Annotated in this window: 104 protein-coding genes, 1 tRNA gene, 3 pseudogenes and 1 riboswitch (2 of these 109 only partly in view); of the genes and pseudogenes, 62 read left to right on the top strand and 46 right to left on the bottom strand. The window is 71.9% G+C overall.

Annotation, left to right across the window (positions count from 1 at the left end; genetic code table 11):
- The 3 genes from ACFVT1_RS19615 to ACFVT1_RS19605 all read right to left on the bottom strand — a co-directional run.
- Positions 1-252: the beginning of a C4-type zinc ribbon domain-containing protein gene (locus ACFVT1_RS19615; RefSeq protein ID WP_362194963.1), read on the bottom strand. 492 nt of this gene lie to the left of the window's left edge; only the first 252 of its 744 coding nucleotides appear in the window; it begins with the start codon at positions 250-252; the stop codon falls past the left edge of the window.
- The gene (locus ACFVT1_RS19610; RefSeq protein ID WP_389796856.1) at positions 249-1,091 is read right to left on the bottom strand and encodes a Nif3-like dinuclear metal center hexameric protein; all 843 of its coding nucleotides are present in this window, start codon (positions 1,089-1,091) and stop codon (positions 249-251) included. The genes ACFVT1_RS19615 and ACFVT1_RS19610 overlap by 4 nt, the downstream gene beginning before the upstream one ends.
- Positions 1,092-1,176: 85 nt before the next feature.
- Positions 1,177-2,220 (bottom strand): ABC transporter substrate-binding protein, encoded by a 1,044-nt coding sequence (locus ACFVT1_RS19605; protein WP_389796853.1) that lies wholly within the window; start codon positions 2,218-2,220, stop codon positions 1,177-1,179.
- Positions 2,221-2,419: 199 nt separating this feature from the next.
- On the opposite strand from ACFVT1_RS19605, the gene ACFVT1_RS19600 reads away from it, so the two are divergent.
- Complete coding sequence (locus ACFVT1_RS19600) at positions 2,420-3,733, top strand: hypothetical protein (RefSeq protein ID WP_389796851.1); 1,314 nt, start codon at positions 2,420-2,422, stop codon at positions 3,731-3,733.
- Positions 3,734-4,108: 375 nt separating this feature from the next.
- On the opposite strand, the gene ACFVT1_RS19595 is transcribed toward ACFVT1_RS19600, so the two are convergent.
- From ACFVT1_RS19595 to ACFVT1_RS19585, 3 genes are read right to left on the bottom strand one after another with little or no spacing between them, the layout of a single operon-like run.
- Positions 4,109-5,062, bottom strand: a complete 954-nt coding sequence (locus tag ACFVT1_RS19595; protein ID WP_389796850.1) for a 3-oxoacyl-ACP reductase — start codon at positions 5,060-5,062, stop codon at positions 4,109-4,111.
- A gap of 48 nt (positions 5,063-5,110) precedes the next feature.
- Positions 5,111-6,187, bottom strand: a complete 1,077-nt coding sequence (locus ACFVT1_RS19590; RefSeq protein ID WP_389796847.1) for a Zn-dependent alcohol dehydrogenase — start codon at positions 6,185-6,187, stop codon at positions 5,111-5,113.
- A gap of 42 nt (positions 6,188-6,229) precedes the next feature.
- Positions 6,230-7,102, bottom strand: a complete 873-nt coding sequence (locus tag ACFVT1_RS19585; protein WP_389796845.1) for a MaoC/PaaZ C-terminal domain-containing protein — start codon at positions 7,100-7,102, stop codon at positions 6,230-6,232.
- Positions 7,103-7,377: 275 nt separating this feature from the next.
- Here ACFVT1_RS19585 and ACFVT1_RS19580 point away from each other — a divergent pair, with 275 nt between their 5' ends.
- Genes ACFVT1_RS19580 through ACFVT1_RS19565 form a run of 4 tightly spaced genes read left to right on the top strand, consistent with a single transcriptional unit; the run spans position 7,378 to position 11,046 of the window.
- The gene (locus ACFVT1_RS19580) at positions 7,378-8,328 is read left to right on the top strand and encodes an ABC transporter ATP-binding protein (RefSeq protein ID WP_389796843.1); all 951 of its coding nucleotides are present in this window, start codon (positions 7,378-7,380) and stop codon (positions 8,326-8,328) included.
- The gene (locus ACFVT1_RS19575) at positions 8,328-9,050 is read left to right on the top strand and encodes an ABC transporter permease (RefSeq protein WP_389796840.1); all 723 of its coding nucleotides are present in this window, start codon (positions 8,328-8,330) and stop codon (positions 9,048-9,050) included. Before ACFVT1_RS19580 ends, ACFVT1_RS19575 begins: the two co-directional genes overlap by 1 nt.
- Positions 9,051-9,061: 11 nt before the next feature.
- On the top strand, positions 9,062-10,408 hold the full coding sequence (locus tag ACFVT1_RS19570; protein ID WP_389796837.1) for a sensor histidine kinase: 1,347 nt from the start codon (positions 9,062-9,064) through the stop codon (positions 10,406-10,408).
- A gap of 5 nt (positions 10,409-10,413) precedes the next feature.
- Positions 10,414-11,046, top strand: coding sequence for a response regulator (locus ACFVT1_RS19565; protein WP_389796983.1), 633 nt, complete (start codon positions 10,414-10,416; stop codon positions 11,044-11,046).
- Positions 11,047-11,074: 28 nt separating this feature from the next.
- Here the strand turns inward: ACFVT1_RS19565 and ACFVT1_RS19560 are convergent, their stop codons facing one another.
- The 3 genes from ACFVT1_RS19560 to ACFVT1_RS19550 all read right to left on the bottom strand — a co-directional run bounded on the left by ACFVT1_RS19560 (position 11,075) and on the right by ACFVT1_RS19550 (position 16,124).
- On the bottom strand, positions 11,075-12,508 hold the full coding sequence (locus ACFVT1_RS19560) for an MFS transporter (protein ID WP_389796835.1): 1,434 nt from the start codon (positions 12,506-12,508) through the stop codon (positions 11,075-11,077).
- A gap of 181 nt (positions 12,509-12,689) precedes the next feature.
- Positions 12,690-13,886, bottom strand: coding sequence for a lipid-transfer protein (locus tag ACFVT1_RS19555; protein ID WP_389796980.1), 1,197 nt, complete (start codon positions 13,884-13,886; stop codon positions 12,690-12,692).
- 57 nt (positions 13,887-13,943) lie between these two features.
- A complete protein-coding gene (locus ACFVT1_RS19550; RefSeq protein WP_389796833.1) occupies positions 13,944-16,124 on the bottom strand; it encodes an acyl-CoA dehydrogenase in 2,181 nt (726 codons plus the stop codon).
- Positions 16,125-16,393: 269 nt separating this feature from the next.
- Between ACFVT1_RS19550 and ACFVT1_RS19545 the strand changes: the two genes are divergently transcribed.
- Complete coding sequence (locus tag ACFVT1_RS19545) at positions 16,394-18,187, top strand: MFS transporter (protein WP_389796830.1); 1,794 nt, start codon at positions 16,394-16,396, stop codon at positions 18,185-18,187.
- On the opposite strand, the gene pepE is transcribed toward ACFVT1_RS19545, so the two are convergent.
- The gene (gene pepE, locus ACFVT1_RS19540) at positions 18,150-18,878 is read right to left on the bottom strand and encodes a dipeptidase PepE (RefSeq protein ID WP_389796978.1); all 729 of its coding nucleotides are present in this window, start codon (positions 18,876-18,878) and stop codon (positions 18,150-18,152) included. The two genes, ACFVT1_RS19545 and pepE, sit on opposite strands and share 38 nt — an antisense overlap.
- 29 nt (positions 18,879-18,907) lie before the next feature.
- Positions 18,908-19,735 carry an IclR family transcriptional regulator gene (locus ACFVT1_RS19535; RefSeq protein WP_362194788.1) on the bottom strand — a complete coding sequence of 276 codons (828 nt, stop codon included), beginning with the start codon at positions 19,733-19,735 and terminating at the stop codon, positions 18,908-18,910.
- A gap of 152 nt (positions 19,736-19,887) precedes the next feature.
- On the opposite strand from ACFVT1_RS19535, the gene ACFVT1_RS19530 reads away from it, so the two are divergent.
- From ACFVT1_RS19530 to ACFVT1_RS19500, 7 genes are all read left to right on the top strand, one after another.
- Positions 19,888-20,841 (top strand): DUF1177 domain-containing protein, encoded by a 954-nt coding sequence (locus ACFVT1_RS19530; RefSeq protein WP_389796827.1) that lies wholly within the window; start codon positions 19,888-19,890, stop codon positions 20,839-20,841.
- A complete protein-coding gene (locus ACFVT1_RS19525; protein WP_389796824.1) occupies positions 20,841-22,229 on the top strand; it encodes a cytosine permease in 1,389 nt (462 codons plus the stop codon). The genes ACFVT1_RS19530 and ACFVT1_RS19525 overlap by 1 nt, the downstream gene beginning before the upstream one ends.
- Positions 22,226-23,554, top strand: coding sequence for a M20/M25/M40 family metallo-hydrolase (locus ACFVT1_RS19520; protein ID WP_389796822.1), 1,329 nt, complete (start codon positions 22,226-22,228; stop codon positions 23,552-23,554). The genes ACFVT1_RS19525 and ACFVT1_RS19520 overlap by 4 nt, the downstream gene beginning before the upstream one ends.
- Positions 23,555-23,699: 145 nt before the next feature.
- Entirely contained in the window at positions 23,700-24,356 is a 657-nt protein-coding gene (locus ACFVT1_RS19515; RefSeq protein WP_389796819.1) for a class I SAM-dependent methyltransferase, read from the top strand.
- Positions 24,357-24,603: 247 nt separating this feature from the next.
- Positions 24,604-25,548, top strand: coding sequence for an N-acetylmuramoyl-L-alanine amidase (locus tag ACFVT1_RS19510; protein ID WP_389796818.1), 945 nt, complete (start codon positions 24,604-24,606; stop codon positions 25,546-25,548).
- 192 nt (positions 25,549-25,740) lie between these two features.
- The gene (locus ACFVT1_RS19505; protein ID WP_389796815.1) at positions 25,741-26,577 is read left to right on the top strand and encodes a hypothetical protein; all 837 of its coding nucleotides are present in this window, start codon (positions 25,741-25,743) and stop codon (positions 26,575-26,577) included.
- Positions 26,578-26,699: 122 nt separating this feature from the next.
- Complete coding sequence (locus tag ACFVT1_RS19500) at positions 26,700-27,707, top strand: LLM class F420-dependent oxidoreductase (RefSeq protein ID WP_389796975.1); 1,008 nt, start codon at positions 26,700-26,702, stop codon at positions 27,705-27,707.
- A 48-nt stretch (positions 27,708-27,755) separates the two neighbouring features.
- On the opposite strand, the gene ACFVT1_RS19495 is transcribed toward ACFVT1_RS19500, so the two are convergent.
- The 7 genes from ACFVT1_RS19495 to ACFVT1_RS19465 form a co-directional block, all read right to left on the bottom strand.
- Positions 27,756-28,331 carry a VOC family protein gene (locus ACFVT1_RS19495; RefSeq protein ID WP_389796812.1) on the bottom strand — a complete coding sequence of 192 codons (576 nt, stop codon included), beginning with the start codon at positions 28,329-28,331 and terminating at the stop codon, positions 27,756-27,758.
- 4 nt (positions 28,332-28,335) lie between these two features.
- Positions 28,336-29,415, bottom strand: a complete 1,080-nt coding sequence (locus tag ACFVT1_RS19490) for a PHP domain-containing protein (RefSeq protein WP_389796810.1) — start codon at positions 29,413-29,415, stop codon at positions 28,336-28,338.
- A 115-nt stretch (positions 29,416-29,530) separates the two neighbouring features.
- Complete coding sequence (locus ACFVT1_RS19485; RefSeq protein WP_389796808.1) at positions 29,531-30,307, bottom strand: maleylpyruvate isomerase family mycothiol-dependent enzyme; 777 nt, start codon at positions 30,305-30,307, stop codon at positions 29,531-29,533.
- Between the two features lie 48 nt (positions 30,308-30,355).
- Positions 30,356-30,907 (bottom strand): hypothetical protein, encoded by a 552-nt coding sequence (locus tag ACFVT1_RS19480; RefSeq protein WP_389796972.1) that lies wholly within the window; start codon positions 30,905-30,907, stop codon positions 30,356-30,358.
- A gap of 164 nt (positions 30,908-31,071) precedes the next feature.
- Positions 31,072-32,145, bottom strand: a complete 1,074-nt coding sequence (locus ACFVT1_RS19475) for a prenyltransferase (RefSeq protein WP_389796805.1) — start codon at positions 32,143-32,145, stop codon at positions 31,072-31,074.
- Entirely contained in the window at positions 32,142-32,906 is a 765-nt protein-coding gene (locus ACFVT1_RS19470) for a class I SAM-dependent methyltransferase (RefSeq protein WP_389796803.1), read from the bottom strand. The genes ACFVT1_RS19475 and ACFVT1_RS19470 overlap by 4 nt, the downstream gene beginning before the upstream one ends.
- A gap of 63 nt (positions 32,907-32,969) precedes the next feature.
- Positions 32,970-34,301: a glycosyltransferase family 4 protein gene (locus ACFVT1_RS19465; protein WP_389796800.1), complete on the bottom strand. Its 1,332-nt coding sequence runs from the start codon at positions 34,299-34,301 to the stop codon at positions 32,970-32,972.
- Between the two features lie 230 nt (positions 34,302-34,531).
- Between ACFVT1_RS19465 and ACFVT1_RS19460 the strand changes: the two genes are divergently transcribed.
- From ACFVT1_RS19460 to ACFVT1_RS19425, 8 genes are all read left to right on the top strand, one after another.
- Entirely contained in the window at positions 34,532-35,143 is a 612-nt protein-coding gene (locus tag ACFVT1_RS19460; protein ID WP_389796798.1) for a TetR family transcriptional regulator, read from the top strand.
- 102 nt (positions 35,144-35,245) lie between these two features.
- Positions 35,246-35,590: a DUF4190 domain-containing protein gene (locus ACFVT1_RS19455; RefSeq protein WP_389796795.1), complete on the top strand. Its 345-nt coding sequence runs from the start codon at positions 35,246-35,248 to the stop codon at positions 35,588-35,590.
- Between the two features lie 170 nt (positions 35,591-35,760).
- Positions 35,761-37,008, top strand: a complete 1,248-nt coding sequence (locus ACFVT1_RS19450; protein WP_389796793.1) for a substrate-binding domain-containing protein — start codon at positions 35,761-35,763, stop codon at positions 37,006-37,008.
- Between the two features lie 3 nt (positions 37,009-37,011).
- A complete protein-coding gene (locus ACFVT1_RS19445) occupies positions 37,012-37,803 on the top strand; it encodes an ABC transporter ATP-binding protein (RefSeq protein WP_389796790.1) in 792 nt (263 codons plus the stop codon).
- Positions 37,800-38,564: an ABC transporter ATP-binding protein gene (locus ACFVT1_RS19440; RefSeq protein ID WP_389796787.1), complete on the top strand. Its 765-nt coding sequence runs from the start codon at positions 37,800-37,802 to the stop codon at positions 38,562-38,564. Before ACFVT1_RS19445 ends, ACFVT1_RS19440 begins: the two co-directional genes overlap by 4 nt.
- The gene (locus ACFVT1_RS19435) at positions 38,564-39,451 is read left to right on the top strand and encodes a branched-chain amino acid ABC transporter permease (protein ID WP_389796784.1); all 888 of its coding nucleotides are present in this window, start codon (positions 38,564-38,566) and stop codon (positions 39,449-39,451) included. The genes ACFVT1_RS19440 and ACFVT1_RS19435 overlap by 1 nt, the downstream gene beginning before the upstream one ends.
- Entirely contained in the window at positions 39,448-40,596 is a 1,149-nt protein-coding gene (locus ACFVT1_RS19430; RefSeq protein ID WP_389796781.1) for a branched-chain amino acid ABC transporter permease, read from the top strand. The genes ACFVT1_RS19435 and ACFVT1_RS19430 overlap by 4 nt, the downstream gene beginning before the upstream one ends.
- Positions 40,593-41,495, top strand: coding sequence for an alpha/beta hydrolase (locus ACFVT1_RS19425; RefSeq protein ID WP_389796778.1), 903 nt, complete (start codon positions 40,593-40,595; stop codon positions 41,493-41,495). The genes ACFVT1_RS19430 and ACFVT1_RS19425 overlap by 4 nt, the downstream gene beginning before the upstream one ends.
- 38 nt (positions 41,496-41,533) lie before the next feature.
- Here the strand turns inward: ACFVT1_RS19425 and ACFVT1_RS19420 are convergent, their stop codons facing one another.
- From ACFVT1_RS19420 to ACFVT1_RS19410, 3 genes are all read right to left on the bottom strand, one after another.
- Positions 41,534-43,510, bottom strand: coding sequence for a helix-turn-helix domain-containing protein (locus ACFVT1_RS19420; RefSeq protein ID WP_389796776.1), 1,977 nt, complete (start codon positions 43,508-43,510; stop codon positions 41,534-41,536).
- A gap of 30 nt (positions 43,511-43,540) precedes the next feature.
- Positions 43,541-44,383, bottom strand: a complete 843-nt coding sequence (locus ACFVT1_RS19415) for a 3-hydroxybutyrate dehydrogenase (protein WP_389796773.1) — start codon at positions 44,381-44,383, stop codon at positions 43,541-43,543.
- A gap of 109 nt (positions 44,384-44,492) precedes the next feature.
- A complete protein-coding gene (locus ACFVT1_RS19410) occupies positions 44,493-45,479 on the bottom strand; it encodes an aldo/keto reductase (protein ID WP_389796771.1) in 987 nt (328 codons plus the stop codon).
- A gap of 226 nt (positions 45,480-45,705) precedes the next feature.
- On the opposite strand from ACFVT1_RS19410, the gene ACFVT1_RS19405 reads away from it, so the two are divergent.
- Entirely contained in the window at positions 45,706-47,166 is a 1,461-nt protein-coding gene (locus ACFVT1_RS19405) for a PHB depolymerase family esterase (protein ID WP_389796769.1), read from the top strand.
- 208 nt (positions 47,167-47,374) lie between these two features.
- The gene (locus ACFVT1_RS19400; protein WP_389796766.1) at positions 47,375-47,818 is read left to right on the top strand and encodes a hypothetical protein; all 444 of its coding nucleotides are present in this window, start codon (positions 47,375-47,377) and stop codon (positions 47,816-47,818) included.
- Positions 47,819-47,893: 75 nt separating this feature from the next.
- On the opposite strand, the gene ACFVT1_RS19395 is transcribed toward ACFVT1_RS19400, so the two are convergent.
- The 3 genes from ACFVT1_RS19395 to ACFVT1_RS19385 all read right to left on the bottom strand — a co-directional run bounded on the left by ACFVT1_RS19395 (position 47,894) and on the right by ACFVT1_RS19385 (position 49,960).
- Complete coding sequence (locus ACFVT1_RS19395; protein WP_389796763.1) at positions 47,894-48,103, bottom strand: hypothetical protein; 210 nt, start codon at positions 48,101-48,103, stop codon at positions 47,894-47,896.
- 163 nt (positions 48,104-48,266) lie between these two features.
- Entirely contained in the window at positions 48,267-48,500 is a 234-nt protein-coding gene (locus ACFVT1_RS19390) for a ferredoxin (RefSeq protein WP_389796761.1), read from the bottom strand.
- Positions 48,500-49,960, bottom strand: coding sequence for an aldehyde dehydrogenase (locus ACFVT1_RS19385; protein WP_389796758.1), 1,461 nt, complete (start codon positions 49,958-49,960; stop codon positions 48,500-48,502). The genes ACFVT1_RS19390 and ACFVT1_RS19385 overlap by 1 nt, the downstream gene beginning before the upstream one ends.
- 251 nt (positions 49,961-50,211) lie before the next feature.
- Between ACFVT1_RS19385 and ACFVT1_RS19380 the strand changes: the two genes are divergently transcribed.
- The 9 genes from ACFVT1_RS19380 to ACFVT1_RS19340 all read left to right on the top strand — a co-directional run bounded on the left by ACFVT1_RS19380 (position 50,212) and on the right by ACFVT1_RS19340 (position 59,862).
- On the top strand, positions 50,212-50,715 hold the full coding sequence (locus tag ACFVT1_RS19380; RefSeq protein WP_389796755.1) for a lipocalin-like domain-containing protein: 504 nt from the start codon (positions 50,212-50,214) through the stop codon (positions 50,713-50,715).
- Positions 50,716-50,978: 263 nt separating this feature from the next.
- The gene (locus ACFVT1_RS19375; RefSeq protein WP_389796753.1) at positions 50,979-52,019 is read left to right on the top strand and encodes an MBL fold metallo-hydrolase; all 1,041 of its coding nucleotides are present in this window, start codon (positions 50,979-50,981) and stop codon (positions 52,017-52,019) included.
- A gap of 53 nt (positions 52,020-52,072) precedes the next feature.
- Positions 52,073-52,208, top strand: a riboswitch (cobalamin riboswitch).
- A gap of 107 nt (positions 52,209-52,315) precedes the next feature.
- Positions 52,316-53,596: a prenyltransferase/squalene oxidase repeat-containing protein gene (locus ACFVT1_RS19370; protein ID WP_389796751.1), complete on the top strand. Its 1,281-nt coding sequence runs from the start codon at positions 52,316-52,318 to the stop codon at positions 53,594-53,596.
- Positions 53,593-54,273, top strand: coding sequence for an SCO2322 family protein (locus ACFVT1_RS19365; protein ID WP_389796749.1), 681 nt, complete (start codon positions 53,593-53,595; stop codon positions 54,271-54,273). The genes ACFVT1_RS19370 and ACFVT1_RS19365 overlap by 4 nt, the downstream gene beginning before the upstream one ends.
- A complete protein-coding gene (locus ACFVT1_RS19360; RefSeq protein WP_389796747.1) occupies positions 54,270-55,424 on the top strand; it encodes an energy-coupling factor transporter transmembrane component T in 1,155 nt (384 codons plus the stop codon). Before ACFVT1_RS19365 ends, ACFVT1_RS19360 begins: the two co-directional genes overlap by 4 nt.
- Entirely contained in the window at positions 55,421-57,385 is a 1,965-nt protein-coding gene (locus tag ACFVT1_RS19355; RefSeq protein WP_389796746.1) for an ABC transporter ATP-binding protein, read from the top strand. Before ACFVT1_RS19360 ends, ACFVT1_RS19355 begins: the two co-directional genes overlap by 4 nt.
- Entirely contained in the window at positions 57,382-58,200 is an 819-nt protein-coding gene (locus tag ACFVT1_RS19350) for an ECF transporter S component (RefSeq protein ID WP_389796744.1), read from the top strand. The genes ACFVT1_RS19355 and ACFVT1_RS19350 overlap by 4 nt, the downstream gene beginning before the upstream one ends.
- A gap of 322 nt (positions 58,201-58,522) precedes the next feature.
- The gene (locus tag ACFVT1_RS19345) at positions 58,523-58,963 is read left to right on the top strand and encodes a transglycosylase SLT domain-containing protein (RefSeq protein WP_389796742.1); all 441 of its coding nucleotides are present in this window, start codon (positions 58,523-58,525) and stop codon (positions 58,961-58,963) included.
- 275 nt (positions 58,964-59,238) lie between these two features.
- Positions 59,239-59,862, top strand: coding sequence for a hypothetical protein (locus ACFVT1_RS19340; protein ID WP_389796739.1), 624 nt, complete (start codon positions 59,239-59,241; stop codon positions 59,860-59,862).
- 36 nt (positions 59,863-59,898) lie between these two features.
- Here ACFVT1_RS19340 and ACFVT1_RS19335 read toward each other — a convergent pair whose 3' ends face one another.
- Positions 59,899-61,206, bottom strand: a complete 1,308-nt coding sequence (locus tag ACFVT1_RS19335) for an alpha/beta hydrolase (RefSeq protein WP_389796737.1) — start codon at positions 61,204-61,206, stop codon at positions 59,899-59,901.
- 107 nt (positions 61,207-61,313) lie between these two features.
- Positions 61,314-62,483 (bottom strand): steroid 3-ketoacyl-CoA thiolase, encoded by a 1,170-nt coding sequence (locus ACFVT1_RS19330; protein ID WP_362194675.1) that lies wholly within the window; start codon positions 62,481-62,483, stop codon positions 61,314-61,316.
- Between the two features lie 281 nt (positions 62,484-62,764).
- On the opposite strand from ACFVT1_RS19330, the gene ACFVT1_RS19325 reads away from it, so the two are divergent.
- Together ACFVT1_RS19325 and ACFVT1_RS19320 are read left to right on the top strand one after the other, a co-directional pair.
- Positions 62,765-64,036: a cytochrome P450 gene (locus tag ACFVT1_RS19325; RefSeq protein ID WP_389796734.1), complete on the top strand. Its 1,272-nt coding sequence runs from the start codon at positions 62,765-62,767 to the stop codon at positions 64,034-64,036.
- 269 nt (positions 64,037-64,305) lie between these two features.
- Complete coding sequence (locus ACFVT1_RS19320) at positions 64,306-65,307, top strand: AEC family transporter (RefSeq protein WP_389796732.1); 1,002 nt, start codon at positions 64,306-64,308, stop codon at positions 65,305-65,307.
- 179 nt (positions 65,308-65,486) lie between these two features.
- Here the strand turns inward: ACFVT1_RS19320 and ACFVT1_RS19315 are convergent, their stop codons facing one another.
- A complete protein-coding gene (locus ACFVT1_RS19315; RefSeq protein ID WP_389796731.1) occupies positions 65,487-67,772 on the bottom strand; it encodes an alpha-N-acetylglucosaminidase in 2,286 nt (761 codons plus the stop codon).
- Positions 67,773-67,961: 189 nt separating this feature from the next.
- Here ACFVT1_RS19315 and ACFVT1_RS19310 point away from each other — a divergent pair, with 189 nt between their 5' ends.
- Positions 67,962-69,242, top strand: a complete 1,281-nt coding sequence (locus ACFVT1_RS19310) for an ROK family transcriptional regulator (RefSeq protein ID WP_389796729.1) — start codon at positions 67,962-67,964, stop codon at positions 69,240-69,242.
- A gap of 166 nt (positions 69,243-69,408) precedes the next feature.
- On the opposite strand, the gene ACFVT1_RS19305 is transcribed toward ACFVT1_RS19310, so the two are convergent.
- On the bottom strand, positions 69,409-71,400 hold the full coding sequence (locus ACFVT1_RS19305) for a bifunctional glycosyltransferase 87/phosphatase PAP2 family protein (protein WP_389796970.1): 1,992 nt from the start codon (positions 71,398-71,400) through the stop codon (positions 69,409-69,411).
- Between the two features lie 339 nt (positions 71,401-71,739).
- On the opposite strand from ACFVT1_RS19305, the gene ACFVT1_RS19300 reads away from it, so the two are divergent.
- Positions 71,740-72,912, top strand: coding sequence for a DUF2330 domain-containing protein (locus ACFVT1_RS19300; RefSeq protein WP_389796727.1), 1,173 nt, complete (start codon positions 71,740-71,742; stop codon positions 72,910-72,912).
- Between the two features lie 176 nt (positions 72,913-73,088).
- Complete coding sequence (locus tag ACFVT1_RS19295) at positions 73,089-73,565, top strand: GNAT family N-acetyltransferase (RefSeq protein ID WP_389796725.1); 477 nt, start codon at positions 73,089-73,091, stop codon at positions 73,563-73,565.
- 156 nt (positions 73,566-73,721) lie between these two features.
- Here ACFVT1_RS19295 and ACFVT1_RS19290 read toward each other — a convergent pair whose 3' ends face one another.
- Positions 73,722-75,773 carry an MFS transporter gene (locus tag ACFVT1_RS19290; protein WP_389796724.1) on the bottom strand — a complete coding sequence of 684 codons (2,052 nt, stop codon included), beginning with the start codon at positions 75,771-75,773 and terminating at the stop codon, positions 73,722-73,724.
- A 188-nt stretch (positions 75,774-75,961) separates the two neighbouring features.
- Here ACFVT1_RS19290 and ACFVT1_RS19285 point away from each other — a divergent pair, with 188 nt between their 5' ends.
- From ACFVT1_RS19285 to ACFVT1_RS19275, 3 genes are all read left to right on the top strand, one after another.
- Positions 75,962-76,381, top strand: coding sequence for a helix-turn-helix domain-containing protein (locus ACFVT1_RS19285; protein WP_389796723.1), 420 nt, complete (start codon positions 75,962-75,964; stop codon positions 76,379-76,381).
- Between the two features lie 9 nt (positions 76,382-76,390).
- Entirely contained in the window at positions 76,391-76,807 is a 417-nt protein-coding gene (locus ACFVT1_RS19280; RefSeq protein WP_389796721.1) for a VOC family protein, read from the top strand.
- 388 nt (positions 76,808-77,195) lie between these two features.
- Complete coding sequence (locus ACFVT1_RS19275) at positions 77,196-79,586, top strand: ATP-binding cassette domain-containing protein (RefSeq protein WP_389796719.1); 2,391 nt, start codon at positions 77,196-77,198, stop codon at positions 79,584-79,586.
- 190 nt (positions 79,587-79,776) lie between these two features.
- Here the strand turns inward: ACFVT1_RS19275 and ACFVT1_RS19270 are convergent, their stop codons facing one another.
- From ACFVT1_RS19270 to ACFVT1_RS19260, 3 genes are read right to left on the bottom strand one after another with little or no spacing between them, the layout of a single operon-like run.
- On the bottom strand, positions 79,777-80,271 hold the full coding sequence (locus tag ACFVT1_RS19270; RefSeq protein ID WP_389796717.1) for a hypothetical protein: 495 nt from the start codon (positions 80,269-80,271) through the stop codon (positions 79,777-79,779).
- A complete protein-coding gene (locus ACFVT1_RS19265) occupies positions 80,268-81,806 on the bottom strand; it encodes an ATP-binding protein (RefSeq protein ID WP_389796716.1) in 1,539 nt (512 codons plus the stop codon). Before ACFVT1_RS19265 ends, ACFVT1_RS19270 begins: the two co-directional genes overlap by 4 nt.
- A 36-nt stretch (positions 81,807-81,842) precedes the next feature.
- Positions 81,843-82,535 (bottom strand): response regulator transcription factor, encoded by a 693-nt coding sequence (locus ACFVT1_RS19260; protein WP_389796715.1) that lies wholly within the window; start codon positions 82,533-82,535, stop codon positions 81,843-81,845.
- A gap of 134 nt (positions 82,536-82,669) precedes the next feature.
- Here ACFVT1_RS19260 and ACFVT1_RS19255 point away from each other — a divergent pair, with 134 nt between their 5' ends.
- The 5 genes from ACFVT1_RS19255 to ACFVT1_RS19235 all read left to right on the top strand — a co-directional run bounded on the left by ACFVT1_RS19255 (position 82,670) and on the right by ACFVT1_RS19235 (position 87,438).
- A complete protein-coding gene (locus tag ACFVT1_RS19255) occupies positions 82,670-83,329 on the top strand; it encodes a hypothetical protein (RefSeq protein ID WP_389796713.1) in 660 nt (219 codons plus the stop codon).
- Entirely contained in the window at positions 83,326-84,399 is a 1,074-nt protein-coding gene (locus ACFVT1_RS19250; protein ID WP_389796711.1) for a peptidoglycan-binding protein, read from the top strand. Before ACFVT1_RS19255 ends, ACFVT1_RS19250 begins: the two co-directional genes overlap by 4 nt.
- Positions 84,396-85,187 (top strand): ABC transporter ATP-binding protein, encoded by a 792-nt coding sequence (locus ACFVT1_RS19245; protein WP_389796710.1) that lies wholly within the window; start codon positions 84,396-84,398, stop codon positions 85,185-85,187. The genes ACFVT1_RS19250 and ACFVT1_RS19245 overlap by 4 nt, the downstream gene beginning before the upstream one ends.
- Positions 85,184-86,377: an ABC transporter permease gene (locus ACFVT1_RS19240; RefSeq protein WP_389796708.1), complete on the top strand. Its 1,194-nt coding sequence runs from the start codon at positions 85,184-85,186 to the stop codon at positions 86,375-86,377. The genes ACFVT1_RS19245 and ACFVT1_RS19240 overlap by 4 nt, the downstream gene beginning before the upstream one ends.
- A gap of 875 nt (positions 86,378-87,252) precedes the next feature.
- Positions 87,253-87,438 (top strand): hypothetical protein, encoded by a 186-nt coding sequence (locus ACFVT1_RS19235; RefSeq protein WP_389796706.1) that lies wholly within the window; start codon positions 87,253-87,255, stop codon positions 87,436-87,438.
- Between the two features lie 111 nt (positions 87,439-87,549).
- Here the strand turns inward: ACFVT1_RS19235 and ACFVT1_RS19230 are convergent, their stop codons facing one another.
- The 3 genes from ACFVT1_RS19230 to ACFVT1_RS19220 form a co-directional block, all read right to left on the bottom strand.
- Positions 87,550-87,936, bottom strand: coding sequence for a hypothetical protein (locus ACFVT1_RS19230; protein ID WP_389796704.1), 387 nt, complete (start codon positions 87,934-87,936; stop codon positions 87,550-87,552).
- A 270-nt stretch (positions 87,937-88,206) separates the two neighbouring features.
- On the bottom strand, positions 88,207-88,524 hold the full coding sequence (locus ACFVT1_RS19225) for a 4a-hydroxytetrahydrobiopterin dehydratase (RefSeq protein ID WP_389796702.1): 318 nt from the start codon (positions 88,522-88,524) through the stop codon (positions 88,207-88,209).
- Between the two features lies 1 nt (position 88,525).
- Complete coding sequence (locus ACFVT1_RS19220) at positions 88,526-88,954, bottom strand: hypothetical protein (protein WP_389796700.1); 429 nt, start codon at positions 88,952-88,954, stop codon at positions 88,526-88,528.
- A gap of 503 nt (positions 88,955-89,457) precedes the next feature.
- Here ACFVT1_RS19220 and ACFVT1_RS19215 point away from each other — a divergent pair.
- Positions 89,458-90,108: an HAD-IA family hydrolase gene (locus tag ACFVT1_RS19215; protein ID WP_389796968.1), complete on the top strand. Its 651-nt coding sequence runs from the start codon at positions 89,458-89,460 to the stop codon at positions 90,106-90,108.
- Here ACFVT1_RS19215 and ACFVT1_RS19210 read toward each other — a convergent pair.
- Positions 90,105-90,935, bottom strand: a complete 831-nt coding sequence (locus ACFVT1_RS19210) for an ABC transporter permease (protein ID WP_389796697.1) — start codon at positions 90,933-90,935, stop codon at positions 90,105-90,107. The genes ACFVT1_RS19215 and ACFVT1_RS19210 overlap by 4 nt on opposite strands.
- A gap of 267 nt (positions 90,936-91,202) precedes the next feature.
- Here ACFVT1_RS19210 and ACFVT1_RS19205 point away from each other — a divergent pair, with 267 nt between their 5' ends.
- From ACFVT1_RS19205 to ACFVT1_RS19195, 3 genes are all read left to right on the top strand, one after another.
- Positions 91,203-91,847, top strand: coding sequence for an HNH endonuclease family protein (locus ACFVT1_RS19205; RefSeq protein ID WP_389796694.1), 645 nt, complete (start codon positions 91,203-91,205; stop codon positions 91,845-91,847).
- A 755-nt stretch (positions 91,848-92,602) separates the two neighbouring features.
- On the top strand, positions 92,603-93,058 hold the full coding sequence (locus ACFVT1_RS19200) for a DoxX family protein (protein WP_389796692.1): 456 nt from the start codon (positions 92,603-92,605) through the stop codon (positions 93,056-93,058).
- Between the two features lie 365 nt (positions 93,059-93,423).
- The gene (locus ACFVT1_RS19195; protein WP_389796690.1) at positions 93,424-94,104 is read left to right on the top strand and encodes a DedA family protein; all 681 of its coding nucleotides are present in this window, start codon (positions 93,424-93,426) and stop codon (positions 94,102-94,104) included.
- Here ACFVT1_RS19195 and ACFVT1_RS19190 read toward each other — a convergent pair.
- From ACFVT1_RS19190 to ACFVT1_RS19180, 3 genes are all read right to left on the bottom strand, one after another.
- Positions 94,091-94,315, bottom strand: a complete 225-nt coding sequence (locus tag ACFVT1_RS19190) for a DUF2277 domain-containing protein (protein ID WP_389796688.1) — start codon at positions 94,313-94,315, stop codon at positions 94,091-94,093. The genes ACFVT1_RS19195 and ACFVT1_RS19190 overlap by 14 nt on opposite strands.
- Before the next feature lie 123 nt (positions 94,316-94,438).
- The gene (locus ACFVT1_RS19185; protein ID WP_389796687.1) at positions 94,439-95,812 is read right to left on the bottom strand and encodes a DUF1254 domain-containing protein; all 1,374 of its coding nucleotides are present in this window, start codon (positions 95,810-95,812) and stop codon (positions 94,439-94,441) included.
- A 202-nt stretch (positions 95,813-96,014) separates the two neighbouring features.
- Complete coding sequence (locus tag ACFVT1_RS19180; RefSeq protein WP_389796686.1) at positions 96,015-96,449, bottom strand: hypothetical protein; 435 nt, start codon at positions 96,447-96,449, stop codon at positions 96,015-96,017.
- A 304-nt stretch (positions 96,450-96,753) separates the two neighbouring features.
- Here ACFVT1_RS19180 and ACFVT1_RS19175 point away from each other — a divergent pair, with 304 nt between their 5' ends.
- The 3 genes from ACFVT1_RS19175 to ACFVT1_RS19165 all read left to right on the top strand — a co-directional run bounded on the left by ACFVT1_RS19175 (position 96,754) and on the right by ACFVT1_RS19165 (position 99,351).
- On the top strand, positions 96,754-96,828 hold the full coding sequence (locus ACFVT1_RS19175) for a 50S ribosomal protein bL37 (protein WP_100661309.1): 75 nt from the start codon (positions 96,754-96,756) through the stop codon (positions 96,826-96,828).
- A gap of 341 nt (positions 96,829-97,169) precedes the next feature.
- Complete coding sequence (locus tag ACFVT1_RS19170; RefSeq protein WP_389796684.1) at positions 97,170-98,657, top strand: sensor histidine kinase; 1,488 nt, start codon at positions 97,170-97,172, stop codon at positions 98,655-98,657.
- Between the two features lie 7 nt (positions 98,658-98,664).
- Positions 98,665-99,351, top strand: coding sequence for a response regulator (locus ACFVT1_RS19165; protein ID WP_389796682.1), 687 nt, complete (start codon positions 98,665-98,667; stop codon positions 99,349-99,351).
- A gap of 87 nt (positions 99,352-99,438) precedes the next feature.
- On the opposite strand, the pseudogene ACFVT1_RS19160 reads toward ACFVT1_RS19165, so the two are convergent.
- Positions 99,439-99,657 (bottom strand): annotated as a pseudogene (locus ACFVT1_RS19160) (phosphatase PAP2 family protein); the annotation flags it as partial.
- On the opposite strand from ACFVT1_RS19160, the gene ACFVT1_RS19155 reads away from it, so the two are divergent.
- Both ACFVT1_RS19155 and ACFVT1_RS19150 read left to right on the top strand, forming a co-directional pair.
- Entirely contained in the window at positions 99,566-99,877 is a 312-nt protein-coding gene (locus tag ACFVT1_RS19155) for a hypothetical protein (protein WP_389796998.1), read from the top strand. The pseudogene ACFVT1_RS19160 and the gene ACFVT1_RS19155 sit on opposite strands and share 92 nt — an antisense overlap.
- Positions 99,878-100,473: 596 nt before the next feature.
- Positions 100,474-101,415: an N-acetylmuramoyl-L-alanine amidase gene (locus tag ACFVT1_RS19150; protein ID WP_389796679.1), complete on the top strand. Its 942-nt coding sequence runs from the start codon at positions 100,474-100,476 to the stop codon at positions 101,413-101,415.
- Between the two features lie 134 nt (positions 101,416-101,549).
- Here the strand turns inward: ACFVT1_RS19150 and ACFVT1_RS19145 are convergent, their stop codons facing one another.
- Positions 101,550-102,401, bottom strand: coding sequence for a LysR family transcriptional regulator (locus ACFVT1_RS19145; protein WP_389796676.1), 852 nt, complete (start codon positions 102,399-102,401; stop codon positions 101,550-101,552).
- Positions 102,402-102,481: 80 nt separating this feature from the next.
- On the opposite strand from ACFVT1_RS19145, the gene ACFVT1_RS19140 reads away from it, so the two are divergent.
- Positions 102,482-102,976: a cupin domain-containing protein gene (locus ACFVT1_RS19140; RefSeq protein WP_389796673.1), complete on the top strand. Its 495-nt coding sequence runs from the start codon at positions 102,482-102,484 to the stop codon at positions 102,974-102,976.
- Between the two features lie 539 nt (positions 102,977-103,515).
- Here the strand turns inward: ACFVT1_RS19140 and ACFVT1_RS19135 are convergent.
- Positions 103,516-103,827, bottom strand: a complete 312-nt coding sequence (locus ACFVT1_RS19135; protein ID WP_389796670.1) for a peptidase inhibitor family I36 protein — start codon at positions 103,825-103,827, stop codon at positions 103,516-103,518.
- 553 nt (positions 103,828-104,380) lie between these two features.
- On the opposite strand from ACFVT1_RS19135, the pseudogene ACFVT1_RS19130 reads away from it, so the two are divergent.
- From ACFVT1_RS19130 to ACFVT1_RS19120, 3 genes and pseudogenes are all read left to right on the top strand, one after another.
- Positions 104,381-105,055: pseudogene (locus ACFVT1_RS19130) on the top strand (replication initiator); the annotation flags it as partial.
- A complete protein-coding gene (locus tag ACFVT1_RS19125) occupies positions 105,052-105,240 on the top strand; it encodes a helix-turn-helix domain-containing protein (RefSeq protein WP_389796669.1) in 189 nt (62 codons plus the stop codon). The pseudogene ACFVT1_RS19130 and the gene ACFVT1_RS19125, both read left to right, overlap by 4 nt.
- Positions 105,240-106,397 (top strand): tyrosine-type recombinase/integrase, encoded by a 1,158-nt coding sequence (locus ACFVT1_RS19120; protein WP_389796667.1) that lies wholly within the window; start codon positions 105,240-105,242, stop codon positions 106,395-106,397. The genes ACFVT1_RS19125 and ACFVT1_RS19120 overlap by 1 nt, the downstream gene beginning before the upstream one ends.
- A gap of 68 nt (positions 106,398-106,465) precedes the next feature.
- Here the strand turns inward: ACFVT1_RS19120 and ACFVT1_RS19115 are convergent.
- Positions 106,466-106,540 (bottom strand) — tRNA-Val (locus ACFVT1_RS19115).
- A 331-nt stretch (positions 106,541-106,871) separates the two neighbouring features.
- Between ACFVT1_RS19115 and ACFVT1_RS19110 the strand changes: the two genes are divergently transcribed.
- From ACFVT1_RS19110 to ACFVT1_RS19095, 4 genes are all read left to right on the top strand, one after another.
- A complete protein-coding gene (locus ACFVT1_RS19110; protein WP_389796665.1) occupies positions 106,872-107,636 on the top strand; it encodes a DUF4097 family beta strand repeat-containing protein in 765 nt (254 codons plus the stop codon).
- Between the two features lie 71 nt (positions 107,637-107,707).
- Positions 107,708-109,120, top strand: a complete 1,413-nt coding sequence (locus tag ACFVT1_RS19105; protein ID WP_389796663.1) for a hypothetical protein — start codon at positions 107,708-107,710, stop codon at positions 109,118-109,120.
- Positions 109,121-109,346: 226 nt separating this feature from the next.
- Positions 109,347-109,943: a DUF4383 domain-containing protein gene (locus tag ACFVT1_RS19100; RefSeq protein WP_389796661.1), complete on the top strand. Its 597-nt coding sequence runs from the start codon at positions 109,347-109,349 to the stop codon at positions 109,941-109,943.
- Positions 109,944-110,126: 183 nt separating this feature from the next.
- A complete protein-coding gene (locus ACFVT1_RS19095; RefSeq protein ID WP_389796660.1) occupies positions 110,127-110,351 on the top strand; it encodes a zinc ribbon domain-containing protein in 225 nt (74 codons plus the stop codon).
- A 35-nt stretch (positions 110,352-110,386) separates the two neighbouring features.
- Here the strand turns inward: ACFVT1_RS19095 and ACFVT1_RS19090 are convergent.
- From ACFVT1_RS19090 to ACFVT1_RS19080, 3 genes and pseudogenes are all read right to left on the bottom strand, one after another.
- Positions 110,387-110,581: pseudogene (locus ACFVT1_RS19090) on the bottom strand (O-methyltransferase); the annotation flags it as partial.
- Positions 110,575-111,459 carry an HAD family hydrolase gene (locus ACFVT1_RS19085; protein WP_389796965.1) on the bottom strand — a complete coding sequence of 295 codons (885 nt, stop codon included), beginning with the start codon at positions 111,457-111,459 and terminating at the stop codon, positions 110,575-110,577. The gene ACFVT1_RS19085 and the pseudogene ACFVT1_RS19090, both read right to left, overlap by 7 nt.
- 74 nt (positions 111,460-111,533) lie before the next feature.
- A protein-coding gene (locus ACFVT1_RS19080; RefSeq protein WP_389796659.1) for a phosphoribosyltransferase crosses the window boundary here: on the bottom strand, positions 111,534-112,051 show its end. Its footprint extends 2,218 nt past the window's final position; the window shows 518 of its 2,736 coding nt (coding positions 2,219-2,736); its start codon lies beyond the right edge, outside the window; its stop codon occupies positions 111,534-111,536.

Below are 112,051 nucleotides of genomic sequence, written 5' to 3'. Positions count from 1 at the left end.
CTGCTGGTCGCGGGAGGCGCGCTGGCGCACCTGGTCGACGTCCTGCTCCGCCTTGGTCTGCTCGCGGGCGGTGTCGCTCTCCTCGGTCTGCGAGGCGATCAGCAGATCGCGCAGTTGCGCGAGGTCGCTGGTGAGCGACTCGATCTCGGCGTGCTCGGGCAGCGACTTGCGCCGGTGCGCGAGCTGCGACAGACGTACGTCGAGGGCCTGGACGTCGAGGAGTCGGATCTGGTCGGCGGGCGCGGCGTTCAGTTGGGGGCTCCAGAAGAGTGGTGGGTGGTGGTGGTCCAGGGGTCGGTGACCTGCTTCGAGACATGGACCCGCAGGCCCCATCCGTGGCGGTCGGAAATCGCGTCGAGCTGCGCTGCGGCCTGTTCGCACCAGGGCCATTCGGTGGCCCAGTGCGCGGCGTCGATCAGACCGAGCGGGGAGTGCTGGATGGCTTCGGAGGCCGGGTGGTGGCGCAGGTCGGCGGTGAGGAAGGCATCGACGCCCGCGGCGCGCACCGCGTCGAAGAGGCTGTCGCCGGAGCCGCCGCTGACCGCGACGGTGCGCACCGTCGCCGCCGGGTCGCCCGCGAGCCGGATGCCCTGCGCGGTGGCGGGCAGCCGGGCGGCGGCGCGGGCGGCGAAGTCGGCCAGGCTCTCGGGGTGGTCGAGCACGCAGATCCGGCCGAGGCCGCGACGGCCCTTGGGGTCGGTGGGATCCGGTACGAGGGGGGCCTCGACGCGCAGGTCGAGCGCGCCGGCGAGGGCGTCGGAGACGCCCGGGTCGGCGGTGTCGGCGTTGGTGTGGGCGACATGCAGCGCGACATCGTGCTTGATGAGGGTGTGCACGACCCGGCCCTTGAAGGTGTCGGCCGCGACCGTCGTCGTACCCCGCAGATAGAGCGGGTGGTGGGTGACGATCAGCTGGACGCCGAGCCTGAGCGCCTCGTCGACGATCTCCTGGACGGGATCGACGGCGAAGAGGACCCGGTCGACGTGCGAGGCGGGGTCTCCGCAGACCGTACCGACCGCGTCCCAGCCTTCGGCCCGCTCGGGCGGCCAGAGAGCGTCGAGCTCGGCGAGGACTTCAGACAGACGGGGCACAAGGAAAAGGCTACCTGCCCTCCGTGCCCCGCCGCCCATGGCTTCCACGACCCGTGCGGACTGGCCGCAGCGCGCCGATGAATCGTTACTTCACGAGGTCGGCACGGAGGTCGTCGAGGACCAGGTCCGCGGCCGTGACACCGAGCCCGAGGTACCAGGTCTCGTCGGAGACGTCCTTGGCCCGGCCCTCCTTGACCGCCTTGAGGTTCTTCCACAGCGGGTTGGACTGGGCGGTGTCGCGCTTGGTGGCCTTCACGTCGCCGTAGACGCCGGTGAAGATCCAGTCGGCGTCGGCCTCGTCGATCTTCTCCGGGCTGATCTCCGCGGCGAGGTCGTCGATCTGCTGGTTCTCGGGCCGCGGCAGACCGACGTCCTCCAGGATGGTGCCGATGAAGGACGCCTTGGCGTAGAGGCGGATCCGGTCCGGCAGGTAGCGGACCATGGAGACGGTCGGCTTGTCCGGGCCGATGTCCTCGCCGAGCTTCTTCGCCTTCGCCCCGTAGGCGTCGAGCTCGCTCTTCGCCTTGGCGGTCTTGTCCAGCGCCGCCGCGTTGAGGAGGTAGTTCTCCTTCCAGGTGAAGCCCGGACGGATGGAGAACACGGTCGGCGCGATCTTGGAGAGGGCGTCGTACTTGTCGGCGGCGCGCAGCTGGCTGCCGAGGATCAGGTCGGGCTTCAGGCCGGCGATGGCTTCGAGGTTGAGGTTGTTGATCGTGCCGACGTTCTTCGGGTTGCCCGCGTTCTTCTTCAGGTACGAGGGGATGGCCGCGTCGCCCTCGGAGGGGGCGTAGCCGACCGGCTTCACACCCAGCGAGACGACGTTGTCGAACTCGCCGACGTCCAGCACGACGACGCGCTTGGGCGCGGACTTGATCTCCGTCTTGCCCATGGCGTGGGTGAGGGTGCGGGGGAACTGGCCGGGCTCGGCGTCCGTCCCGTACGCCGCCGTCTTCTTCGCGGCGTCGGCGAAGTCCTTGCCGCCCGTCGCGACGGCCGCCTTCTTGTCACCGCCGCCCTCGGACTTGGCCGAGCCGCCCGACCCTCCGTCGTCGCTCCCGCAGGCGGAGAGGGAAAGGGCGGCGGCCACCGCCAGGCCGACTGCGGCGGTACCGCGGCGACGAAGGGACATCACTTGCTCCAGTTGTAAGATCACACGGATATTGCTTAGGGCTGCCTAACCTTACTCACCCCTTTTTTCGCCGAGCACAGGTGCCCCCTCGCCCTCAGGCGAATCCAGGCATCACCACCCATATGTGTGAAGCGATCGGTCTCGTGTTGTTCGGCAGGAAGTGCGAAAACTAGCTTCGGTTGCCGGAGGTGATCAGCCCATGACTGCCTGTGCCATCGAGAACGGGACCGTGGGAGCGACCGGGGCCGCCGGGGACACCAGAACCGCCGGGACTGCCGGGGAGGCCGGGGAGGCGGCCGCCGGGACCGCCGGAGTCACCGTCCTGGGGGACGACGCGCCGGACCGGGCGGCCCTCGCCCCGCCTGCCCTCACGATCGCGGCGGATGGTTCGTACGCGGCCCGGCTCGCCCTCCGCGGCGTCGCCGCGGAGGGCTCGGACGGGGCCGGACAGGCGTGGTGCGTGGAGCGCTGGACGCTCGACGGGCACGAGCCGTACGCGGTGCCGCTCCCCCTCGACCAGCCGGAGGAGCCGGACTCGGACGTGCTGCCGCTGACCGACGGACGGGTACTGATCCGGCGCCGGGTCGCGGACCGGCACGCGTTCTCGCTGCTCTATCCGACCGGCCCGGGTACCGGTGAACTGCCGCTCGGCGCCGTCGGATGCGAGGACCTGACCCTGCTGCCGCCGTCACCGGATGGCGCGAGCGCGTACGCCCTGTCGGTCGGGGCGCACTCCACGGCCGTCTGGCTGGTGGCGGGCGGTGCCTTCGGACCCGAGCTGGTCGCCGAGGTGCCGGGGCACTGTTCCGGCGGGGTCTGGCTGGACCGGGCGGGGCGGATGCTGGCTCTGGACCGGGAGATGCCGGGCGGCGGCCCGGTCAAGGCGGTCGCCGTGGACCTGGAGCGGCGCGGCGAGGTGACACCGCTGCTGCAGATCGCGCCGGGGAGCGACGACCGGCTGCTGCTCGCCGACGCGGACAGCGGACTGCTGCTGATCCGCTCGGACGCGCCGGGGCACGACCGGATCGGGTGGGGGGTGCTGGGCAGCTGCCTGCCGGTGCGCTTCCCGGAGTGCCTGAGCCCGGCGGGCGTGGCGGTGGCGCCGTTCGCCGTGCAGCCGGGGCAGATGCTGATGCCGGAGAGCTGTGCGGTGGCCCTGCGGATCGACGGGGCGGCCGGCAGCCGGCTCGGGGTGTGGCGCCCGGCGGGGCGCCGGCTGCACCGACTCGCCGCCCCCGAGGGGTGGCAGGCCGGTCGCGGGGTGTGGACCCGGGACGGCGTACTCGGACTTCCGTACGCCAACGAGAGCGTGGCGTGCGGGGTGGCACGGCTGGTGGCGCCGGCGGACGGGGAGCACGGCACGGAACCGGCGGCAAGAGCGGGCGCGGGAGCAGGCACGGGAGCGGACGGGGAAAGCGGTATGCAACCGTCCGCCACCGCTGCGCCTCTTCCGGTGTGCAAGCCGGTTCCACTGGGGCAGGCGCCTCTCACGGGGCGCATGATGCCTGGCTAAAATCCTGGGCCTGGGCCACGCAGCCGTGTGTCACGGTCGTCATGGGCGACCGTGCCGTGTTGCGGTGGCGTGATCGGCCCTGGTGACACACACGCAAGCGATCACAACGGGGTGACTTCCCACATGTCTGAAGCCCGAACCGACACGACCCAGACGCGCCCGCCGGGGGCGGACGCGGAACGGGCCGAAGCCGGCGGCTCCGGAAAGCACCGAGGGGGTGTCGCGACGGACGACACGGCAGCACAGCCGCACGGCCGTCACCGCCGCCCCTCCGAAGGGGGCAGCCGGGCGGCCTGACCGCGCGGAACATCAACGAGGGACGGGTGGGCCCCGGATGCCGGTCGGCGTCCGGGGCCCACCCGTTTCCGTCTGCGGTCAGCCGCGCTTCAGGCCGAGCACCTCCGCCGCGGCGAACGTCTCGTTCGGCGGGCGGTCCTCGTAGTACGGGGAGATCAGCTCGTCCAGCTCGTCGAAGGAGAACGTCTCCTTCGACGAGTCGAACTTCGCCGCCACCCTGGGGCGTTCGACGATCGCGACCATCCCGCCGTGCACGACGAGCAGCTGCCCGTTGACCTTGGCCGCCGCCGGGGAGGCCAGATAGCCGACCAGGGGCGAGACGTGTTCGGGGGCGAGCGCGTCGAGCCGGCCGTCCGCCGGTTCCTGGAAGCCCGCGAAGACGTCCTCCGTCATCCGGGTACGGGCCCGCGGGCAGATGGCGTTGGCGGTGGCGCCGTACTTGGCCAGGGCCAGGGCCGTGGAGGTGGTGAGTCCGACGATGCCGCCCTTGGCCGCCGCGTAGTTCGGCTGGCCCGCCGAGCCCGCCAGGAACGCCTCCGAGGAGGTGTTGACGATCCGGCCGTAGACGGGGCCGCCGGACTCCTTGGAGCGGGCGCGCCAGTGGGACGCGGCGAAGTGCGTGGTGTTGAAGTGGCCCTTGAGGTGGACTCTGATGACGGAGTCCCATTCGTCCTCGGTCATCGAGAACACCATCCGGTCGCGCAGGATGCCCGCGTTGTTGACCAGGATGTCGAGCTTTCCGTACGTGTCGACGGCCAGCTCCACCAGGGCGCGGGCCTGCGCGTGGTCGGCGACGTCGCCGAGGTGCGCGACCGCCCGGCCGCCCGCCGCCCGGATCTCCGCGGCGACCTCCTCGGCGGGGGTGGCGGACGCCTCGCCGGAGCCGTCGCGGCCGGGCTGCCCGTAGTCGTTGACGACGACGGACGCGCCGAGCCGGGCCAGTTCCAGCGCTTCGGCGCGTCCCAGGCCGCGGCCCGCGCCCGTGACGATCGCGGACATGCCGTCCAGGGGAAGGGACAGGGGAAGTGACATCGGAATCCCGGAGCCTCTCGGAAGGGAACAGGGGCACAGGTGACGGCGTCAGAGTTCGATGCAGGTGCGCAGCGACTCGCCGGTCCTCATCTGGTCGAGGGCGTCGTTGATGCCGTCGAGCCGCACCCGGTGGGTGATCATCGATTCGAGGTCGATGCGGCCGGCCCGCCAGAGCGCGATGGCCCGTTCGTACGAGCGGAGCACGTCCCCTCCCCCGTACATGGAGGGCAGGATCCGCTTCTCGTCGAAGAAGAGCTCGAACATGTTGACCTGGAAGTTGTCGTCCATGGCACCCGCGCCGACGATGCAGAGGGTGCCGCCGCGCCGGGTGTTCTCGTACGCCGTGCGGGCGGTGGCCGACTTGCCGACGACCTCGAAGACGTAGTCGAATCCCTCGCCCGCGGTGATCCGCTGCTTGGCGTCGGCGAGTTCACCGGGCGACACGGCCTCGGTCGCGCCGAATCGCAGGGCCGCCTCGCGCCGGGAGGCGACCGGGTCCACGGCCACGATCTGGGCGGCGCCCCGCACCCTGGCGCCCTGGACGGTGGAGATGCCGACCCCGCCGCAGCCGATCACGGCGACCGACGAACCGGCCTCCACCTGTGCGGTGTTGATGGCCGCGCCCAGTCCCGTGGTCACCCCGCAGCCGATCAGTGCGGCGATCTCGAACGGCACGTCGTCGGGGATCGGCACCGCGCAGCCCGCGCCGACGACGACCTCCTCGGTGAAGGTGCCGGTGCCCGCGAAGCCGAAGACCTCTCCGCCGGGACGCCTGAAGTTGGGGGTGCCCGCGTTCATGAAGCCGGCCAGGCAGAGCTGGGTCTGGCCGCGCTTGCAGGACGGACACGCCCCGCACGCGGGCAGCCAGCAGACCAGCACCCGGTCCCCCACGCCGAGCCCGGTCACGCCGTCGCCGACGTCGACGACCTCGCCCGCGCCCTCGTGGCCCGGGACGAAGGGGGCGGGCTGCGGCAGCACGCCGTTCATCGCGGAGACGTCGGAGTGGCACAGTCCGGTGGCCCGGATGCGGAGCTTGACCTTGCCGGGGCCGAAGCCCACCGTCTCGACGTCGTCGAGGATCTCCAGTTTTTCCTGACCTGTCTCGTGCAGTACGGCTGCGCGCACGGTGCGGCTCCCCTCATGGGCCTGTGACCTCTTGGAGTTGGTTCAGGAGTGTTCGACGAAGGTGTCGCCGAGGACCGGGGCGCCGTCCCGCTCGACGGCTCCGACCTCGACCCGGACCTGGTTCTCGCCGGTCCACATCTGGATACGGAGGGTCTCGCCGGGGAAGACGACCCCGGCGAACCGGGTGCGGTAGGAGCGGATCCGGGTCACGTCGCCGCCGAGCACCGTGTCGGTGACGGCCTTGAGCGTCATCCCGTAGGTGCACAGCCCGTGCAGGATCGGCCGGTCGAAGCCGGCGAGCCTGGCGAACTCCGGATCGGCGTGGAGCGGGTTCCAGTCCCCGGAGAGGCGGTACAGCAGCGCCTGGTCCGGGCGGACCGGCCGCTCCACGACGTGGTGGGGGGCGGCGGCGGGACGGGCCGTCCGCTCGGAGGGGCCGCGTTCCCCGCCGAAGCCGCCCTCGCCCCGGACGAAGATCTGGGCGTCGTTGGTCCACAGCGGGCCCTCGTCGTCGGCGGCCTCGGTGCGCAGCACCAGCACGGCCGCCTTGCCCTTGTCGTACACCGCGGCGACCTTCGAGGTCTGTACGGCGCTGCCCGTCACGGGGATCGGCCGGTGCACCCGTACGCTCTGCCCGCCGTGCAGGACGGCGGCGAGGTCGATGTCGATGCCGGGCGAGGAGAGTCCTCCGACGACCCCCGCGCCCGCGCCCGCGACCGTGGCGAAGGAGGGCAGCACCTGGAGCCGGGACTCCAGGGTGTAGCGCAGCTCACCGGGGTCGGTGGCGGGGTCGGCCCGGTCGGGGTCGGCGCCCGCGCCGATCCCGAGGTGGTAGAGCTGCACGTCCTTGTGGCCCCAGCTGATCCGGGTGGACCGGGGTTCGGCGGCGACAGCCTTTTCGGCATCAATGGGCATGGGAAAGCTGCTCCTTGATGGTGGGAAGACCTCGGCGCGGCCGTCCGCACCGTCGGCCGCACCGAGGTCGTGCGGGACCGGCCGCCACGCCCGTTCTAGAACGCGTTCTAGCCGATGACCTCATGTATAACGCAGCGCCCAGCACTTGTGAAGACCGTTGCTGACGTAGCGTCAGATCGAGGATCGGGGCAACGCCCGGCCATGACATATGTCATGGCGAAGTCCGTACACACACCTCTGCCGGGCCGCCGGGCGCCTTCCGTAGCGTCATGTCCATGAAGCAGACAACGGGGAGTACGGCCGCGGTGGTCCTCACCGGGGCGGTCAAGACCTTCGGCCGGGCGGGGCGGACCGTACGGGCCGTGGACGGGATCGACCTGTCCATCGGCCGCGGTGAGACCGTCGCCCTGCTCGGCCGCAACGGCGCGGGCAAGTCCACCGCCATCAGCCTCCTGCTGGGGCTGAACGAGCCGGACTCCGGCAGTGTGCGGGTGCTGGGCCGGACCGCCGGGCAGGCAGTACGGGCCGGTCTGGTCGGCGCCATGCTCCAGGACGGGCGGCCCATCCAGCGGGTCACCGTCCGGGAGCTGATCACCTTCGTCGCCTCGACCTACCCGCGGCCGATGCCGGTGGCCGAGGCGCTCTCCCTGGCGGGCGTCTCCGCGTACGCGGACCGGCGCATCGACAAACTCTCCGGCGGCCAGACCCAGCGCGTCCGCTTCGCCGTCGCGCTGGCCGGCAATCCGGAGCTGATCGTCCTGGACGAGCCGACCGCCGCCCTGGACGTGGAGGCGCGCCGGACGTTCTGGGAGTCGATGCGCGCCTACGCCCGGCGCGGCAACACCGTCCTCTTCTCCACCCACTATCTGGAGGAGGCCGACGAGAACGCCGACCGGATCGTCGTCGTCGACCGGGGCCGGGTCGTCGCGGACGGCAGCGGCGACACGATCCGGGGCTCGGCGGGCGCCGGTCTCGTCTCCTTCGACCTGGCGGGCCGGCCGACCGAGGGCCTGGAGCTGCTGCCCGGGGTCGTCACCGTCGAGGTGTCCGGGGACCGGGCCCTGCTGCACACGGACGACTCGGACGCCACCGTCGTGGAGCTGGCCCGCCTCGGCGCGATCCGTGATCTCCAGGTCTCCCGGGCCACGTTGGAGGACGCGTTCCTCGCGCTCACCGCACCGTCCGCCGTGCCCACCGCAACCGATTCCGGCAAGGAGTCCGTCTGATGATCCGCTACATCGTGCTGGAGGTCCGACGGACCCTGCGGGACGGCTTCTTCCTGATCTTCGGGACCGGAATGCCGGTGATGATGTATCTGCTCTTCACCAACATCGGCGGGGGCGGGGGCGTCGACGGCTGGAAGACGGCCTCGATGGTCGGGATGGCCGCGTACGGGGCGCTGGGCTCCGCCATGTCGATCGGTACGGGGGTCGCGTCCGACAAGACCCTCGGCTGGCTGCAGCAGCTGCGGGTCACCCCGCTCGCCCCGTCGCAAGCGGTCGTGGGCCGGGCGGTCAGCGGTTCGGTGACCGTCCTGCCGACGATCCTGACGGTGCTGCTGGCCGGCGGGCTGGTCAACGGGGTGCGGCTGGACGCCTGGCAGTGGATCGTCCTGGCGCTGCTGCTGTGGATCGGCGCACTGCCGTTCACCCTGCTCGGCCTCGGCAACGGCTACCGGCTCACCCCGCAGGGCACCGGGGTCGTCAATGTGGCCTGTCTGATGGGCTTCGCGATCGTCGGCGGACTGTGGTTCCCGCTGGAACTGCTTCCCGGGTGGCTGCGTTCGGTCGGCAGGTTCACCCCGGCCAACCGGTTCGCCGACCTGGGCTGGGCGACCACCGACGGGCACGCGCCCGGCGTCGGCACGATCGCCGTGCTCTCCGGGTGGCTCCTGCTGTTCGGGACGTACGCCGTGATCTCGTACCGTCGGTCCGCGAGAACCGTGTGACGGGAGTGGACATGTCCGGGAAGCGAACAGGCGCGGGGACGGGTACGGGCACGGGTACGGCCGCGGACGCGGGTCCGGACGGCAGCACCGGCGCGGATCCCCGCACGGGTACGGACGGCGGTACCGGCACCGGCGCGGATCCCTGTACGGGTACGTGGCGGGACCGGCGCCGGCGGCGCGGCGACCGACGGCCCGGCCCGCCCGGACCGTACGCCCTGCTGCCCTGGCTGCTGATGGGCCTGGGCGCCTTCTCCAATCTCTTCCAGGGCGAGGCGGCCAACCCCTGGCTCGGCGGCCTCGGGCTGCTCGCCTTCAACTCCCTCTACATCTCCGTGGTGTTCCGCGGCTTCGACAAGAGGAAGCGCGAGAGCCCGGTGTCGTACTGGCTGCTCGCCGCGACGGCCGCCGTCACGTTCGGGCTCGCGATCGGCTACGGCGGCAGCTGGCTGCTGTTCTTCCCGCTGCTCTCGCTGGCCTGCGGCACCGTCCTGCGCCACCGGCAGCTGGCCGCCGGGCTGCTCTCCCTCGCCGTGGTCGCCACCCTCATCGCCGTGTGGCGCGGCAACAGCGGGACGGATCCGTGGACCATCGGCTACGGCACCTTCATCTCGGGCGCGGTGACCTCGGCGATCCTCACCCTCGCGGAGACCGTGATGGAACTGCGGGACACCCGGCAGGAACTGGCCCGTACCGCGGTCGAGAAGGAGCGGCTGCGGTTCTCCCGCGATCTGCACGATCTGCTGGGCCACACGCTCTCCGTGATCGTGGTCAAGTCGGAGGCCGCGCGCCGGCTCGCGCCGCGCGACATGGACGCGGCGCTCCTCCAGGTCGCGGACATCGAGTCCGTCGGACGCCAGGCCCTCACCGAGATCCGGGAGGCCGTCACCGGCTACCGCGAGGGAAGCCTCGCCACCGAACTGGACCGGGCCCGGTCCGCGCTGACCGCCGCCGGGATCGCACCGGTGGTCCGCCGCTCCGGGCCGCCGCTCGCCCCGCAGACGGAGGCGCTGCTGGGCTGGGTGGTACGGGAGGCCGTCACCAATGTCGTACGCCATTCCCGCGCCACCACCTGCTCGTTCGTGGTCGACGGCACCTCCGAACGGGTCCGGCTGAAGGTCACGGACGACGGTCGCGGCCCCGACCCCGGCGCACCGGCCACGCCCGGCATCGGCGGCACCGGGCTGACCGGCCTGACCGAGCGCCTCGCCGCGGCGGGCGGCTCGCTCCGGGCGGGCCCCGAGCCGGAGCGCGGCTTCGTGCTGACTGCGCAACTGCCGGTGGACGGGCCGGACCGGGCGGACGGGGCCGACGGGGACACGGCCGCCGGAACCGCCCCGAGCCCTACGCTGGGCCGGTGAACGAGATGCCGCAGGATCACCGTCCGACCAAGTCCGTACGCGTGCTGCTCGCCGAGGACCAGGGCATGATGCGGGGCGCGCTCGCCCTGCTGCTGGGCCTGGAACCGGACATCGAGGTCGTGGCCCAGGTGGCCGCCGGGGACGAGATCGTGAACGCCGCCCTCCTCTCCCGTCCGGACGTGGCGCTGCTGGACATCGAACTCCCGGGCCGCAGCGGCCTGGACGCCGCCGCCGACCTGCGCGAGGAGGTGCCGGACTGCCGGGTGCTGATCCTCACCACGTTCGGCCGCCCCGGCTATCTGCGCCGGGCGATGGAGGCCGGGGCGGCGGGATTCCTGGTCAAGGACGGCCCGGTCGAGGAGCTCGCCACCGCGATCCGCCGGGTGCTCGGCGGTGAGACGGTCATCGACCCGGCGCTGGCCGCCGCCGCGCTCGGCGCCGGACCCAGCCCGCTGACCGCGCGGGAGCGGGACGCGCTGAACGCCTCGGTGGACGGAGCGACGGTCGCCGACATCGCGGCGACGCTCCATCTGTCCGAGTCGACGGTACGGAACTACCTGTCGTCGGCGATCGGCAAGACGGGCACGCGCAACCGGATGGAGGCGGTGCGGGCGGCGCGGCAGCAGGGGTGGTTGTAGGCGGGCCCGGTGGTGGGCCGGGCCCGGTTCAGGACTGCCGGCCGGACCGGTGGCGCGGCAGCCAGAGCGCCATCAGCAGCAGGCCGCCCAGCAGCACCGTGCCGGCCGTGCGGAACGCGAGTGCGTATCCCGCGGTGAGCTCCTCGGGCCCGGTGCCGCCGGCCGTGCGTGCGGCGGCGACGGTGGAGAGCACGGCGAGGCCGAGCGCGCCGCCCACCGTGCGGGAGGTGTTGACCAGGCCGGAGACGAGACCGGCCTCGCCGGGGGCCGCGCCCGTGATGGCGAGGGAGGCGAGCGGGGTGGACGCCAGGCCGGATCCGGCCATCATCAGGATGCCGGGCAGGCAGACCGAGGTGAGGTACGAGCCGTCGGCGCCCATCGTGGACTGCCAGCCGAAGCCCGCCGCGGCGATCGCCGTACCGATGAGCGCCAGGTTCTTCGCGCCGACCCGGGCCATGGCGCGGGGCGCGCACTTCGAGCCGAGGACGACGGCCAACGACGTCGGCATCAGGGCGAGTCCGGCCTCCAGCGGTGTGTAGCCCAGCACGGTCTGGGCGTACACGGTCATGAAGTACCACATGGAGAAGGTCGCGGAGCCGATCACGAACATCGCCGCGTTCGCCGACGTCACCGCCCGCGCCCCGAGCACCCTGAGCGGCATCAGCGGTTCCGCGGTACCGGCCTCCACCACCACGAAGGCGATGAGCAGGGCCACCCCGCCGAGCAGCGGCACCAGGGTCGCCGACTCGCCCCAGCCCGCTTCCTCGGTCTGCACGATGCCGTACGCGACGGAGGCGAGGCCCGCCGTGACGAGGACCGCGCCGAGGAAGTCGATCCGCCGCCGGCCGCCCGTCCGGCCCTCCGCGAGCCAGACCGCCGCACCGGCCAGGACGAGTACACCGACCGGTACGTTGATCAGCAGGACCCAGCGCCAGGACAGCAGGTCGGTGAGTACTCCGCCGACCAGCCCGCCGGCCGCGCCGCCGCCCGCGCCGACGGCCATCCAGGTGCCGATCGCCTTCGTCCTGGCCGGGCCCTCGGGGACGGTGGTGGTGAGCAGGGTGAGGGTGGCGGGGGCGAGCACGGCGGCACCGAGCCCCTGCGCGGCGCGGGCGGCCAGCAGCTGCCAGCCCTCCTGGGCGAGCCCGCCCGCCAGGGAGGCCACCGTGAACAGGCCGAGTCCTATCAGGAACATCCGCTTGCGGCCGTATATGTCGGCGGCGCGCCCGCCGAGCAGCATGAAACCGGCGAACGCGATCGAGTAGGCGTTCAGCACCCATTGCAGCCCGGCGGCGCTCATCCCGAGGTCGGAACGCATGGACGGCAGGGCGACATTGACCACGGACACGTCGAGCACGACGAGGAACTGGCCGACACACGCGGCGAGCACCGCCGCCCAGGTGCGGGTCCTGATCCGTTGTTGCGGGGGCGCGGGCGTCGTGACGTCAACCATGACGGTCATACTCGCAGCCGCCCCGAGCCCCGTACATCGGTATTCGGACCGACCCGGCTCGGTCCGGCGGCGTACGAAAGCACGGCCGGGGACGGTACGGCAACGTACGCAGGCACGGCCAGGGGCGGTACGGCAACGTACGAGAGGCACGGCCGGGGCCCGTCCCCGGCCCCGGTCGGCCGGAGCGTCCCTAGCGTCGCAGCAGCGTCACCACCGCCGCGCCGCCGAGCCCGATGTTGTGCGCCAGGCCGACCCGAGCGCCCTCCACCTGCCGGCCCTGTGCCTCGCCCCTGAGCTGCCAGGTCAGTTCCGCGGCCTGGGCGATTCCGGTGGCGCCGAGCGGGTGCCCCTTGGAGATCAGCCCGCCGGACGGGTTGACCACCCACCGGCCGCCGTAGGTGGTGGCCCCGGACTCGACGAGCTTCCCGGACTCGCCCTCGCCGCACAGCCCGAGCGCCTCGTAGGTGAGGAGTTCGTTGATGGAGAAGCAGTCGTGCAGCTCGATGACGTCGAGGTCGGCGGCCGAGAGCCCCGAGGCCGCGTACACCTGGCGGGCGGCGGCCCGTGACATCGGCTGTCCCACGGCGTCGACACAGGTGCCGGAGGCGAAGGAGTCCTCGGTGTCGGTGGTCATGGCCTGGGCGACGATCTCGACGGCCCGGTCCTCCAGGCCGTGGCGCTCGACGAAGCGCTCCGACACGACGACGGCGGCGGCCGATCCGTCGGAGGTGGGTGAGCACTGGAGTTTGGTCAGCGGGCGGTGGATGGTCTTCGCGGCGAGGACCTCCTCGACCGTGTACGGGTCCTGGAACTGGGCGTACGGGTTGTTCACCGAGTGCCGGTGGTTCTTGGCGCCGACCGCGGCGAGTTGAGCCTCGGTCGTCCCGTACCGCTCCATGTGCTCACGGGCCGCGTTGCCGAAGATCTGGGCGGTGGGCGGGCTCATCTCGAAACCGTGGGCGGCGGCCATGATCCCGTAGTGCCGCGCGACGGGTGAGGTCTTGAAGTCGGCGGCACCGCCGTCGGCGCCACCGCCGCCGAGCGCGCCGCGCGTCATCTTCTCGAAGCCGAGCACGAGGACGCAGTCGCTGCCGCCGCCCTCGACGAACTGCCGGGCCGTCATCAGCGCGGTGGCGCCGGTGGCGCAGTTGTTGTTGACGTTGTAGACGGGCACGCCGGTCAGTCCGAGTCCGTACACGGCGCGCTGACCGGCGGTGGAGGGCTGGAAGCAGTAGCCGACGACGGCCTGCTGGACCTGCTCGTACGCGACCGAGGCATCGGCGAGCGCCGCCGTCCCGGCCTCCTTCGCCATGTCCCAGTACTGCCAGTCGCGGGTCTCGGGCTTCTCGAACTTCGTCATTCCCACGCCGACGATGTACGCCTTCATGAGCTTCATGGGCTTCATGGGTTCCACAGGCTTCACGGGCAAGTCCCTTCGATCGCGTCAGTCGCGCGGAAGGCCGAGGATGCGCTCGGCGACGACATTGAGCTGAACCTGGGTGGTGCCGCCCGCGATGGTCAGGCAGCGGGACATCAGGAAGCCGTGCACGGCCCGCTCCCCCGCCCCTTCGCCGACCGCGCCGGCCGGGCCGAGGAGTTCGAGGGCCAGTTCGGCGACCTTCTGCTGGTGGGTGGTCTGGACGAGCTTGCGGATGGAGGCTCCCGCGCCCGGTTCGAGACCCGAGACCTGTCGCAGAGTGGTCCGCAGTCCGATGCAGGCGAGTGCGTGGGCCTCGGCGGCGAGTGCTCCGATACGGGCCCGGTACGTGCCGTCGAGTTCGCCGGAGCGGGCGATCAGCGCCTCCAGGCCGGTGTCGAAGGTCATCTGATCGGCCATGTGGACGCGTTCGTTGCCGAGGGTGTTGCGGGCGACCCGCCAGCCGTCGTCGATCTCGCCGACGACGGCGTCGGCGGGCAGCAGGACGTCGTCGAAGTACACCTCGTTGAAGAGGGAGTCGCCGGTGATCTCCTTCAGCGGGCGGATGTCGATGCCCTCGGTGTTCTTCATGTCGACGAGGAAGTAGCTGAGCCCCCGGTGCTTGGGGGCGTCCGGGTCGGTCCTGGCCAGCAGGATTCCGTGGTCGGCCCCTTGGGCGGCGCTCGTCCAGACCTTCTGCCCGTTGATCCGCCAGCCCTCCCCGGTCCGCTCCGCCCTCGTCCGCAGCGAGGCGAGGTCGGAGCCCGCGCCGGGCTCCGAGAACAGCTGGCACCACAGGAGTTCACCGCGCAGGGTGGGCAGCAGATAGCGCTCCTGCTGCTGCGCCGTCCCGTGGGCGATGAGCGAGGGCACCACCCAGGTGGCGATCCCGAGGTCGCTCAGCTTCACCCCCTGCTCCCTCAACTCCTGCTGTATCGCGAGCTGCTGGACCGGCCCGGCGCCCAGTCCGCAGGGGGCGGGGAGATGCGGGGCGGCGTAGCCGGTCGGTGCGAGCGCGCGGCGGGCGGCCTTCGGGTCGAGGCCGCGGGCGGCGGCGACGGCCTCGCGCGCCTCGGCCCGGTACGCCGCGGCCCCGGCGGGAAGTTCGAGGGCGAGTTCGCGGCGCGCCCCGCCCTCGGCCAGCCGGACGGCCCGCAGCCGGTGGGCGTCACCGGCCCCCAGCAGCTGCCGGGCCACCAGGGCGCGGCGCAGATACAGATGGGCGTCGTGCTCCCAGGTGAAGCCGATGCCGCCGAGGATCTGGACGCAGTCCTTGGCGCAGCCGTACGCGGCGTCGAGGGCGTCCGACGCGGCGAGGGCGGCGACCATGGACCGTACGTCCGGGTCCCCTTCTCCGTCGGCGGCGCGGGCCGCGTCCCACGCCAGCGCGCGGGCCCGTTCGACCCGTACGAGCATGTCGGCGCAGAGGTGCTTGATGCCCTGGAACTGTCCGATCGGGCGGCCGAACTGCTCGCGGACCTTGGCGTATTCGGCCGCGGTGTGCAGCGCCCTGGCCGCGGTTCCGCAGGCTTCGGCGGCGAAGAGGACGGCTGCGAGGTCGCGGACGTGCGCGGCGTCGGTCCGCACGACGCGTTCCGCGGGGACGAGTACGCCCTCGGCGCGGATCTCGGCCGTGGGGCGGGTCGGGTCGGCGCCGCGGTGCGGGCGGACGGCCAGCCCGTCGGCGGCGGCGTCGACGGCCAACCAGAGGGGCCCGGCGGCCGATTCGGCGCAGAGCAGCAGGAGATCGGCGTCGGCGCCGGAGAGGACGGGCGGGGCGGTGCCGTCGAGCAGATGGCCGTCCCCGTGCTCGACGGCCGTGAGGGTGCCGGTGCCGAGGGCGACGGCGCCGATGCGCGCACCGGCCGCCAGATCGCGCACCAGCCCGCCCGCCCCGGCCGCGTGCAGTACGGCGGAGGCGAGGGAGCTCGCGAGATACGGGCCGGGGAGCGCGGCCCGGCCCGCCTCCTCCAGGACCACGGCCAGGTCGAGGAGTTGGCCTCCTCCGCCCCCGTACCGCTCGGGCAGATGGATGGAGAGGAGGCCCTGTTCGGCGAGCCCGTCCCAGTGCCCGGGGCGCACGCCGGGGGTACCGGGAGCGTCGACGTCGAGGAGCTTGCGGATCTCCTCCGGCGGTACGGCGCGCGCCAGCCACCCCCGTACGGCCTGCGCCAACTCCCTCTGTTCTTCGGTGATTCCGATGCCCATGCGGATCCTCGCCGGTCGCAGCCACTGGAACGGCGCAAGAGTAGAACACGTTCCATTCTGACGGAAGGTCAGGTGACGTGCGGATTACCACGCGCTCCGGCCGGGTGCGCGGTTGTGCCCCCGTTCGTACCCCGTTCACCGGAATACCGGGGGCATGAGGAAGGTTTCACGCTGCACACACTTGGCGGCCGGTGCTGCCCGCCGCCACACCCGCACGCCCCGTCAGATCCTCGACCGACCCTCGATCACGCCGCCCGGAGGCCACCCGCATGCCACAGACGACGAACGAACAGCACGCCGGGGAACTCCCCGGTCCGCGGCCGCGCGGGGCGGGCGGCGGCACCGTCCCCGTGCTCGCCTTCGCGGGTATCACCGTCGCGGTGATGCAGACCCTGCTCGTACCCGTCATCAAGGATCTGCCCGCCCTTCTGCGCACCGATCCGTCCGACGCCACCTGGGTGATGACCGCGACCCTGCTGGCGGGGGCCGTCGCGACACCCATCATGGGACGGCTCGGTGATCTCTACGGCAAGCGGAAGATGCTGCTCGCCAGTCTCGCCGTGATGGTGATCGGTTCACTGATATGCGCCTTCACCGACGATCTCGTGGTCATGATCGCGGGACGCGCGCTCCAAGGCTTCGCCATGGGTGCCATCCCGCTGGGCATCGGCATCATGCGCGACGAGCTGCCGCGCGAGAAGCTCGGTTCGGCGATGGCCCTGATGAGTTCCTCGATCGGGGTGGGCGGCGGACTCGCACTGCCCGCCGCCGCGCTGGTCGCCCAGCACTTCGACTGGCACACCCTGTTCTTCGGCGCGGCCGCTCTCGGCGTGCTGTCGATGGCGCTCACCGTCCTCGTCGTGCCCGAGACCACGCTGCGCGCCCCCGGGCGGTTCGACCTCGTCGGCGCGCTCGGGCTCTCGCTCGGCCTGGTCTGCCTGCTGCTGCCCGTTACCAAGGGCAGTGACTGGGGCTGGACCTCGGGCGCCACGCTCGGTCTGATCGCCGCCGCCCTGGTGATCCTCGTCCTGTGGGGCCTCTTCGAGCTGCGCAGCCCGGCGCCGCTGGTCGATCTGCGGACCACGGCCCGGCGCGAGGTGCTGCTCACCAACCTCGCCTCGATCATGGTCGGGGTCGCGTTCTACGCCGTCTCACTGGTCCTGCCGCAGCTGCTCCAGCTGCCGGCGTCGACGGGGTACGGGCTCGGCCGGTCGATGGTGGTCGCGGGACTGTGCGTGGCGCCGCTCGGCCTGACGATGATGCTCGTCGCCCCGCTCTACGCCCGGCTGTCCGCCCGCCGGGGCCCCAAGGTGTCGCTGATGCTCGGCCTGCTGATCATCGCGATCGGCTACGGGGCGGGGCTCGGGCTGATGAGCGCCGCCTGGCAGACCGTGATCATCGCGGTGGTGCTCGGGGCCGGCATCGGACTCGCGTACTCCTCACTGCCCGCGCTGATCATCGGGGCCGTCGATCCGTCCGAGACGGGTGCGGCCAACGGGCTGAACACCCTGATGCGGTCGATCGGGACGTCGGTGTCGAGCGCCGTGATCGGCATGGTGCTGGCCAACACCTCGGTGCGGACGGGCGGGGTGCCGCTGCCCTCGATGGAGGGGTTCCGCATCTCGTTCGGGATCGCGACGGGCGCGGTGCTGGTCGGGCTGGTGCTGGCCGCGTTCCTGCCGTCGCAGCGCGACGCGCTGCGCCCGGCCCTCCTGGCGAGCAGCGACGACGCGGCGGCCCCCGCACGCCCCGCGTCCCGCCCGGTCGCCGGTTCGGGCGGATTCCGCGGCCGGGTGCGGGACGCGGACGGCGCGCCGGTGGCCCGCGCCAATGTCACGCTGATCGACCACCGGGGCCGGCAGGCCGGCCTCGCCGTGGCGGACGAGGACGGCCACTACATGCTGGCCGCCCCGGCCGGCGGCACGTACGTGCTGGCCGGATCGGCCGCCGGATACGCGCCGCGCGCCTACCCGGCGGCCTACCCCGGCAACGGGCTGCCGGTCGACGCCGATCTGGAGCTCGCGCTCAGCGCACCGGAGCGTCGAACCGCGGTGCCGTCGTGAGCAGATGAGAGACGTCCGACCCGGCCGGAAGCTCCTGCGGCTGCGCGCCGCGGGTGAACAGCCGGGCGGGGTGGGCGCCCTGCACCCGGGCCTGGCGCCCGGAGACCCGCAGCCACGACCCTTCGCGCAGGCCGAGCACCGGCACGTCGTTCTCCTCCAGGAACTCGGTGAGCCGCTCCTCGCGGGTCTCGCCCTTGTGGGTGCTCTCCGGGTCCGGGTCCAGGTAGTGCGGGTTGATCTGGAACGGGACGAGGCCGAGCGTCTCGAAGGACGGCGGCTGCACGATGGGCATGTCGTTGGTGGTGCGGAGGGTGGGCGCCGCCATGTTCGTACCGGCGCTGGCGCCCATGTACGGCAGTCCGCCCCGCACCGCTTCGGTCACGGCGTCCCGCAGACCGGTCCGGTACAGGGCGCTCAGCAGCCGGAAGGAGTTGCCGCCGCCGATGAACACCGCGTCGGACGCGGCGAGTTCGGCGACCGGGTCGGCGTTCTCGTGGACCCCGCGGACGGTGATGCCGGACGGCGCGAGGGCGTCGCGGACGCGTGCGGTGTACGCGGTGTAGTCGGCGAGCGCGTACGGCACGAAGGCCAGCCGGGCACCGGAGGGCAGGAACGCGGTGACGGTGTCGAGGGCGTGTTCCAGGTAACCGCGGCCGTACTGGGTGGAGTTGGAGAGCAGCAGCAGATTCACGGGGTTCCTCTTGGTCATGTTCTGGATCGTCAGGTGGTGCGGGGGCGGCGGGCGCGGGGCTTCGGGCGCTGCGGCGGCTGGGTGAGCCGCCGCTCCAGCAGCTGGGCCGCGTGGCGCAGGGCGTCGAGCCGGTCCTGCGGAGCCCCGCGGAAGAGTTCCTCGGCACCGCCGAGGCTGAGGCTCCCGTACGGTTCGCGCCCGAGGAAGACCGGTACGGCGACGGTCGCGATACCGGTGTCGTACTCGCCGACCGTCCAGGCGTACCCCTGGGCGCGGACCCTGAGGAACTCCTCCTCCAGCCGGTCCGGGTCGGTGACCGTCCGGTCGGTGAAGCGGGCCATCGGGCGGCCCCGGAAGAGCCGGTGGCGCTGCTCGTCGGGCAGGTACGCGTAGTACGACTTGCTGGTCGCCCCGGCGTGCGCCGGGTAGAGCTCACCGACGAGCGGGTAGTAGCGCAGCGGCCCGGCCTCCCCCTCCTCCGCGGCTACGCACCGCATGTGGAAGCTGTCCGGCAGGCAGAACAGGACGGTGTCGCCGGTGACCCGGCACAGCTCCTCCAGCACCGGCCCGGCCAGCAGCTCCAGCGATCCGGAACGCTCCCAGAGCCTGCCCAGGCGCAGCACTGCGGGGCCGATGCGGTAGCGGCGGGTGGCCGGGTCGGAGACCAGGAAGCCGCGCCCGGCGAGGGTGGCGAGCAGCCGCTGGGCCACCGAGGTGTCCCAGCCGAACTCCTCGGCGACCTCGGTGACGCCCCAGTCGGGCCGGGTCCGCTCGAAGGCGAGCAGCACGAGGAGCGCCCGGTCGACGGTTTGCAGCGCCCCTGCTGGGGTGCGCCGGTCCAGATCGAAGTCGGCCATCGTCATCTCACCATTCAGACCTGAATTGCAAATAACGGGAAACAGTTGCGTTCAACGCTATCCGATCCCGAATGTTGCCTCAGCACCCCGCCCCGCGCTTCCCCCGTCGAGCGCCTCGGCCCGGGTGCCCGGATGAGCGAGAAAGGCCCCCCATGTTGAAGTACGTACTGGACATCGTCGAGCTGCTGGACGATCCCCAGGTCAATGGCAAGACGGTCGCCGAGTACCTCGACTCCGTGAGCGGGGCCGAGGGTTCGTCGGCGCAGGTCACCACGGTCACCGGCGAGCGGGGCTCGACGGACTTCGTGATGGTCCGCATCCCGGGCGCCCGAGGGCGTACGTCGGGAGGCGGCGCCCGCACGCTGGGCGTGGTCGGCCGGCTCGGCGGCATCGGCGCCCGGCCCGAGGTGACCGGCATGGTCTCCGACGCCGACGGCGCGGCCGCCGCGATCGCCACCGCCGCCAAGCTGCTCGACATGCGCCGCCGCGGCGATGTGCTGCCCGGCGATGTGATCGTCGCCACCCACATCTGCCCGGACGCGCCGACCGAGCCGCACGACCCGGTGCCGTTCATGGGCTCGCCCGTGGACATCGCCACCATGAACCGCCACGAGGTGACCGGCGAGATGGAGGCCGTGCTCTCCATCGACACCACCAAGGGCAACCGGATCATCAACCACAAGGGCCTCGCCCTGTCGCCCACCGTCAAGGAGGGCTGGGTGCTCCGGGTCGGCGAGCAGCTCGGCGAGCTGCTGGCCGTGGTGACCGGTGAGCCGTTGGTCACGTACCCGGTGACCACGCAGGACATCACCCCGTACGGTAATGGTGCACACCACATCAATTCGATCCTGCAGCCCGCCACCGCGACGGCCGCCCCGGTCGTCGGCCTGGCCATCACCTCGGCCGCCGCGGTGCCGGGCTGCGGTACGGGCGCGAGCCACGAGACGGACATCGCGTCCGCCGCCCGCTACGCCGTGGAGGTCGCCAAGACCTACGGCAGTGGCCACCTGGACTTCCACGACGCGGTGGAGTTCGACAACCTCGTCAGCCGTTACGGGTCACTGGCGCACCTGCAGACCCTCGGCCGCACACCCCAGGAGTCCTGATGGCAGCCACCCCGCAGGCCGAGGCCGTGGCCCCCGAGGCCAGAAGCATCGGCAGCGACGACTACGCGCTCTCCCGCGTCCCGCGTGACAAGCGCTTCGGTTTCTGGTCCATGCTGCTCCAGTGGCTGGCCCAGTCCGGCTCGATCTCGCAGTTCACCCTCGGCGCCACCATCGGTGTCGGCATGACCTTCGGGGACGCCTTCCTCGCCTTCACGCTCGGCGCGGTGATCCTGGAGGTCGTGATCTTCGCGATCGGTCTGGCCGGGATGCGCGAGGGTCTGGCGACCCCGATGCTGACCCGCTGGGTCGGCTTCGGACGCAACGGTTCGGCGCTGGTCAGCTTCGTCATCGCGGTCAGCCTGGTCGGCTGGTTCGGCGTCCAGAACACGATCTTCGGCAACAGCGTCTCGGCGCTGGTCGGCGGCCCGTCCTGGATGTGGTGCGTGCTGGCCGGCATCGCCATCACCGCCCTGGTGATCTTCGGCTTCACGTACATGGCCGTCTTCGCCAAGATCGTCACACCGCTCTTCTTCGCGATGGTCGCCTGGTCGATCGTCTCGACGCTGAAGGACCACTCGATCAGCGACCTGATCCACTCGCCGCCGCCCGGCCAGACGATCCCGCTGGCCGTCGCCGCCACCGCCATCGCGGGCGGCTTCATGACCGGTGCGATCGTGGCCCCGGAGATGACCCGGTACAACAGGAAGGGCTCGCACGTCTTCCTGCAGAGCGCCTCCTCGATGATCCTCTCCGAGTACATCGTCGGCATGACCGGCGTGCTCCTGGGCCACCTGGTCAAGAGCAACGAGGTCTCGCACATCGTGCTCTCCACCTCCGGCGCCTTCGGCGTCATCGTGGTCCTGATGTCCACCGCCAAGATCAACGACTGGAACCTGTACGGCTCCTCGCTCGGCGTCGTCAACTTCTTCCAGGTCGTCTTCGGCAAGCGGCTGCACCGCGGCGCGGTCACGATCGTCCTCGGCATCGCGGGCACGGCCCTGTCCGCGGTCGGGATCATGACCCACTTCACGGAGTTCCTCTCCGTCCTCGGTGTGGCGATCCCGCCGATCGGCGGGATCATCGTGGCCGAATACTGGGTCGTGAAGAAGATGCGCAAGCCGCTGGACGAAACCCGGGAGGCGCAGACCCTGCCGAAGTCCTCGCCGACCTGGGTGCCGATGTCCATAGCCATCTGGATCGCGGCGTTCTGCGTCGGCAAGTTCTACGACGGCGGCATCCCGGCCCTGAACTCGCTGGCCACCGCCTTCATCCTGTACAGCGTCCTCGGCCTGCTGGGCTGGGTGAAACCGTACGGCACCTCCACCCTGGACGACGAGGACGACGCCGCCCCCGCCGCCCGTGCGACAACCTCTGCGGGAGCAGCATGACCATCCCCGACCCCACCTCCTCGTTCGTCCCGGCCTCCGACGAGGCCCAGGACGAGGTCGTCGGACTCTGCGCCGAACTGATCAGGTTCGACACCTCCAACCCCACCAGCAACGAGCGCGCGAGCGCCGACTGGGTGGTGGGCCGCCTCGCCGAGGCGGGCATCGAATCCGAGCTGGTCGAGTCCGCCCCGGGCCGCGCCAACGTCATCGCCCGGATCGCGGGCCGCGACCCGGAGCGCGGCGCCCTCCTCGTCCACGGCCATCTGGACGTGGTCCCCGCCGACGCCTCCGAGTGGCAGGTCCCGCCGTTCTCCGGCGAGATCCGCGACGGCTACCTCTGGGGCCGCGGCGCGATCGACATGAAGGACACGGTGGCCGTCATGCTGGCCACCGCCCGCCACTTCGCCCGTACCGGCACCAGGCCCTCGCGCGATCTGGTCCTCGCCTTCCTCGCCGATGAGGAGGCGGGCGGGAAGTTCGGCGCCCACTGGCTGGTCGAGCACCGCCCGGAGCTCTTCTCCGGGGTCACCGAGGCGATCGGCGAGGGCGGCGGCTTCTCCTTCGCCATCGACGACACCCGTCGCCTCTACCCGATCGAGAACGCCCAGCGCGGCATGGCCTGGATGGAGCTCACCGCCACCGGCCGGGCCGGCCACGGCTCGTCCCCCAACGACGAGAACGCGGTCACCGACCTCGCCGAGTCGCTGACCCGCATCGGCCGTGCGACCTTCCCGGTCCGCCTGATCGCACCGGTCCGCGCCCTGCTCGAAGAGGCCGCCCGCCTCTACGGGGTCGAGTTCGACGAGAACGACATCGAGGGCAGCCTCGCCAGGCTGGGCCCGGTCTCCGACTTCATGCAGGTGGTGCTCCGCAACTCCGCGAACCCCACCATGTTCGACGCGGGCTACCAGACCAACGTCATCCCCGGAAGGGCAACCGCCCGCGTGGACGGCCGCTTCCTCCCCGGCCACGAACAGGAGCTGATCGACACGATCGACGAGCTCCTCCTCCCCTCGGTCACCCGCGAGTGGGTCAACCACGACATCGCGCTGGAGACGACGTTCGACGGCCCGCTGGTCGACGCCATGTGCGCGGCCGTGCGCGCCGAGGACCCGGACGGCCACCCGGTCCCGTACTGCAACCCGGGCGGCACCGACGCCAAGGCCTTCACCCACCTCGGCATCCGCTGCTTCGGCTTCAAGGGCCTCAAGCTCCCGCACGACCTGGACTACGGCCGCCTGTTCCACGGCGTGGACGAGCGCGTCCCGCTGGAGGGACTGCGCTTCGGCGTCCGCGTCATGACCCGACTCTGGCAGAGCTGCTGACCTCCGCGTCAGAGCCCCGCCAGGTGGCGCCCCGACCCGGGCTCACCCCGCGTACGCCCCCGCCGATGCCTTCGGCGGGGGCGTACGGCACGATGGGGCGCCGTCGAACGCGCACCCCGCAGAACCGCCCCACCAGGAGGAACCCGTGCCCGCCGAGTCCGTCGCCGAGCCGTCGCCCGAGATTCTCGCCGCCTTCCAGGCCGCCAAGGGCTTCATGCCGGTGGTCGAAGGACTGGCGCTGTACCGGGCGGCCGCCGAGGCCGCGGCTCTGGGGCTGCCGATCCTCGAAGTCGGCACCTACTGCGGGCGCTCCACCGTCCTGCTCGCCGATGTCGCCCGAGCGGCCGGTGTGACGGCCCTCACCGTCGACCACCACCGCGGCAGCGAGGAGCAGCAGCCCGGCTGGGAGTACCACGACCCGACCGTCGTGGACCCGGAGGTCGGCCGGATGGACACACTGCCGACGTTCCGCAGGACCCTGCACGCTGCCGGTCTCGAAGACCACGTCGTGGCACTGGTCGGACGGTCTCCGCAGGTCGCGGCGGTGTGGGGCGGAAGGCTCGGACTCGTCTTCATCGACGGCGGCCACACCGACGAGCATGCGAACGGCGACTACGAGGGCTGGGCCCCGCATGTCGCCGAGGGCGGGCTGCTGGTGATCCACGACGTGTTCCCGGATCCGGCGCACGGCGGCCAGGCCCCGTACCGCGTGTATCTGCGGGCGCTGGCCTCCGGCGCGTTCACCGAGGTCTCGGTCACGGATTCGCTGCGGGTGCTGCGGCGTACCGGAACGGGCATCTGAGCGAGTACCGAGGCGTACCGGAACGGGACTCCGAGCAGGCGCCGAACCGTACTGGAACAGGCATCCGAGCAGGTGCCGCCCGTTCCGGAACGGGACTCCGAGCAGGTGCTGCCCCGTATCGGAACGGGCATCCGGGCGAGTACCGAGACGTACCGGAACGGAGCTCCGGGCGGGCCGGGTGCGGGCACGGGGCGCAGGCGCGAGGCATCCGGGCCGGTCGCCCGAAGGGCCCCGATAGCATCGCGGGGTGCCGTACGACGAGAGCGTTCCCCCCACACCGCGCCGCCGGCCCCTGCTCGCCGCCGCCGTGCTCGCCGCCGTGTCCCTGACCGCCGCGGGCTGCGGCGCGGGCGACGACAGCGGCGGGGCGCAGGCCCGGCCCCTGCCGGGCGGCGGCGGTACCACCGCCGCGCCGTCGTCGGCCCCGCCGTCGAAGAGCGCCCCGGCCCCGGCGAAGACCTCCGCCTCCCCCGCCCCGTCCACGAAGCCCTCGAAGTCCACGGGCGGCCGGGCCACCGGGCCGCTGTCCGGGAAGACCGTCGTCATCGACCCCGGGCACAACCCCGGCAACCACCTGCACACCCGCGAGATCAACCGCCAGGTGGACATCGGCACCACGCACAAGGAGTGCGACACCACCGGGACATCGACCGACTCCGGTTACGCGGAAGCCCGGTTCACCCTCGACGTGTCGCACCGGCTGCGCACGCTCCTGCGCGCGCAGGGCGCGAACGTCGTGCTGACGTACGACAACGACCGCCCGTACGGGCCCTGTGTCGACGAGCGCGCCCGGATCGGCAACGAGGCCGGGGCGGACGCCGTGGTCTCGGTGCACGCGGACGGTTCCGCGGTCGGCAACCGCGGCTTCCACGTGATCCTTCCCGGACTGGTGCGGGGCGGGGCGGCGGACACCTCGAAGATCGTCGAGCCGTCGCGCGATCTCGGCACCCGGATCGCCGGCCTCTTCGTCCGCGATACCGGAAGTGCGCCTTCCAATTACGTCGGCGGCAATAGCGGGTTGGACATCCGCAAGGATCTGGGCGGACTGAATTTGTCGACCGTGCCCAAAGTCTTCATCGAATGCGGCAATATGCGTGATCCGAAGGATGCCGCCCTGCTCACCAGCGCGGGATGGCGTCAGAAGGCGGCGCAGGGCATTGCCGAGGGCATCAGCAGCTACCTGAAGGGGTAGCAAGAGGTGGTTCTGAGGCGAAATTGGGGGGAAGTGCGTCCGAGCTTCGGGCAGGGGCACAACCCGGCCGGGCAGACGATAGATTCATCCGTACCATGGGGAGCCGCCCCCGAGCTTCGCGCCGCGCCCGCCGTACCCGTACAGGCGGCAGCGACGACCGCCCCGACGAGACGACCGACTAAGGACCTTCACGTGAATATCCGCTCCCTCACTCGAGGCGACGGCGTGGTGATCGGAGCAGCGGTGGTGCTGTTCATCGCCTCTTTCCTCGACCTCTCCGGCTTCGACTGCCCTGCGGGCCTCAACTGCTCCAGCTACAACGCCCCGAACGCCTGGGACGCCCTCGGGGTCCTCATGAGCGTCTTCCTGGCCGGAATCATCGGTGCGGCGCTGGTCGTTGTGGGCCGTGCCATGCCGAACCGCAAGGTCGTCGGGTTCGACCTCGGTCAATTCGGTGCCGCCTTCTGCGTCTTCGCGCTGTGGACGGCGTTCTGGACGACCATCGACGCCAGCAACGCCGGCGCCGGAATGATCCTCGGCCTGCTCGGGTCCATCGTGCTCGCGGGCGGCGCGATCGCCACCCCGCTGGTCCCCGCGCTCAAGGCGCCGCTGATGGGCACCCCGCGCCCGCAGGCCGTGCAGCCGCCGTACGGCGGCCAGCCGCAGCCCGGCCAGGGGTACGGCTACCCCGGCGCCCAGCAGCAGCCCTACGGTGCGCAGCCGGGTCAGCAGCAGCCGTACGGCGCCCAGCCGCAGCCCGGTCAGCCGCAGCCCGGCCAGCCGGAGCCGCAGAAGGCCCAGCCGGCCCCGGCGGCCGGTGCGGCGACCGGTGACTTCACACCGTTCTGGTTCGCGGTGCCGGTGGCCCGCCCGCTGTACGGGGAGGACGGTTCGCCGTCGCCGATCGCCGAACTGGCGCCCGGCACCTGGTACCTCGCGGTGGAGCAGCGCGGTGCCGCCCTCATCGCCCAGACGCAGGACGGCCGTCGCGGGGTGCTCCAGGACACCACGGGCATCCAGCGCGGCTGAGTCCACACCGCCGCAGGACGAACAGCGGCCCCCCGCCCCTTCCGGGCGGGGGGCCGCTGTCGTACTCTCCGTCCGTGCGTCAGATATCTGACACACCGTCAGGAATGCTGGGAGGCGGAGGAATGCGGCTCGGACTCGCGCTCGGCTACTGGGGCCGCGGCCCGGACCCTGCCCACCTGGACCTCGCCCGGGAGGCGGAGGCGCTGGGATACGCATCGGTGTGGACGGCGGAGGCCTGGGGCTCCGACGCGTTCACCCCGCTGACCTGGATCGCCGCGCACACCTCCCGGATCCGGCTGGGCACCGGCATCGCACAGATGGCGGCGCGCACCCCGACCGCGACCGCCATGCACGCCCTCACCCTCGACCATCTCTCCGGCGGCCGGATGATGCTCGGCCTGGGGCTGTCCGGGCCGCAGGTGGTGGAGGGCTGGTACGGGCGGCCGTTCCCGAAGAGTCCGCTGACCGCCACCCGCGAGTACGTCGACGTCATCCGCCAAGTGCTCGGCCGCGAGGCCCCCGTGGAACTGGCCGGGCGCTTCCACTCCCACCCGTACGACGGCCCGGACGGCACCGGTCTGGGCAAGCCGCTGAAGCCGATCACGCATCCGCTGCGGGCGCGGCTGCCCGTGCTGCTCGGGGCGGAGGGGCCGAAGAACATCGCGCAGACGACACGGATCGCCGACGGCTGGCTGCCGCTGTACTGGTCGCCGCTGCGCACCGATGTGTACGAGGCGTCGCTGACCGGTCTGCCCGACGGATTCGTGATCGCGCCGATGGTCCGGGCGCGGGTCTGTGACGATGTCGCCGAGGGGCTGCTGCCGGTGAAGGCGATGCTCGGCTTCTACATCGGGGGCATGGGGCACGCGGCCCGCAACTTCCACGCCGATCTGATGGCGCGGATGGGTTTCGAGGAGGAGGCGCGGCGGATCCAGCGGCTCTTCCTCGAAGGGCGCAAGGAGGAGGCGGTGCTGGCCGTACCGGACGCGTTCGCCGATGAGATCTCGCTCGTCGGCCCGCGTCGGCGCATCGCGGAGCGGCTGGAGTTGTGGCGCGAGGGGCCGGTGACCGATCTGCTGGTGACGGCGCCGGACCCGCACACCCTGCGGGTGCTCGCGGAGCTCAACTGAGGGCTGCCCCGTCGTCCGCGGCGGGCACCGGGGACGGCGGGACGGCCCTCAGGCCGCCGGCCGGGCCGGGTCCGTGGGCCAGGCTCCGGTCGCGACCGGGGCGGGGCGGACGCGCCGCCGTGTCGCAGTGCGCTCCCAGGGCTGGGGGTCGGGGTACGTCAGGAGTTCCAGGGTGCTGCCCCACGGAGTGCGCAGATACGCGAACCGGTTGCGCTCCCCCGCCTCGGGACCCGGCAGCGGCTGCGCGTCGGCGAGCAGCAATGCGCCCGCGGCGACGCAGTTCCGTACGGCCGCGTCCAGGTCGTCCGCGTAGAGGGCCACATGCTGCCAGCCGAAGTCGCAGGGCCGCACCGGGGGTTCGCGGCGGGGCCCCTGGAACTCGAACAGCTCGATGCCCGGTCCGTCGCCGGGGAGGGCCAGCATCCGGATCGCCAACTGCTGGGTACCCGCCGGGACACCGAGCAGGCGCTCGACGTCCGGTCCTGCGCGCGGTCCGTCCTGGCGGCGCAGGCCGTCGTACAGCACCTCGGCGCCGAACGCCCTGACGAGGAAGAGGGTCGCGGTCTCCAGATCGGGGACCGTGACCCCGATGTGGTCGATCCCTCGCACGCTTGTGGCCGTCATGGCTTCACCGCTCCCGTCCCGGGGCTGCGCCGACCGCCCCGTCCGCCCCGGAACGGACCCGCTCCGGGGTCGTACCCCCGCGCGACCAGGCCAGCAGCTCACCGGCCGGCCAGGTGGTGACCACGCGCTCCGCCGGGACGCGGCACTCCTCGGCGCGGGCGCAGCCGTGGACCTGCCAGTCCAGCTGTCCCGGCGCGTGTGCGTCGCTGTCGACGGCGAACAGGGCGCCCGCGTCGACGGCGCGGCGCAGCAGCCGGCGGGGCGGGTCGAGCCGTTCGGGACGGCTGTTGATCTCCACCGCCGTGCCCGCCTCCGCACACGCGGCGAAGACCTCGTCCGCGTCGAACCGCGATTCCGGGCGGCCCCGGCCGGTGAGCAGCCGCCCGGTGCAGTGCCCGAGGACGTTCGCCCGCGGATGGCGGACGGCCGCGAGCAGGCGCCTGGTCATGGGGGCGGGGTCCATCCGCAGTGCGGAGTGCGCGGAGACCACCACGACGTCCAGCTGTGCCAGCAGCTCCTCCTCCTGGTCGAGGGAGCCGTCGGGGAGGATGTCGCACTCGATGCCGGTGAGCAGCCGGAACGGCGCCCATTGCCTGTTGAGTCCGGCGATCGCGTCCAGCTGGCGGCGCAGCCGCTCCGGGGAGAGCCCGTTCGCCACGGTCAGCCGGGGCGAGTGGTCGGTCAGGACCGCCCACTCATGACCCAGCTCCGCCGCTGTGCGGCCCATCTCCTCGATCGGGCTGCCGCCGTCCGACCAGTCGGAGTGCAGATGGCAGTCGCCGCGCAGCAGCGCGCGGAGGCCGCCGCCGCCCTCGGGGAGCGGGGCGGCGGCGGCCTCCTCCTCCAGCCGCTCCAGATAGCCGGGCACCTCCCCGGCCACCGCCTCGCGGATCACCTGCCCGGTCTTCGGCCCGATGCCCTTGACCGTCTCCAGCGAGCCGTCCGCCGCCCGCCGCGCGGCCTCGCCGTCCGCCATCGCCGCCACCGTGCCGGCGGCGGCGCGGAACGCCTGGACGCGATAGGTCGCGGCCCCGCCGCGTTCCAGCAGGAAGGCGATCCGTCTCAGGGCGCGGACGGGCTCCATCGGCACCTCCACCGGGGCCGCCGGACACAACGGGCTGTCCTCTCCAGCTTGGCTCAGCACCGCCCCGCCCGCACAGCGGGCGCGGCGCGCCCGGCGGGCGGCGGGCGGTACGCACTCAGCCGAAGGTGGTGTGCTCCAGCCAGAAGTCCAGCAGCTCCGCGTCCCCCAGCACCTCGACGCGGCCGCTGTCCGCCGCGAGGCGCCGGTTGAAGACCAGCATGACGTCGGTGAGCGGGCCCCGCAGGGACACCGTCGCCTTCTCGTGGGCGTGCCGCCAGCCGAAGCCGTCCGCGCCGAACTCGATCAGCCACTCGGCGTCCGGCACGTCCGTGGCGTGCAGATGGATCGAACGCCCGGCGCCGGTCAGCCCGGCGGCCCCCTTGTCGCCGGTGGACCGCGCGAAGGCGACGATCTCCAGCCACTCCTCGATGGTGTCCGCGGCCAGCTCCGGAGCCACCTCGTACCCGGCCCCCACGGTGAGCGCCGCGTCGGCCTGGTGGACGATCGTCTCGTGCGCCATGCGGCGGGACCAGAAGCCGGTGCTGTGCTCCCATCCCCAGGACCACACCTTCTCGTCGGGGCCGGCCGCGCGCAGGAGCCCGGCGGTCTCCGCCGCCCCGTCCGCCAGCCAGGCGTCGAGCACGGCGGGGTCGTCGCCCTCGGGCCTGGACTCCGCCACCTCTTGGAGCGGGATCATTTCGGTGGCCCGGGTGCGTACGATCTCGCTCACCCAGCGGTGCGCTCCGCCGACGTGGCCGGCGAGATCGCGCAGGGTCCAGTCGGGGCAGGTCGGGACGGTCGCGTTGAGGTCGGCGCCGTTGATCGCCGCCCTCAACGCGTCGGTGCGGGCGATGATTTCGTCACAGTAGAGGTCGTGCGGGAGTGCGCTCATGCCCCGTACCCTAAGGCTGGCAAAGGCCGGGACCACATCGATTATCCGCTATCCGCCGAGTTGCGAGGTGGTGGGCACCTTGTCCTTCACCTCGGCGCCCGCGCTCCTGCCCGCGTCCTTGACGCCGTTGATCACGCCCTCGAAGGTGCCGATGTCGCCTTCGCCCGCCTGGCCGTTGCGCAGCTTGGTGCCGAGCCCCTTGAGCGAATCGATGCCCGCCGTCAGCGGCGCGACCGCCTTCGAGAGCAGCGGGTCGCCCTTGGCGTTGACGGCGGCGGCCTTCAGCCGGTTGTAGGCGAAGCCACCCGCGAGACCGGCCTTGACCAGGGCGAACTTACGCCCGTCCGCGCCCTTCTTGAACGTGCCCGCGCGGTACGGCTTCACGATCCACTGATACGTCGCCCCGGCCGCGAGCCCCGCGTTGGCGACGAACCGCGTCTTGGCGAGTTTCTGCGCCTGCGCCGAGGCCGTGCCGCTCGGGGACGCGGAGCTGCTCGCACTGGTCTTGCCACCGCCGCCGCACGCGGTCGCGCCCACGAGCACGGCGCAGGACAGCAGCAGCGGGACGAGCGGACGGCGGAGCGGTACGGAACCGTTCACGGCGGAACTGGGCACAGCGGGCCTCCCTGGCCGGGCACCTCACGGCGACCTCTGCGGTGAGTGGCGGAATTCGCCACGCCCCGCAAGGCTCGCCCGGCCCCGGGCGGTCCGCCACTCGGGGCCGCCGTCCGGGTTCCGCCCGCTGGAAGCGGCCCCGGCGGCCCTCAGCCGCAGCAGTCCGGTTCCAGCCCGCGCGGCAGGTGCTCGCCGCTGAAGACGGCCGTGGTCGCCTCGTCGCCGCCGAGCGCGGCCACCGCGAGCAGCAGGGAACCGGCGGTCCAGGTGGTGAGTTCCTCCGGCCAGAACGCCCGGTTGCCCTCGAAGACGTACCCCGTCCAGTACATGCCGCCCTCGGCGCGCAGATGCTGGACGGACTGGAGGATCTCCAGCGCCCGGTCGGACTCGCCCATCACCCAGAGCGCCAGGGCGAGTTCGCAGCTCTCGCCGCCGGTCACCCACGGGTTGGGCAGCACGCAGCGCACCCCGAGGCCGGGGACCACGAAGCGGTCCCAGCCCTCCTCGACGCGCTCCTTGGCGGCCGCTCCGGTGAGCGCGCCGCCGAGGACCGGGTAGTACCAGTCCATCGAGTAGCGGCTCTTGTCGAGGAATCGCTCCGGGTGGCTGCGGATCGCGTGGGCCAGTGCGCCGGTCGCCAACTCCCAGTCGGGCTGCGGCTCCTCGCGCCGTTCGGCGAGGGCGAGTGCGCAGCGCAGCGCCTGGTGGATGGAGGAGCAGCCGGTCAGCAGGGCGTCGTCGACCGGGGTTCCGTCGGCTTCGCGCTTCCAGCCGATCTGCCCGCCGGGCTGCTGGAGCCGCAGCACGAATTCGACGGCGGCGAAGACGGTCGGCCACATCCGGTCGACGAACGCGTCGTCGCCGGTGGCGAGGTAGTGGTGCCAGACGCCGACGGCCACGTACGCGCAGAAGTTGGTCTCCAGAGCGCGGTCGGTGGGCCGTTCCGGGTCACCGTCGTGGTACGCGGCGTACCAGGAGCCGTCCTCGTTCTGGTGCCGGGCCAGCCAGTCGTACGCGCGTTCCGCCGCGGCGTGCTCGCCCGCCGCGTCGAGGGCCATGGCGGCCTCGGTGTGGTCCCACGGGTCGAGGTGGTGGCCGCGGAACCAGGGCAGCGCACCGTCGTCGCACTGCGCGGCGAGGAGGGCGGCGACGGTCTCGGTGGCCTGCTCGGCGGTGAGGACTCCGGGCAGTACGAGGTGTTCGGTCTGCTCGGGAGTGGTCACGCCTCGGCCCTGGAGAGGTCCTCGGCGGCGGCCACGGGCAGGTGCGGCTTGGTCGCGTACGCCACGAAGCTCTTGCCCACGACCGGGTTGAGCAGCTGCTCGGCGACCCGGGTCGCCCTCGGCTTCTTCATGATGTCCCAGACGAGCAGCTTGTGGTACGCGCGGACCGGCAGCGCTGCGTCCTTGCCGTCACGGCCCACCCCGAACGCGCACTTGAGCCACCAGTACGGCGCGTGCAGGGCGTGGGCGTGGTGGGTGCCGTACGGCTTGAGGCCGGCGCCGCGTATCTTGCCGAGCAGCTCGTCGGCCTTGTAGATGCGGATGTGGCCGCCCTCGACCTCGTGGTAGGCGTCGGAGAGCGTCCAGCAGACCTTCTCGGGGCCGTAGCGGGGCACGGTGATCGCTATCCGGCCGCCGGGCCTGAGGACCCGGACCATCTCGGCGAGCACGCCCTTGTCGTCGGGGATGTGCTCCATCACCTCGGAGATGATCACGACGTCGAAGGACTCGTCGGGGAACGGCAGGTTGAGCGCGTCGCCCTCCATCGCGGTGGCGGTGGCGCCCTCGGGGGCCTCGCCCGCCTCCTTCATGGCGGCGAACCACTTCGCGACCTCGCGGATCTCCTCGGCGTTGCGGTCGAGGGCCACGACCTGGGCGCCGCGCCGGTAGCACTCGAAGGCGTGGCGTCCGGCGCCGCAGCCCAGGTCGAGCACTCGGTCACCTGCGGCGAGCGGGAAGCGGGTGAAGTCCACGGTCAGCACGGAGGCCTGCTTTCGCGGTCGAGGGGGATCAGTGGGCAGGGGCGGCGGGGGCGGACTGCGGGGTCACCGTCGCCCGCCGGAACGCGTGGTGGCCGCGCGGGCGGCGATCGCCTCGCGGTAGAGGGCGGCGGTGCCGAGGGCGGCCTGCTTCCAGGTGAACCGGGACAGCACCCGGGCGCGGCCCGCCGCGCCGAGCCGGGCGCGCAGTTCCGGGTCGCCGAGCAGCCGGGCGAGCGCGCCGGCCAGCGCCCCGGCGTCGCCGGGCGGAACGGCCAGGCAGGTCTCGCCGTCCGGGCCCGCGACCTCGGGGATCGCGCCGCCCGTGGTGGCGACCAGGGGCGTGCCGGTGGCCATGGCCTCGGCGGCGGGCAGCGAGAACCCTTCGTACAGCGAGGGGACGCAGGCGATCTGGGCGCCGCGCACCAGGTCGACGAGTTCCGCGTCGCTGATGCCCTTGACGAACTCGACGGCGTCCTGGAGCCCGTGCCGCTCGATGGCCTGCGCGACCGGTCCGTCCTCGGCCCGCTTGCCGACGACCACCAGGTGCGCCCGCGGGTTCTCGGCGCGGAGCTCGGCAAGCGCCTCGACGAGGTGGACGAGGCCCTTGAGCGGGACGTCGGCGCTGGAGGTGGTGACGATCCTCCCGGGCACCTCGGCGACCGAGGGATCGGGCGACCAGAGGTCGGTGTCGGCACCGATGTGCACGACGTGGATGCGGCCTCGGGCCACCCCGAGCTGGTCGACGATCTCCTGCTTGGAGGAGCCGGAGACGGTGAGCACGGAGGGCAGTCTGCGCGCGACCCGCTTCTGCATGCGGGTGAAGGCGTACCAGCGGCGTACGGAGGCGCGCCGGCGCCGGGTCCCGGCGGCGTCCAGGTCCAACTGCCGGTCGACCGTGATGGGGTGGTGGATCGTGGTGACGAGTGGGGCGCCGAGGTCCGTCAACAGCCCGTAGCCGAGCGTCTGGTTGTCGTGGATGACGTCGAACTCGCCCCGGCGGGCGATGAGATGGCGGCGGGCGCGGAGGCTGAAAGTGAGCGGTTCCGGGAAGCCGCCGGTCCACATGGTGGCGACCTCGGCGGCGTCGATCCAGTCCCGGTACTCGCCGCGCTTCGGGGTGCGGAACGGGTCGGGCTGGCGGTAGAGGTCCAGGCTCGGCAGCTCGGTGAGCGGGACGCCCTCGTCGAGCACCGGATAGGGCTGGGCGCCGATCACCTCGACGTTGTGGCCGAGCCGGGCGAGCTCGCGGCCGAGGTGGCGCACATAGACGCCCTGGCCGCCGCAGAAAGGATTTCCCTTGTAGGTGAGGAGTGCGATGCGCAACGGACGCTCGTCGGGGGTGCCCGACGCGTCGCTGCCCGCGCGGGGGCCCGTCTCTACGGCCTCAGCGGTCACACTCGGCCCCCTTCTCACTGCGTGTTCGCCGGAGCGTAACCGCTCGCGCTAATCTAGAACAAGTTTCAGACTGGATCGTTCAATGAGCTACGAATCTACCGGCAGGTAGCGTCGGTGCAACGGCCGGACCGGGTGATTCGCGCCACGACCGGACGCCCTGGCATGCTGTGCGCCGCCGGGAGACCGAGCACCTCCCTCCGGTTGTGGACAGAAGCCATGGATGGGGACACATGACAGCGGAAGCCAAGCCGGCATCGCCGCCCCTGACGGAACGCCAGGAGGCCCGGCGCCGCCGGATCCTGCACGCCAGCGCCCAGCTCGCCGGCCGGGGCGGATTCGAGGCGGTCCAGATGCGCGAGGTCGCGGAGGCCGCCGAGGTCGCCCTGGGCACGCTGTACCGCTATTTCCCGTCCAAGATCCATCTGCTGGTCGCCACCATGCAGGACCAGCTCCAGCACCTGCACACGACGCTGCACAAGCGCCCCCCGGCCGGGGACGACGCGGCGCAGCGGGTCGCCGACACCCTGATGCGGGCGTTCCGCGCACTCCAGCGCGAACCGCATCTGGCGGACGCCATGGTGCGGGCGCTGACCTTCGCGGACCGCAGCGTCAGCCCGGAGGTGGACACGGTCTCGCGGATCACGACGGCGATCATCCTGGACGCGATGGGCCTGGAGCATCCGACGCCGGAGCAGCTGTCCGCGGTCCGGGTCATCGAGCACACCTGGCACTCGGCGCTGATCACCTGGCTGTCGGGGCGGGCGTCGATCGCCCAGGTGAAGATAGACATCGAGACGGTGTGCCGGCTGATCGACGTGACGGCGCCCCGGGACACCCCGTAGCGGATCGGGGCCCTTTCCTCACCCGTCCCTCACCGATCTGCCCGAAAGCATCACAAATCTCTCCTTAGCATGGTCATGACCAGCACCGATGGAGAGGAAGACATGACTGACCAGTCAGGCGGTCCGAGCGGCGCGACGGGGATGCGGGCCCCGGGCGGACCGGGATACGGCGTACAGCCCCCGGCCGGCTACGGGTACGGCGCCCCGCTGCCCAGCGGCAGGGCGACGGCCTCGATGGTGCTCGGCATCCTCGGGCTGGTGCTGATCCCGATCGTCCTGCCCATCATCGCGCTGTGCCTCGGTGTCTCGGCCCGGCGGATGGCCGACCGGGGCGAGGGCGGCGGCCGCGGGCAGGCGACCGCGGGCATGGTGATGGGCATCGTCGGCATCGCGTTCGCCGCCCTCGGCGTGCTCGTGGCCACGGCCCAGGCGATCGCCTCCGTCTGACGGGCCACCGCCCGCGGCGCCGACGCGTGAGTACCGGGCCGCGCCCTCGGCCCATGTGCGGGCCCCACATGCGCACCGCGCCAGGTGGGGCGCCCTGCACCATGTCGACGGCGGCACGGTGTCCATACGGTTCGGCGACATCACAGGTACACGCCGAGGAGCCGGTCACCATGCGTCGCAGAGCCACAGGCACCGCCCGTCCCCCCAGATCCCTCTCCGCCGCCGTCGCGCTCGCCTCGGCCGGTCTCCTGCTGGCCGGGTGCACCGCCGCCGGGAAGGCGGGCGAGACCGGTTCCGCGTCCGGGAAGGACGCGAAGGACCGGACCGTGAAGGTGGGCCTGGTCTACTCCCGCACCGGACTGCTCGCGGACTACGGGAAGCAGTACCGCGACGGGTTCATGGCGGGCCTGGACTATGCGACGAAAGGCACCGGCAAGGTCGCCGGGCACCGCATCGAGGTCACCGAGCAGGACGACGCGGGCGACCCCGGCAAGGCGGTCTCCGCGGCCAAGAACCTGATCGGCAAGGGCTACCGGGTGCTGGCCGGCACCACCGATTCCGGGGTGGCCCTCCAGATGGCGCCGCTCGCCGCCCAGAACAAGGTGCTGTACATCAGCGGACCGGCCGCCACCGACGCCGTGACCGGGATCAACGACTACACCTTCCGCTCGGGCCGGCAGTCGTACCAGGACATCCTCACCGCCGGGGCGATGCTCGGCGAGGCCGAGGGCAAGAAGGTCACGGTGCTGGCCCAGGACTCCACCTTCGGCCAGGCCAACGTCGCCGCCGTGAAGGCCGTGCTCGGGGCCAAGGGGGCGAAGGTGGGCTCCGTACTGGCTCCGCCCGGCGCCACGGACCTGACCCCGTTCGCCCGGCAGGTCGAGGCGAGCGCGCCCGACCTCGTCTTCGTCGCCTGGGCCGGCTCCACCGCGCCGGCGCTGTGGACCGCGCTGGACCAGCAGGGCGTGCTGGAGGCGGGCAAGGTCGTCACGGGACTCGCCGGGACGGCCTCGTACCCGGTCTTCGGGAACGCCGGTTCCAAGGTGTCGTTCCTGGCGCACTACTTCCCCGGCGCGGGCGGCGGCAACGCCGTGGAGAAGTCCATGCTCGACTCGGTCACCGAGGCCGGCGGCACCCCGGACCTGTTCACCCCCGACGGCTTCACGGCGGCGCAGATGGTCGTGCGCGCCGTCGAGAAGGGCGGCGCCACCGACTCCGCCGCGATGGTGAAGGCACTGGAGGGCTGGAGCTTCGACGGGGTGAAGGGCAAGGAGCAGGTCCGTGCCGAGGACCACGCGCTGGTGCAGCCGATGTTCGTCGCGAAGCTCAGGGGGAAGGGCGCCGGTGCGAAGCCGGAGCTGGTGACCACCGAGCCGATGGACGAGGTGGCGCCGCCCGCGAAGCCCTCGGCGGGCTGACCGGTGGCCGTACCGGAGACCACCGCGGAGCACTCTGCCGGGGCGCGGACCGCCGCCCCGGTGCTCCGGCTGACCGGCCTCGGCTGGACCGTCGGCGGGGCGACGATCGTCGAGGACGTCACGCTGAGCGTCGGCGAGGGCGAGTTCCTCGCCTTCATCGGCCCCAACGGGGCCGGCAAGACTTCCCTGTTCAACCTGATCAGCGGGCTGACCACGGCCACGTCGGGCACGATCGAGCTGGACGGTGCGGACATGACGGGCCGCCCCGCGTACGCACGGGCGCGGCGCGGCATCGGCCGCACGTTCCAGACGTCCAGCCTCTGGCCCGGGACGACCGTGGCCGACCACGTCCGGCTGGCCGCGCAGGCGGCCGGGGGCGGCTCGTACCGGCTGTGGCGGCGCGCCTCCCCGTACACCGCCGAGGTGGACGGCGTACTGGAGCGCACCGGTCTCGGCCACCGGGCGCGGGCGACGGCGTCCGAGCTGTCGCACGGCGAGAAGCGGAAGCTGGAGCTGGCGGTGCTGCTGGTCGGCGAGCCGCGGCTGATGCTGCTGGACGAGCCGATGGCCGGCGTGAGCGCGGAGGAGGTGCCCGCGCTGACCGAACTGATCCGCACCCTGCACCGGGACGAGGGCCGCACCGTCCTGATGGTCGAGCACCACATGGACGTCCTGCTGGGCCTGGCCGACCGGCTCGCCGTGATGCACCACGGCCGGCTGCTGGCGCTGGACACCCCCGAGGCCGTGACCGCCGACCCGACCGTGCAACAGGCCTACCTCGGGGAGGGATTGTGACGACCGAGCCCCTGCTCGCCGTACGGGACCTGAGGGTCCTGATCGGCGGCCGGCACATCCTGCACGGCGTGGACCTGGACGTCGCCCCGCACGGCGTGACCGCGCTCCTGGGCCGCAACGGCGCCGGGAAGACCACGACCGTACGCGGCGTCCTCGGCCTCGTCCCGCGCACCGGCAGCGTGCGGCTGGACGGCGAGGAGACCGTGTCGATGCCCACCCACACCGTGGTGCGGCTGGGCATCGGCTACGCCCCCGAGGACCGGGGGATCTTCGCCGGGCTGACGGTGGCGGAGAACCTGCGCCTGGCCGAACGGCCCGGCGGGGGCACGCCCGCGTACCCGCTCGTCCACGAACTCTTTCCCGAACTGAAGCGCCGGGAGCGGCAGTTGGCCGGGACGCTGTCCGGCGGGCAGCAGCAGATGGTGGCCATCGGCCGCACGCTTCTGAACGGCAACCGGCTGATCATCGCCGACGAACCCACCAAGGGTCTGGCGCCCAAGGTGGTCACCGAGGTCGCCCAGGTGCTGGAGCGGGCCGCCGAGGCGGTGCCGGTGCTGCTCGTGGAGCAGAACCTCGCCGTCGTACGGCGTCTGGCCGAGCACTGCGTGGTGCTCGCCGACGGCCGGACCGCCCATCAGGGGCCGGCCGCCGGGCTGCTGGGCGACGCGGAGGCGGCACGGCGCCTGCTGGGCGTGGGCCGCGGTCCGGTCGCGGCCGTGACCCCGCACTCTTCTTCTCCGGCCGTGGAGGCGGATTCCTGATGTCCACCGTCGTCCTGCTCACCATGACCGGACTCGGTCTGGGGGCGCTGTACTTCCTGATCGCATCGGGACTCTCACTGATCTTCGGGCTGATGGACGTGCTCAACTTCGCCCACGGGGCGCTGCTCTCCATCGGCGCCTACGGCACCTGGTGGGCCGCCGCCGGGAATCTGCCCGGCGCCGGACCGGGCGGAGCGGGCTTCGCCCTCGCGGTCCTGTTCGGTACGGCGGTGGGCACCGCGGCCGCCGTGCTGCTGGAACTCGCCGTCGTCCGCCCGCTCTACACCCGGCCGCGCGAGCAGGTCCTCGCCACGGTCGGGGTGGGGCTCGCCGTCCCGGCGCTGCTGTCGGGGATCTGGGGCTCGGACGCCCGGACCTTCCCGGGGCCCGAGGCGCTGTCCGGCACCTTCGGGCTGCTCGGCGCACGGGTCCCGGTCAACCGGCTGGTGCTGGTCGCGGCGGCGGTCGTCGTACTCGTGGCGCTGCGGCTCTTCCTCGGCCGCACCCGGCACGGCCTGGTGGTACGGGCCGGTGTCGAGGACCGGGCGATGGTCACCGCGCTCGGCATCGACGTGCGCAGGGCGTTCACCCTCGTCTTCGCGATCGGCGGCTCGGCCGCCGCGCTCGGCGGGGCGCTCGGCGGCCTGTACTTCGGCTCGGTCGACCCCCGCCAGGGCACCTCGCTGCTGATCTTCGCGTTCGTCGTGGTGGTCACCGGGGGCCTGGGCTCGGTGACCGGTGCCGCCGCGGCGTCCGTCGTCATCGGCCTGGTCCAGCAGTTCGCCAACTACTACACCGCAGCGGGCCTCGGCGACCTGGCCGTCGTCGTCCTGCTCGCCGCGCTGCTGCTCGTCCGGCCGCGCGGACTGACCGGGAGGCTCGCGTGAGCACCGTCACCGAGACACACGACCGCGACGGACACCCGGCCGCACCGGCCGCCGGCAGCACCGTCCGGCCGCTGCGCCGCTGGTGGCCCGCCGCCGCGCTGCTCCTCCTCTTCCTCGCGCCGTACAGCGCGCTGCCGCTGCCGGGGCTGCTGGACGGCCCCCTCGGAAGCCCCGGAAACCTCCAACTCATCGCCACCTGCCTGCTGTTCGGGGCACTGGCGACCGGCTACGATCTGCTGCTCGGCCGCACCGGGCTGCTCTCCTTCGGGCACGCGCTCCACTTCGCCGCGGGCAGCTACGCCACCAACATGTTCCTGCTGGAGGCGGGCCTCCCGTTCGCCGTGTCCGCGCTGCTCGGCCTCTGCTGCGGGATCGCGCTCGCGCTGGTGCTGGGGTCGGTGAGCCTGCGGGTCACCGGGATCGGCTTCTCCATGGTGACGCTGGCCTTCGCCCAGGCGGGCTCGATCCTGGTCTCCCGCAACCCCGGCGGTCTCACCGGCGGGGAGGAGGGCCGGGCCGCCCCCGCCGATCTGCTGCCGTCCGCGCTCGTGGGAATCGAGCACACCGCGAACCTCTACTGGGTGGCGCTCGCCTATCTGGTCCTCACCCTCGCCGTCGTCCACTGGGCGGTCCACTCCCCCACCGGACGGGTCTGGGAGGGCATCAAGGAGAACGAACGCCGGGTGGAAGTACTGGGGTTGAAGCCGTACGGCTTCAAGCTGACGGCGTTCGTCCTGGCGGGTGCGCTGGCCGCGCTGGGCGGCCTGGTGCACCTGCTGCTCACCGGCGGCTCGACGCCGCAGACGACCACCTCCGACTTCACCCTCTCCCTGCTGGTGATGGTGGTGCTGGGCGGGTCGGGCACCCGCTGGGGCCCGATGGCCGGCGGCATCCTCTACACCTGGGCCGATCACCGGCTCGGCGATCTGGCCGGGTCGGGCGCGGTCGCCGGACTGCCCGCCGTGCTGCGGGTGCCGCTGTCCCAGCCGCTGTTCGTACTCGGTGTGCTGTTCGTGGCCGTGGTACACCTGCTGCCCGGCGGCCTGGCCCGGCTGCCGTCCCGGCCGGCCGCGCCGCGCCGCGCTCCCGCCACCACCGGAACGCTCCCGGCCAGGAAGGCCCGGAAGGAGAACGGACGCCCGTGATTCCGTACGAAGAGGTAAAGGTCCCCGTGCCCGGGGGCGAGTTGGCCGTGCTCCGGTGGCCGGCCCGGGAGCCGGACGCACCGGTCGTCGTCGCCGTGCACGGCATCACGGCCAACGCGCTGTCCTGGGGCACGGTGGCGAGGCTGCTGGACGGCCGCCTCACCCTGATCGCCCCGGACCTGCGCGGCCGGGCCGGGAGTTCCGTCCTGCCGGGTCCCTACGGGATCGCCCGGCACGCCGACGACGTCGCCGCCCTGGCCGAGGCCCTGGCCCCGGGCCGGGCGGTGCTGGCGGGCCATTCGATGGGCGCGTTCGTCGCGGCGCTGGCCGCCGTACGCCATCCGGAACGGTTCGGGCCGCTGCTGCTGGTCGACGGCGGCATCGGCTTCCCCGCTCCCACGCATCTCTCCCCGGACGAGCTGATGACCGCCGTGATCGGCCCGGCCATGGACCGGCTGTCGATGGCCTTCCCCGACCGGGCGGCGTACCGCTCCTTCTGGCAGGCGCACCCCGCGTTCGCGGATGCCTGGTCGGCCGAGGTCGACGCGTACATCCAGCGCGATCTGACCGGGGCCGAACCCGCCATGCGCTCCACCTGCCGGATCGAGGCGGTGCGCACCGACGGCATCGGCCTCTTCGACGAGGAGGTACTGACGGCGGTACGGAAGCTGCCGGCCCCGGCGACGCTGCTGTGGGCGCAGCGGGGCCTGATGGACGAGGAGCAGGGCCTGTACGACGAGGCCCGCCTGGCGGCGGCCGGACTCGAAGGCACCGGGGTGACGCCGGTAGCGGTACGGGACGTCAACCACTACACACTGCTGACGGGGGAGGCGGGCGCCGGAGAAGTCGCCCGCCACTTGTCGGCCGTGTCCGGCGTGCCCGGCCCGTCCGGCGCCTGAGGACGGAGGCACCGCAGCGCTCCCCGGGCGGCCGGCCCCTACCGCTCCCGGCCGCCCGCCAGCGCATGCAAGCGCAGCGCCAGTTGGAGCTCCAGCGCCCGTCCGGGCTCGTTCCAGTCCCGCCCCAGCAGCACCTGCACCCGGTCGAGCCGCTGCACCACCGTGTTGACGTGCACGTGGAGTTCGTCCTTGGCACGGATGAGGCTGCCCCCGGACCCGAAATAGGCGCCGAGGGTGCGTATGAGATGCGTGCCGCGCCGCGCGTCGTAGTCCAGCAGGGGCCCCAGTGTCGCCGAGACGAAGCCGTCGACGTCCTGGGCGTTGCCCAACACCACTCCCAGGAAGCCGAGTTCCTCGACGCACGCGCCCTCGCCGGTACGCCCCAGGACCCGCAGGGCACGCAGGCAGCGGGCGGCCTCCCGGTACGCGGAGGCCAGCTCGCGGGCGCCGCGGGCCGGGCCGGTGGCGGCGACGGTGACGGGGGCCTGGACCAGCTGACCGAGCTGTGCCGCCGCCGCGCGCGCCACGTCACCGGCGGCCGGGCCTGGGTCGCCGGCGCCGATCAGCAGCACCACGTTCCCGTGGTGTTCGGCGCTCACGCCGTGGATCTCCCCGCCGAACAGATAGCGCATCGCGGCAGGGACCAGCCGCTCCCGGGTGCCGCCCTCGGCCACCAGCAGCAGATGCGGGCGGTCGAGGTCGACACCGAGGCGCCGGCCGCGTTCGGCGAGCCCGGCCGGGTCGCGGTCCGCGTCGGTCAGCAGGTCGGTGATCAGTTCCCCGCGGATCCTGTTCTCGGTCTCGGCGACCGTGCGCCGCAGCAGCAGGAGGAGTCCGGTGACCACCGAGGCCCGCTCGAACAGCCGCCGGTCGGAGTCGTCGAGCTGCCGGCGCCGGTGCAGGACCAGGCCGGCCATGAGTTCCCGTCCGGCGAGCACGGCGCAGATCCACCGGCCGTCGCGGTGCACGGCACGGGCACCCGTACGGGACTCCTCGGCGGTCTCGGCCAGCCACCCGGCGTCCATGCTGTCGACGGCGAAGTCCGTGCCGTCGGGCCGGACGGCCGCCAGGGGCCGCCCGCCCGGGTCGTGGATGGTGAGCGGGGAGTCCAGCAGCCCGGCGACCGCCGCGGCGACCTCCTTGACGTCACGGCCGCGCAGCACCAGGTCGGTCAGCCGGTCGTGGGACTCCTCGGCCCGCCGCATGGCCGCCGAGTGGGCCCGTACGGCGGCATTGGCCTCGGCCAGCTCCGCGTTCGCCCCGGCGAGTTCGTCCAGTGCGGACCGGGTGTCGTCGAGTGCGCGGGCGGTGTCGATGGCGATCGCGGCGTGTGCGGCGAGCGAGCACAGCAGGGCGACCTCGTCGGGGCTGAAGACGCGGGGGGCGCGGTCGGCGGCGAAGAGGACGCCGATGACCTTTCCGGTGCCGCCGCGGCTGGAGCCCAGGAGCAGGGGCACGCCCAGGATGGCGACGAGTCCGTCGTCGAGCACCGCGGAATCGATGTTGCGGGTGTGGTGGAAGCGGTCGTCGGTGCGGTAGTCGGGGGTGGCGTACGGGCTCGCGGTCTGTGCGACCAGACCGCCGAGCCCTTCGCCCAGCTCCAGCCGCAGTCGCTGGAACTGCACCGAGACGGAGCCGTCGGTGACCCGCATGTAGGTGTCCCCCGCCTCTTCGTCGGGGAGCGTGAGGTAGGCGGTGTCGGTGCCGAGCAGCATCCTGGCCCGGCGGACGATGGCGTTCAGTACCTCGTCCAGGTCGCGGGAGGCGGCCAGATCGCCCGCCGTGTCGAAGAGCGCGGTGAGCTGGAGCTCGCGGCGCCGGTGCTGCCGCAGGGCGCCCCTGATCCGCAGGGCGGTGGCGGTGGCCCGCTCCACCTCCGCCAGGTCGCCCGCGGGCACCCCGTCGGCCCGCGCCTGCGAGGAGACGGCGCCCAGCGCCTCGGCGGGGGCGTCGTCGGCCAGCAGATCGAGGAGGCGCCGCAGGTGGGGCGCGGCGGAGGCGGACGGTTCAGACATGGGCGACCGGCGTTCGTCGAGGGCGGGGGGTCAGTTGGCGGTCCAGCCGCCGTCCATGGAGAGCGAGGTGCCGGTGATGTGCCCGGTACGCGGCCCGCAGAGCCACAGCACGGCCTCGGCGACCTCGTCGGGTTCGATCAGGCGCTTGATCGCGCTGCGTTCCAGCATGACCCGGCCCACCACCTCCTCCTCGGAGATGCCGTGGGTACGGGCCTGGTCCACGATCTGGTTCTCGACCAGCGGGGTGCGTACGTACCCGGGGTTGACGCAGTTGCTCGTCACCCCGTGCTCCGCCGCTTCGAGCGCGACCACCTTGCTGAGTCCCTCCAGTGCGTGCTTGGCCGTCACATAGGCCGACTTGTAGGGGCTGGCCCGAAGGCCGTGCACGGACGAGATGTTGACCACGCGCCCCCAGCCGCGTTCGTACATGCCCGGCAGGGTCCGGCGCAAGATGCGGAACGGTGCCTCCACCATGACCCGCTGGATCAGTGCGAAGCGGTCCGGCGGGAACTCGTGCACGGGGGCGACGTGCTGGAGCCCGGCGTTGTTGACCACGACGTCCGCGCCGGCGGGCAGCGTGTCCACCGCGTCGGGGTCGGAGAGATCGACCACCCACGCCGTCCCGCCGATCGACCGCGCCAGCTCCTCGGCGGCGCCGGCGGTCTTGTCCACCACGTGGACATGGGCTCCCGCGGCGGCCAGGGCCTGCGCGCAGGCCCGCCCGATGCCGCTCGCCGCACCCGTCACCAGGGCGGTGCGCCCGGCGAGGAGCCGGTCCGCGGACGACGGCGAGGGACCGGCGGCGAGCGGCGGGACGGTGGCCGGGGCGGCGTGCGGGGCGGGCCCGTGGTCGGGGCTCTGAGGAGTCTCCATGGTCGTCACCGTAAGGAGGCCGGAGCCCGCGTCACACGGGGCCGGTGCACACACCGTCGTACGCCGGCATGGTGGCGGCGTACATGGTGCGGGCCCGCGCCGGGGACCGTCAGTGGGCCGCGTCCAGCACCGCCCGCTGCTCCGCGGTCAGCTCCAGGTCCACCGCGGCCAGGCTCTCGTCCAGTTGCGCGACCGAGGAGGCGCCGACCAGCGGGACGAACGGGATGTCGCCCCCGATGAGCCAGGCCAGCACCACCTGGTTGACGGTCGCCCCGGTCTCCGCGGCGACCGCCCGCAGGGCCGCCTGCCGGGCGGTGGTGCCGGGGTGGTCGAACTCCGGGCCCAGCGGCTTGTCCACCCGGACGTAGGCGCCGGACAGCAGCGGCGAGTAGGCCACCGGTACAAGCGCGGGTTCGGCCCGCAGATAGCTGAGCAGGTCTCCGCCGGCCACCCCTTCCTGGCCGTCCGGGGAGCGCCGGCTCGGCGCGTCCGTGCGCCGCCGCAGATAGCTGTGGTGGTACTGGAGGACGTCGTACCCGGGCAGACCGGCGGCCGCGGCGACGGTACGGGCCCGCTCCACCTGCCACGCCCAGTGGTTGCTCACCCCGAGCAGGCCGACGGTGCCTTCGGCGACCAGTTCCGCGAAGGCCCCGACGGTCTCCGCCGTCGGCACGCCCGGGTCCTGGACGTGCGCGTACAGCAGGTCCAGCCTGTCCACGCCGAGTTGCTCCCGGCTCTGTTCCGCGGACTGGCGTATCACCTCGGCCGAGAGCCCTTCGATGCCCTGGGAGAAGTCGGTGGCGGGGACGTTCGGCCGGGCCCCGACCTTGGTGGCGATGACGATCTCGTCCCCGACGCCGCGGCTGCGGCGCCAGCGGCCGAGCAGCTTCTCACTCTCCCCGCCCCGGGTTCCGTCGATCCAGAACGCGTAGTTGTCGGACGTGTCGATGAAGGTTCCGCCGGCCTCGGCGTACCGGTCGAGGATCGCGAACGATGTCGCCTCGTCGGTGCGGGTGCCCATCAGCATGGCGCCGAGACTGAGCACGCTGACCTCCCGGCGGGTGGCGGGGTCGGTGCCGATGGTGCGGTAGCGCATGCGGGTCCTCCCTCAGCGGCCCGTCTGCGTACGGGCGTTGGCGGGGAGTCTGCCTGTTGGAGCGCACTCCATGTCAACGTGCGCAAGGGCGGTGCGGCACACAGCCGGGACCGCGGAGTGTCCGCGCGGCCCATGGGCGCCGCAGGCCCGGCCTCATAGCGTCCGCCGCGCACCCGTCCGATGCGACGGCCGGCACCGCCCGCACCGTCCGAACAGGGAGGAACCCGTGCGCCCATCCGTCCTGCTCCGCCGCGTCGCGTCCACGACCGCTCTCGTTCTCGTCGCGGCGGTGCCGGGCACCGTCGCAGCGGCACAGCCGGCCGCTGCCGCCGGCGGTCTGGAGCAGGTCACCGCCTTCGGCACGAACCCCGGCAACCTCCAGATGTACGAGTACGCCCCCGCCGGTCTCCCCGCGAACGCGCCGCTGGTGGTCGCCCTGCACGGCTGTACGCAGACCGCCACCGACTACTACACCCACTCGGGCTGGCCGGAGTACGCCGGTCGGTGGGGCTTCGCCGTGGTCTTCCCGCAGACCACGTCCGCCAACAACGCGCTGTCCTGCTTCAGTTGGTTCGACCCGGCCGAGGACAGCAGGGACCGGGGCGAGGCCGCCTCGATCGTGCAGATGGTGGAGCACGCGAAGCAGCAGTACGGCTCGGACGCCCGCCGGGTGTACGTCACCGGTCTCTCGGCCGGCGGCGGGATGACGGCCGATCTGCTGGCCGCGTACCCAGACGTGTTCGCGGGCGGCTCGGTCGCCTCGGGCCTGCCCGCCCAGTGCGCGACGAGCCAGGCGGCCGCCTCCGGCTGCCAGACGGGCCCGCAGAAGCTGACGCCCGCGCAGTGGGGCGACAAGGTCCGCGGCGCCCACCCCGGTTACGCGGGACCCTGGCCCCGTGTGGCGATCTGGCAGGGCACCTCCGACTACACGGTGTACCCCGCCAACGCCACGGCCCTGCGCGACCAGTGGACGGACGTCTGGGGCATCGGCAGGACCCCGTCGTCCACGGACACCCTCCCCGGGAACACCACACGCAGCGTCTACGACGACGCGTCCGGGAAGCCCGCCGTGGAGACGTACTCCGTCGCCGGCATGGGCCACGGCCTGGCCGTGAGCGCCGGCTCGGGCGCCGACCGGTGCGGTTCGGCGGGCGCGTACTTCCTGAGCGCCCTCTGCTCGACGTACTACACGGGTGTCTTCTGGGGCCTGGACCAGGGCGCACCGGGCGGCGGCCGACTGCCCGCCCCGTCCGGTCTGCGGGTCACCGGCGTCACGGCGGACAGCGCCTCGCTCTCCTGGGACGCGGTCCCGGGCGCGGCCTCGTACACGGTCCACCGCGACGGTACGAAGGTCGCCTCCGCCGCCGCCACCGCGTACACGGACACGGGCCTCGCCGCCGGTACCGCCTACCAGTACACGGTCACGGCGGTCGACGAATCGGCCACATCCGGCGCCCCCTCGCCCCAGGTGACGGCCACCACCTCCGGCGGCGCACCCGCCCGGTGCCTCACGGCGACCAACTACGCGCACGTGGCCGCGGGACGAGCGCACACCACGGGCGGCTATGCGTACGCCAACGGTTCGAACGAGAACATGGGCCTGTACAACGTCTTCGTCACGCACACGCTGAGAGAGTCACCGGCGGGATATTTCGTGATTGCCGACACCGGATGTACGAACCGGTGAGCCCGTCTCGAACTGGCGGAACCACATGAATCAAGTCGATTCGGAGGACCGCATACTCCGGGAAGCCAATACCGAATACCGAAATGGCCGTTTCACGGGTGAAAAAACCGCGCCCGCCGAGATCTGCGGCCTCTGATATTCGGCCGGTTCCGCATTTATTCACGTTGGTGTGCGGGAGAGTGCATGACACCCTTGGGCGGTGCTGCTCATGGATCACGAACATCGCATCGAACTGCGTCCGCTGCGCTACCAGTTCCCGGCGGTCATCGGCGACCGGTACGACGACAACTGGCTCGTCGTCGAGGGCAGGGTGTCCACCTCCAGGGTCTGTTGGTCCTTCACCGACCCGTGCCTGCTGACCGAGGAGGCACGCCAGATCTCCCCGTGGCTGCGCGCCGCGAGCGGGGAGACACTCACGGGCACACTGCCGGGCCTTTCCTTCCTGGAGCCCGTTCTGTCGTTCAGCCATGCCGCGGGGCGTCCTGGCGCCGGGGCGGTCCGCGTACACCTCCGCTACGAGGCGGCGCCCGCGCGGCGCCGGAGCGGTGACGGGCCGGACGAGTACGTGATCGAGATCAGGACCACCGCCGAGGAACTGCGCCGGGCGGCGGACGAATGGGACCAGTGCCTGGTCCTGTTCCCACCCCGCTGACCCGGCCGTTCCCACCGCCGCGCGGTTCGGTCCGGATCCGGGTCGCCGTCTTCCGGGGCGCGGCGGTCCGGCTTCTCAGGACTTGTGGGACCTGCCGGTCATGGAGTAGTGGACCGTGACGGAGTGGAAGGCGGCACGTGTGTGCTTCGCCTCCTCCCGCGCCTGCTGCTCCATGAGAAGGCCGTCGGAGTTCTCCGTACGGGAGTTCCCGCGCCGAAGCAGAACGACGATCAGATACACGACCGCCGACGTCAGGACCCCGAACATCACCAACAGTTGAACCATGGCGGACCACCCCTCGTACCGGTCGCGGCAGGAACATGCTTCCCGCGGTGGCCGGATCGTAACCGGTACCGGGGCGGCGGTCACTGCCCGGATCCGGCAGCACAGGCCGCTCCGGGCCTTCCGGGAAATGGCCGCCACCGAGGAGATGTCCGCTTCCGCCGCGCTATTCCTCCGGCGGGAAGACCGCCTCCCCCGAGCCGGTCAGCGTGATCGTGATCGCCTCGACCGGGCACCCCTCGGCAGCGGCGAGGACCTGCTCGTTGGCGTCGGTCTCCGGCGACGACGGACGGGACTGCCGGGCGGAGTCCAGCGCGAATCCGCCCGGCGCGTGGTTCACGCACATCCCGGAGCCGATGCAGACCCCGCGGTCGACCTCGACGGACCAGCGGTCCCCCATCACGCCCCCTCGTATCCGGCCGGCAGATGGATCATCTTGTGCTCGAAGTACTCGGCGTACCCCTCGGGCCCGAACTCCCGCCCCAGGCCGGAGTTCTTGTAGCCGCCGAAGGGGCCGAGCATGTCGAGGCTGAAGGTGTTCACGCTGTACGTGCCCGTCCTGACCCGGCGGGCGACGTCGATACCGCGCTCCGTGTCGGCGGTCCAGACGCTGCCGCTGAGGCCGTAGTCGGAGTCGTTGGCGATCCGTACGGCCTCGTCCTCGTCGTCGTACGGCAGGAGGCAGATGACGGGGCCGAAGATCTCCTCGCGGGCGACGCGCATGGAGTTGTCGACCTCGCCGAAGAGGGTCGGCTCGACGTACCAGCCCCGCTCCTGGGACGCCGGACGGCCGCCGCCGGCAAGGAGTTCGGCGCCCTCGTCCTGGCCGATCCGGATGTAGTCCAGCGAGCGCTGCTGCTGGCGCCGCGCGACGAGCGGGCCGAGTTCGGTGGCGGGGTCGAGCGGGTCGCCGATCTTCAGCGCGCCCGCGGCGGCGGCGAACGCCTCGGCCATCTCGTCGTAGCGGGAGCGGGGGGCGAGGATCCGGGTCTGGGCGACACACGCCTGACCGTTGATCATCCAGGCGAAGGGGACGATGCCCGCGACGGCCGCGTCCAGGTCGGCGTCCGGGAGGATCACGGCGGCGGACTTGCCGCCCAGTTCCAGCGTGACCCGGGTGAGGTTGCGGGAGGCGACCTCCATCACCCGGCGCCCCGCGGCCACGGACCCGGTGAACGACACCTTGTCGACGCCGGGATGCCCGACCAGGTACTCGCTGACCCCGCGGTCGGCCGGAAGGATCGACAGCACCCCCTCCGGCAGCCCGGCCTCGGCGGCGATCTCGGCCAGGACATAGGCGTCCAGCGGGGTTTCGGGCGAGACCTTGAGCACGGCGGAGCAGCCGGCCAGCAGCGCGGGCGCGAGCTTCGCGGCGGCGGTGAACTGCGGGACGTTCCACGGCACCACGGCCGCGACCACCCCGACCGGCTCCCGCCGCACCAGCAGCGGCCCGAGAACCCCGTCCCGCCGCTCCTCGCACGAGAAGGAGCGGGCGACGGTGATCGCCGCGTCCCACACCATCATCGCGGCGAGCGCCTGCACCATGACACCGGACGTGTACGGGGTGCCGTTCTGCGCGCTGATGACCCGGGCGATCTCCTCGTACCGCACGGCGAACGCGTCCTTGATCCGGGTGATCACCGCGATCCGCTCGTCCAGGGTCGCCCGCGGCCAGGGCCCCTCGTCGAACGCCCGCCGGGCAGCGGCGACGGCCCGGTCCACATCCCCCTCGCAGGCGTGCGGCACCCGGCCGATGACCTGTTCGGTGTGGGGCGAGACGACCTCGATGACCTCCCGGCCCAGCGGATCGACCAACTCCCCGCCGATGAACAGTTTTCCGTGTTCGACAAGCTCGGTCATGGCTGCTGCCTCCCGCGACCCGGCGCGTTTCCCGACTCACCAACTGACTGCGTGTCAGAACTGATACCAGTTCCAGTTCCAGGAGTCCACGGCCGCGACAGCACGCGGGCACGGACGGCCGCCGCCGTGCCGCCCGGTCGGTTTCCTCGCACGTCCGTCGCTTCCGGGGCGTTCCGCACGGGTAGGGACGAGAACGACCGCCGTCCCCCACGCACCTGTCCGGAAGTCCATACACCCAGGAAGGGAATCACGTGCACACCCCGTCCCGCACCGAACCGCATCATCCATCAGCCCCCCGGCCGGATGCCTCCGGGCATCCCCTCCTAGGCGCCTGGCTGCTCAGCAGCGTCGCCATCGTGGACGTCTCCGGCCGCACGCTCGAACACCCCCTGGGCCAACGCCCGACAGGGCTGATCACCTACACCGCCGACGGCCACATGTCCGTGAGCGTGCTGAACCCGGACCTGGATTCCGAACCGGCGGCGGAGCCGGAGTCGACCGACTCGGTCGACTCCGCGACCCTGCTCAGGACCTCTCCGTACCTGGGGTATGCGGGAACCTACGAGGTGACGGGCGACCGGGTCGTCCACCACCTGCACATCGCGTCGCTACGCCCCTGGGTCGGCACCCAGCAGGAGCGCCGCTGGGAAGTGGAGGGGGACCGATTAACCCTGTTCCCCCCGAACGAGGGGATCGGCGAGGACGCCCGCGCCCCGCGGCTCGTGTGGCACCGGCCGGCCGCGGAGGCCGCGTGAGCGACGGCTGATCCGGGTTCACCGGCCTTCCGGCCGGCCGCGTCCACCGCCCGGCGCGGGATGCGGACCGTGAGGACCGCCCCGCACCGTTCGCGCTGACGCGAACCGTGGTCCGCGTGACGCCCGGCGCACGCGGACCACGGACGGAAGAGATGGTCGACCGGGGCTACTACTGAAACAAGTTCTCGTTACAGTGGGCGCGGTGCACCGCACACCCGTACGTCCGGTACACCGGCCATGCCTCGGAGAGAGAGGGCGAGCCCATGACCCAGGTGACCGACCACGGCGGGGGCGTGCACAGCATCAAGGTCCCCATCCCGGACAATCCGCTCGGCCACACCCTGGTGCACGTCCTCGACACCGATCGCGGGCCGGTCCTGATCGACACGGGCTGGGACGACCCGGAGGCGTGGGACACGCTCACCGCCGGGCTCGCCGCCGTCGGCGCGGATGCCGGTGACGTCCACGGCGTGGTCGTCACCCACCACCATCCCGACCACCACGGTCTCTCCGGGCAGGTGCGCGAGGCGTCGGGGGCCTGGATCGCCATGCATGCGGCGGACGCCGCGATCGTGCGCCGGACCCGTGAGTCCCGGCCGGGCACCTGGCTGTCGTATCTCGCGGCGAAGCTCACCGCGGTCGGTGCGCCCGAGGAGCATCTCGCGCCGTTGCGGGCCGCCGCGGCCGAGCGGGGCCGGGCACCCACCCTGCCCGGACAGCGGGCCGCGCTCCCGGACCGGGAGATCGTCCCCGGGGAGCTCCTCGACCTGGCGGGACGCACGCTGCGGGCCATCTGGACGCCGGGGCACACACCCGGCCATGTCTGCCTGCATCTGGAGGAGCGGCATCCGGGGAATCTGCCCGGCCGGGGCCGGCTCTTCTCCGGGGATCATCTGCTGCCCGGGATCAGCCCGCACATCGGGCTGTACGAGGACCCGGACGACGCCGCGGTCACCGATCCCCTCGGCGACTACCTCGACTCGCTGGAGCGCATCGGCAGGCTCGGGGCGGCGGAGGTGCTGCCCGCCCATCAGTACGCGTTCGCGGACGCCGCGGGGCGCGTACGGGAACTCCTGGCTCATCACGAGGAGCGGCTGACCGGGCTGCTCGGGCTGCTGGCCACCGCCCTGACGCCGTGGGAACTGGCCGAGCGGATGGAGTGGAACCGGCCGTGGGACCGGATCCCGCGCGGCTCGCGGAACATCGCCGTCTCGGAGGCCGAGGCGCATCTGCGGCGGCTGGTGAAGCTGGGGCGCGCGGAGGCCGTGGCGGGGAGCGACCCCGTGACGTACATCGCGGTGTGACCACTTCCACGAAGGGGTTCGCCGCGGCCACCGGCCCGGAACCCGCCCCTCCCCGCCCGGTACAGTGTGCGAGTCGTCATCATGCCCGTTCAGGGGGAAGCCGGTGCAAATCCGGCACTGACCACGCAGCCGTGAACCGTCGTTCCAGGCGGTGAGCCGGAATGCCCTGTCCGCGGTCGTGACCGGCTCCCGCCACCGGAACCCCGGTGGTCGGCACCGTCGAGGAATACGGGGCCGGAGCCTGGTGCCTGAGCGTGCCTGTGCCCGGATCCCCCGCAGGAGAGGCCCCGCCCGCCATGACCGTACGCCGCAGAGCAGCAACGCTCGCCGCCACCGCCACCGTGCTCTGTGCGGCCGCTGCCCCGGTCGCGGTCGCAGCGCCGTCCCCGTCGCCCTCGCCGTCCGCGGCACTGCCGTCCGGGCTGTACGGCACGAAGGACCCCACCTACGACGGCGTCTGGCGGCAGTCGCTCGCCTTCCTCGCGCAGCGGGTCGAGGGCGTCACGCCCGCCACGAAGTCGGTGGACTGGCTGATCTCCCAGCAGTGCTCCAACGGCGCCTACGCCGCGTACCGGCCCGATGTCTCCCAGCCGTGCACCGGGAAGACCGTGCTGGACACCAACGCCACCGCGGCCGCCGTCCAGGCGCTCGTCGAGGTGGGCGGGCACCGGGACACCGTGAACGACTCGGTCCGCTGGCTGAAGTCCGTACAGAACGAGGACGGCGGCTGGGGCTACGCCCCGGGCGCGGCCAGTGACGCCAACTCCACCTCGCTGGTGATCGGCGCCCTCGCCCGGCAGGGCCAGCGGCTCGGCGACATCACGACCCACGGCGGCAAGACCCCCTACGCCCCGCTGCTGAAGCTCGCGATCCCGTGCGGCGGCAAGGACGGGGGCGCCTTCGCCTATCAGCCCGACAAGGCCGGGAAGCTCGCCGCCAACGCGGACGCCACCGCGGCCGCGGTGCTCGGCACGATGGGCAAGGCCCTGGCCGTCGGGAACAACACCTCGGCCAAGGCGCCCACCTGCCACCCGGGGCCGGGCCCGGCGCTCACGCCCGAGCAGGCCGCCCAGAACGGCGCCCACTACCTCGCGGACGCACTCGCCACCAGCGGCCATCTCGACCTGGCGCCGATGCCCGGAGCCGCCGACTCCACCCCGCAGCCCGACTTCGGCAACACCGCGGACGCGGTCGTCGCGCTGTCCGCCGCGGGCCACCAGGACAAGGCCGCCAAGGCCATGACCTGGCTGAAGAAGAACTCCGGGGCGTGGGCCGAGCAGAACGGTCCCGCCGCCTACGCGCAGCTGATCCTGGCCGCCCACGCGACCGGCTCCGACGCCCGCGACTTCGGCGGCGTCGACCTGGTCGACCGGCTGAACGCGGCCGGTCCCGTGCCGGCGGCCGTCACGACGCCCGACCCGTCCGCCGAGACCGGGTACGTGGCCACGGAGAAGGACGAGGTCCACAGCGGAGACGACGTGATCGGCGGCGTGTGGTGGTACGTCGGCATCGGTCTCGTCGTCGGTGCGGGCGCCGGCTTCCTGATCAGCGGGCGCCGGAAGAACCAGCAGCTGTGAGGCGGGCGGGAAGGGCGGCCGCCCTCCTGGTGGTCCTCGGTGCCGTCCTGGCCGTGCTCGGCGCGGGGACGGCGCGGGCGGACGGGTACCGGTACTGGTCGTTCTGGGAGAGCTCCGGCACCGGCTGGACGTACGCCACCCAGGGCCCGTCCCTGGTCCGGCCGGACGACGGCGCGGTGCAGGGCTTCCGGTTCGCGGTGAGCGAGGACTCGCAGGACTCGGCGCAACCGCGCCGCTCCCCCGGGTTCGCGGAGATCTGCGCGGACACCCCGGCCGAGGACGGCAGCAAGCGGGTAGCGCTGGTCATCGACCCGGGCACCGCGGCGGACGCCCCGGCCGGGGAGACGCCTCCCGCGCCGCGTACCGCGTGCGCGCGGGTCGCCCCGGACGCGAGCACCGCGGAGGCGCTCGCCTCGGTGGCCAAGCCGTTGCGCTACGACAGCGGCGCGCTGCTCTGCGCCATATCCGGCTATCCGGGCTCGGGCTGCGGCGAACAGATCTCGGGCACCGGGCACGGAACGCCGGCCGCCCCCGCGTCCGGGGCCCCGGACGCGTCCGCCGCCGACGCCGCGGACGGCTCGGGCGGCGGTCCCTCCGCCGGGGTGCTCGTCGGGGTCGGCGCCGTTCTCCTCCTCGGCATCGCCGCAGTCGTGCAGGCCCGCCGCCGCCGCGGATGACGGCCTCGACCACCCGCCCGGTGCGGCCGCGGCGCCCGCTGCACGCCCCCGGGGCGACCCGCAGCAACGCCCTGCCCGCCGGGGCCTGGTGGCTGTGGGCGCTCGGTCTCGCCACCGCCGCGTCCCGGACCACCAATCCGCTGCTGCTCGGGCTGCTGGTGGGGGTGGCGGGCTACGTGGTCGCGGCGCGCCGTACGGACGCGCCGTGGGCCCGTTCGTACGGCGCGTTCATCAAGATCGGGCTGTTCGTCGTCGGCGTGCGGCTGGTCTTCTCCGTCTTCCTCGGTTCACCGGTCCCCGGTACGCATCCGTTGTTCACCCTCCCCGAAGTGCCGCTGCCCGACTGGGCGAAGGGGGTCCGGATCGGTGGCCGGGTCACCGCCGAGCAGTTGCTCTTCGCGCTGTACGACGGGGCGAAGCTGGCCACCCTGCTGATCTGCGTCGGTGCGGCGAACTCGCTCGCCAACCCGGCCCGGCTGCTGAAGTCGCTGCCCGGGGCCCTGTACGAGGCGGGGGTCGCCGTCGTCGTCGCGATGACGTTCGCGCCGAACATGGTCGCCGATGTGGTGCGGCTGCGCACCGCCCGGCGGCTGCGGGGCCGCGCGACCGGCGGTTTCAAGGCGGTCCTCCAGATCGGACTGCCGGTCCTGGAAGGCGCGTTGGAGCGGTCGGTCGCGTTGGCAGCCTCGATGGACGCGCGCGGATACGGGCGCAGCGCGCAGGTCCCGCCCGCCGTCCGGCACACCACGAACGTCCTCACGCTCGGCGGGCTGCTCGGGGTGTGCGCGGGGACGTACGGGCTGCTGGCCGCGCAGGGTGCGGTGTACGGCCTGCCGCTGCTGATCGCCGGACTCGTCGCCGCGATGGCCGGGCTCCGGCTCGGCGGGGCCCGCTCGGCCCGTACCCGCTACCGGCCCGACCGGTGGGGTGCGCGGGCCTGGCTGGTCGCGGGGTCGGGGGCCGCCGTGGCCGCGGCGATGATCTGGGCGGGCGGTGTCGACGCGGAGGCGCTGCACCCCGGAGTCGTACCGCTGACCACGCCGGTGCTTCCGTTGCGGCCCGCGGCGGCGGTGCTGATCGGGCTGCTGCCCGCGGTGGTGGCGCCGGTGCCGCCCCCGGTGGGCGCCCCGCATTCCAAGGAGAGCCAGTGATCCGGTTCGAGCATGTCTCGGTGCAGTACGAGGGGACGGGGCGCCCCACCCTCTCCGGGGTCGATCTGACCGTTCCCGAGGGCGAGTTGGTGCTGCTCGTCGGCCCGTCGGGGGTCGGCAAGTCGACGCTGCTGGGTGCCGTCTCCGGTCTCGTGCCGCACTTCACCGGCGGCACGCTGCGGGGCCGCGTCACGGTCGACGGGCGCGACACCCGTACCCACAAGCCACGCGAACTCGCCGACCTGGTCGGCACGGTGGGCCAGGACCCGCTGTCCCACTTCGTCACCGACACGGTCGAGGACGAGCTGGCGTACGGGATGGAGTCGCTGGGACTCGCCCCCGACGTGATGCGGCGGCGGGTCGAGGAGACCCTCGACCTGCTGGGCCTGGCCGGGCTGCGCGACCGGCCGATCGCCACGCTCTCCGGCGGTCAGCAGCAGCGGGTCGCGATCGGCTCGGTCCTCACCCCGCACCCGAAGGTCCTGGTCCTCGACGAGCCGACGTCCGCGCTGGACCCGGCGGCGGCCGAGGAGGTCCTCGCCGTGCTGCAGCGGCTGGTGCACGACCTGGGCACGACGGTCCTGATGGCGGAGCACCGGCTGGAGCGGGTGGTGCAGTACGCGGACCAGGTCGTCCTGCTGCCGTCCCCGGGCGCCGCACCGGTCATGGGCGCGCCCGCGGACGTCATGGCCGTCTCCCCGGTCCACCCGCCGGTCGTGGCGCTGGGCCGGCTGGCGGGGTGGGAACCACTTCCGCTCTCGGTCCGCGACGCCCGGCGCCGGGCGTCGGACCTGCGCGAGCGACTGGCCCGGACGCAGCCGCCCGGACCGTCGCCCCGGGCGGGCGGGCCGGGCGTGCGGACCACCGGGACGGCCGGTGCGGGTGCGGCCGGTGCGGCCGGTGCGGTCGGCGCCGCAGGTGCCGCCGGTGCGATCGATGAGGTCGGCGCGGTCGGTGCAGCCCGTACGGCCGGTGCGACCGGTGCGACCGGTGCGACCGGTACAGCCAATGCGACCGGTGCCGCCGATGCCGCCCGTGCCATCGATGGGACCGATGGGGTCGATGCCGCCCGTACGGCCGGTGGCGCCCGTGGCGCCGTACCACCGCTGCCCGCCGCCCCGGCGGCGCGGCGCGGGGTGCTCGCCCGGCTGCTGGGCCGCGGCGCACCCGTCGCCGCCGCCGTTCCCGAAGCCGTCGTCGACGCCCCGGCGCGGGTCGAGCGGCTCGGCGTGCGCCGAGGGCGTGTCGAGGCGCTGCGCCGGGTGACGCTCGCCGTCGCCGCCGGCGAGACCGTCGCCCTCATGGGCCGCAACGGAGCGGGCAAATCCACCCTGCTGGCCACGCTCGTCGGCATGGTCGAGCCCACCACCGGCACCGTCCTCGTCGGTGGCCGGGTCCCGCACCGCACGCAGCCGCGCGAGATGGTGCGCCGGGTCGGGCTCGTACCGCAGGAACCACGCGATCTGCTGTACGCGGACACGGTCGCCGCCGAGTGCGCCGCGGCCGACGCCGACGCGGGCGCCGCCGCGGGCAGCTGCCGGGCCCTGGTCTCCGAGCTGCTGCCCGGTGTGCCGGACGACACCCACCCCCGTGATCTCTCCGAGGGCCAGCGTCTCGCGCTCGCCCTGGCCGTCGTACTGACCGCGAGGCCCCCGCTGCTGCTCCTGGACGAGCCGACCCGCGGCCTGGACTACGCGGCGAAGGCCCGGCTGGTCGGGGTGCTCCGCGGTCTCGCGGCACAGGGCCATGCGATCGTCCTGGCCACGCACGACGTGGAACTCGCCGCCGAGCTGGCGCACCGGGTGGTGATACTCGCCGACGGGGAGACCGTGGCGGACGGGGAGACCCGGCAGGTGGTGGTCTCCTCCCCCTCCTTCGCCCCGCAGACGGCGAAGATCCTCGCCCCGCAGGAGTGGCTGACCGTGGCGCAGGTGCGCGGCGCGCTGGGAGACCCGTCATGAGCGGGCGCCGGGCGCGGCCGGTACGGCTCGGGCCGCGCGCGGTCGCCGCGCTCGTCCTCGTCAGTGCGATCGGCGTCGTCGCGTTCGGCTGGCCGCTGCTGGCCGGGGCGGACTCCGGTCTGGCGCACTCCCAGGACGCGCCGTGGCTGTTCGCGGCGCTGCTGCCGCTGCTGGTCGGCGTGGTCGTCGCGATGATCGCGGACTCCGGACTGGACGCGAAGGCGGTGGCGATGCTGGGGGTGCTGGCGGCGGTCGGCGCCGCGCTGCGCCCACTGGGCGCGGGCACGGCGGGGCTGGAACCCATGTTCTTCCTGATGGTGCTGAGCGGCCGGGTGCTCGGGCCCGGCTTCGGCTTCGTGCTCGGCTCGGTGACGATGTTCGCGTCCGCGCTGCTCACCGGCGGAGTGGGTCCGTGGATGCCGTTCCAGATGCTGTCGATGGGCTGGTTCACGATGGGCGCGGGGCTGCTGCCGGGCCCGGACCGGCTGCGCGGGCGGGCCGAGCTGCTGATGCTCGCGGTGTACGGGTTCGTGGCGGCGTTCGCGTACGGCACGGTGATGAACCTGTACGGCTGGACGATCGTGCCCGGCCTCGGCTCGGGGATCTCCTTCCGGCCGGGCGACCCGCTGCCGGAGAACCTGGTGCGCTTCCTCGCCTACTGCACGGCCACGTCGCTCGGCTGGGACCTGGGCCGGGCCGTGCTCACCCTGGTGCTGACCCTCACCGTCGGCGCGACGCTGCTGAAGGCGCTGCGCAGGGCCACGCGGCGGGCCGCCTTCGAGGCCCAGGTCACATTCGACGCCTCCGCCGAGTGAGGACTCCCACAGGCCCTTGGCCCTCCCCTACGCGGGGTAGTAGTCCGCCGGGCCGCGTACCGGCTCCTTGGCACCCCCTCCCACCTGCCATGACCCTTTCGCGGTGATTCGGGCGGCCCGGGGCTTTCGGTCCCGGGTGCGAGGCGGGCTCGTATCGGGGGTCATTGCCATGGCCGAACGGCGCCGCTAACACTGGATCACGTCGCCGAGCACCGCCCGGTCCACCGAAACGGACCGCGGTCGGCGCAGACCGGTCCACCCGCACCACCAGCACCGTCCGGACCGGTCCCGCGACTCCCCCGTACCCGACGTTAGGACTCCTGTGACGTTCGCCCGCAACCTCCTCGCCCTGCCCCGCACCGCCCGCCGCAAGTCCGCCGTCGCCGGCACCGCCGTACTCCTCGGCACCACCGGCCTGGCCCTCGGCGTCACCCCGGCCATGGCCGCACCGGCCACCGCGCCGACCGTCGTCGCAGCAGGCGCGCAGGACACGGCGAAGTCGATGATCGGCAACGCCGCGCAGTTCCAGTGCTTCAGCAACATCGTCCACCACGAGAGCGGTTGGAACCCCAGCGCGACCAACGCCTCGTCCGGCGCCTACGGCCTCGTCCAGGCCCTGCCCGGTTCGAAGATGGCCTCGGCCGGCTCCGACTGGAAGACCAACCCCACGACCCAGATCAAGTGGGGCATGGACTACATGAACTCCCGCTACGGCAGCCCGTGTGCCGCCTGGTCGTTCTGGCAGGCCAACCACTGGTACTGAGCCGGCACCCCATGAGCTCGCACGAAGGCCCCGACCCCCGTTCGGGGCCTTCGCCACGTTCGGAACCGGTCAGCACCGGTCAACACCGATCGTCCAAAAAATGACCACCTTCATATAGCTTGGCCAACAAAATTACCCGTTGGTCCATTTAGGCGCATTTTGCTTGGCTGTCCGTGCCCGGCGGCCCCCGAAGCGTTGTCACATACGTGGAACCTCGCGAATTCTGGGATCGAAACACCGTCCTGGCGGAAGCTTTTTGCGCCAGTGACGAACGCATGCGCCGGGCGCAGGCGTTGCTGGACGAGGCGCAGGCGGAGCGGAGCAGAACGCTCGCGGCGTTCGCCGTCACGGTCGGCGACGACGGATCGATCGCCGATCTGATGGGCCTGAACGAGCGCGAAGTGCGATTAGCACGGCGCACAGTGGGACGCAGTGACGCGCGGTCCCTCGCCGAGGAGATCCTGAACCGGACCACGTCGGCGGTGCGGGAAGCGGCGGACGAGCCCCCTCCCGTTCCGGAGGTCCCCGTGCCGCATCCGCGCGAAGAGATGTTCGTCGCACCGCCCGTCGCGCCCCCGGACGCGCCACCGGTCCCGGCACCTCCCCCGCTCCCGCCCATCGAGGCGGAGGTCACCGTCGCCTGGTCGCCCAGCATGGACTCCGTACTGCTGTGGAGCTGGGAGTCCGGTCTCGACGTGCAGACGGTCGCCGCCGAACTCGGCCTGGACGTACGGGCGCTGCTGACGCGCGTGCAGGAGCTCGCCAACGACGGACGGCTCACGCTCTCGCCCTCGGTCGCCGAGGTGAGCCGGTCCGGCCGGCACCGCCGCCAGTACGAGGAGGGGTACGCCTCGCTGTTCAGCCCCACCGCCACCTTCCCCTCGCCCTCGCCGTACTGAGCGGCGCGTGCGTCCGCCGTCGCGGCGGCACCGCTTTCAGTGCCGCGAGGCGACCGTGTCGAACCAGCGCACGATCTGCGGCCCCGACTTCATGTACGTGGCGTTGTGGCCGGTCGATCCCTGGTCGACCACCCGGGCCGCGGCACCGTGTGCGGCCAGATCGGCGGCGCACTCACGGGCGTTGGCGATCGGCACGTCGGTGTCGCCGGACGAGGAGTAGAGGCGCACCGGGACGTCCGGCTTCCAGGCGCAGTTGCCGTCCTGGGCGCGCACCGCGGCCAGCAGGGCGCCGGTGGGGTGCTGGACCTGCTGGTAGTAGTCGTCGGTGAGCAGTTCCTTCAGCGTCGCGGGCAGCGCCGGGATGATCTGCTCCTCGGTGTGGTTGGTGTCGAAGAGGTCGTCGACGATGCCCGCGTACGGCTCCCGGAACGCTTCGGAGGGGTCCTTGTAGAGCGGGTGGAGCCGGTTCTGCGCGGTGAGGAAGTAGGACATGTAGAAGACGCCGCTGGTGTCGTTGACCCGCCCGTCGAAAAGGCTGGGCATCTCCGCCTGCTCGATGGCGTACGGCCCCGAGACGGGGGCGAGGGCCCGGAGCTCGAAGTGCCGGTCGACGCCGCCCTCGATGGCTCTGGCCAGGGCCATCGCGACCTGGCCGCCCTGGGAGAAGCCGCTCGCGTACACCTCGCCGGTGAGCGGGCGGTCCAGGCGCAGCGCGGCCGTGCGGGAGGCCCGCAGCATGTCGACGGAGGCGGTGACGGCGGACTCCGTGTCCATGTACGGGTGGTGGCCCGGCCCCTTGCCGAGGCCCAGGTAGTCGGGGGCGGCGACGGCACGGCCGGCCGAGGCGTGGAGGTAGGGGGCGAAGCGGCCGAAGTCCTCGCCGACGGAGGGCGCGTAGTCCCGGTGGACCATCGTGCCGTGGGTGTCGGAGACCAGGTCCAGCCGGTGCGGACCGCCCTTGGGGAGGGCGAGGAGCCCGGTGGCGGTGGTCGGGGTGCCCTGCGGGGTGATGGTGCGGTAGGTGAGGCGGTAGGCCCGCAGGCCGTGCCGGACGGTGGCGGTGTCCATCCCTCCGGAGGCGAGGAAGCGGGCGACGTCGGCGCGGCCGAGGTCGGCCACGGGGGTGATGTCCAGAAGGGTGCCTCTGCCGTGCGCGGCCGCCGAGCGGGTCGCGTCGGTTGCGCCGGAGGGCTGCTGGGCGACGGCCGGCGCGGTGCCGAGCGCGGCGAGAACCACCACGGCGGCGGCCGCCGCCCTTCGGCGGGCGGCGCGACGGCGCGCGCGCACGTCCCAAGTGGTGCCGCTCACAAGGTTGTTGCCGTTCGTACGGCTGCTGTTGTTCATGGGCACGACGTTATGCAGCCGCGTACGGCGCCGGTATCGGCGTGGACACCCGACCGGGGGTACACCTGGCAACACCCCGGCCGGTGGACTTCCCCGCCGATGCCGTGTCACAGCCGCTGGATGATGGTCCCCGTCGCCAGCGCGCCGCCCGCGCACATCGTGATCAGGGCGAACTCCTTGTCCCGGCGTTCCAGTTCGTGCAGGGCGGTGGTGATCAGCCGGGCCCCGGTGGCGCCCACCGGGTGGCCGAGCGCGATGGCCCCGCCGTTGACGTTGACCTTTTCGAGGTCCTGCCCGAAGACCTGGGCCCAGCTCAGCACCACCGAGGCGAACGCCTCGTTGATCTCGACGAGGTCGATGTCCTTGAGCGACATCCCGGCCTTGCCGAGCACCGCGCGGGTCGCGTCGATCGGTCCGTCGAGGTGGAAGTGCGGGTCGGCGCCGACCAGCGCCTGCGCGACGATCCGGGCGCGCGGCCTGAGCTTGAGCGCCCGTGCCATCCGCTTGGACGCCCACATGATCGCGCAGGCACCGTCGGATATCTGCGAGGAGTTGCCCGCGGTGTGGATCGCGGTGGGCATGACCGGCTTGAGCCGGCCGAGCCCCTCCATCGTGGAGTCCCGCAGCCCCTCGTCCCGGTCGACCAGACGCCACATGCCCTGCCCGGCCGCCTGCTCCTCCTCGGTGGTCGGCACCTGGACCGCGTACGTCTCCCGCTTGAACCGTTCCTCGGCCCAGGCGGCGGCCGCCCGCTCCTGCGAGATCAGCCCGAGCGAGTCGACGTTCTCCCGGGTCAGGCCGCGGTTGCGGGCGATGCGCTCGGCGGCCTCGAACTGGTTGGGCAGGTCGACGTTCCACTCGTCGGGCCAGGGCTTGCCCGGTCCGTGCTTGGATCCGCTGCCCAGGGGCACCCGCGACATGGCCTCGACACCGCAGCTGATCCCGATGTCGATCACTCCGGCGGCGACCATGTTGGCCACCATGTGGGATGCCTGCTGCGAGGACCCGCACTGGCAGTCCACGGTGGTGGCGGCGGTCTCGTAGGGGAGCCCCACGGTGAGCCAGGCGTTGCGGGCCGGGTTCATCGACTGCTCGCCGGCATGGGTGACCGTGCCGCCGACGATCTGCTCGACGCAGTCGGCGTGGATGCCGGTGCGGGCGAGGAGTTCTCGGTAGGTCTCGCCCAGCAGATAGGCGGGATGCAGATTGGCGAGCGCGCCTCCGCGCTTGCCGATGGGGGTGCGTACGGCTTCGACGATGACGGGTTCCGCGGCCATGAGCTCGTCCTCTCCTCGCGCCTCCGCAGGGGCGTCCCGGCGCCCGCGGAAGGGAACTAGTACGCGTTCTAGTTCTGCGAGCAGTCTTATGAGGCTTACCCCCGGTACGCAAGGGTCTTGCACGCACCTTGCGTCCGCTTCATACCTGCCTCACCCACTCTTCACGCAACAGATCGGGCGGCCCCTCTTGCCAGTTGTAGAACTCGTTACTACGTTTCGAGCAACTTCTGATGGGTCGTCAGACAACTTCGGGCGGCTCTCGGACCGACCTGGAGTTGCCGATGTCCTGCCCCCATCTGCCCGAAGGGTTCGACTTCACCGACCCCGACCTGCTCCAAGCCCGCATTCCGCACCCGGAGTTCGCACAGATGCGGCAGACCGCACCGGTCTGGTGGTGCACCCAGCCGGCCGGTATCTCCGGTTTCGACGACGCCGGCTACTGGGTCGTCACCCGGCACGCGGACGTCAAGTACGTCTCCACCCACCCCGAACTGTTCTCCTCGCACACCAACACCGCGGTCATCCGCTTCAACGAGTCGATCGACCGCGACCAGATCGAGGTCCAGAAGCTGATCATGCTGAACATGGACCCGCCCGAACACACCCGGGTCCGCCAGATCGTCCAACGGGGCTTCACGCCACGGGCGATCCGCTCCCTGGAGCAGGCCCTGCGCAGCCGCGCCCGCTCGATCGTCGAGACGGCGCTCGCCTCGGCCGACGACGACGGCTCCTTCGACTTCGTCACGAACGTCGCCGTCGAACTGCCGCTCCAGGCCATCGCCGAACTCATCGGCGTGCCGCAGGAGGACCGGTCCAGGATCTTCGACTGGTCCAACAAGATGGCCGCGTACGACGATCCCGAGTACGCGATCACCGAGGAGGTCGGCACCGAGGCGGCCATGGAGATCGTCTCGTACTCGATGAATCTGGCGGCCTCCCGCAAGGAGTGCCCGGCCCAGGACATCGTCTCCCAGCTGGTCGCCGCGGAGGGCCAGGGGAACCTCTCCTCCGACGAGTTCGGCTTCTTCGTGATCCTGCTCGCCGTCGCCGGCAACGAGACCACCCGCAACGCCATCAGCCACGGCATGCACGCCTTCCTCACCCACCCCGACCAGTGGGAGCTCTACAAGAGCGAACGGCCGGAGACGGCCGCCGAGGAGATCGTCCGCTGGGCCACTCCCGTGGTCTCCTTCCAGCGGACCGCCACCCAGGACGTCGAACTGGGCGGGCAGCGGATCAAGAAGGGCGACCGGGTCGGGCTGTTCTACTCCTCGGCCAACAACGACCCCGAGGTCTTCGAGAACCCGGAGGCGTTCGACATCACCCGCGATCCCAACCCGCATCTCGGCTTCGGCGGCGGCGGTCCGCACTTCTGCCTCGGCAAGTCCCTCGCGGTGATGGAGATCAACCTGATCTTCCACGCGATCGCGGATGTGATGCCGGACCTGCGGCTGGTCGGCGACCCTCGGCGGCTGCGCTCGGCGTGGCTCAACGGGATCAAGCAGCTTCAGGTCGGCAGCGCGGCCGCGAGCGCCGGAACCGCCGCGAGCTGACCGCTTCCGGGAGCTTCGGACGGCGGGAGCTTCGGTTCCGGAAGCTGCCGGATCCCGGGAGCTTCGGACGGCGGGAGCTGCCGGATCCCGGGAGCTTCGGACGGCGGGAGCTGCCGGATTCCAGGAGCTTCGGACGGCGGGAGCTGCCGGATTCCAGGAGCTTCGGACGGCGGGGGCTCCCCCTCACGCCCCGGCCCCCGGCGTCCGTACCCGCAGCCCTCCGTCCCGTGCGAACCCCCGCGCGGGACACGCACGACCGCGCGAGGATCATGACGGGCATGCACGCCCTGCTCTCCGCCTTCGCCCCCATCTGGATGCTCACCGCCCTCGGGTACGCGGTCGGCCGGAGCGGTCTCCTCGGCGAGCAGGCGGAAGCCGTGCTCGGCCGGTTCGTCTTCCACCTGGCCATGCCCGCCGCCCTCTTCCTCATGGTTTCCCGGGCGCGGCTGGACGCCTTCGCCAACCCCTCCCTGGTGGCCTTCGCGGCGGGTACGGCGCTGGCGTGCGGTCTCGGCTTCGTGGCCGCGGGCCGGCTCTTCGGCCGGGGGACGGCCGACCGGGCCATCGGCGGCATGGCGTCCGGCTACGTCAACGCCGCCAATCTCGGCATCCCGGTGGCGGTCCAGGTGCTCGGCGACGCGTCGTTCGTCGCCCAGATCCTCCTGTTCCAGGTGCTGTTGGTCACCCCGGTGATCCTGACGCTGCTGGACACGGGGACGGGAGCGGGGGCGGGAAGAGGGGCCGGAAGGGCCGTCGTGCTCCGGCGGACGCTGACCATGCCGGTACGCAACCCCGTCATCATGGCCTCGTTGCTGGGTGTCGTCGTCTCCGCGCTCGGGCTGCGGCTGCCGCACGCCCTCGCCCACTCCTGCGACGTCCTCGGCGCCGCCGCCGTGCCGACGGCCCTGGTCACCCTGGGGCTGTCCCTGAACGTCCGCCCGGCGGCCGGCGGTCCGGCGGAGGAGACGGAGCCCGCCGAGCCGGGGACGGTGGGGACGAAGCGTGCGGAGGTCGTGGTGAACGTCGCCCTCAAGACGCTCCTCCAGCCCCTGATCGCCCTCGTCGTCGGGGGCCCGCTGCTGGGACTGCCGGACCATCAACTGCTGGCCGTCGTACTCTGCTCCGCGCTGCCGACCGCTCAGAACGCCTACATCTACGCCCAGCAGCACGGCCTGGACACCCGCGTGGTCCGCAACTCCGTCGTGGCCTCGACGGTGGTGTCCATGGCCACGCTCTCCCTCGCCACCTGGGCGCTGGGGTCGGCCCCCTGAACCGTTCGAGTGGCGGCCCCGGGCCGATGGGCGGATGCTGGTCGGGCGGCGATCCATGCCGAAGGGGTGCCGGGGACGACGAGTCGTCCCCGGCACCCCTTCGGCCCGCGGGATGCGGGCCGCTCCCGTTCAGGCGGGCAGCACCCACTGCCGCGGGGCCTGAGCGGTGCAGGTGCGGATCAGCAGCTCCGCACCGTCCGCGGCATGCAGGCAGCGGCCGAACGGGCGGCCCCCCTGACCGGGCCCGGCACCACGGGGGCCGGCAGGGACGTCCGTACGGTCTCGGCCAGTGCCACCGGGTCGCCCGTGGGCTTCACCGGGTAGCTTCCGCGCTCCAGGTTCCAGGCGTTGTCCCGGGCGAACCAGTCGATGTCGGCGGGCGGGCGGCCGGTGGCGAGGGCAGTGTCGAGGGAGTCCAGGTAGAGCGTCCAGCGCTTGGCGTAGAAGTCGGAGACCAGGCCCGACCATTCGCGGTTCGCGTAGTCGCGCAGTCCGCCGGACTCGCTGCCGGACCGGCCGCCCCAGGTGGTGAGGATCGACCGGGCGTCGAACTCGGCGGCGGCCCGCTCGGCGGCGGTGCCGCCCCACGACTTCGCGTCCTCCAGCCAGGGCCCCAGCATGAACCGGCGGTCGGTGCCCAGCAACCGGTCCAGCAGGGCGAGGTCCTGTTTCCACTCCTCGGCCCGCTGCCGGAACAGCGGCAGATCCTTCCCCTCGTACGCGGCCTTGATCTGCGGCAGCAGCGTGCGGCTGCGGTTGGCCAGGGCCTGCCGGGCCACATCGACCACATCGAACCGGTACGCGTCCGATCCGCGCAGCTCGGGGGCGACCTGGAGCAGTTCGGCCAGAGCCCGCTGCACCGTCGACGCGTCGTACCGCATGGCCGCGGGGCTCCAGCTGGCCGCCGTGTCCGCGGTCAGCCGGGGGCGTGCGGTGAAGAGGCTGTCCTGCGACTCGCTCCAGCTGCCGGACGCGGTGCTGTACGGGCCGGTGCGCAGGAGTTCCCAGGCCCTGGCGGCATGCGGGTCGGCGCCGCCGTAGCGGCGCTCCGCATAGTCGGCGAACCAGGCCCGGTGGTCCAACGGAGCGCCGTGCCAGGCGAGTTCGGTGAACAGTTCGTACGCGGCGGGGTTTCCTCCGGTGCCTTCCGGGAGGTACGCGATTCCCCGGAGCGCACTGTCCGGCTTCGTACGCCACTGCGCGAACCGCTCGGTCCACACGGAGGTGTTGGCGCCGATCGTGGTGTGGCCGCCGAAGTTGGGGATGGTCCCGAAGGCGTAGGGCGTTCCGTGCCAGGCGGCTTCGCGGTCCAGGCCGTCGTAGCGGTCGGCCAGACCGTCGACGATGAACAGCTTGCTCTTGTCGACCGCGTCGATGAGCTGGGTGGAGGGGTTGCTCTGCCAGCCGAGCAGGACCCAGGTGGCCCCCGGGCGCGCGGACTGCAGGGCGTTCATGACGCCCTTGGCCGCGTCCCCGATCGGTACGTCGCCCGGCCTGCCGCCTTCGTGCAGCAGATCCATCTTGTACAGGGTGGAGTCGCCGAACCGGGCGCGCTGGTGCCGGTAGAACGACTCGGCGACCTTCGGGAACATCGCGCTGCGCGGGTCCAGCCAGTCCGGCCGTTCGAAGCCCACCCAGCCGCCCTGCGGGACCACGGGGCCGGTGGGGTTCCGGTCGGTGAATCCGGGCGGGACCGTGCCGTAGTAACCGGGCAGGACCGGGGCCATGCCCAGCTGCCGCAGCCGGTCGGCGATCTTGCGGCCGAGCCGGGCACGCCGGTCCAGCAGCCTCTCGGTGACCGGGCCGCCGAAGCCGGACATGTTCTGCATCAGCCACCACGGCTGGTGCGCCGGGCCCGGAATCCAGGACCTCAGCTCGCCCTTCGCGTACCCGAACTCCTGGAAGGTGTCGTAGTACACGGCGTCCGCGCCCATCTGCACGAACACCTCGTTGACGCCGTGCAGGGCGAGGACGTCGATCTGCTTCTCGAACGAGGCCCAGTTCCGGTACGCACCGGAGTAGCCGTCGTCCGTGTCGTTGAGGGCGAAGCGGTGCGGCACCGAGGCGTCCTGACGGACCGTGCCGGCAGGTGCCGGAAGCCTCCTCGGGAGCTTCGAGGTGCTGTCGCCGGGCCAGCCGATGTCCACCTTCGCGGTGTACTTCAGGTACCAGTCGACGCCGCTGAGCAGCACGGCGGGACTGGTGCCCCGGATACGCACATGGCCCGCGGTCCCGGAGACGGTGAAGTAGTCACCGGAGGCGGGGCGGCCGACCGGCACCAGGTCGAACTGGCCGGCATGGCGCGGCAGCAGCCGGCCCAGCGCCGCCTCGGCCGGTCCGGGCGCGAAGGCCGGCCTGCCGCGCGGGGTGTCCGCCCCGGTGGCGGCCGGCGCGGACACCATCCCGGCGAGGACGGCAAGTGCGGTGGCCGCGCAGGCGGCAGCCCAGGTTCTGAGGCTTCTCAACGTTGACCTCGTCCGGTGGAGGAAGGCAGGGACTCGCTGGAGCACGTGCACCGTCGGCTCCGGATTTACTAACGGAGCATTCGTTAATATGCGGGCCCGCTCGACTGCCGTCAACAGGGCGGACGGCCGGGGCCGCGGATGTGCTGGGTACAGTGCCGACAGCGCGGTCGGCCAAGGGAGTTGAGACACATGGCAGTCCGGGATACGGCGGCCACCGGTCCGCATGTCCTGCGCCGTATGAACGTCGCCGCGGTCCTTGCCGCACTGCGTGACGGCGCGACCCGCACCGCCCGCGTCACCGACCTCGCGGCACGCACCGGGTTGTCCCGCCCCGCGGTCACGCGGGCCCTGACCGAGCTGAGGGAGTGCGGCCTGGTGGAATCCACCGCGGGCGCCGGACCGCAGCAACTGGGCCGCCCCGCCCAGTACGCCAGGTTCCGTGCCGAGTCCGGGTACGTCGCCGGGGTGGACATCGGCCCGCACCACGTGCACGTGATGATCGCGGATCTCGCGGGCGAGGTCCTGGCCTCGCACCGGGCGGCGGTGAACGCGGGCGCGGCCGGGCCCGAGCTCTTCGCCGTGGTGCGGTCCGCCCTGACCGCGGCGGCGGCCGGGGCGGACGTGCCGCTGTCACGGCTGTGGGCCGTGAGTACGGGGACCCCCGGCATCGTCGACCGCGAACGCGGCGAGGTCCTGCTCGCCCCCAGCATTCCCGACTGGGCCGGACTGCCCGCCGTGTCCCTGCTGCGCGACTGGCTGCACTGCCCGGTGACCATCGACAACGACGTCGATCTCGCCGTTCTGGCGGAGCGTTGGCGCGGCGCGGCCGTCGGGGCGGGCGCCGACTCCGGCATCGGCTCCGGCACCGGATCGGACTGCCTCGTCTTCGTCCACTGGGGCCGGCGCATCGGCACCGGCATCGTCATCGACGGCAGGCCCTACCGGGGCCATTCGGCCGCTGCGGGAGAGCTCGGCTTCATCGACCTGGCGGGCAGTCCCGACGCGCCCGCCCGGCCGCGCACGGCCGACGGCATGGGCCCGTTCGAGCAGCTCGTCGGCGCCGAGGCCATTCACCGGCTGGCCCTGGAGTCCGGCGCCCCGGTCGGCGAGGCCCCCGACATCGCGCCGCTGTTCGCCGCGGCGGAGGCGGGCGAGCGCGCGGCGGTCGAGGTGGTGGAGCGGGTCGCCGCCCGTTTCGCCCGCGGCCTCGCGGCGCTGCTGCTGGTGCTCGATCCGGGCCGGGTCGTCATCGGCGGCGGAGTGTCACGTGCCGGGGACACCCTGCTCGACCCGGTACGCCGCCATCTGCGCGCGCACACGCTGGTCCCGGTGACCGTGAGCGCCTCGGCCCTGGGCGAGCGGGCGGTCGCCACGGGGGCGGTGCGCCGCGCCCTGGACGTCGCCGAGGAGCGTGTGACGGCGGCGTGGCAGGGCACCGGCCGGCCGCCGCGGGCCGCACCGGAGCCGTGACCTTTGCGCAGGTGCGAAAGCGGTACCGGGGCCGCCGGGCCCGCGGTGCCACGTCCACGTGGCCGCTGCCCCGCGTGGAGCGCTCTCCCCCACCGGCCGCCGTCACACCCCGGTCGGACGCCCGCCCCGGTCGCCCCGGCCGACGAGTGCGCCGACGCGCCCGCTCCTACGCGCCGCCCGATCTGCTGCCCACCGAGTCGCCGGTCGTCCTCGGCACCGGAACCGGCACCGGGACCGGCAGGTCGTCCTGCGGTCTCGCCGCCGCCGGAACCGTCGGCACCCGCAGCTTCCGGGGCCCCGCCAGTACGTAGGTCAGCCCGAAGCCGAGCGCGACGACGACCGCGCCGCCCACCGCGTCCAGCACCCAGTGATTCGCCGTGGCGATGATCGCGGAGACCGTCAACAGCGGGTGCAGCAGCCCCAGCGCCTTCATCCACAGCTTCGGGGCCAGCATGACGATGACCACACCGCACCAGAGCGACCAGCCGAAGTGCAGCGAAGGCATCGCCGCGTACTGGTTGGTCATCGAGGTCAGCGTTCCGTAGTCCGGCTTGGCGAAGTCCTGCACGCCATGGACCGTGTCGATGAAGCCGAGCCCCGGCATCAGCCGCGGCGGGGCCAGCGGGTAGAGCCAGAAGCCGACCAGCGCGAGGATCGTGGCGAAGCCGATGGAACTGCGGACCCAGCGGTAGTCCGCGGGGCGCCGCACGTACAGCACGCCGAGGATCGCCAGCGGCACGATGAAGTGGAACGTCGAGTAGTAGTAGTCGAAGAACTCCCTCAACCAGCCGACCCCGACGACCGCGTGGTTGGCCCAGTGCTCTATGTCGATGTGCAACCACTGTTCGAGGGAGTGGATCTGGCGGCCGTGGTGTTCGGCGGTGGCACGGCCCGCCGTCGCCGCGAGCCTGACGTGTGCGTACGCGGAGTACACGACCCGGATCAGGAGCAGTTCCAGCAGCAGGTTGGGACGGCTGAGCACCCGCCGCCAGAACGGCAGCAGGGGGACGCGGCTCCAGCGGGCCGGGACCGGGGTCGCGTAGTCCGTGGGGATCGGCTGCTGCCAGTACGGCGAGGTGCGCGGCAGGAACGGTGCGGCGCAGGCCGCCCCGAGCGCGGCGATCAGCAGGATGTTGTCGCGCAGCGGGAAGACCACCGCCATGTTCGGCAGCAGCATCTTCCCCGGCAGCGTGATCACGAGCACCACGACCGCCGGCCACACCATCCGGTCGGAGGCCCGCTTGCCGACCCGGCCGACCACGGCGAGCAGCACCCACAGCAGCTGGTGCTGCCAGGCGGTCGGCGAGACGGCGACGGCGACGCAGCCGGTCACGGCTACGGCGAGCAGCAGCTGCCCGTCGCGCGCGTACCGCACGGCGCGGCGCAGTCCGAGGTAGCAGACGCCGGCCGCCAGCACCACGAACAGCGTTCTTTCGAGCGGCCCCTCCAGGCCGAGGCGGAGCAGCGCGCCGTGCAGGGACTGGTTGGCCAGGCTGTCCGGGTTGTCACCGAGCCCGGCGCCCGCGACATGGTGCACCCAGTAGGTCCACGAGTCGCTCGGCATCGCGGCCCAGGCCAGTGCGGTGCAGGCGATGAACGCGGCACCGCCGGTCACCGCGGTCTGCCGGCGGCCGGTGAGCCAGAGCAGGACCGCGAAGAGCAGCACCGTCGGCTGGAGCGCGGCCGCGAGCCCGATCAGGAGGCCCGAGGCGCGTTCCCCGCGGACGGCGAAGCAGGCCAGCAGCACCAGCAGAACCGGCAGGATGCTGGTCTGCCCCAGGTAGAACGCGTTGCGAACCGGCAGGGACAGCATCAGCAGGCTGATCGCGACAGGGGCGGCCAGCAGAGCGGTGCGGCGGCTGACGGGGCCCGGCAGCGCGCGGGCGGCAACGATGCCCAGGGCGGCGACGAGCAGTAGCGAACCGAAGGTCCAGGCGACGCCCAGACTCTGTTCCGCGGTCCGGGCCAGTGGCTTCAGCACCAACCCGGCGAACGGGGTTCCGGTGAAGCGGTCGCTGTCGTACAGCGAGCCCGTCACATGCAGGACACCGTTCTCACCGATCCAGGTCTCCAGATCGATGAGCCGTTCTCCCGGTGGCTGCCGCAGAACCACCGCCATCTGCCGTACAGCCAGTGCGGCCACAACCAGCCAGAGCAGGGCCCGGGCTGCCCCGGTCCTCGCCCCTGTCGCCGCGTCTCCGCGCACACTGTGCTCCGCATTCGCCACGCTGCGCCGACCCTCCCGCCGTTTCTGTGCCCGTCCCTCGACCTGGGCGTGCTGTGAAACCTTCGCATTGCGCTATGAGGTAGACACAATCAACCCCCTCTTCGCCTGACTGTCATCCTCCTTTTTTCCGAAAGAATGACCGAAAAGCCGTTCGGGCCGGGGCCCGGTACCGGGCCGGACGGGCGGCGGACCTGCACCGGAACCGGAACCGGACCGGTGGTGCCCACGTCCTCTCCCGTGTTCGTCGATCACGGGGGAGGAAGACGGGACATGCGGGGCGCAGGGAGGAAACGGAGTGCGCGGGCCGAGGGGCGCGCGTGGCTGGTGCGGGCGCTGGCACTGGCGCTGACGCTGGTGTCGCTTCAGCTCGGTTCGTTGATCAGCCCGGCGTACGCCTGCGGCTGCGGGGCGATGGTCCCGAGCGGGGCGACCCGGGTATCGGTCGACCGGGAGACCTCCGTCGTGGACTGGGACGGCCGTACCGAACAGATCGTCATGCGGCTCACGGTCCGCGGGGACGCCCCCGAGGCGGCCTGGATCATGCCGGTGCCGCACCGGGCGAGCGTGGAGCTCGGCGATCCGTCGCTCTTCTCCGAGCTGGCCGCGCTCACCGCGCCGGTGCAGGCGACCAGGCACTACTTCTGGCCGCGCTCCGACGACTGGCCGTTCGCCGGTTCGGGCAGCAGCGCGGACGGGGCCGGCGCTCCTTCGGCCGGCGCCCCGCCGGTCCGGGTGGTGGGCCGGGAGCGGCTCGGCCCCTTCGATGTGGCGCGGCTGGCCGCGACCGACCCCGAGGCGCTGCAGACCTGGCTGACGGACAACGGCTTCGAGCTGCCCGACCGGCTGGCGACGGCGTTGAAGCCCTATGTCGACCGGAGGTGGGAGTACGTCGCGATCCGTCTCGCCCCCAAGGACGGGAACAGCCCGCTCGGCGGCGACCTCGATCCGCTGCGGCTGCGCTTCGCCAGTGACCGACCGGTCTACCCGATGCGGCTGTCGAAGCTCGCCTCGACGCCGCAGCAGCTCGGCCTGTACGTCCTGGCGGCGCACCGGATGGAGCCGCGCGGCGCGATCGGCGGCGAGGCGCCGCAGGTGACGTACGCGGACAGGGTCGACCCCGGTTCGATACGGGACGACACCGGGGCGCTGGCGGCGATGACGGGCGGTGAGCCGGTGTTCGTCACCGCGATCGAGCAGTCGTTCCCTCGGCCCGAGCGGATCGACGGCGATCACGAACTGCGCGCGGCCGACGCGGACACCCCGTACCGGACCGTGGTGTACACGGACCGGTTGCTGACCGCGGGCGGCGTCCCCGTCTGGCTGCTGTCGCTGCTCGGGGCCGTGCTGTCGGCGGCGGCTGCGGCGCTCCTGGTGCTGCGGATCCGGCGGCGCCGGCCGGTGGCACCTCCGCCGCCGGTCATGGTTCCGCCGCCGCTGGGGTGAGCGCGGTGGCGGCTGGGGTGAGCACGGTGGCGGCGGAGGTGAGTGCGGCGGGGGTGAGCGCGGTGGCCGTCCCGCCCGGCGATCCGAACGCTCGCGTGCGGAGTGAATCCGGCGTGGAGCGCCGACCGCCGACAAACCGTTCGCACCTTTGATCATGCTCAGGCCAGAATGACGGCATGACCTGGACCGCGGCCCCCGAACCCGTCGACTCCCCCGATGCCGCGCTGCTGCGTCGCGACTACTACGACGAGGTCGCCAGTCGCTACTGGGGGCGGCCGGCCACCACCGAGGAGATCGACGAGGGGCTCACCGACGACGGTGCCGACCGGCTCGCCCCGCCCACCGGCCGGTTCCTCGTCGGCCGCTTCGAGGGGAAGCCGGCGGCCTGTGCCGGGCTGCTGCTGGTGGACGCGGAGCTGGCGGAGCTGACCCGGGTGTTCGTGCGCCCGGAGTACCGCGGCACGGGCGGCGGCGGGCTGCTGCTGACGGCCGTCGAGAGCGCGGCGCGCGCCATCGGCGTACGCACCATCAGGCTCGACACCCGCAGCGACCTGGTCGAGGCACGGGGGCTGTACACCAAGCACGGCTACCGGGAGGTCCCGGCGTTCCACCGGCGGCAGTTCGCGCAGCACTGGTTCGCCAAGGAGCTGTAGGAACCGCGGGAATCCCCGGAGCTCCAGCGGATCCAGGGCCCCGGGAGCTCCGGGGAGCTCCAGGAGCCGTCCGCAGGGCACTCACGCGGGCCCAAAGGCCGAGCGGTCCGCAGGCTGCTCGCGCGGGGCCAAGGCCGAGCCCATCGGCCGGGCTGCTCACGCGGGTCCGGCCGCGTGGTTCCGCCTCGGCTCGGGGCCGCGCGGCCGTTCCTTGCTCGATCCGGTCGTCTCGGCGGTCAGCTCCGCCACCAGCCTGACCAGATCGGTCGGCCGTTCCGGCCCCCACCAGTCGCCCAGCAGCTCCGCCATCGACTGCTCACGGGCCTCCGCCAGCTTCACCACCACTTCCGCACCGGCCTCGGTGAGCACCAGCTGTATCCCTTCGCGCCGGACCAGTCCGCGCTCCTCCAGCTGACGCGCCGCCTCGGTGATCACCCGCAGCGGCACCGGGGCGACATCGGCGAGCATGGCGGGTTCGACCGTGCCGTGCCGCCGTACCCGCAGCAGCATCCAGCTCGCCGCGGGCAGCAGGTCGTACCCCGCCCTCTTGGTGATCTTCTCGTAGATCTCGCGGCGGCCCTCACGGGTGGCGAGCACCGAGAGGGCTCGGGCACATTCGTCGTACGAGGACCGCTCGACCGGGTTGGTCGCCAGGGTCTCGGTGGGTTCCGGGGCGGTCACCGAGCCGCGCAGCCTGTCCTCCTTGAGGAACCAGGCGAAGGCGAAGGCGACCAGGACGACGGGGGCCGCGTACAGGAACACATCGGTGATCGAGGTCGAGTACGCGTGGAGCACCGGGGACCGCAACGCGGGCGGCAGTTGGCCGATGGCCCGCGGGTCGGCGGCCAGCCCCTGGGCGCTGACCCCGGGCGGCAGGGTGCGGCCGGTCAGGGCCGCGGTCAGTTTGTCGATGAGCCGGTTGGTGAAGATCGTGCCGAAGACGGCGACACCGAACGAGGCGCCGATGGAGCGGAAGAAGGTGGCTCCGGACGTGGCGACGCCGAGATCCTCGTACGTGACGGCGTTCTGCACGACCAGCACCAGGACCTGCATCACCAGGCCGAGACCGGCGCCGAAGACGAAGAAGTAGATGCTCATCTCCGCCGTACTGCTGGTCTCCGTGAGCCGGTGCAGCAGCAGCAGGCCGATGGTGGTGACGCCGGTGCCCGCGATCGGGAAGACCTTCCAGCGGCCGGTGCGGCTGACGATCTGCCCGGACACGGTCGAGGTGAGAAGCAGACCGGCCACCATCGGAAGCATGTGCACACCGGACAGCGTCGGCGTGATGTTGTGCACCACCTGCAGGAAGGTCGGCAGGAAGGTCATCGCGCCGAACATCGCGAAACCCACCACGAAGCTGATGACGGCGACGAGGGTGAAGGTCCTCGTCCGGAACAGCTCCAGCGGAATGACGGGCTCATCGGCGCGGCGTTCCACCCGCACGAAGGCGATCAGCAGCAGCACGCTCAGTACGGCGAGACCGATGCTCTGCGCCGAGCCCCAGGCCCAGGTGGTCCCGCCGAGCGAGGCGACGAGGACGAGGCAGGTGGCGACGGAGGCGATGAGGAAGGTGCCGAGGTAGTCGATGGTGTGCTTCGTGCGGTGGACCGGGATGTGCAGCGCGGCGGCGATCACGAGGAGCGCCACGACGCCGACCGGCAGGTTGACGTAGAAGACCCAGCGCCAGCTGAGATGTTCGGTGAAGAGACCGCCGAGAAGCGGTCCGAGGACGCTCGTCGCACCGAAGACCGCACCGAACAGGCCCTGGTACTTGCCCCGTTCGCGCGGCGCGACGAGGTCGCCGACGATCGCCATCGAAAGCACCATCAGGCCGCCGCCGCCGAGGCCCTGAAGGGCGCGGAAGCCGATGAGCTGCGGCATGTTCTGGGCGATGCCGCAGAGCGCCGAGCCGATGAGGAAGATGACGATGGCGCTCTGGAAGAGTTTCTTGCGCCCGTACTGGTCGCCGAGCTTGCCCCAGAGCGGGGTCGCGGCGGTCGATGCCAGCAGATAGGCCGTGACCACCCAGGAGAGATGTTCCAGCCCGCCGAGTTCGCTGACGATGGTCGGCAGCGCGGTGGAGACGATGGTCTGGTCGAGCGCGGCGAGCAGCATGCCGAGGAGAAGCGCACCGATGGCCACCATGACCGACCGCGCAGAGCGGTCCCCACCGAGGGTGGGGGCCGGGGGGCTCAGATGCTGGGCCATAGAACATCTCCTCGGGTCCACTACATCCCCATCCTGGCCGTTCCCTACCGTTCCGGCCTGCCGAACGGGACCAGTGGGGGCCGGGCGGGACCGGGCGGGGGCGGACGGGCCCTGCGCACGGCGAGGGCCGGACGGGAACAGTGCACGGTGGGCCGGTGGGCCACCGTCGTCGTGCGATGCTGGTGCGCATGACACTGGAGGACCTGGTACGGCTGCGCCGCGCCCGGGACACGATGGACCGCGACTACGCGCGGCCGCTGGACGTTCCGGCCCTGGCCGGCGTCGCCCTCATGTCACCCGGGCACTTCTCCCGCAGCTTCCGCGCCGCCTTCGGTGAGACGCCGTACAGCTATCTGATGACCCGCCGCGTCGAGCGGGCGAAAGCACTGCTGCGCAGGGGCGACCTGAGCGTGACGGAGGTCTGCTTCGCGGTCGGATGCACCTCGCTCGGGTCGTTCAGCTCGCGCTTCACCGAGCTGGTCGGCGAGAGCCCCAGCGCCTACCGGTCCCGTCGCCACGAGGCCGGCGCGGAGATCCCGGCGTGCGTCGCCAAGATCCTCACGCGACCGGTCAGGAATGGAGAAGCACAATCCGCCGCCGCCTCGTAGCGTCGAGGCATGAACATCAAGCTCGCACAGTGCTTCATCGCAGTCGACGACCATGACAAGGCGCTCGCCTTCTACCGCGACGTCCTCGGCCTGGAGGTACGCAACGACGTCGCCTTCGAGGGGATGCGCTGGGTGACCGTCGGCTCACCCGCTCAGGCGGACGTGGAGATCGTCCTCGAACCGCCGCTCGCCAACCCCAATGCCTCGCCGGCCGACAAGCAGGCGATGGCGGAACTGCTGGCCAAGGGCATGCTCCGCGGCGTGATCTTCTCCACCGACGACTGCGACGACACCTTCGAACGCATCCGGGCGGGCGGCGGAGAGGTGCTGCAAGAGCCGATCGACCAGCCGTACGGCGTCCGCGACTGCGCCTTCCGCGACCCGGCCGGCAACATGCTCCGCTTCACCCAGCCCCGCAAGCGGTAGGAACCGGCGACGAGGCCCGCGAAGCCGCGTCCGGTCCCGAGTGAATCGCCGGCGGTGCCGGGACCGAGGCCGTGTCGGCGGCGGTCGGGCGTCCGCTGCGCGGTCCGCGCGACCGCGAGCTGATGCCCGGCGGCCGCTGACCCGCGACGGCCGCCGGCCGGTCCGACGCGTCGGCCGGGCGCACCGCGTGGGCGGGCACGCCGCGCGGTGCGCCCGTCCACGCGGTGCGGGCACGCCACGTCGGCCGGGGCCCGGACGCCCCACGGGCCCTTTGCCGCGGCCGTGCCGACCAACGAGGACCTGCCGTTACGCTCGAAGGCGGCCGGATCCAGCCAGGCGACGCCGAGGGAGACCGCGCAGGCGGCCCCGCCCGACAGATGGAGACACGATGAGCAAGGCCACGAGGGCGGACACGCAGTCGCCTGCGCCGCACGCCGCCAACAGCCACGATCTGATCCGTGTGCACGGCGCCCGCGAGAACAACCTCAAGGACGTCAGCATCGAGATCCCGAAGCGTCGGCTGACGGTGTTCACCGGCGTCTCCGGCTCGGGCAAGAGCTCGCTGGTGTTCGACACGATCGCCGCGGAGTCGCAGCGGCTGATCAATGAGACGTACAGCTCCTTCGTGCAGGGCTTCATGCCGACGTCGGCGCGGCCCGAGGTCGACGTCCTCGCCGGGCTGACGACCGCGATCATCGTCGACCAGCAGCGGATGGGTGCCGACCCCCGCTCCACGGTCGGCACCGCCACCGACGCCAACGCGATGCTGCGCATCCTCTTCAGCCGGCTCGGGCAGCCGCACATAGGCCCGCCCAGCGCGTACGCCTTCAACGTCCCCTCGGTCCGGGCGAGCGGTGCGATCACCGTCGAGCGCGGTGCCAAGAAGGCGGTGAAAGCGACCTTCACCCGCACCGGCGGCATGTGCACGCGCTGCGAAGGCCGGGGCACGGTTTCCGACATCGACCTCACCCAGCTCTACGACGACTCCAAGTCGATCGCCGAAGGCGCGTTCACCATCCCCGGCTGGAAGTCCGACAGCTTCTGGACCGTGCGGGTCTACGCCGAGTCGGGCCTCCTCGACCCGAACAAGCCGATCCGCAAGTTCACCAAGAAGGAGATGCAGGACTTCCTCTACCGGGAGCCGACCAAGGTGAAGGTCGAGGGCGTCAACCTCACCTACGAGGGGCTGATCCCCAAGATCCAGAAGTCGATGCTCTCCAAGGACAAGGAGGCGATGCAGCCGCACATCCGGGCGTTCGTGGAGCGGGCGGTCACCTTCACCACCTGCCCCGACTGCGACGGAACCCGGCTCAGCGAGGGGGCCCGGTCGTCGAAGATCAAGAAGATCGGCATCGCCGACGCCTGCGCGATGCAGATCAGCGACCTGGCCGAGTGGGTCCGTGACCTCGACGAGCCGTCGGTGGCGCCGCTTCTCGCCGCGCTGCGGCAGAGCCTCGACTCGTTCGTGGAGATCGGCCTCGGCTACCTCACGCTCGACCGGCCGGCGGGCACGCTGTCGGGCGGCGAGGCGCAGCGCGTCAAGATGATCCGCCACCTCGGCTCCTCGCTCACCGATGTCACCTATGTCTTCGACGAGCCCACCATCGGCCTGCACCCGCACGACATCCAGCGGATGAACAACCTGCTGCTACGGCTGCGGGACAAGGGCAACACGGTGCTCGTCGTGGAGCACAAGCCGGAGACGATCACGATCGCCGACCATGTCGTCGACCTCGGCCCCGGCGCCGGTACGGCGGGCGGCACCGTCTGCTTCGAGGGCACCGTGGAGGGGCTGCGGTCCGGCGGCACCCTCACGGGCCGCCATTTCGACGACCGGGCCGCCCTCAAGGAGACGGTGCGCAAGCCCACCGGCACGCTGGAGATCCGGGGCGCGACGACGCACAACCTGCAGGGCGTCGACGTCGACATCCCGCTCGGGGTGCTCGCCGTCGTCACCGGCGTCGCCGGTTCCGGCAAGAGCTCGCTCGTGCACGGGTCGATCCCCGCCGGCGAGGGTGTGGTCTCCGTCGACCAGGGCGCGATCCGCGGCTCGCGGCGGAGCAACCCGGCGACGTACACCGGACTGCTCGACCCGATCCGCAAGGCGTTCGCCAAGGCCAACGGCGTGAAGCCCGCCCTGTTCAGCGCCAACTCCGAGGGCGCCTGCCCCACCTGCAACGGCGTCGGCGTCATCTACACCGACCTGGCGGTGATGGCCGGTGTCGCCACCACCTGCGAGGAGTGCGAGGGGAAGCGGTTCCAGGCGTCGGTGCTGGAGTACCGCCTCGGCGGCCTCGACATCAGCGAGGTGCTCGCGATGTCGGTGACCGAGGCCGAGGCGTTCTTCGGCGCGGGCGAGGCACACACGCCGGCCGCGCACCGCGTCCTCGTCCGGCTCGCCGACGTCGGGCTCGGCTACCTCAGCCTCGGCCAGCCGCTCACCACGCTGTCCGGCGGCGAACGGCAGCGGCTCAAGCTGGCTACCCACATGGCCGAGAAGGGCGGCGTCTACGTCCTCGACGAGCCGACCACCGGCCTCCACCTCGCCGATGTCGAGCATCTGCTCGGCCTGCTCGACCGGCTCGTCGACTCCGGCAAGTCGGTCATCGTCATCGAGCACCACCAAGCGGTCATGGCGCACGCCGACTGGATCATCGACCTCGGCCCCGGCGCCGGACACGACGGCGGCCGGATCGTCTTCGAGGGCACACCCGCCGACCTCGTCGCCGACCGCTCCACCCTCACCGGCGAGCACCTCGCGGCCTACGTCGCCACCTGACCGGGGCCCTCGCGGGCGGCGCGCGGGCCGAGTGAACGGTGCGGCACGAGCGGGCGGTGCGGGGGGCGCGGGACGAGCGGGCGGTGCCGGCGGATCGGGACAAACGGGCGGTGCGGGGCAAACCCACGGCGCGGGCGGCGGCGGTGCGACCGCTCACCCGGAACGCCGCCGCGAACTCACCCGCCCCGCCTCACCTGTTGAGGAACTCCGCGCACCGGTAGGGGCCCAGCGCCGCGCCTTCGGACGGCCGCAGGGTGACCTCGACGTCGTCGGCCCTGACCTTCGGGTCGAGTACGGACTGGGCGCGTGCCAGCGTGCACACCAGCTGCCCCGTGCCCAGGTCGCGCCCCGTTTCCGTATAGGGGCCGTCGATGCGCACCGTGACCCGGGTGCCCGTCCCGGTGACCTCGTACCCGCCGAGCCGGACGAGCGAGGTCAGGCCGTCGCGCCGCTGGGCGGGCGACGGGTCCTGGCCGAGCAGTTTCACCGCCCCGTTGAGTTCCGTGACCTCCCTGTCGAGCAGCACTCCGCGCAGCCCGCCGGCGGATACGTAGTACAGCCGCATCCCGCGCGTCAGCCCGGACGCCGGCTCGCCCGCGCCTATCACTCCGGTCGGCTGGACGCCGCAGCCCATGAGGGCGATCAACCCCAGCGCGACGGCCACGCCCCCCTGCCGGACCTTCACTCCGTGTCCTCTCCTGTACGTCGCAGGGGCAGCCGCAGCGTGAACACCGCGCCGCGCCGCGGTCCATCGGCCGCGTCGACCACGTCGGCCACGTCGGCCACGTCGATCGTGCCGCCGTGCAGCCGCGCGTTCTCCAGCGCGATCGCCGTACCGAGGCCGCTGCTCTGTCCGCTGTCGTCGGCCGCGCCACGCGTGCGGGCCGCGTCCGCCTTGTAGAACCGGTCGAAGACCCGGTCCCGGGCCCCCGGCGGCAGCCCGGGACCGTGGTCGGAGACCGCCAGGGTCACCCACTCCCCGTCCGCCGCGAGGTCCGTCCCGAGGGTCACGGTGACCGGCGGGGCTCCGTGCCGCAGCGCGTTGCCCACCAGGTTCGCGACGATCACGTCGATGCGGCGCCGGTCGACCACCGCCCGTACGCCCTCGGGGAGCTGCGTGCGCACCCGGTCCGTCCAGCCGCGCAGCGCCAGCGACGCCCGTACGGTGTCGGCGAGGTCCGTCTCAGCCGCGTTCAGCCGTACCGCCCCGGCGTCGAAGCGGGAGATCTCCATCAGGTCCTCGACCAGCCGGGACAGCCGTGCCGTCTCCGCGCCGACGGTACGGGCCGCCCGCGCCGCGTCCGGCGGCAGCTGGTCGGCGTCCTCCTCCAAGACGGTCGCCACCATCGTCATCGCCGCGAGGGGCGTGCGCAGTTCGTGCGACACGTCCGCCACGAAGCGGCGCGCCTTCGCCTCCTGCTCGCGCAGTTCCGCGTCGGAAGCCTGGAGCGCGTCGGCCGACTCGTTGAACGTCCGTGCCAGGTCGGCGAGTTCGTCGTGCCCGGTGACGGCGACCCGGCTGCCGAGGTCTCCGGCCGCGAGCCCGCGGGTGGCCCGGCTCAGCTTCCGTACCGGACGAAGGACCGTCCCCGCGGCCAGCAGCGCCAGGACGGCGGCCAGCAGCACCACCGGCACGGTGCCCGCCCGTACGGAGTCCAGCAGGGCGGCGGTGTCGTCGCGCTCGGCCCGCAGATCGGTGATCGCGAAGACCTCCAGGCCGGAGGTGCGGTGGTCGCCGTCGGCGTACGTCACGGGCATGCCGACGACCAGATAGGGCTCGCCCCGCCACTGCACCCGCTGGAACTTGGCGTCGTCGCCGGTCATGACGGCGGTGCGCAGCTCGACGGTGATCCGGCCCTCCGTCTCGGCGAGCGGGTCGGAGACCGCGGTGACGCCCTGGTAGCGGGCGACCACGATGCGGGCACCGATGCCGTCCGAGACCTTCGCCGCGAACCGGGACAGCGACCCCTGGTCGGGCGGTATGTCGAAGTCGGCGGCGACCGCGGTGACCCGCTCCCGGAGGTCGGCCACGGCGGAGTTCTGGGTGCGCCGGAGGACGGCGGTGCGGGCGTCCCGGTAGGCGAGGGCGGTCGCGGTCACCGCACTGATGAGAGCGACGACGACGAAGGTGACGACGAGCCGGGTGCGCAGCCCGCCGACGAGCCGCCGGGAAGGCCGCTTCGAGGCGGCGCCGCGCCTGTCCTTGTTCCTACGGTTCACAGCGGGTCCGTCCGGTTCACAGCAGGTCCATCCGGTTCACAGCGGCCCGAAACGGTAGCCGAAGCCCCGCACCGTCTGTACGTACCGCGGCTTGGCCGGTACGTCCTCGATCTTGGCCCGCAGTCGGCCGACCGCCGCGTCCACCAGCCGGGAGTCGCCCAGGAAGGTGTGGTCCCAGACGGATTCGAGGAGTTGCTCGCGGCTGAGGACACGGCCGGGGGAGGCCGACAGCTCCAGCAGCAGCCGCAGTTCGGTGGGCGGCAGCGGGACCGAGGCGCCGTTCTTGGCGACGGTCAGTCCGGCGCGGTCGATCACCAGCCCGGCGAGATCGGCGTCCGACCCCTTTCGTGCGGACGGTTCCGCGCGCCGCAGGGCGGCCCGGATGCGGGCCTCCAGGACGGGCGCGGTGACCGGCTTGACGACGTAGTCGTCGGCGCCCGCCTCCAGGCCGGTCACGATGTCCGAGTCGTCACCGCGCGCGGTCAGCATGATGACCGGCAGGGTCGCCGAGCGGGCGCGGATGCGGCGGCACACCTCGAAGCCGTCGATGCCGGGCAGCATCAGGTCCAGTACGGCCAACTCGACCCGCGCACCCTGTTCCCCGGCCAGCAGGGCGAGGGCCTGCTCGCCGGTGGCGGCGGTGTCCACGCCGTACCCGTGCCGGCGCAGCACGAGCTCCATTCCGTCCCGTACGGACGCGTCGTCCTCGATGAGCAGTACATGCGGCATGGGGCCGATTATGGGCACGCCGGGACCGTTTCCGCCTGCTCCGTACAGGGCGGACGCGCAGGCCGGGGGCATTGTTACGTTCCCATCATGTGGCCATGGACGGGTCATGATCTGCGGCGGCGAACGTGAAGCGCATGAACTTCCTCAGGACGAACCCCCGCTCCACCGCCCGGTTGCGCATGGCCACCCTCGTGGCCGTGCCCGTACTCGCCTTCTCCGTCGCCTGCGGCAGCGGTGACGGCAGCTCCGGCGGAACGAAGAAGGACGACGCGATCGCCGACGTACCGGACGCGCCGGACGCGAGCGCGGCGAAGGGCGGGGGCGAGGGCGAGCCGAGTGCCCCGTCCGCGGGCAAGAGCGCCTTCTACGACGCCCAGATGAAGTACGTCCAGTGCATGCGCGTCAAGGGCGGCTACAAGGACTACCCCGACCCCAAGCTCAGCGGGTACCTCGACTGGGCAAAGATCGAGAAGATCGCCTCCCGGCCGGGCCAGAACGAAGCGTACAAGGGCGGCAAGAACGGCGTCTGCGCCACCGAGCTCCAGGCCGCCATGACGGCCGAGCCCAAGCGCGACCAGCAGAAGGCCTACGAGTCGATGCTCGCGCACGCCCAGTGCATGCGGGACAACGGCGTCTCCAGGTTCACCAACCCGACCATGAACAGCGGCAACGCCCAGCCTGGCGGCGACCCGAACCCGGCGTCCCCGTCCATCGACACGACGTCGCCCTCGTACAAGAAGGCCCGCGAGGCGTGCAAGTCCAAGCTGCTCGACGGTCTGGACGGCATGCAGTGAAGCGCCGCACCGCCTTCTTCGCGCTCGGTGCGGCGGCCGTCGCAGCCGCCGCCACCGGGGGATTCCTGTTCCTCGGCGGCGGCGGCGACCCGGGCGCCTCCGGCAGGAGCGGCGACCTGCCGCCCGCCACCGCCGCCGTCGTACGCACCGACCTCGTACAGTCCAAGACGGTCGACGGCAGGCTCGACTTCGCGCAGCGCCGCCCCGTCAAGTCCGCCGTCGAGGGCACCGTCACGGTGGCCGCTTCCGAAGGGAAGACGGTCACGAGGGGGCAGGCACTGTACGAGCTGAACGACAAGCCCGTCACCCTGCTCTACGGGCCGGTCCCGATGTTCCGCGAGATGAAGGTGGGCGACCGGGGCAGCGACGTACTCCAACTGGAGCGCAATCTGCGCGATCTGGGGTACGGGTTGTACGCCGACACCCGGTACGACAAGGACACCGAGGCCGTCGTCAAACAGTGGCAGAAGTCCCTGAACCGCGACAGCACCGGCAGGGTCGGCAGGGGCGACGTCGTCTTCCAGCCCGGCCCGGTCAAGGTGGTCTCCGCGGACGCGGCGCTCGCCGACCAGGTCGGCCCGGACGAGCCGGTCCTGACGATCGCCTCCACCAAGCCCGTCGTCCGGGCGAAACTGGACCAGACCGACGGCCCGCTCACCTCACGGGGCACCAAGGTCGAGGTCACCCTGGCGAGCGGGAAGACCGTGGCCGGCCGGGTCGACGGGACGGTTCGCCCCGAGGGGCCCGCCGCCGGGGACGGTGCGGGCGCCACGGAGGGGATCACCGTCGAGGTCGTCCTGGACGGCGGTGTGAGCGCCGCGTCCGGTGAGGACGCCAAGGCGTCGGTGAGCGTGAAGTTCGTCAGCGAGGCGCACAAGGGAGTCCTCGCGGTCCCCGTCGAGGCGGTCGTCGCCCTGCGCGGCGAGAACGGCGGCTACGGTCTCCAGGTCGTCCGGGGCGCCACCTCGAAGATGGTGCGGGTGGAGACGGGCATGACCGCCGACGGGCAGATCGAGGTGTCGGGCCCGGACGTGCGCGAGGGCCTGAAGGTCGGAGTGGCGAAGTCATGACGTCCACCCCGGTGATCGAACTGCGCAACGCCACCAAGTCGTACCCCGGTGGCGTCCACGCCCTGCGCGGAGTGGATCTCACCGTCGAGGAGGGCGAACTGGTCGCCGTCGTCGGCCCGTCCGGCTCCGGCAAGTCCACGATGCTCAACGTCGTGGGCACCCTCGACAAGCCCACCACGGGCACCGTCCGGGTCGCCGGGTACGACGTGTCCGCACTCTCCGACTCCCGGCTCTCCGCACTGCGCGCCCGCCACATCGGCTTCGTGTTCCAGCACTTCCACCTGGCGGCGGGGCGCGACGCGGTGGACAACGTCGCCGACGGACTGCTGTACGCGGGCGTACCGCTGAGGCAGCGGCGCGCACGGGCGCGGGAGGCGCTCGCCAAGGTGCGGCTGGACCACCGCTACTCGCACACGCCGAACGAGCTGTCCGGCGGCGAGAAGCAGCGCGTGGCCATCGCCCGCGCCCTCGTGGGAGACCCCCGGCTGCTGCTGGCGGACGAACCGACCGGGGCGCTGGACACCGCGTCCGGCGAGCTCGTCATGGAGCTGCTGCACGAGCTGAACGCGTCCGGCACCACCATCTGCGTGATCACCCACGACAACGAGATCGCGGACTCGCTGCCGCGCCGGATCCGCTTCAGGGACGGCGAGATCGTCTCGGACTCGCGCTCCAGCTCGCGCTCCGACTCATGTACCGGCTCATGTACCGGCTCGCGTTCCGACTCGTGTACCGGCTCGCGTTCCGGTGCGTACGCCGACCCCCTTACGGAAGAGGCCGGTTCATGAGGAACGACCTCAAGCCCTCCCGCCTCTCCCCCCGCGACATCCTCCGCGTCGGCGCGGTCGGCCTGCGTGCGCGTCGCGCGCGCGTGGTGCTCTCGGCGCTGGGCATCGCCATCGGCATCGCGACCATGGTCGCGGTCGTCGGCCTGTCCGAGTCGAGCCGCGCGGACCTGATGGCCCGGCTCGACCGCCTCGGCACCAACCTCCTCACCGCCGAGGCGGGCCAGGACGCCATGGGGCGGGAGGTCGAGCTCCCCAAGAACGCGGTCGCGATGGTCGAGCGTGTCGGCCCGGTGCAGCACGCCACGGCCACCGCCGACATCGACGCCCGCATCCGCCGCAGCGACGTGGTCCCCGAGGAGCGCACCGCCGGCGTCACCGCCCAGGCGGTCCGCATCGACCTGCTGTCCGCACTCGGCGGCGAGGTCGACCGGGGCGCCTGGCTGGATCCAGCCGGCGAACGCCTCCCGGTGACGGTCCTCGGCGCGGTGGCGGCGGACCGCCTCGGCATCACCCGCACCGGTGAGACGATCATGATGAACGACACGCGGGTGGTCGTCGTCGGCATCCTCGCACCGCTCGAACTGGTCCCCAACCTGGACCGCGTGGCCATGGTCGGATTCCCCGCCGCCGAGCGCCACTTCGGCTTCGACGGCCACCCCACCACCGTCTTCGAGCGCTCCACGGACGCCTCGGTGGAGGACGTACGGGCGATCCTGGCCCGTACCGTCAGCCCCGGCAACGAGGCGGCCATCAGGGTCTCCCGTCCCTCGGACGCGCTGGCCGCCAAGGCCGCCACCGACGAGGGCCTGACGACCCTGATGCTCGGCCTGGGCGCGGTGGCCCTCCTGGTCGGCGGGGTGGGCGTCGCCAACACCATGGTCATCTCCGTCCTGGAGCGCCGCCAGGAGATCGGCCTGCGCCGCTCACTGGGCGCGACCCGCAACGCGATCCGGCTCCAGTTCCTGACCGAGTCGCTGCTGCTGTCGGCGCTGGGCGGGGCGACGGGCGCGCTGCTGGGCGCGGCGGCGACGTACGGCTTCGCGCGGGTCCAGGGGTGGACGGCGGTGGTCCCGCCCTGGTCCCTGGCGGGCGGACTGGCCGCCACCGTGCTGATCGGCGTGGTCGCGGGCCTCTATCCGGCGATCCGCGCCTCCCGTCTCCACCCGACGGTGGCCCTGAACGCGACGTGAGGCGACGGCGTACGGGGCGCTCCTGAGGAGTCCTCCCGAGACGGCGACGTGCTTACGGGGCCCTCCGGGGGGGGCCTCCCGAGACGACGGCGTACGGGGCCTTCCTGAGGCGGCGCCCCGTACGCCGTCACTCGCCCCACGCGGCGCCCCCCCTTCCCTCAGCCGCCAGGGTCGGACGGACGAGACCGGCGCCAGGCCCCGCTGCGCGGTACCGCCGGCCCTCTTGCCGCAGCCGTACGCGCGGTCCCGCCGCGTCACCCGCCTCACCGGATTGGCTTTCCCGGACGGGTTTTTGTATCGTGATGGAACAAAGTAGCCTCCGCCCGCCACCCCCTGACCGGCGGGCGAGGCTACTTGTTCTGCTTGCTTCGCCGGATACGTCCGGCGTCGCCTCAATGGCAGTGGACTTGGCGAGCAACTGCTCGCGCCGGGTCTTGATGCGGTCGCGGGCAGCCCCGTAGACGCCGGGCGGGTAGTCGCCCGGGTTCACGGCGCGGTCGGCCTGGAGCCTTGCCAATCCATCCTGAAGCTTCACCAGCTCCCCTTGTGGTCGAGCCCGCTCACGAGCCGCACGGGCTCCGCCCTTGGCTACGTCGCGCCGTTGGCGGGGGATGACCGGCGCTGCGGCGTCGGCCCCTTCAGCCACGATGTCCGCAAGCCATTCGAGGGTTTCGCGCTCGACCCGGTCGCGGGGGATCTGGCCGCCTTTGCATCCGGTGCCACCGGTCCGGATGCAGTAACTGCACCGAAAGCTGTAGCCGTTCATTTTCCCGTGCTTCGGGCTGACACCCTGTGAAGCCGCCATGCCCGGCCGGCAGTCGCCGTGCCTCATGAGTCCGCTGTGCGCATACGTTGCGTTCCGTGCGCGCGGAGCAATGACCTTGATCTACCGCGTGATGGTCCGTCTTGAGCGGATCGAGCAGCAGGGAGATGAGCACCCCGCACACCTCGCCCGCATTGACCACGAGCTGCACCCGAACAGCGGGGCGTCACTTCGGGACGCGGTCGACCGCGTTGACGTTCGGACGCAGCGGCTCGCCGCAAACAGCCCCGACGGCTGACCGCACGTCCCGTCGCCCGGTCATCGGGCGGCGGGACGTTTCGTCGTGCTCATTGGCACTCCAGTGGGGTCGGCCACGGCCGCACTCCCATCCGCGCCGATACGGTCGCCGCTACAGGACCGCGATAGTGAAGCTGGAGGACGCGGGCAGGCCGTCCTTGAGGGTCACCACGGTGATGGCGTCCCTTCGGCTGCCACACGCTGTGGTGGGCTTCCCGATCGTCTCGACGCTGTCGGCGTGGATCCTGGCATTGGCCAGGATCAGGGCGTTGGACAGGTTGATGTCGGCATTCGGGTTGACGATGACGCAGTAAAGGCCCTCGCCGACCTGGAAACTGTCAACCACGTTCTTCTGCCTCAGCAGTTCGCCGCGGAAGTCCACATCAGCTGCGGCTCTGGCGTTGGGGGCGACGATCTCGGCGGGTGCCGCAACGGCCTGAGAGGCGAAGACTGCCGACAGAACAGCAGCTCCTGCGAAGACAGCAGTGGTACGGCGCATGACGTCACTCCAGGGGTCGGCTCGCAGCACGGATGCGCCGCGACGTGATGGGATGCCGACGACGCTAATGTGGGAAGCTGCGGCAGAACGCCGGACTGCCCGAGGAGTCGTCTCATCAGGTGCCCTCTGATTGCGCCTTCCGGCGCAATCAGAATCTCGTATGGCTACCTGGCCAACCAGAGTCCCTGGTCAATAACCTGGCCCCCCACCAGAGACGGGTTTCGCCCCTTCCCGCCGCGCGCGGGGAGGGGCGGTTTCGTGCGTCTGGGGTCAGTCGAGCGGCGTGGACTGGTGCGCCGCGGCAATGGCATCGATCCGGGCCGCCAAGTCGAAGTCAGCCTCGGTCAGCTTGTAGTCAGCGTCATGCGTCGTGACGGCAATGCGCAGGTGGTCAATCCTGAGGTCGATGTCTGCATGGTGGCCGAGGCGGCGTTCCCGGTCGGCGATGTGCACGATCACCGCCACCCCTGCGTGATACCGGACGTTCACCCGTCGCGTGATTTCGTCCCCGTCACGAGTCCACTCCGGCAACTTGGCCAGCCGCGCCTCAATTTCCTCGTCCGTCAGCGGCTTCGGTACGTCTGCCACGTCATCCCCTTTCGGTCACGGGCTCCAGGATTTCCGCAAGATCGCGGCCGACCGGGGCATCCTGCCACGGCCGCATCGCCCGCTCCAGGGTGACCAATTCCCGCCGCATTCTGGCCGATCGGGTCTCTACCGCGATCATCGCCACGGTCCGAGCAATCTCCACCGCCTGATCCGGCTCCCAAGCAGTTGCCGCAGCTGTCGCCTGCCGAGCCATGTACACCCCCCGGTCGCGGCGAGCGGTCTCCGGGACGATAGCGAGGACCTGCAACCACAGGGCACCCGCCTCTGCACCGAGGCCGAGCCGTCCGTAACAGGTGGCCCGCTGTACTTCGAGGTAGCCGGGGGTCCGGCGACAGGCGTTGCCCCAGGGCAGATCATCGTCCACGCGCGGCAGCAGTCGGCCGGCCTGGTCAATGAGCTGGTCGACCATGTGCCGTTCCCCGGTGAGGCTGGCACCGTGCGCCTGCTGCTGCATAGCCAGGCGGGCGGTACAGCGATCTGGCGATCCACCATCACGCAAGGACTCCTGCATGGGCAATCAGAGACACCATCAAGGGCGGCGCAGTCCGCCATCGCAAGGGACGTCAAGAACGCATCCACGCCCGACGACCCCACACGAACGCAGGGCGCGGTAGCTGACCGGCACATCCGGCAGCACACCCCTGGCAGCGTGTACGGAGAATTCACGGATCCTCCGGAATGAGGGGTGGCCCCTACTCGCGGACAAGGTCGGACAGCAGGGTCCGGCACGGAGACCTGCCCCAGCAGCGGGCAGCCCACTCTGTGACCTGGCTGAACAGCCGGAGCCGCGGCCGCAAGCCCGGTCGGGGCAACGCCACATCTCCGGATTGGCCAGAGCGGCACTCCCTTTGTATCTTGGTGGAACAAATACGCCACACGTAGAGGACGGCCCCCTTGCCCAGGTCAGAGACCATTGGTGTTTTTAAGGCGTTGCTCCTCGACATGGATGGCACCCTCGTGAACTCCGACGCCGTCGTGGAACGCTGCTGGCGGCGCTGGGCACTGCGGGAGGGGCTGGACCCGGAGGCCACGCTCAAGGTGGTTCACGGACGGCAGGGGTACGCCACGATGGCGGTGCTCCTTCCGGACCGCCCGATGGAGCAGAACCACGCGGACAACCGGGTGATGCTCGCCGAGGAGACCGCCGACACCGACGGCGTCGTGCCGGTCGCCGGCGCGCCCGCCTTCATGGACGCGATCGCCGCGCTCCCGCACGCCCTGGTCACCTCGGCCGACGAGGCGCTGGCCCGTGCCCGGATGACCGCGTCCGGACTGCGGATGCCCGCCACCCGCGTCACCGCCGAGAGCGTCGGCGCCAGCAAGCCGGACCCCGAGGGCTTCCTCAAGGGAGCGGCCGAGCTGGGCTTCGCCCCGGCGGACTGCGTCGTCTTCGAGGACTCGGAGGCGGGCATCGCGGCGGGCCGGGCGGCGGGCATGCGCGTGGTGGGCGTCGGCCCGCGGGCCGCGGCATTCTCCCCCGACGCGCACGTCGAGGACCTGACCCAGCTCCGGGTGGAAGCCGCGGCCGACGGTTCGATCCGGCTGCACATCAGCGCGCGCTAGCCGATCCCCGGCGACCGACGGCCCCGGCGGCCCCGGCGGCCCCGGCGGCCCCGGCCGAGGCGGCCATCGCCGCGCCGTCGCTCCGGCGCCCCCGAGTCCCGGTGCAGCCGCCCCCGCGCCACCAGTTCGAGTACGACCGCCACGGCCACCGCCTGTACGGCCATCAACGCCACCAGCACGAACAGCTGCACGGCGCCCGCCTGGACCGGTGAGGCGCCGCCCAGCAGCATGCCCACGAAGGCGCCCGGCAACGTGACGAGCCCCACTGTCCGCGTCTGATCGAGCCCCGGCAGCAGCGCGTCCGCCGCCGCCGGACGGGCGATCTCCAGTCTCGCGTCACGGTCGAGCAGCCCGAGCGCCATGCCCGCCTCCACCTCCCCGCGCCGGGTCGTCAACTCGTCCAGCGCCCGCCGCCCGCCGAGCACGGTCGCGGTCAGCGCACCCCCGATGAGGATTCCGGTCACCGGGATCAGCGCGATGCCCCGGGCCTGGACGAGTCCGGTGAGCAGCAGCAGGGCGACCACCGGCGCGACCCCCGCCCCGATCGGCAGGGCCACCCACCACCAGGTGCGGTTACGGGTGATCCGGCGGCCCGCGGTCCATACCGCCACGGCGTACATCAGCGCGACGAACGCGAGCAGCGGCGGCAGCGAACGGACCACCCAGCCGATGAGCAGAGAAACCGCGGCGAGCTGGGCCGCGGCCCGCAGGCCGGCCAGCAGGATCTCGCGCGACCGGCCCAGCGAGGCCAGGGCGGCGACGGTGGCCGCCGCCGCGAGCAGCAGGGCGAGGACGACCCCGAGCGTGATGTCGACCGGAAGCAGCACACCGTAACCCTACGACCCGACCGGCTCGGGTCACAGGCACGAACCGGCCCACCACACAGGCGAATTGTCGGCACATCAGCACGTACGCCCGCGCAGATGCGGACGTACGCCCCCACGCTCCAGTCCTGTTGGTCAGAACCCTTGATGTGACGTGCCCATGTCGCCACCCTGTTACCTGGCGCCCACCCCACGGAAACCTTGCGCCGCCACGATGGCCGGGCCCCACGGGTCGCCCGTCCAGGATCCCCCCACATCAAGGGAGTTCGCATGTCAGGTGTCTACGCGCGTCGCATCGCTGTCGTCGCCGCATCCGCCGCACTCGCCGCATCCACCGGACTGCTCACCGCCCCCGCCGCCCAGGCAGCCATGCCCACCCCGGTCTCCGCGTCGACCGCCCGCACCTATCTGAGCGAGCTGACCGTGTCCGCGGAGGGCTCGTCGTCCGGCTACAGCCGCGACAAGTTCCCGCACTGGATCACCCAGTCGGGCGCCTGCAACACCCGCGAGGTCGTCCTCAAGCGGGACGGTACGAATGTCACACAGGACTCCAGCTGCGCGGCCGTCAGCGGCAGTTGGTACTCGGAGTACGACGGCGCCACCTGGACCGCCGCCTCCGACCTGGACATCGACCACATGGTCCCGCTCGCCGAGGCCTGGCGGTCGGGCGCCAGCAGCTGGACCACCGCCCAACGCCAGGCGTACGCGAACGACTTGACCCGGCCGCAGCTCATCGCGGTCACGGACAACGTCAACCAGGCCAAGGGCGACAAGGACCCGGCCAAGTGGCTGCCTCCGCGCACCGCCTACCGGTGCACGTACGCCCGCGCCTGGGTCCACGTGAAGCACTACTACGACCTGACCGTCGACTCGGCCGAGAAGAACGCGCTGCAGTCCATCCTCAACAACTGCTGAACCGCCGCACCCCCTCCTCCGCCGTTCCGCACCGTACGGAGCCGCGCACACCGCACGGCTCCGTACGCGTATTCCGGGACGAGGCCGGGATGACACGGAGAGGGCGCAGGGAGGGCGCGGAGATGTCGCGCGGAGGGCGCGGGGCCGGGCACGGGGAGGCGCGTTTTCGGCCGAGTACGGCCGCCCACGAGGAGGACCCGCGCCGCCCACAGGCCCGAAGAACGGCGACGGGCGGCGCTCGGCGCCGACACGGCGCACCGGGTGCGCGGGGCGCCCCCCATCCGGCCCCGGGCCGCGTGTCCCCTCCCCCGACCGGCGTCCCGCCGCCGCCGCTCCCGTCACCGCCCGCCTCCGGCGCGGAGCGGTGGCACACGGCACAGCGCCTCGGGAAGGCCGGCGGGGCCGCCCGCACCCTTGAGTTGACCTGCGCACCCTGCCCACCGCCGCACGACACGGCCGCCACCACCACCCGACGCAGCCGCCGGGACCGTTCGGAGCCGGCTTCCGTCGCGGCCAATCAGCTCATGCCACTCGCCCCCTCATGGCCGGAAAGCTGCGCTGCCATTGGTTCAGGCCAGAGCAGCGAAGGAAGGTGCGCAGCTGGGGGCGGTGCCCAATTGAACCCTGACTGACAACCACGGGGCGATTTTCAGCCGGTCGACAGAATGTTGAACTTGCAAGCATTGGTGAGGTTTCCCTAATCTTGGGCACTCAATCGGTTCACGTCCCCACCAGACCGAAGGAGCCCTCCCCCCATGCACGCACGTTTGAATCATGCTCAGCCCTACGCGCTCGGCCTGTTCCGGATCGTCGTAGGCCTGCTCTTCGCCTGCCACGGCGCCGCCTCACTCTTCGGTGTCCTCGGCGGCGCGATGGGCGGCGGCTCCATACCCGCCGGAACCTGGCCCGGCTGGTACGCGGCGGTCATCCAGCTCGTCGGCGGCAGCCTGGTGGCGCTCGGCCTGGGCACCCGTAGCGCGGCCCTGATCTCCTCCGGCTCCATGGCGTACGCGTACTTCAAGGTCCACCAGCCCGAAGCGCTCTTCCCGCTGCAGAACGGCGGCGAGCCCTCGGCCGTCTTCTGCTGGGCGTTCCTCCTGCTGGTCTTCACCGGCCCCGGCGCACTGGCCCTGGACCGGCTGTTCAGCCGGGGCGCCCCGGAGCGCAACGAGGACCGCGCGCATGAGCAGGCACCGGCCGTGACGGTCTGACGGCCGCGACGGTCTGACGGCTGTGGCCGTATACGTCCGACGACCGCGACGACTGCGGCAGCCGTAACGGTCCGACGGCTGTGGCGGACCATGACGGTCGGCCGCATCGGCCTCACAGCCGCAATGGCCCGCACGGCCCGCCTCTCGCGGACCGGCCCTTCCGCCCACGGGCCGGTCCGCGAGGGACGTTCCTCACGCACAGCCGGAACCCTGTCTTCCCATTTCCGGGCGTACGTGACCTTCCCAACATCGTCCGTATTTATGGATCACCCGATCAGCGTCAGGCGTACGCTGTACAGCTGGCCCTGCCGCTCCTGCCGCTCCCCTGCGACGTCGCGGCGTTGTTCCGAATCGGGGAGTAGTAGGTGCTTGAGAGTGTGGGCGCGCTGGCCGGCAGCCCATGGATCTACGCCGTGGTCGCCCTCTCGGTGCTCCTGGACGTCTTCCTGCCCGTGCTGCCCAGCGGAGTCCTGGTGATCACCGCCGCAACGGCGGTCGCCGCCGGTTCGACGACCGTCGCGGGTGCGGCCTCCGCGACGAGCGCCGCCGAGCAGGCTTCCCAGGTGCCTTCACTCCTCGCGCTGACCCTGTGCGCGGCCGCCGCCTCCGTTCTCGGCGATCTGGTCGCCTACCGGCTGGCCTGGCGCGGCGGCGAGCGCCTGGACCGGGCCATCGCGCGCTCCCGCCGTCTCACCTCGGCGCAGGAACGCCTCGGCGCCGCCCTCGCCCGGGGCGGCGGCATCCTCGTCATCATTGCCCGCTTCGCCCCGGCCGGCCGCTCGGTCGTCTCGCTGGGCGCGGGCGCCGCTCATCGCAAGGTGAAGGAATTCCTGCCCTGGTCGGCCCTGGCGAGCGTGGCCTGGGCCGGCTACAGCGTGGGCCTCGGCTACTTCGGCGGCCAGTGGCTCGGCGCGACCTGGGTGGGCACGGCCGTCTCGGTCCTCGCCCTGTTCGTGGCGGGTGCCCTCGCCGCGTACGTCATGCGCCGCCCGGCCGCCGCGGCTGCTCAGGCAGCGGCGACCGCGACGGCCACTACGGCGTCCTGACGGCACCCCGTATCTCCAGACCGTCCAGCAGTCTGGCGGTCGCCCCGGCGATCTCGGCGACCGCCCGGTCGAACACCTCCTGATTGTGCGCGGCCGGAGCACGGAAGCCGGACACCTTGCGCACGAACTGCAGGGCGGCGGCCCGGATCTCCTCCTCGGTGGCCTCTTCGGGGAGGGCGGGCGGGCGAAGGGTCTTGATACTGCGGCACATGCCCCCAGTGTGACCCGAGCCACTGACAACGCCCGAGGCGATCTCCTGCCGACGGCCGCGCCCCGCCCCGCATCGCCTCACCTCGCCCCGCCCCGCATCGCCTCATGGCACCGTCACTACGCCTCACCGCTCACCGCTGCCGGCCCCTTGCTCCCCGTTCCGTTCGACGGCGGGGATCTCGTACGTACCGTCGAGGATCTCCGGCCCCGGTTCATAGAGCCTGAGCACCACGCGAAACTCCCCCGCGGGCGCGGGCAGCCGGTTCGCCCCCGCGACCGGACCGGCAGGCCGCTCCCTCCCGAGGTGAATCGTCAGGGAACCGTCCACGTCGTGCACGAGGCCCTGGGTGCGGTCACCGACCGAATACCGCGCGGCCGGGTTCTCCACGGCGCGGTGGTCCCGCGTGCCGTACGTGGTCATGGACCAGAACGCCCCGACCGGCGGCTGCCGTTCGAAACGCAGTACATAGGAGTGGGCACCGTTCAGACGCTCACCCTCTGCATCGCGGCAGGTGTGGGCGTACACCGCCTCGTAGCCGTGACTCCCCCACAGCGCGTTCCGCGCCGCCACCGCCCTGGTCAGGTAGGAGGCCTCCCGGTCCGCGATCCGCCACTGCGGGGAGTCGATGGTCCCGACGCCGTGCCGATCGAGGGCGTAGTCGAAGAGATGCGGATCCATCTCCCAGCCGCCGCCCGCCGCCGAGGACCGGCTCGCCCCCTCCACCCGCGCCCTGCCCCGTGCCAGGCCCTCGGCCAGTGCCCGTACGAGGCCGGGGCCGGCGGACGCGTACGGCGACGGCCCCTCCTCCAGCAGTCCCAGCGGCTGGAACCGGTCCTGATACGCCTGGTCGGCCGTGGACGGCGGGAAGTCGGCCATCCACACCCTGAGCCGCTCGAAGAACCTCAGCGACTCCGGTACGTCGGGATCGGGCGCCGGCAGACCCGTGCGGTGGACACCCGGCTCGACGTGCGCGAGGGAGAGCTGTGCCTGAAGCGCGCGGGCCCGCTCCATGTCGTCCGGACCGTCGCAGGCGCCGCGCCCGATGACGGAGACGACGGAGGTCGGTGCGTCGATCACCCCCCGCACCCCGTCCGGCACACTGCCCGCCCAGCCCGGCGGTACGACGAGCCAGTCACCGGCCTCCGTACCGGTGGCACGCCGGCCGACGTACGCGAAGTTGTTGGTCCAGGCGTCCACGAACTGCAGCACGTAGTACGCGCCGCCGGTGTCGGGGACATGGAGGAGGACCGGACCGCCGGACAGGTCGAGGTGGGCGAGGGAGTGGACCGTGTCGTCATCACCGACCGACACGGAGTGCCCGGCGGGCGGCTCCGGTCGACCGGAATGCGCGAAGTGGTTGAAGGGGGCGGGCGGCAGCGAGCCGGAGCCCGTCCGCATGAAGTCCTCGACCGTCGACAGGCCATGGACCAACGGGCAGCCGTAGACGTATGCCTCGGCGGCAAGAGCGACGCATTCTTCCGTGTTCTTCTCCGACACCGCAGTCCTCTCCCTCACACGCCTGCTCACTCGGGCTCGGTCACGCGCTCACTCACGGCGAGGGCCTGGGGAAGACCCTGCGAGGGCCCGGCGAGGACCGCGCTTCCCTCCGCGGGGAGGCCCGGTCGGGCCCCGTATGGCCGGACTCCCGTACGCCCGGACGCCCTTACCCCTTACCCCTTACCCCTTACGCCCTTACGCCTCAGATGACCGCCTTCGAAGTCTCCGTGCACAGAGCCCAGATCACGAACGCGTCGATGGCGATGGAGATGATCGCCCAGATCGGCTGATACGGGAGCCAGATGAAGTTGACGATCAGGCTGATCGCGGCGAGCACCACACCCGTGGCACGGGCCCAGGTAGCACCCTTGAGGATGCCCCAGCCGACGCATCCGAGCACGATGCCGAGAACGAGGTGGATCCATCCCCATGAGCTCACGTCGAACTTGAACGTGTAGTTCCGGACGTGCGCGTAGACGTCGTCCGAGGCGATGCCGGAGATGCCCTTGATGACGCCGAGGACACCGTCGACGAGAAGCAGCACGCCGGCGAACATGATCCCGCCGGCCGCCCAGGGGTCGATGTCCCCCTGAGCCGGCGTACGGGACGGGCCGGGCGTGGACGCTGAGTGTGCCATGGGAACCCCTTGACCGGAGCGGGACTGCGAGACAGAACCGACCCTGCGCGGGACCTTCCCGGGCAACCACCCGGACACACCCATACGGGTGGCACGCCGAGAAGCACCACGCTCGGGCTGCGGTCCCGGAAACCGCGGCACCTCCGCGACCCCCGGCCTCGCGCCGGGCGGATCCGGTGGCGTTGCGCGCCCGGCTGCCGAGGGTGATCGTCCGGCGACGCGACGGTGGTGCGGCTGCGGCTGCGCCAGGCCGAATCTAGACTGACCGATGCCCGAAAAGCCCCGAATGAGGGAGATGCTCAGCATGGCCAAGCGAGGAAACAAGCGTCGCGCCCGCAAGAAGAAGAAGGCCAATCACGGCAAGCGCCCCAACGCCTGACCCGACCGAGTACCGAGTCCGCCACGGTCGACGGGGCACATCACCCGCGGTGCGCCCCGCTCCGTGAAGCAGTCGACGCGCCGCGCGCCGACGTCTTGGCGGCGCATGCCGACGGCCTCGCGTCTACCGACGGCTTTGCAGCGCATGCCGATGTCTTGGCGGCGCACGCCGATCTCTTCGCCGCGCATGCCGACGGCTTCGCAGCACGTGCCGATCGCTCAGGGGTGCATACCGACGCTTCGAGAGGCCGGCGCGAACAGACGTCGGCCTCCTGAAAGAGATTTCACAGGGGTGACTTTCGGCAGTGCTCGGACGAGCCTGGGCTGCGTACCGTCGTCCGGGTGAACAGAGCGATGATCAGCGGTGCGGCTCGGCGGGCCATCGGCCCGGGGAGTCTTCTGACCGTTGCCGCGGCGGTCTGTGTCGGGTTGAGTGCCGTCAGCATGTGGTGGGCCCTGCCCGCAACCGCGGCGGCCTTTTTCGCCGGCCGGGAGCCGGGAAGGACCGGGCCCACGGTCCTCGTGCTCGTGGCCGTCGTCGCGGGCGGGGTGGTGGCGGTGGCCCTGGTGCCCTCCTGGCTGCTGATGGCGGGGCGGTTCGTCGCCGTGGTGGTGGTCGCCGCGATGCTGCCCTGGTTCGCCGGACGCTTCTGGCGCCAGTACCAGGAGCTCGTCCGGGCGGGCTGGGAGCGGGCCGGCCGGCTGGAGCGCGAACAGCAGCTCGTCGCCGAACAGGCCCGGTCCCGGGAACGGGCCCGGATCGCCCAGGACATGCACGACGTCCTCGGGCACGACCTCAGTCTCATCGCCCTGTCGGCGGGCGCCCTGAAGCTCGCCCCCGGACTCGACGAGGCCCAGCGGGCCGCGGCCGGGGAGATCCGGGCCCGGGCGGCCGCCTCGGTGGAGCGGCTCGGCGAGGTGATCGGCATCCTGCGCGAGGAAGCCGACGACGAGCCGCCGCGTGCGCCCGGCACCGGCATTCCCCGGCTGGTCGACGAAGCCGCGGCCGCCGGTCTCGTCGTCGAACTGCGGATCGACGACGCCACCGGCACCGACGCCGACGCCCTGCCGCCGCAGGCCGCACGCGCCGCCCACCGGGTCGTCCAGGAGTCCCTGACCAATGCGGCCAAGCACGCACCACGCGCGCAGGTGATCGTGCGGGTGACGCACACGGCCGAGGAGACAGCGGTCCGGGTATGGAACGGGCCCTCGCCGGCGCGCGACGGAGCGGAGGTCATACCGGGCACGGGGCGGGGACTGATCGGGCTCGATGAACGGGTGCGGCTGGCGGGCGGCACCTTCGAGTACGGACCGTACGAGGGCGGCGGCTTCACGGTCACCGCGCGGATTCCGCACTCCCAGGACGCCCTCCGTCACTCCCCGGCCGCCCTCCGTCCGGCCACCGCGCCCCGGGCGGCGGCCCCGGCACTGCCCCCGGAACACCAGCACGCCCGCAGCCGGGCCCGCCGGGCCCTGGCGACCGCGATCGTGCTGCCCCTGGTGGCGTGGGCGGTGCTGAGTGCCGCCCTCATGGGCTGGGACATCCGCTCGGCCAGGCTGTCCGTACTGGACCCGGGCGACTACGCCCGGCTGCGGGTGGGACAGGATCGGGACGCGGTGCGGCGACTGCTGCCCGAGCGCCAGACCACCCAGCGGCCGGTGGCCGGGGAACCGAAGGGACAAGGCACCACGTGCGAGTACTACGCGATGACGGCGGACCGTTTCGACGACCGGTCCGGAGACGCCTACCGGCTCTGTTTCCGCGGCGGCAGGCTGATGTCGAAGGAGGCCCTGACCCCGCAAGTGCGCCGCGCGGGGGAGGGACGGTGAGCGGCCGGTGATCCGGGTACTGATCGCCGACGACGAGCCGATGATCCGCAAAGGCGTGTGCTCGGTCCTGTCCACCGACCCCGGCATCGACGTCGTCGCCGAGGCGGCCGACGGGCACGACGCCGTCGAACTGGTCCGCCGCCACCGTCCGGCCGTCGCCGTGCTCGACATCCGGATGCCGGGGATGAACGGCATCGAGGCGGCGGCCGAGATCCGGCGCACCGCGCCGGAGACCGGGGTCGTGATGCTGACGACCTTCGGTGAGGACGACTACATCCTCCAGGCGCTCGGGGGCGGCGCCGCGGGCTTCCTGATCAAGTCGGGCGAGCCCGAGGAGCTCATCGCGGGGGTCCGCGCGGTGGCCGACGGCGCCGCCTATCTGTCACCGAAGGTCGCGGCGCGGGTCGTCGCCCATCTCTCGGCCACGGGCGCGGGCGCCCTGGCCGGCCGCCGTACCGCCGCCCGCGAACGGGTCAGCGGGCTGACCGGCCGGGAACGCGATGTGCTGGCCTTCCTCGGCAGCGGGCTGTCCAACGGTCAGATCGCCCGGCGGCTCCATGTGGTGGAAGGGACGGTCAAGGCGCATGTGAGCTCCATCCTGGCCCGGCTGGGCGTGGACAATCGCGCCGCCGCGGCGGTCGTCGCCCACGAGGCCGGGATCGTCGCGCCTGCGCAGCCGCCCTTCGATCGCTGACGCCGCTGTCCGGGCGAGCGGCAGGAAGGCGAGCAGCACGGCCGCGGTCACCGAGCCCCCGAGGACCGCACCGGCCAGCACGTCGTGCGGGTAGTGCACCCCCACCAGGACCCGCAGCAGTGCCGCCGCCCCGGCCAGCGGCAGGGTGACGGCGGCGAGGCGGGGCCGCAGCACGGCCAGGCCCACCGCGAGGCCGGCGGCCAGGGTGGCGTGGTTGCTCGGGAAGGACCAGTCGCCGGGGGCCGGGCACTCGGCGACGGCCTTTGCGGCGCCGTGCAGAGCCCGGCAGGGCCGTTCCTCGTCCACCACCAGCTTCACCGCCTCGCTGACGGCGTACGCCACCACGGTGCCGACGCCGGCGAGCACGGTACCGGCGGACAGCCGGGTGTCTCCGCGCCGCACACCGCTCCACCAGACCCACACCAGCAGCAGCCCGAGCGCCACCAGGGTGCCCTCGGTGGCCACCTCCAGCAGCGGCCCCGCCCAGGAAGGGCCGTCGGCCACCGCTTCGGTCAGCGAACGGTAGGCGGACGCGGAGGCACCCCCCTTCACCTCCACGGCCTCGTCCCTGCCCGATCCGCCGGGGGCGAGCCCCACGACGACGGCCGCCCCCGCCCCCAGGACGACACAGGCGAGCAGCGGTCGCCCGTTCCGGGTCCTGCTTCTTCCGGTTCCGGTTCCGGTTTCTCGTTTCATGAGAAGCGAACCTAGGAGCGGGGGAAGAGGGAGACCCGGGCCGAACGGCAAGGGCCTCCCCTGACGATCGTCGGGGGTACCGGGTACCGGGTGCCCGCGGCGGCGAGTGCCACCCTGGCCCCCTGCCTGTCAGGGCCGCCCATGGAGCCCCGGCCGAAGGGGCGTACACGTTGCCCGCCACGCGGCCGCGTCCGGTGAACTCGGCAGGGGTATGGAACTCCTACGAGCCAGTCGTCGCTCCGCAACGGCCGGCGTTCACGCGGCCGTCGGCGAAGGGCACGAAGTACACGGTTGCGGCGGCGGGTTCGACGGGACGTGGTCCGTACTTCCGGATGGAGAGGGCGAAGTCGATCAACAGGGTCGCCGACAGGTTCAGTGGCACGTTCCGGAACGCCGCGTACATCTCAGGGTGAAGGGAAGAACCGCATGGCACAGCCCCTGACTGCCGCAAAGGTCGTATCCGCCTTGCGAGCGGAAGGCGTGCGCATCGTTGAAGTCGGTAACTGGCGTACACACAACCGGAACTCGAAGGGGCCGTGGGGTCCGGTCAACGGGTCGATCGTGCACCACACAGTCACGAAGGGCACCGCATCCACGGTCGCCATGGTCCGTGACGGATACACAGCGCTGCCGGGCCCTCTGTGCCACGGGATGATCGCGAAGGACGGCCGGGTGCACATGGTCGGCTGGGGCCGCGCCAACCACGCCGGCGGTGGCGACCCGCGTGTGCTGGAGCAGGTCATCGCCGAGTCCTACGGCACCCGCCCGACCCCGCCCACGAAGGGCAACGCGAACGGAACCGACGGCAACGCGCGCTTCTACGGCTGGGAGTGCGAGAACCTCGGCGACGGCAAGGACCCCTGGCCCAGGGCGCAGTACCAGGCGATTGTCCGCGTCCAGGCCGCGCTGTGCCGGGCGCACGGCTGGTCGGCGAAGTCGGTGATCGGCCACCTGGAGTGGTCCAACGACAAGGTCGACCCCCGCGGCTTCACCATGGCCGAACTCCGCTCCGACGTGGCCGAGCGGCTGAAGCACCCCGCGAGCTGGAACCCGAACGAGGAGGACCCCATGGCAGGGATCACCAAGAAGGACATCTTCGACGCCGTATGGAAGACGGACGCGATCGGCGGTCCGGCGGACGCCGCGGACCACAAGACGAACCCGACCTGGCAGGCGCAGTCGATCCTGAAGGACGTGCAGGTCCGCATCCGAAACATGGACAAGACCCTGGCCGCCCAGTCCGCCGCGATCACCGCACTCGCGGGCCAGCTCGGCACGGGTGCGGACACCGAGACCATCGTCACCGCGGTCCAGGCCGCCATCAAGAACGCCGTGATCACCGTCGACATCAATTCGAAGGAGGCCTGACCACAGCCGCGCACCACCCAGCCGTCCTACCACCCCGCCACCCCGCGCCCCGGGCGGTGAGCAAGCCGTGTGACAAGCACCACCCGGCGGCCGGGCCCACGCACCGCAGTCGTACTGGCCGTATCAGGACACTCTCAGCCCCGGTAGGCGGTGCTCGCGATCTGGACGAACGAGCGGATCAGTGGATTCGTGTCGCCCGCGTTCCATGCCACCACCACGCGGCTCGGCTCCATGTCGATCAGCGGCACCACAACGAGCCCCTCTGCCGGCTGGTGGTCCAGGGGAGTCATGCCGACCGTACCGTTCCAGAGAACGGCTTGCCGGCATTCCACGACGGCGCGCACCACTGGACCCTTGCGGGGTTCTCCGCCGTTCCAGTAGGACTGCCAGAGGGGGTCGGTGCCCTCCGGGAAGACGAACCAGCGACGGTCGGCCAGATCGGCCGATTTCAGGCTGTCGTGGCAGGCCAGCGGATCGTCGGCGCGCAGGAGCGCTCCCACCGGGTCGGCGCTCAGCTCGTGCACGGTCAGGGCGGTCTCGTCGAACGGCCCGCGGGTCAGGGCGACGTCGACCAGCCCGGCGCGCAGCCCGCAGGTGGGGTCGGTCAGGTCGGTCTCACGGATGCGGACCTCAACGTGCGGGTGCCGCCGGCGGTAGGCGCCGGCCAGCCGGGTTGCGCCCACGTCGGTGCTGTCTCCCAGGATGCCGATCGTGATGGTCGCGGCGCCGGCCGCCGCTGCCACGCGTACGCGTACGCGGTCGGCCTGGTCGAGCAGGGAACGCGCCTCATCGAGCAGCACCGCCCCCACCGGAGTGAGCGTGACACCGGCGGAAGACCGGTCGAACAACGCGGCGCCGAGCTCCGTCTCCAGCTGCTTGATCGCCCGGCTCAGCGGTGGCTGGCTCATGTGCAGCCGGGCGGCGGCCCGGCCGAAGTGGAGCTCCTCGGCGACCGCCACGAAATAGCGCAACGTACGCAGCTCCATGCTGCAACGATACCCACACGGTATCGATGCCGCAGAACAGGTCTTGGACACTCGCCGTGCCCCGGCAGTGGAATCGAAGCATGACTGACGAACCGAAGACCAGTGAGCCAATCGCCGAGCCCGCCGTATCGGTGGTCGGTCCGGGCGACGGTGAGACGATCGTCCTGGGCACCACACGACTGCGTGTACTCGAAGACGGCAGCAACACCGGGCACCGCATCGGCCTCGCCGAGTCCGTCCTCGCGCCGCACACGCCCGGACCGCCGCAGCACCGCCACGCCCAGCACGACGAGGGTTTCTACATCATCTCCGGCACGGTGCGGTTCACGGTCGGAGAGAAGGACTACGACGCGACCGCGGGCACGCTCGTGATGGTCCCGCCCGGCGCACCGCACACCTTCGCCAACACGACCGATCAACCGGCCGTCATGCTCAGCACGTTCACACCGGACCTGTACGTGCAGTACTTCCGCGACCTGCAGGACATGATCGCCGGCGGCCAGGCATTGACCCCCCAAGCGACCATCCAAGTGATGAGCCGCTACGCCACCGAGCCCGTCACCGACGTCGACTGAAGACTGAAGTCCGAGGGCACAACACCGCCCGCCCCTGGTGACGGTGCGGTCAAGTGGACGCCGAAGGCCCCCAACCATGATCGGTTGGGGGCCTTCGCACTGGTGGGCGCGGACGGTTTCGAACCGCCGACATCTGCTTTGCAAGTTCGCTCCGAGCCGCACCGGCCTCTGCCGTCGACTGATGCGATGGCCAGACAGAGACGCTGGTGTACACCTCAATCCGGCCTCGTTGATGTCAGCCGTGGATGTCAGAAACCTTGTGATGTGTAGCTTTCCGTGGATCCGGTCACGGATGGTCAACCAGCCGCGCTACGGCCCCAAAGGGACACCACCGGGCCGGGATCAGTTGCTGGGGTACTGCACTTCCTTGCTGCGCAGCCGAGGTCCGGTGGGAACGACTAAGGCCGCCGATTATGCACGCCACGCCCGTACGGCCGCCCCGCCAGCCACCACTTACTCGCACCGGTTCGGCATCTGCCTCGGGCGCCACTGCGCACCTGCTGGCGGAGTACGTGGTCGATGTCCGTCAAAGCGAATTGCTAGGGGGTTTTCCCGTTCGTACAGACGAAATCATAATAAGCAACCGGGAAAGCACTGCTGAATCCGCCCGAGGGAAGCGTCCGCACGGGTTCGGGTTCACCGGACGCTGCATACCAGAGCACTGCAGTGACCGGCAAATGACTGATGTAAGATTGTTTAAATTTGTGGGCGATCCCGACCTGAATGCAGGCGTTGGTGCTTGCAGTGATGAGTCTCGCACCAGTGAAGTTGGTATTGTCCCAGAGGCAGAGATTCCCGGACGGGCAGCTGCCGTCTGTGCTGGCGGCGTGCGCTGCCGTCGAGGTTGCCATTGAGCCCCCGATAGCCAAGGCGAGTGACGACGCGCTCAATATGAATTTTCGCCATCGATTCACAGAACGTCTCTTTCCGAATCGGTGCCACTGTGACGCACAACGACTTGTGTGGCGATCCGTAACGTGCGTGCCCAGAGCGGCAGTTGATGTCGCGCCCTGAAGTTACTCGTCAGCTCCGACGAAGTCCAGTGCCCTGACCTGGTGGAACGCTACCCCTCCGGATTGGCTGGCAGTCGGCCCGCCTTTGAGAACGAGTGGTCAAGGGTAGGGGTGTAGCCCATCGTGCAGCGATGCCGCAGGCCCCCTTGACTGAAAGCGGATCAGGCGATCCGCCACCACCCCACCCCAAGCTCCCATCCCATCCGCCTTCGGCCCACACACCGTGGAGCGGGCGTGGTTCAGGGCGTCAGGGTGGAGCGCACCACTGTACGAACGACCTTGACGCCCTGGGCCGCGACTGCTCGGCTCTGCCTGGGTCGAAGGTGGTCGGGACGGGAGCCTCACGGCGCTCGCCACGCTCCGGCCAGCACTCGCGAACGGCATCCCGCCCATCCGCTTCGACGGACCCGACTCACCAACCCCACCCTCCTCGAAGACGCCATCCGCGCCGCCGCCACCCGCGTCGAACTCTCATCCCCGCGAACGAGGGAGCCGGCTTCCCACCGGCTGGGTACTGCACTGGGGCACACAACTCGACGTCCAGCCCATCAGTGCCTTCGGCAATGGTGAAGACCTCACCGAACAAGCCGTGGCCTCCTACGTCGCCAAATACGTCACCAAAGCAGCCGAGACCACCGGCACCGTCGACCACCGCACCGGCAACAAAGAAGCCCTCATCCTCCTCAACGTCCCGGACCACCGCTGGCGGCTGATCGAAGCGCGCCTGGGCAAGCTCCGCGACTGGGCCCACATGCTCGGCTTCCGCGGCCACTTCTCCACCAAATCCCGCCGCTACTCCATCACCCTCGGCGCCCTCCGCCAGGTCCGCGCCGACTACCGCGCCCAGCAACAACGCGAAGCCCTCGGCCTGCCCGACCCCGACGACCACCCCGAAGCCACCACCCTCACCCTCGCCCACTGGATCTACGCCGGCCACGGCCACACCCCCGGCGAATCCTGGCTCGCCGCCAACATCCACCGCGACATCCAACACAACCGCGACACCGCCCGCGAACACCTCGCCGAACTGCAAGACCAGCTCGCTCTGGAAGGAGCCGCAGCATGACTACCGCCACCGCCGAACTCCTCACCGTGCCGGAGGTCATGACGCGGCTCAAGCTCGAACGTTCCACGATCTACGACCTGATCCGCTCGCGTCGGCTGACCTCGATCACCATCGGTCGGTCCCGACGCATCCCCGCTGACGCCGTACGGGACTTCATCGTCGACCAGATCGAGGAGGCCGCCTGATGGCCCCCCAGCGCAAGCGCAACCCCAACGGCGCCGGCACCATCACCAAGCGCAAGGATGGGCGCTACCAGGCCGCCGTCTACGTCCTCCAGCCGGACGGCACCCGTGCCCGGAAGTTCGCCTACGGCAAGACCTGGGCCGAGTGCGACGCCAAGCGCCGTGAGCTGCTCGCCAAGGTGGACCAGGGCGTGCCGGTGCCCACACGGTCGGCGAAGCTCTCCGAGTGGCTGCCGTACTGGCTGGACAACATCATCAAGCCGCGCCGCAAGCGCACGACGTACGCGAAGTACGAGACGCACATCCGGCTCTACCTCGTGCCCATGCTCGGGTCCAAGCGCCTCGAATCGCTGGGCGTTGCCGACGTCCGACGCTTCCTCGTCCGCCTGGAGCAGCAGACCACCGCAGCAACCGCCAAAGAATCGCACCGCGTCTTGCGCACCGCTCTGACTGCTGCCTGCCGGGAAGAGCTCGTCATGCGGAACGTGGCCACCCTCGTGGAACCGCCCTCAGCCGCGGCGCGGGATCTGTCGCCCTGGTCGCTCGACGAAACGCTGACCTTCCTCACGGCCGCACGAAGGGACCCGCTCTACGCGGCCTTCGTCCTCGCCATCGCGCTCGGCTTCCGTCGCGAGGAAATCGTCGGCTTGCGGTGGGAGAACGTGGACCTCGACAAGCGGGAGATCCGGGTTCGCACCCAGCGGCAGCGTGTCCGCGGTGAGGCGTACGAGGACGATCCCAAGGGGCGCCGCAGGAAGCAGACGCTTCCCCTGCCCGCTCTCTGTGTCGCTCCGCTCCGCTGGGAACGGCTGCGGCAGGCGGCCCTACGTGAGGCTGCCGGTGATCAGTGGGAGGAAACCGGCTACGTCTTCACCACCCGCACCGGCCGGCCGATCGAGCCGCGCAACCTGTACCGCTCGTTCACCCGGGTCGCCGGCACCGCCGGACTCCGCGTGATCCGGCTGCACGATGCCCGCCACGGCTGCGCGACCCTGCTGACCGCCGCCGGCGTCGCTCCCCGCGTCGTGATGGAGATCCTCGGGCACAGCCAGATCGCCGTCACGATGAACATCTACGCTCACGTCGTCCAGGACACCCAGCGCGAGGCCGTGAGCCACCTGGACCGCATGCTGAAGCGGCAGCGTCCCGACCGTGGCTGACCGCACCCGTTGATGTCAGAAGTAGATGTCAAAGGCCCCCAACCATGATCGGTTGGGGGCCTTCGCACTGGTGGGCGCGGACGGTTTCGAACCGCCGACATCTGCTTTGTAAGAGCAGCGCTCTACCCCTGAGCTACGCACCCGTGGATGAGGCAACAGCGTACATGGACTACGGCCCACGGTCACAAACGGTTGCCGGAACGGCAGGGACCGACGGGAAACCCGGCCGCCGGGGCCGCAGCAGCACGGTCTCAGTGCCGGTCTCGGTGCCGGTCTCGGTGCCGGTGCCGGTCTCGGTGCCGGTCTCGGTGCCGGTCTCGGTGCCGGTGCCGGTCTCGGCCTCGGTCTCGTCCGGGGGATATCCCCACCCCTCATACGGTAGCCGTCCGGATTCTGCCGGGAGGGCCGGCCTACGTACGGTGGAGCCCACAGCGTCGGGGATCACCCGCCGTACAACCTGGGGGACAGTTCATCGTGGCACTCCGTACCCGCACTCTCATCGCATCAGCCGGGGTCGTGCTCCTCGGTTTCGGCCTCACCGGATGCGGCAGTGCGAATCCGGGCGACGCGCCCGCCGAACACAAGTCGTTCGCGCTCGGTGGGAAGACGCTGACCATCCACTCCGGAAATTCGTCCCTGGAGCTCGTACCGGCCGATGTGCAGAAGGTCGAGGTAACCCGTCGGGTCGACGGTTGGGTGGTTCTCGGGAACGGGCCCGATCCCCAGTGGAAGATGCAGGACGACACGCTCATGCTTCAGGTGAAGTGCAGTGCGTTGATCAGCAACTGTGCCTCGCAGCACCAGGTGAAGGTGCCGCGCGGGGTGGCGGTGGTCGTCGAGGGGGACAACGGGAAGGTCGTCGCGTCCGGCTTCGACACCCCCCTCACCCTGCACGCCGACAACGGCAAGGTGACCGTCCGGGATTCCAGTGGGCCGCTCAAGCTGGACAGCGACAACGGTGGCATCGTCACCGAAGGGGTCTCGGCCAAGTCCGTATCGGCGCGGTCCGACAACGGCAGGATCCAGCTGGGGTTCGCCTCCGCGCCGGATCTCGTGGACACCGTGAGCGACAACGGAGGGATCACCATCGATCTGCCGGCCGGCTCCGTGAGGTACGCGGTGGACGCCGTCGCGGAGAACGGACGTGTCTCGGTGGACGCGCCGCGCAGCGAGAACAGCGGCCATGTGGTGAAGGCCCGGAGCAACAACGGCCAAGTCACCGTCCGAAGCGTGAACTAACCGGCCCGTGTGTTCGTCCTTACCTGGTGGGAGAATGTACCGGGCAGGGCGAAACGGCACGGGAGAGGGATGTGACGGCGACACACGGGCGGCCGCGGGCGCGAGCGGGTGGGGGTTCCGCCGTCAGGGGCGCCAGGAGTGTCAAGGGCGCCAGGGGTGTCAGGGGATTCGCGGATGTCCTCGTACTGATGCTGCTGCCTGTGCCGCTGATCGCCGCCGCGTTGCCGGCCACATTCGCCGGGGGCGGTACGCGACGCTGGTTCGGCGGGCGCGGGGAGAGCCAGCGGGCGGACGCCCAGGCTGCGAAGGACGCCGCCGCTGCCGCCTTCTACGAGCTCGACACCGCCCAGCGCGACTTGCGGATCTCGATCGAGACGATCACCGCGGTGGACAGCTCTCCCGGGGCGCGCAGGGCGGTGGACGACTTCGCCGCTCTCGGCCGGCGGATCGACGAGGCCAGTCATACGTACATCACCGCGGTCGACGCGCACGACCTCGACCGGGACGATCTGGAGCAGGCCGTCGCGGCCAGTGCCACGACCGAGCTGACCGCCGCCAAGGACGAGCTGGTACGGGTCAAGGGCGAGCTGGACCGGTTCGCGCAGGGGCTCGGGCCGTTGCTGGGCAACGCGGAGACGCAGCTCGCCCGGCTCGCACCCGCCGTGGAGCGGGCCCGGCAGGCGCTCCTCGGTGCGAGCAACGCTCTCGACGCGGTGCGGGCGTCCGGACTGCGGGCGGACGATCTCGCCGCCCGTCTGGCGGCCCTCGCCCCCGAGCTGACCAAGCTCAACCAGGGCGCCGGCCGGCACGGCGTCCCGGAGACCTTGCAGCGTGCCGATCGGGTGCTGCGCGATGCCGAGGCGGTACGGGCCGAGGCGGCCCGGCTGCCCGAGCGTGCGGCCGAGATCGACCACCGGCTGGTGTCGTTGCGTACCCGCGCCCAGGCTCTGACGACCCGGGCGGGCTCGGTGGAGCCGGTGCTGAGCGAGCTGCGGCGGCGTTTCTCGGCCGCCTGCTGGCAGGACCTCCAGCCCGTACCGGAGCAGGCCGCGGCCAATGTGCGGCAGGCCGAGGAGAAGCTGAAGGAAGCCGCCACGGCGCGGGACGAGCAGCGGTGGGCCGACGCGACCTCCCGGCTGAGCACGGTACGTGCCCTGCTGAACGCCACGGACGAGGCGGTGTCCGCCGCGGGCGACCGGCTCCACCGGCTGAACGACGTGGCCAAGGACCCGCAGCAGGAGATCCAGCGGACCCGGTTCGCGATCCGGGACGCCCAGCGTCTGGCCATGGCCGGGCGCAACACTCCCGAACCGCGCCACGCCCGCCCGCTGGACGACGCCGTGGCCCGGCTGGACCGCGCCGTAGCCGGACTGGAGGAGCGCCATCCGGACTACTGGCACTTTCTGACCGAGACCGAAGCGGTACGGCAGACGGCCGCGCGGGTGGTCTCCGAGATCCGTGAGGAGCGCGGGGCGGGCGCCTGATCTGTACGGGCTCGTGTACGCGGACTCGCGTACGCGGGCTACTCGTGGACGGGCTTCTCGTGCACGGGCTCCCCTACACGGCTCTGCACGAACGGCGCAGGGGCGGGAACGGGCCGGGAACGAGGCCCGGGAGCGAGGCCGTGTGCGGGGCTCGGGCCTCTGGTTTCCTGATGTGCGGCAGCAGGGCCGTGGGCGGATCCTGGTAGTACGCCCGAAGGAGACCGACATGGCCACCCATGTACTGCACGCCACCGGACGGCACGCCCCGCGTCGCCGTCGCAGGGTCGAGCAGCTCGACAAGCACCTGCCGGTCGATCACCGGCTCAACCGTGTCTACCGGGTCGGGGCGGGGCTGATGGGACTGGTGCTGCTCGCCTTCGGAATCCTGGGGCTGATCGACGAGATCGGCTTCTTCAGCACCGGCGGAGCCACCGTCGCGGGCCTGAACACCAATGGCGCCCTCAGCGTCCTGTCCATCTGTGTCGGCCTGTTGCTGTTCATCGGGATGGTGATCGGCGGCAACTTCGCCTCGACGCTCAACATGATTCTGGGCATCGCCTTCATCCTCAGCGGCTTCATCAATCTCGCACTGCTCGGAACCGACTACAACTTCCTCGCCTTCCACCTCCAGAACGTGCTGTTCAGCTTTGTGGTCGGTCTGATGCTGATGGTCTTCGGGATGTACGGGCGGGTCAGCGGCGGCCTCCCGCACGACAATCCGTACTGGCGCACCCGCCACCCCGAGGAGGCCGAACGGGAGCTGCGGACGGTCCGGAGGACCGCACCCGAAGCGATGCCGGTCGTCCGTCGCCCTGAATCGTGAGCCCACTGGCCCACTGGCCCACTGGCCCGTTGGCTCATGAGCCCGCGAACCCGTGGGCGCGGGTAGGCGCGTAGGCGACTCCTGGACCCGTACCCCGGCTTCTCCGCGCCCGTCGGCCGCAGCCCGTCGGGCGCCGCCCGGCGAGCCTGTCTTCCATGGGTCCGCGCCGGTTAGCCTGGGCCCATGCCTCGTTACGAGTACCGCTGCCGCTCCTGCGGAGACACGTTCGAACTCAGCCGCCCGATGGCCCAGTCCTCGGACCCGGCCTCCTGCCCCGCCGGACACGCCGACACCGTGAAGCTGCTGTCCACCGTTGCCGTGGGCGGGTCGTCGGCCAAGTCCGCCTCCGCCGCCCCGCCAGCAGGCGGGGGCGGGGGCGGCTGCTGCGGTGGGGGCTGCTGCGGCTGAGGGAGCGGGCAGCCGGGGCCGCCGGCCCGCGGCCGCTATCGCTTGCGGGAGAACGTCAGCCCGTCGGACACGGTGAGCATCACGCTGTCCATGCGCGGATCGGCGGCAACGTGGTCGTTGAATTCCTTGATCGCCGCCGCTCCACCGGTCGCCTGCGGATCGGTCACGCAGCCGTGGAACAGCACGTTGTCCGTGACGACAAGACCGCCCTGCCGCATCCGGCTCACATGCTGCTCCTGCGGGACGAGGGTGCCTGCCCCTGACCCGATGCCCGCAGGAAGTACCGAAGGATCTCCTCGCCCGCCGCCACGCCGCACTCGGCCGTCACGTCGACGTGCGGGGCGCTCCAGCCGTTGTCGGCGAGTTCGCCATGGGCGGGGCGCCAGGCGCGGTCGGCGGCGAGGAGCAGATCGGCGTCCAGGAGGCTGTCGCCGGCGGCGAGAGTGAGCGTGGCGCCGGTGCGCCGGGCGACTTCCTCCATGGCGGCGCTCTTGGTGAGCGGGCCCGGCACGGCGTAGATCTTGCGGCCCTGGAGGGAGACCGTCCAGCCGCGGGTCTCCGCCCACTCCCCCAGCTCGTCGACCCAGCCCTCCGGCAGCAGCGGGCGTTCGACGACGAGGTAGGCGAAGAGGTCCTCGGCGACCCGCTCCTTGAGCAGCCAGGCCGGGTCGGCCGCGGCCAGGAGATGGGCGCGGACCTCGGCGAGCGAGGCGCATTCGTCGGCGAGCCGACGGGCCACCCGTGTCTGCCAGTCGGGGTCGGACACCCCGTCGACCAGGAGGTGTCCCCCGTTGGCGCAGATCGCGAACCGCGGTGCGGGGCCGGGGAGACGGATCCGGCCGTACTGCTCGCGGGTGCGGGTGGTCGTGGGGACGAAGACCGTGGAGCGGCCGAGCTCGTCGAGCAGTGTCGCGGCCGTCTCGGTCAGGTAGGAGAGCGGTTTGTGGTCGTACACCTCTACGCAGAGCAGCCGGGGCGCCTCGGCATCGGGCATGGACAGCCGGAGCGCCGCCGCCGAATAGATCAGGGTGCGGTCGAGGTCGCTGGCGACCAGCGTCACAGGAGCGGCTGAGACGGCAGAGGTGGCAGAAACGGCCGGGGAGGGCACGGTGGCCGGGACAGCAGAGGTGACCGGGACGGCAGAGGTAGCGGGGTCGGAAGTGGAGGGGGCGGCCGGGGTCGTCACTTCGACTCCACCGCCTTGCCGTCCGCGCCTGTCGCACCCCTGGTGTACTTCGGGTGGATCAACCCGACGCAGGTGTACGGGAGTCCGTCGACCTCCTCGATCGGTACACCCCGCTGCTCGGCCAGCAGACGGATGTGATCGAGGTCCGCGCCCGCGCCGCGCTTGGCGAGGATCTTCCACGGGACGCGGCGCAGCAGTACGCGGGTCGTCTCACCGACGCCCGGCTTGACCAGGTTCACATCGTGGATGCCGTACTCCTCGCTGATGCGTTCCACCGCGGCCCAGCCTTCCCAGGTGGGTGCGCGGTCGGCCGCGAGGAGCCCCTTGACGTCGGCGTCCACGGCGTCGACGACCTCGTCGAAATGGGCGGCGACGGCGTCGAGGAAGTGGCCGGACACATCGGCGTCCGCGAGCTCCCGGTAGAACTTCGCGCCGTGGAAGTCGTCCGGGCCGACCAGGTCGGAGCGCAGGACGGTCCGTGAAATCAGCCCGGACACGGTCGAGTTGAGACAGG

The organism is Streptomyces sp. NPDC057963, from assembly GCF_042887155.1.
Classification (GTDB): domain Bacteria; phylum Actinomycetota; class Actinomycetes; order Streptomycetales; family Streptomycetaceae; genus Streptomyces.
Note: the sequence above shows the minus strand (reverse complement) of the source record. Positions and strands in the feature narration are given on the sequence as shown.

Coding starts and splice junctions, on each gene's coding strand:
- ACFVT1_RS19230 (WP_389796704.1), bottom strand. CDS start 87,936: ATGCGCCGTACCACTGCTGTCTTCGCAGGAGCTGCTGTTCTGTCGGCA.
- ACFVT1_RS19335 (WP_389796737.1), bottom strand. CDS start 61,206: ATGAACAACAGCAGCCGTACGAACGGCAACAACCTTGTGAGCGGCACC.
- ACFVT1_RS19350 (WP_389796744.1), top strand. CDS start 57,382: ATGAGCGGGCGCCGGGCGCGGCCGGTACGGCTCGGGCCGCGCGCGGTC.
- ACFVT1_RS19385 (WP_389796758.1), bottom strand. CDS start 49,960: ATGACCGAGCTTGTCGAACACGGAAAACTGTTCATCGGCGGGGAGTTG.
- ACFVT1_RS19190 (WP_389796688.1), bottom strand. CDS start 94,315: ATGTGCCGCAGTATCAAGACCCTTCGCCCGCCCGCCCTCCCCGAAGAG.
- ACFVT1_RS19390 (WP_389796761.1), bottom strand. CDS start 48,500: ATGGGGGACCGCTGGTCCGTCGAGGTCGACCGCGGGGTCTGCATCGGC.
- ACFVT1_RS19125 (WP_389796669.1), top strand. CDS start 105,052: ATGACTACCGCCACCGCCGAACTCCTCACCGTGCCGGAGGTCATGACG.
- ACFVT1_RS19420 (WP_389796776.1), bottom strand. CDS start 43,510: ATGTCTGAACCGTCCGCCTCCGCCGCGCCCCACCTGCGGCGCCTCCTC.
- ACFVT1_RS19410 (WP_389796771.1), bottom strand. CDS start 45,479: ATGCGCTACCGCACCATCGGCACCGACCCCGCCACCCGCCGGGAGGTC.
- ACFVT1_RS19400 (WP_389796766.1), top strand. CDS start 47,375: ATGGATCACGAACATCGCATCGAACTGCGTCCGCTGCGCTACCAGTTC.
- ACFVT1_RS19560 (WP_389796835.1), bottom strand. CDS start 12,508: ATGACCGTCATGGTTGACGTCACGACGCCCGCGCCCCCGCAACAACGG.
- ACFVT1_RS19460 (WP_389796798.1), top strand. CDS start 34,532: ATGACAGCGGAAGCCAAGCCGGCATCGCCGCCCCTGACGGAACGCCAG.
- ACFVT1_RS19220 (WP_389796700.1), bottom strand. CDS start 88,954: ATGGTCGACCAGCTCATTGACCAGGCCGGCCGACTGCTGCCGCGCGTG.
- ACFVT1_RS19360 (WP_389796747.1), top strand. CDS start 54,270: ATGACGGCCTCGACCACCCGCCCGGTGCGGCCGCGGCGCCCGCTGCAC.
- ACFVT1_RS19600 (WP_389796851.1), top strand. CDS start 2,420: ATGACTGCCTGTGCCATCGAGAACGGGACCGTGGGAGCGACCGGGGCC.
- ACFVT1_RS19435 (WP_389796784.1), top strand. CDS start 38,564: ATGTCCACCGTCGTCCTGCTCACCATGACCGGACTCGGTCTGGGGGCG.
- ACFVT1_RS19490 (WP_389796810.1), bottom strand. CDS start 29,415: ATGGAGCCCGTCCGCGCCCTGAGACGGATCGCCTTCCTGCTGGAACGC.
- ACFVT1_RS19570 (WP_389796837.1), top strand. CDS start 9,062: ATGTCCGGGAAGCGAACAGGCGCGGGGACGGGTACGGGCACGGGTACG.
- ACFVT1_RS19415 (WP_389796773.1), bottom strand. CDS start 44,383: ATGGAGACTCCTCAGAGCCCCGACCACGGGCCCGCCCCGCACGCCGCC.
- ACFVT1_RS19200 (WP_389796692.1), top strand. CDS start 92,603: ATGCACGCACGTTTGAATCATGCTCAGCCCTACGCGCTCGGCCTGTTC.
- ACFVT1_RS19150 (WP_389796679.1), top strand. CDS start 100,474: ATGGCACAGCCCCTGACTGCCGCAAAGGTCGTATCCGCCTTGCGAGCG.
- ACFVT1_RS19375 (WP_389796753.1), top strand. CDS start 50,979: ATGACCCAGGTGACCGACCACGGCGGGGGCGTGCACAGCATCAAGGTC.
- ACFVT1_RS19100 (WP_389796661.1), top strand. CDS start 109,347: ATGGCCACCCATGTACTGCACGCCACCGGACGGCACGCCCCGCGTCGC.
- ACFVT1_RS19290 (WP_389796724.1), bottom strand. CDS start 75,773: ATGGCCCAGCATCTGAGCCCCCCGGCCCCCACCCTCGGTGGGGACCGC.
- ACFVT1_RS19300 (WP_389796727.1), top strand. CDS start 71,740: ATGCGGGGCGCAGGGAGGAAACGGAGTGCGCGGGCCGAGGGGCGCGCG.
- ACFVT1_RS19260 (WP_389796715.1), bottom strand. CDS start 82,535: ATGCCGCATGTACTGCTCATCGAGGACGACGCGTCCGTACGGGACGGA.
- ACFVT1_RS19575 (WP_389796840.1), top strand. CDS start 8,328: ATGATCCGCTACATCGTGCTGGAGGTCCGACGGACCCTGCGGGACGGC.
- ACFVT1_RS19340 (WP_389796739.1), top strand. CDS start 59,239: ATGCGCCGGGCGCAGGCGTTGCTGGACGAGGCGCAGGCGGAGCGGAGC.
- ACFVT1_RS19530 (WP_389796827.1), top strand. CDS start 19,888: ATGTTGAAGTACGTACTGGACATCGTCGAGCTGCTGGACGATCCCCAG.
- ACFVT1_RS19285 (WP_389796723.1), top strand. CDS start 75,962: ATGACACTGGAGGACCTGGTACGGCTGCGCCGCGCCCGGGACACGATG.
- ACFVT1_RS19495 (WP_389796812.1), bottom strand. CDS start 28,331: ATGACGGCCACAAGCGTGCGAGGGATCGACCACATCGGGGTCACGGTC.
- ACFVT1_RS19095 (WP_389796660.1), top strand. CDS start 110,127: ATGCCTCGTTACGAGTACCGCTGCCGCTCCTGCGGAGACACGTTCGAA.
- ACFVT1_RS19370 (WP_389796751.1), top strand. CDS start 52,316: ATGACCGTACGCCGCAGAGCAGCAACGCTCGCCGCCACCGCCACCGTG.
- ACFVT1_RS19240 (WP_389796708.1), top strand. CDS start 85,184: ATGAGGAACGACCTCAAGCCCTCCCGCCTCTCCCCCCGCGACATCCTC.
- ACFVT1_RS19255 (WP_389796713.1), top strand. CDS start 82,670: ATGAACTTCCTCAGGACGAACCCCCGCTCCACCGCCCGGTTGCGCATG.
- ACFVT1_RS19525 (WP_389796824.1), top strand. CDS start 20,841: ATGGCAGCCACCCCGCAGGCCGAGGCCGTGGCCCCCGAGGCCAGAAGC.
- ACFVT1_RS19135 (WP_389796670.1), bottom strand. CDS start 103,827: ATGGCAACCTCGACGGCAGCGCACGCCGCCAGCACAGACGGCAGCTGC.
- ACFVT1_RS19450 (WP_389796793.1), top strand. CDS start 35,761: ATGCGTCGCAGAGCCACAGGCACCGCCCGTCCCCCCAGATCCCTCTCC.
- ACFVT1_RS19330 (WP_362194675.1), bottom strand. CDS start 62,483: ATGGCCGCGGAACCCGTCATCGTCGAAGCCGTACGCACCCCCATCGGC.
- ACFVT1_RS19605 (WP_389796853.1), bottom strand. CDS start 2,220: ATGTCCCTTCGTCGCCGCGGTACCGCCGCAGTCGGCCTGGCGGTGGCC.
- ACFVT1_RS19535 (WP_362194788.1), bottom strand. CDS start 19,735: ATGGCCGACTTCGATCTGGACCGGCGCACCCCAGCAGGGGCGCTGCAA.
- ACFVT1_RS19595 (WP_389796850.1), bottom strand. CDS start 5,062: ATGTCACTTCCCCTGTCCCTTCCCCTGGACGGCATGTCCGCGATCGTC.
- ACFVT1_RS19235 (WP_389796706.1), top strand. CDS start 87,253: ATGACCTTGATCTACCGCGTGATGGTCCGTCTTGAGCGGATCGAGCAG.
- ACFVT1_RS19280 (WP_389796721.1), top strand. CDS start 76,391: ATGAACATCAAGCTCGCACAGTGCTTCATCGCAGTCGACGACCATGAC.
- ACFVT1_RS19565 (WP_389796983.1), top strand. CDS start 10,414: ATGCCGCAGGATCACCGTCCGACCAAGTCCGTACGCGTGCTGCTCGCC.
- ACFVT1_RS19520 (WP_389796822.1), top strand. CDS start 22,226: ATGACCATCCCCGACCCCACCTCCTCGTTCGTCCCGGCCTCCGACGAG.
- ACFVT1_RS19180 (WP_389796686.1), bottom strand. CDS start 96,449: ATGGCACACTCAGCGTCCACGCCCGGCCCGTCCCGTACGCCGGCTCAG.
- ACFVT1_RS19550 (WP_389796833.1), bottom strand. CDS start 16,124: ATGGGCATCGGAATCACCGAAGAACAGAGGGAGTTGGCGCAGGCCGTA.
- ACFVT1_RS19395 (WP_389796763.1), bottom strand. CDS start 48,103: ATGGTTCAACTGTTGGTGATGTTCGGGGTCCTGACGTCGGCGGTCGTG.
- ACFVT1_RS19455 (WP_389796795.1), top strand. CDS start 35,246: ATGACTGACCAGTCAGGCGGTCCGAGCGGCGCGACGGGGATGCGGGCC.
- ACFVT1_RS19145 (WP_389796676.1), bottom strand. CDS start 102,401: ATGGAGCTGCGTACGTTGCGCTATTTCGTGGCGGTCGCCGAGGAGCTC.
- ACFVT1_RS19325 (WP_389796734.1), top strand. CDS start 62,765: ATGTCCTGCCCCCATCTGCCCGAAGGGTTCGACTTCACCGACCCCGAC.
- ACFVT1_RS19120 (WP_389796667.1), top strand. CDS start 105,240: ATGGCCCCCCAGCGCAAGCGCAACCCCAACGGCGCCGGCACCATCACC.
- ACFVT1_RS19500 (WP_389796975.1), top strand. CDS start 26,700: ATGCGGCTCGGACTCGCGCTCGGCTACTGGGGCCGCGGCCCGGACCCT.
- ACFVT1_RS19205 (WP_389796694.1), top strand. CDS start 91,203: ATGTCAGGTGTCTACGCGCGTCGCATCGCTGTCGTCGCCGCATCCGCC.
- ACFVT1_RS19140 (WP_389796673.1), top strand. CDS start 102,482: ATGACTGACGAACCGAAGACCAGTGAGCCAATCGCCGAGCCCGCCGTA.
- ACFVT1_RS19245 (WP_389796710.1), top strand. CDS start 84,396: ATGACGTCCACCCCGGTGATCGAACTGCGCAACGCCACCAAGTCGTAC.
- ACFVT1_RS19485 (WP_389796808.1), bottom strand. CDS start 30,307: ATGAGCGCACTCCCGCACGACCTCTACTGTGACGAAATCATCGCCCGC.
- ACFVT1_RS19555 (WP_389796980.1), bottom strand. CDS start 13,886: ATGAAGGCGTACATCGTCGGCGTGGGAATGACGAAGTTCGAGAAGCCC.
- ACFVT1_RS19295 (WP_389796725.1), top strand. CDS start 73,089: ATGACCTGGACCGCGGCCCCCGAACCCGTCGACTCCCCCGATGCCGCG.
- ACFVT1_RS19585 (WP_389796845.1), bottom strand. CDS start 7,102: ATGCCCATTGATGCCGAAAAGGCTGTCGCCGCCGAACCCCGGTCCACC.
- ACFVT1_RS19275 (WP_389796719.1), top strand. CDS start 77,196: ATGAGCAAGGCCACGAGGGCGGACACGCAGTCGCCTGCGCCGCACGCC.
- ACFVT1_RS19310 (WP_389796729.1), top strand. CDS start 67,962: ATGGCAGTCCGGGATACGGCGGCCACCGGTCCGCATGTCCTGCGCCGT.
- ACFVT1_RS19580 (WP_389796843.1), top strand. CDS start 7,378: ATGAAGCAGACAACGGGGAGTACGGCCGCGGTGGTCCTCACCGGGGCG.
- ACFVT1_RS19320 (WP_389796732.1), top strand. CDS start 64,306: ATGACGGGCATGCACGCCCTGCTCTCCGCCTTCGCCCCCATCTGGATG.
- ACFVT1_RS19545 (WP_389796830.1), top strand. CDS start 16,394: ATGCCACAGACGACGAACGAACAGCACGCCGGGGAACTCCCCGGTCCG.